The organism is Nocardioides kongjuensis (assembly GCF_013409625.1).
Lineage (GTDB): Bacteria > Actinomycetota > Actinomycetes > Propionibacteriales > Nocardioidaceae > Nocardioides > Nocardioides kongjuensis.
The window spans coordinates 5,569,603-5,673,606 of the sequence record NZ_JACCBF010000001.1; the positions used below are offsets into that span (position 1 = coordinate 5,569,603).

A 104,004-nucleotide genomic window follows, 5' to 3' on the forward strand; every position below is an offset into this window, starting at 1 on the left:
GCCGTACGAGCTGACGAGGACGTTCGCGGGTTTGATGTCGCGGTGGATGATGCCGTTGCGGTGCGCCGTCTCCACGGCGCTGGCGAGCTGGATCCCGGTCTTCAAGGCCTCGGGGACCGACATCTGCTCCTTCGCGACCCGGGCACCGAGGTCGGGCGGCGGGAAGTAGCGCATCACCAGGTAGGGACGGCCGTCGTCGGAGGTGCCCGCGCCGAGGACCGGGACGATGTACGGGTGCTCGGCGAGGTCGGCCATGACGTCGGCCTCGGCGGCGAACTGCCGGCGCTGCCGCTCGTCGAGCAGGTCGGACTTGAGCAGCTTGACGGCGACCTTGATCCGTGGCTGGTCGCGCTCGTAGAGGTAGACGTCCGAGAAGCCGCCCGAGCCGAGCTTCTCGATGCACCGCATGCCCGGCAGGTCGGGACCGGGCCGGACGGCGCTCACGCCGACACCTCGAAGACCAGTCGTACGTCGCCGGCGAGGGTGATCACCGTGCCGGGCACGATCACGTAGTCCTCCTGCGCGCGCAGCTTCTCGGGCTCGCGCCCGGGGAGCTCGATGTCGGTTCCGTTGGACGAGCCGAGGTCGCGCACCAGCACCTGCCAGCCGTCGAGACTGACGTGGACGTGGTTGCGGCTGATCCCCGGGTCGGCGATCTTGACCAGGTTGGGCTGGTTGGCGGCACGGCTCGCGGTCGCCTGCGGCGCCCGTCCGATCACGACGTCGCGGTCGAGGGTGATCGGAGCTCCGTGCTCGCGCCGCAACGCACCCAGCGGGGGTCGGGCCACCTCCTGGGGCTCTCCGCCGTCGACCGGGGCCTGGCAGGTCCGGCACCTGTCGTCGTAGGGCGGCGTGAGGTGCCCCTGCGGGCAGCGCACGGCCGTGACGGTGGGTCCCACGATCTCCGGCGTGCGCATCGCGGCGAGCAGGTCGGCCCGGCTCATCGTCAGCTGGGTGCTCTCGTCCTCGGGGTCGGCGTCCACGAGCTGTGCGAGCGCCGGTGCTGGCGGGGGGACCGCCGGCGGCGGGTCGGCCGGCGTCGGGTCGCCCGGCGTCGGGTCGGCCGGCGTCGGCGTCGCGGGTGTGCCGGTGAGCCAGGGCAGGCCGTCGATGAGGCCGTCGGCCATCGGGGGAGGTCCTGGCGCGGGCAGCGGGTCGGGATGGTCGTCGTCCCAGACCACGGTCACCTCCCGGACCGCTGGTACCAGCTCCTCCGGCTCCGGGGCATCGCCACCCGGCTGCCCGTCGTCCGTGCTGGTCTCGACGTCTTCCTGGGGCGCGGCCTCCTCGGCCTCGAGGCGGGCGAGGAAGGCGTCGCGGTCCTGGGTGCCCGCGAACAGGTCGCTGTAGTCGTGGGCCGGCTCCTCGGCCGGTTCCTCCGGTTCGGTCTCGGGTTCCGGCTCCGCCTCGGGTTCCGGCTCCGCCTCGGGTTCCGGCTCCGCCTCGGGTTCCGGCTCCGCCTCGGGTTCCGGTGTCGGCTCCGTCTCCGGCTCGGGCCGGGGCGCACGGGCGTCGTCCTCGGATGCGGCGGACAGCAGGATCCGGTCGGCCTGGGTGATGCCCAACCCCACGGGCAGCGAGGGCCCGTCGTCATGCGCGCCGTCGTTGCGCAGCTCGATGCGGTCCCAGGCGCCGACGAGCACCCGGTCCAGCCAGGTGCCGGGCAGCTCGCCGACGTGCTCGGCGCCGTGGGGACCGTCGAGCGCCAGGCTCGCCGGTCGGCGCACGATCGCCCGGTGCCCCTCGCTCACCGGTACGACGAGCGCGAAGCCCGGTAGCGCCTCAAAGCCCTGGTGCAGGAGCACGTCGAGGACCTCGTCGACGGAGCCGGCGCGGCGCAGCACCTGCCAGGCGTCGGCGACCCGGGCGTCGGTGACGCGCAGGTCGATGAGGAGCCAGCCGGACGGGGTGGTCACGGCGGTCCAGGTGCCGGGGGAGTAGCTGCCCTCGAGCGTCATCGGACGTGCTCCTTCGGTGTGGTGGCCACCTCGAGGTCGTCGTCGGTGGTCGGTGGTGCGCTCACGACCACGGCCGTGACGTTGTCGTGCCCGCCGGCCTCGACTGCGGCCTCGACCAGCATTGCGGCCGCGTCACGGGGCCCGCGGGCGGCCTCGACGATGGCGGCGATGCGCGTGTCGTCGAGCTCGTTGGTCAGCCCGTCGGAGCAGGCGACGAACAGGTCGCCTGCAGGTGCGAGCGGGAAGATCCACACGTCTGCCACCGGGGCGGGGTCGCTGCCGAGCGCGCGGGTGATGACGTGTCGCAGCGGGTGATGGTGTGCGTCCTCCTCGCTGATCTTCCCGAGGGCCACGAGCTCGGCGACCTCCGAGTGGTCGACGGTGAGCCGGGAGGCGGTGCCCCCGGCGATCCGGTACACCCGAGAGTCGCCGATGTTGAAGACCAGCCAGTGCGGGCTGCCGCCGAAGTCGACGAGGGCGACACCCGACAGGGTCGTGCCCATGCCGCTGCGGCCGGGCTCCCGCGAGGCGTCGAGGATCGTGGCGTTGGCGCGCTCGATCGCCTCCTGGACGTCCTCCGGACGCAGCTGCTCGCGGTCGGCGATCAGAGCGAGCGCCTCGACGGCGAAGGCGCTGGCGACGTCGCCGCAGGCGTGGCCACCCATGCCGTCGGCCACCAGGGCGAGGTGGCGCCGGGCGAGGTACGCGTCTTCGTTGAGCCGGCGTACGCGACCGGTGTGGCTGGCGGCACCCAGCTCGATGGTGACGTCCAGCGCGACCTACCCCCACGTCCCGGTCGGCGGTGCCGACGTTTCCAGCAGCGGCTCATCGTGGCACCGCCAAGGGCCGATCTGCAGGCGATGTCCCGAATCCGTGCGGGTTACGGCCTCCGGTGTCCTCTGATCTGAGGACGTCCGAAGTTGGCCGTTCCTCGCCGGGTGACTCGTCGCCGTCGCTAACGTGCGGCTCGCTATCCGGGCCGCCCGTTCTCGGCCCGGCCGTCGACGGTTTCCAGGGGGATCTGGCGTGGCCATCGTGTCGCTCCGACGACCGCGTGCCTACGTGCGCCGGCACCGCACCTCGCTGGCGTCCTGGACTGCCCTGGCCGCCGTCGGAGGCGGTCTGCTCGTCTACGCCATCGGCTCGGAGGGGCAGACGGTGCACCGTGCCGAGCTCAACGACGGTGGCGTGTGGGTGACCAACCAGGAAGAGCACGCGATCGGCCGCCAGAACATGCCTGTCGAGCAGCTCGACGCGTACGTCGACGCCGGTGCCAACGCGCTGCCCGACGTCCTGCAGGACGGCTCGGCCGTGGTCAGCGTCGACGGCTCCGTGCTGACCCCCGTGAACGTCGCGACCGGCCGGGCGGTTCCGGACTCGGCGGTCAACGCCGCCGGGCCCGCGTCGCTGGCGGGTGGCTCGCTCGCCGCGGTGGACCCGGACAAGGGCAAGGTCTGGGCGACCCGGGTCGATGCGGACGGCGGGGTGCCGTCGTTGTCCGAGCTCAACGCCGAGTCCGACCCGCGGGCCGCGGTCGGCGCCGACGCGAAGGTGCTCGCCTCGACGACGGGCACGGTCTACGCCGCCTCGGGAGCGACGGGCAAGGTGGTCGAGATGGTGCCCAAGGGCACCGGCTTCGCGAAGGCCGCCGCGGTCGCCGTGGAGAAGCCGAAGGGCGGCGTCGCCGGCATCACGGCTGTCGGTGGGACGCCGGTCGTGCTCGACGGCACCGGCCGCCTGCTGATCCCCGGGACGGGGGCGGTGGAGCTCGCCGACGCGACCGCAGTCAAGGAGGGGCAGGTCCTGCTCCAGCAGCCGGGCAGCGCGTCCGACGAGGTCATGGTCGCCACGGACTCCGGCCTGGTCGCGGTGGGACTCGGCGACGGCAAGGTCCGGCGGATCGACATCGGCTCCGGTCAGCCGGTGGCGCCCGTGCGGATGGGGCCGTGCGTGTTCGGCGTGTGGGCGCAGGATGCCGCCGGCCAGGCGGGCATGGCCTGTGACGGCGCCGATCCCGAGGGCCCGAACAGCTTCGAGCTCACCCCGGCGGCGGAGCTGGTCTTCCGGACCAACCGCAACCAGCTCGTCCTGAACGACGTCCGCACGGGGGCGGTGTGGAGCATGAACGCGGCCCAGCCGGTGCAGATCGCGGACTGGCAGGCGATCAAGCCCCAGCAGCCGAAGGACTCGCAGGACGACGAGAAGAAGACCGACTCCGAGCAGGTGCGTCAGGCGCCGCAGGCGAAGACGGACAACCTCGGCGCCCGCGCGGGCGGGACCACGGTTCTGCACGTGCTCGACAACGACCTCGTGTCGGGAGGCGGCGTCCTCACCGTCACGAAGGTGACCCCCCCGGCGGACAAGACCGTGCAGGTCCAGGTCTCCCCGGACCGGCAGTCGGTGCTGCTCACCCTGCCCCCGTCGGGACCTGGCAACCTCACGTTCGGCTACTCCATCAGCGACGGCAGCGGCGGCAAGGACTCCACTGCCGACGGCACGGTCAACATCGACGTCAAGGCGACCTCGGACCCGGGTTCGGCCGCACCCACCCTCCGCAAGGACGCGGTGCCCACGACGTACCCGATGTCCGCGCGCGGACATGTCGAGTTCTCGGTGCTGGCGGACTGGCGCGACGAGCAGTACGGCGACCCGGTGTCGCTCGACGGCATTCGCAACGCCCCCAAGGACATCCAGACGTCGGTCACCGCTGACGGCCTGATCCGGGTCCAGGGGGCAGGAGCCGCTGGTCAGGTACGGCTGCCCTACGAGGTCTCGACCGGGGGCCAGGCAAAGGCGTCCGGCTACGTCGTGCTGGACATCCTGCCCAAGGACAGCCTCAAGGCCGTGTCGCCCCAGGCGCTGCCCGACGTCGTGTCGGGCGAGGCCGGGGGACCGATCTCGGTGCTCCCGCTCGACAACGACATCCCGGGCGCTGACCCGGGCGACGCCCAGGCCCGGCTCACGCTGGCCGGCCGGGTGGCGCCGACCCGGGGACTGGACGTCGCCACGGACCTCGAGTCGGGCCGGGTGACGGTGCGGGCCCAGCGCCCCGGCACCTACCAGCTCACCTACGCCGCCGGTTTCGGCGCGGCGGCGCGGAGCAACGGCAAGATCACCGTCGTCGTCGACCCGGCCAGCGACAAGGGCGACCTCCCCATCGCCGCGCCCGACAGCACCACGGTGCACGGCGCGGCGCCCATCGTCGTCGACGTCCTGGCCAACGACTACGACCCCAAGGGCCGGATGCTTGCCGTGCAGCAGGCCAGTGCGGTCGATCCCGACAGCGGTCTCGAGGTCGCCGTGGTCGACGGTCGCTGGCTGCGGATCAGCGGACCGGTCGGCATGCCGCCCGGCCAGCGGGTCGAGTACACGGTCAGCAACGGCAGCGGCGCGGCCAAGTCGACCGTCGCGGTCACGCAGAAGGATCCGATCCCGCCCGAGCAGAACATCCCGATCCCGACCGACGACGAGGTCGTGGTCCGCGTCGGTGACAGCGCCGTCGTACCGGTGCTCGACAACGACTCCACGCCGGGCGGTGACCCGGTCGGGCTGCGGATCCTCCCGTCGGAGGGACTGCCCCTCGGCGAGCTGCCTGTCGACCGGCCGATCGGCAGGGCCTTCGTGAGCGGCCGCAACGTGCGGTACGTCGCTCCGGCTGCCGGGAAGGTCGACGGACCGACGGACGTCGTCGTGCAGTACGTCGTCCAGAACGAGGCCGATCCCAGCATCCCGTCCGCCACCGGGACGCTCCGGGTCACGGTCAATCCCGAGCCGACCGACGAGAGCCCGAACCAGCCGCCGACACCGCGGTCGATCGAGGGGCGCGTGGTCCAGGGTGACCAGGTCACCCTGCGCCCGCCGCTCACGGGCAACGACCCGGACGGCGACTCGATCACGATCGTGGGGATCGACAAGGCACCCACACTCGGCCGACTGCTCAGCTTCGGTGCCGACTCGATGGTCTACCAGGCGTTCCCCGGCTCCCAGGGCACCGACGAGTTCACCTTCCGGGTGCAGGATCGGTACGGCGCGGTCGCGGTCGGCTCTGCGCGCGTCGCCGTGACGCCGGCCGGAGCGCCCCAGGCGCCGGTCGCCGTCAACGACGTGGTGGTCGCGGCGCCTGGCCGCAAGGTCGAGGTCGACGTCCTCGCCAACGACCTGCGCACCCCCGGGACCGGCCTGGAGCTGCTGCCGCTCGAGGCTGCGCCCGACGGCGTGTCGATCGACGAGAAGACGGCCCTGGTGCGGGCGACGGCTTCGGACAACACGCGCAAGGCGCTCGTCGTCCCCTACCGGGTGACCACGGGCTTCGAGGAGTCCAGCGCCGAGCTGTCGATCCGGTCCGTGGAGGGCTACAACAACCCGCCGGTCGTCGAGGACGCCTACGCGCGGCCGGAGGGGAACTCCGCCGAGGTCGTCGTCGACGTCCTCGCCTCGGCGTACGACATCGACGGCGAGGGCAGGCCGGTCCAGGTGGAGTCCGCCTCGGACATGACCTTCTCCAAGTCCGGCAAGGTCACCATCCCGGTGGGAGAGGCCCCACAGGTGGTCCCGTTCACCGTCGTCGACGGTGAGGGGGCGACCGCCACGGCATCGATCTACGTGCCGGCGCTGCCGAAGGACACGCCGTACCTCAAGCCGGGTGCGGAGATCCGCTTGGACCCCGGGGAGACGAAGGAGGTCCCGATCTCGGACCTGGTGGTCGACCCCGAGGGCCAGGAGGTCCACCTCACCCTCGCCGACAAGATCGTCGGAGCTCCTGCAGGAAAGCTGCAGGCGACCGCTCCCGACAGCGACCAGACGCTCGTCGTCTCCGCCACGAAGGACGCCTACGGCCCCGGCGCCGTCACCTTCGAGGTCGCCGATGGCAAGGACCTCGCCACCGCCCACCTCGCCACGTTGGCCGTGCCGGTCACCATCGGATCGGGCGATCCGGTCCTGAACTGCCCGCAGGAGCCGATCGTCGTCGTCCAGGGCGGCGTCAGCCGGTCGGTCGACATCGGGAGCGTGTGCCACGTCTGGGCGGCCGACCCGACGGACGCGGAGGACGTCGACTACACGGCCGACTGGGCCGACGGCCAGAAGCCGGCCGATGTCACCGTCATCGCCGACGGCGGCCGCGTGAAGCTGACCGCCGGCGTGAAGGCAGCCCAGGACGCCACCGGGGTCCTCGAGATCGGTGCCCGTGGTGTGGAGATCCGCGACAACGCGGGCCGCAAGCCCACGCTGCCCGTCCGGGTGGTGCTGGCCGGGCCGCCGAGCCTTCGGCCGATGACCGCGGAGGGCGAGGCCGGCAAGGCGGTCAGCGTCGACGTGGCGTCGTACGCCCGATCGCCGTTCGGCAGCAACGCCAAGTGGGCCCTGGTGGGCGGGGTCGAGAAGGTCGGTACGCCGGCCGGCGGGTCCGCCACCACCTCGATCAGCGGGACCACGGTCTCGATGACGCCGTCGGCGTTCGGCGTCTACACCTTCCGGGTCACTCTCGCCGACGACGGCGCCGTGAAGGGCAGCACCCGGCCGCGGGCCACCGCGCTCATCACGCTGTCGGTGGTGTCCGAACCGGGTGACATCACCGACCTGCACACCGACGGGACCACGTACAGCGAGCAGGTCAAGCTGCTGTGGAGCCCGCCCTCGGCCAACGGCGGCACCATCAACGGCTACACCGTGTCGTACGGCGGCGGAACGACCTCGTGCCCCAGCAACGCCTGCACGATCTCCGGCCTGAAGAACGGCAAGGACTACACATTCACCGTCGTCGCCCACAACCAGTACGGAGACAGCAAGCCGAGCAACGCGGTGACGGCGAAGCCCGACCGCGTCCCGGACGCGGTGACCGGACTGACCGTGACCAAGCAGCACGACCGCGAGGTCGAGCTGTCCTGGTCGCCGCCTGCCGACCAGAGCTACTCGGCGATCAAGGAGTACCGGATCAGCTGGCCCGGTGCAGGCGCGATCCAGGCCGTCCCCTCGGGCGCGCGGAGCTACACCGCGAAGATCCCGGACAACGGCCAGAACGTGACGTTCGAGGTCTGGGCCTACAACGAGCAGGGTGACGGCCCCAAGTCCTCGGTGACCGGCATGGGCGCCGGCAAGCCGGAGGTTCCCGCGCTGAACCCGCCGCAGACCTCCGACACGGCCGGTCGCGCCAACAAGGCGGTGACCATCTCGTGGGGTGCTGTCGGCGCGAACGGTCCGGACCCGGTGCAGTACGAGGTGACCCGCACCGCGGGCGGCTCGTCGAAGGTGGTCTGCTCGTGGATCACCGCGACCAGCTGCGCGGACACCCTCGGCAACGACGGCACGGTCTACTCCTACGTCGTCCGAGCCCGCAACGCCGAGGCGACCTCGGGTCGCGGTGACGCACCCGACCTCCACACCTCGGCGACCTCGGCGCCCAAGACGGTCGAGGCGGCCGCGGTTCCCGAGACGGTGACGGGGATGAACGTCGTCGCGACCGGCACCAACCAGCAGGTGAGGGCGACCTTCAACGTGGGGGCCTCGCACGGCAAGACCAACAAGATCGAGTGCCAACCGGGTTGCGGCAGCCTTTCGCCGACAACGGTCGGTACCGGTGGGCAGTCCGGAGTGACCTTCACCGTCAATGCAGGTGCCAACGGGTCGACTGCCGTCGTGCGGGTGCGGACCTGCAACGGCGCAGCGGATTCGGCGCTGGCCTGCAGCCCGTGGGTGCAGGACTCGACCACTCCCTTCGGGCCACTGGGCAATCCGTCGATCTCCGTCTCCACGAGTGATCAGTGCTTCAACTTCACCGGGAGCGCCGACGCGAATGGCAAGCAGGCCACCGTGACGGTCTCGACCAGCGGGTACTCGAGATCATGGAGCGGGAACGGGACGATCGGCTACAGCGGGCAGTACTGCCCGGGGTATGACCAGACACGCAACTTCACTGTGAAGTTCGACGACTCGCCCGCGACCACCGAGCAGAACCAGGATCGCGGCTCCCAGCAGACGTCCTCCGGCAACAAGACCACACCGTCTCCGCCGGCAAGGGTGACTGTCTCGAAGGGCGCGAACAGGGTTGTCGCGGTCGGTTCTCCGGTCTGCAAGGTGTCGCCCGGCTGTCCGTCGATCATCGTCACCACGGCCGATTTCACGAGCACGGCTCACTGCGCCGTCACAGCGGGGACCTATGGCACCGACTTCGCTGGCTACGAGCGGTGGGATCAAGGCGCGAACGAGACCAGGAACACCGGTCTGGTCCAGCAGAACGGTTGGGTCACGGTGACCTGCACCGACAACCAAGGGCACCAAGCCTCCGGCACCGGATCACTCAACTAGCTGACATGAAGTCATGAGGAGCGCAGCGATGAGCATCACCCACGAGCAGGCGACCTGGTTCTCGCAGACCTTCGAGAAGCTCGCCGACAACATCGAGAAGGCCGTGCTCGGCAAGCGCCATGTCGTCCGTCTGGCGCTGACCTGCCTGCTGACCGAGGGGCACCTGCTGCTCGAGGACTATCCGGGCACGGGCAAGACCCAGCTCGCCCGTGCGCTGGCCAACACGGTGCAGGGCTCGAACGCCCGGATCCAGTTCACGCCGGACCTGCTGCCGTCCGACGTCACCGGTGTGACGGTCTACGACCAGCACAAGGGCGCCTTCGAGTTCCACCCGGGCCCGATCTTCCACACCATCGTGCTCGCCGACGAGATCAACCGGGCCTCGCCCAAGACGCAGTCGGCCCTGCTCGAGGTCATGGAGGAGGGCCGGGTCACCGTCGACGGCACGACCCACTCGGTGGGCCGGCCGTTCATGGTGATCGCGACCCAGAACCCGATCGAGCAGGCCGGTACCTACCGCCTGCCCGAGGCCCAGCTCGACCGCTTCTTGATGAAGACGTCGGTCGGCTACCCGGACCACGACTCGACCGTGCGCCTGCTGCTCGACTCGCAGGTCCGCGACCGCGCGGCGACGGTGGAGCCGATCATCACGGCGTCGACGGTGGCGCAGATGAGCCAGCTCGCGGACGGTGTCCACGTCGACGCCGCCATCGTCGGCTACATCTCGCGCCTTGCCGAGGAGTCGCGCCGCCACCCGCAGGTCAAGCTCGGCCTGTCAGCCCGTGGCTGCCTGGCCTATGTCCGCGTCGCGAAGACCTGGGCCCTCGCCGACGGCCGTGACCACCTGGTGCCCGACGACGTGAAGGACCTCGCCGTCCCGGTCCTGGGGCACCGCTTGCTCCTCGACGCCGAGGCCCAGTTCAACGGCGTCACCGTCGAGCAGGTCATCTCGCAGCTCCTCGAGGACGTCGCCCCGCCGACCGAGCGCGTCGCCTGACGTGGTGGGCCGACTTCGGGGCGTCGCGGGTCGCCTCCGCGCGTTGCTCGGGACGGCGCGGCGCCGCGTCGACCCCGCACTGCGGACGCTGACCCCGGCGGGTCGGGGAGTGCTCGCCCTGACCGTGGTGGCCTGGATCCTGGGCTGGCGGCTGGGCTGGGACGAGATGACCCTGCTCGCCGCGACCGGGCTCGTCCTGCTGGCGATCTGCGCCCTGTTCATGATCGGCCGCACCAACCTCGAGGTGCGGGTCGCGGTGGAGCCGCCGCGGGTCAGCGTCGGCGAGTCCGTCGCCGGGTCGCTGAGCGTCGTCAACAAGGCCCGGACGCCGGCTCTGCCCTTCGTCCTGGAGCTGCCGGTGGGGGAGGGCGGCGTCGCGTTCTCCTACCCGCTGATGCGACCGGGCGGGACCCAGGAGGAGATCTTCGTCGTCCCGACCGAGAAGCGTGGCGTCATCGACGTCGGCCCGGCGACCAGCGTGCGCGGCGACCCGGTGGGTCTGTTCCGCCGTGACCTCGGCTGGTCCGACGTCTCCGAGATCTTCGTGCACCCGCGGATCGTGCCTCTCGAGCCGCTCGGCACCGGCCTGATGCGTGACCTCGAGGGCGTCACGTCCAACAACGTGTCGATGAGCGACCTCGCCTTCCACGCGCTGCGCGAGTACACACCCGGCGACGACCTTCGCCACGTCCACTGGCGATCGTCGGCGCGTCACGGGAAGCTCCTCGTCCGCCAGTTCCTCGACACCCGGCGCAGCCACCTCACGATCGTCGTCGACAGCCGACCCGGTTCGTACCGCTCCGACGACGACTACGAGACTGCCGTCTCGGTGGCGGGATCCCTGCTGGTACGGGCCCTGCTCGACGAGTACGACGCCTCGTTCGCCTCGGGGCGCCACGCGGCCTCGAAGGTCGTCGGAAAGGCCGTCCTGGACGCCTGCGCCCGTGCGGAGCCGTCCCCCGAGACCCTGGTCTCGGTCGCTCGGGAGGCCAACCGGCTCGCACCGGACACGAGCTTCGCCGTCCTCGTCTCCGGCCCCTTCACCGACTTCGTCGAGCTGCAACGGGCCGCGGGCCAGTTCGGCATCGACGTCGCCAAGGCGGCCGTCCGGGTCGACCACGAGCTGACCCCCGCCGTACGCACCGCCGGCGACCTGCCCCTGCTCACCCTGGGCAGGCTCGAGGAGCTGGCCCCGCTCCTGCACTGGGGAATCGGATGAACCGGCTGCTGCCCCGCGAGGCCCTCGTCGACGGTGGACTCCTGCTGGTCCTCGGCTTCGTGGCGTCCTTCGGGTTCCGCGACACGTTCAACGGATGGAGCTATCTCGTCGCCGCGGGCGCCGGACTGGTGCTCGGCATCCTGCTCGCCCACCTCGCCAAGGCCCTGGACAAGCCGGCGGTGCTGGTCGCCGTGTTCGCGGTGGTCGCGTTCTTCCTGTTCGGCGGCGCGATCGCGCTGCACAGCGACGGCCCGCTCGCGGCCCTGCCGCTGCCGGGCACGCTGACCGAGCTCGCGGACCAGAGCGTGCACGGCTGGAAGGACCTGCTGACCACGCTCGCCCCGGTGGACGGCGGGCCCCTCCTCACCCTGCCGTACCTGATGGGCCTGGTGGCGGGCGCGCTCGGCATGGCGCTGGCCGGACGGGTCCGCTCGCCGTGGGTGCCCGCGCTGGCTCCCGTGGCGTACCTCGCCGCGGTCATCCTGCTCGGCATCCAGACCCCCACCCGGCTGCGCACGATCGGGATCGCGTTCGCCGCGCTGGTCGTCGTGTGGATCGCGGTCCGCGCCCGCCGTACTCAGCGCCGTGCCGTGCAGGGCAGCGCATCCTGGCGCAGCCGTGGCCTTGCCGCACTGCTGGTCGCCGGTGCTGCGGTGGCAGCGGTCAGCGTCGCCCCCGTGCTGCCCGGCGCGGACGCACACCAGCGGGTCGTGCTGCGCTCGGTCGTCGTGCCGCCGTTCGACGTCGGCCAGTACCCCTCGCCGTTGGCGAGCTTCCGCCGCTTCACCAAGGAGTATCGCGCGCCGCAGGGCAAGGAGGACGAGAAGCTCTACGACCGCGAGCTGTTGCGCGTCGAGGGCGATCACCTCGAGGGCGCGCTGCTGCGCTTCGCGGCCCTCGACCAGTACGACGGCACGGTGTGGGGAGCCGCGAACCAGGCGCCCGGAACCTCGGGTGCCGCCGGCAGCTTCCAGCGCGTGGGGGAGGTCATCCGGGACGGGGGTCCGGGCCGCGAGGTCACGGCGAAGGTGACCCTCGCCGACGCCTTCAGCGAGCTGAGGGACGTGTGGCTCCCCACGACCGGCTCGGTCACGGACCTCGAGTTCGGCGGCAGCCGCGCGGAGGACCTCGCCGAGACCTTCCGCTACAACCTCGCCACCGACACGGGCGTCGTCCCGCAGGGCCTGGTGGCCGGCGACAGCTACACCTTCACCGCTCACGTTCCCGGCGAGGAGGAACGGGTCACCGCCGGTCTCTCCGTGGCCTCGGGCAACCTGTCCGAGGACCGGGCAGGCGTGCAGTTCCAGCCGGTCGCCCAGCGATGGGGAGGCGACGCCGGGTCGGGTCTCGAGCAGGTGCTCAAGATCGCCCAGCACATGCAGTCCGTCGGCCGCTACACGGACGGCGGCGCCGAGAACAGCGCGCAGTACCCCGCCGGGCACTCGGTCAACAGGCTGTCGAAGTTCTCGGCCGAGGGCGAGCAGATCGCAGGGGACGACGAGCAGTACGCCGCGATGCTCAACCTGCTCGCCACGCAGGCGGGTGTTCCCGCACGGGTCGTCGTCGGTGCCAAGGTGCCGGCGGACGGCATCGTGAAGGGCAAGGACATGCGGGCCTGGCTCGAGATCCGCGACACCGGCGGCGTCTGGCACGAGCTCCCCACCGAGGCGTTCATGAGCCGCGAGCGTCCGCCCGAGGACCAGCCACCGACACAGCAGGAGCTCACGTCCGGCGAGATCATCCCGCCTCCGGTCCCCGTCCGCCCGCCGGCGGGCGGCGGTGACCCGCTCGCCACCGACGACAACCGGCACGGCAACCAGGAGCACGAGGGCGGGTTCACCCTCCCCGGCTGGCTGGTCGCGGTCCTGGTGTACGGCGGCATCCCGGTCCTGCTCGCCGGTGCGGTCGTCGGCGGGATCGTCGGAGCCAAGGCCTGGCGGCGAAACCGGCGCCGTACGCGGGGGGCTCCGGCAGTCCGGCTCACTGCGGCCTGGCGTGAGGTCCTCGATGCGGCGCGCGACCTGGGCCACGGGGTCTCTGCACGCCGTACCCGTCGTGAGCAGGCCGTCCAGATCGGGCTGCCCGCCGTCGCCGACCTGGCGCGCTCCGCGGACCGCCACGTGTTCGGCAGGACCGACCCGACCGACGAGGCCGCGGCGTCGTACTGGAACCAGGTCGACCAGCTGCGTAGCGAGCTGCTGTCCGGCCTCGGCAGGTGGCAGCGGGTCAGGGCCCGCGTGAGCCTGGCGTCCTTCCGCCGGCTGCCCCGTCCCGACGCGCAGGAGGCGACCGCGTGAAGCTGAAGTTCACCTACCACCGGCCGCAGGGAACGCCGGTCGACCTGGTGGCGACGATCGACTCGGCGACGACCGTGGGCGACCTCGCCGACCACCTGCGCTCCTCGGATCCCCACGGTCCGGGCTGGTCGAGCGAGCACCGGTCGACGCTGACACTCACCAGCCAGAACAACCTGTCGCTGAACCCCGACGTGCTCGTCGCGGACAGTCCGCTCACGTCGGGGGCGCACGTGTCCCTCGGTACGGCGGGAACCCGCTTCGGCGAGGTCGCAGCCGCCACGGCCGCGGCCGTCATCCGCATCCTCAACGGGCCCGACGTCGGCAAGGAGATCCCGCTCGCCCAGGGGTCGGTGATCGTCGGACGCGACCCGCAGTGCGAGGTGGTGCTGAACGACACGCTCGTCTCGCGCCGTCACGCACGCATCAACATCACCGACGTCGCCGAGGTGATCGACCTCGGCTCGGCCAACGGCGTCGACGTCGGAACGGCCAGCGTCCCGCGCGCGACGCTGCGCCCCAGCGACATCGTCACCATCGGTGAGACGGAGCTGTCCGTGCGTGTCGTCAACCGACCGGTCGGCGACGGCACGCCCGCCTCGGGTGGCTTCAACCGCGCTCCCCGGCTCGCGCCGGTGTACGTCGGGCTGGAGCACGAGGCGCCCGAGGCCCCGGAGCGTCCGAAGCCGCAGCGCTTCCCGATGATCGCCCTCCTGGCGCCGTTGCTGATGGGCGGTGTCCTCTACTGGGTCACCCGTGACGCGCGGTCGCTGATCTTCCTCGCGCTCAGCCCCCTCATGCTCATCGGCACGGCGTTGGAGAGCAGGCTCGCGAACCGGAGCGACTTCAAGAAGGCGGTGGCCGCCTTCGAGGCAGACCTCGAGGGCCTGCGCGGCGACATGGAGGCCGAGCTGGTCCGTGAGGGAGAGGTACGGCGCCGCGAGCTGCCCCGCGGGGCGGAGTGCCTCGACGTCGTGCGCAACCTGACCCCGGCGCTGTGGAGCTGGCGGCCCGATGCGCCGGACTTCCTGCAGCTCAGCCTCGGCCTGGGCGCGCTGTCGAGCCGGTCCGTCGTCGACTACCCGAAGGTGTCGCGTGCGCCGCACCACCTCCGCAACCGGGCGCGCGAGGTCCTCGAGCCCCTGACCCGGGTCCCGGACGTTCCGGTGAGCGTCGACCTCGCAGCGGGCCCCGTGGGAGTCGCCGGCCCGCGCAGCCTGACCGTCGGTGTGGCGCGCAGCCTCTGCCTGCAGCTCGTGGCGCTCCGCTCACCGTCGGAGTTCGTGCTCTGCGCCTTCCTGTCGGGGGAGTCGGCGGCGCTGTGGGACTGGCTGAAGTGGCTCCCGCACGCCTCGTCCGCGCACAGCCCGATCAGCGGCAACCACCTCACCGCGACCAACGGCGACGCGTTGGCCCTGCTCGCACAGCTCGAGAACCTGATCGAGGCTCGCGGCTCGGACCGCGACGGCGCGGGCAGCCTCCCACGCGTCGTGGTGCTCGCGGAGGCAGACGCGACCAGTCCCGAGTTCGCGCGTCTGGTCGCCGTCTCCGAGGCGGGTACGCCGGTCGGCGTGCACGTCGTGTGGCTGGCGGCGGAGGCCGCGCTGCTGCCCTCGGGCTGCAAGACCTTCGCCACGGTGGACCCGGCCGGCGGGCCGGGCGCCGTGGGCTTCGTGACGAGCGGCAGCGCCGTCGTACCCGTTGCCCTCGACGAGGTGAGCGCTGACGACGCTGCCGCCGCAGCCCGGCGGCTGGCCCCGTTGCACGACGTCGGGGCCCTGGTCGCGGACGACAGCGACCTGCCCCGGTCGGTGTCGCAGCTGGGCCTGCTCGGCCACGAGCTGGCCGACGACCTGCTCGCCGTCATCGAACGGTGGAACGAGAACCACTCCATCCTCACCGGGCCCTACGCGCCCGAGACGCCCGCCCGCAAGCCCGGGAACCTGCGGGCACTGGTCGGTCAGTCGACGCTGGGCCACCACGTCCTCGACCTGCGGCGCGACGGTCCGCACGCTCTCGTCGGGGGGACCACCGGTTCCGGCAAGTCCGAGCTGCTGCAGGCCTGGATCCTGGCGCTCGCAGCCGCCCACAGTCCGCAACGGGTGAACTTCCTGCTGGTCGACTACAAGGGCGGAGCGGCCTTCGCGGACTGCGACCCGCTCCCGCACAGCATCGGGATGGTCACCGACCTGAGCCCGCACATGGTCCGGCGGGCGCTGACGTCGCTGGGCGCCGAGCTGAAGTACCGCGAGGAGCTGCTCCGCGAGCACGATGCCAAGGACCTGCAGGCGCTGGAGGCCCAGGGCTTCGTCGGAGCACCGCCGAGCCTGGTCGTCGTGGTCGACGAGTTCGCGGCACTGCGCGAGGAGGTGCCGGAGTTCGTGGACGGCATGGTCGACATCGCGCAGCGGGGCCGCTCGCTCGGCATCCACCTGATCATGGCGACCCAACGACCGGCGGGCGTGATCACCGGCAGCCTGCGGGCGAACACGAACCTGAGGCTCGCGCTGCGGCTGGCCGACGAGGCGGACTCGACGGACATCCTCGGCACCGCCGACGCAGCGGCGTTCGACCCCGACACCCCGGGGCGCGCCGTGTCGAAGTCGGGGCCCGGGCGGCTGGTCCCGTTCCAGTCCTGCTACGTCGGCGGCTGGACCACGCCGGAGGGCGACGCCCCCGAGATCCTCGTCCAGGAGCTCACCCTGCTCACCGCGGCCGTCTGGCAGCAGCCGGTCGGTGAGCCGGTGACACGTGACAAGGACGCCACCGACATCAAGCGGGTGGTCCGCCAGATCCGGGACGCGAACCGCGCGGCCGGCCTGCCGGAGCCCCGCAAGGTCTGGCAGCCGGCGCTGCCGGCCACCCAGTCGCTGGCGCGCGTCCACCGCAGCGCGACCGACACCGAGCTCGCGTTCGCGGTCGCGGACGACCCGCAACGCCAGGCGCAGCCGACGATCGCCTTTCACCCCGACCGCGACGGCAACATGGTGGCGTACGGGACAGGGGGCGCGGGCAAGAGCACCTTCCTGCGCAGCATGGCCGTGGCAGCCGGTCTCACGATGAAGAGCGGACCGTGTCACGTCTACGGTCTCGACTTCGGATCGCGAGGGCTCGCGATGCTGGAGCAGCTGCCTCACGTGGGATCGATCATCCCGGGAGGCGACCACGAGCGGGTGACCCGGTTGCTCGCCTGGGTCCGTGCCGAGATCGACGAGCGCGCGGCCCGCTACTCCGCGGTGAACGCGGGCACGCTCACCCAGTACCGCAAGGAGAGCGGGAACGCCGACGAGCCCCGTCTGGTGCTGCTCGTGGACGGGATGGCTGCCTTCCAGGCCGCCTACGACGCCAGCGACCGGTCCCGATGGATCGACGTGCTCACGAGCATCGCCTCGGAGGGGCGGCCGGTCGGCGTCCACCTGATCCTCACCTCCGAGACCCGCTTCGGTCTGCCGCCGAGCATGGCCGCCGCGGTGCAGCGCAGGCTCGTCCTGCGGCAGGCGACGGAGGACGAGTACGGCATGCTCTCCGTCCCCGCCGACGTGCTGACGCCGACGTCCCCGCCGGGGCGGGGCATCGTCGACGACCTGGAGGTCCAGGTCGCCGTCTTCGGGGGGTCCGCCGACCCCGTGCTCCAGGCTGCCGAGCTGGCGTCGCTGGCGAAGGCCATGCGCGAGGCGGGAACCAGTGTCGCGCCGCCGGTGCAGAGCCTCCCCGATCGGATCCACCTCGGCTCCCTGCCCACGACGCCGGGTCTGGTCACCTTCGGCGTCGCCGGCGACACGCTCACGCCGCTCGGGGTGCCGGCCAAGGGCTCCTTCCTGCTCTCGGGTGCGGTCCAGAGCGGTCGGTCCACGGCGCTGCGCACGCTCGTCGAGGCCTTCGACCGGGCCCACCCGGACGGCGAGCGGCACTACCTCGGCCTGCGTCACAGCGTCGTGTCGGCTCTCCCCGGCTGGGCATCGACGACCTCCGGGACGATGGAGATCGAGCGGCGCGCCCAGGAGCTGGCCGACCGGATCGGTGCAGGCGGTGCGCGGAGGATCGCGGTCTTCCTGGAGTCCGCGGGCGACCACGTCAACAGCCCGGCCGAGCTGGCTCTCCAACAGCTCGTCAAGGCCTGCAACGCGGAGGAGCAGTGGTTCGTCGTCGAGGGCGAGCTCAGCACTCTCGCGGGGCCGGCGGGCTTCCTCGGTGCGGTCAAGGCCTCTCGGCACGGTCTGGCGCTGCAGCCCGACCCGGACAGCGGCCACGCGCTGTTCAAGGTCCCGTTCGGCCGGATCCATCGTCACGAGTTCCCGCCGGGCCGTGGCCTGTACGTCGTGGGCGGCAGGGCACGTGTCGTGCAGGTGGCTCAGCCCGGCTGACGCCGTCGCGCGGGGAGTTCTCCCCATCGACGCCGCGCCCGACCTCCGACAGCATTCACACCAGGCCGACACCGGCCGACCCGAACCTCAGAGCAGACACGAGAAACCCCTAGAAACAAGGAGAAACATCATGACCCGCATGGGAATGGACCCCGACCTCGTCGAGAACATCGGCAACCGCCTCAAGACCCAGGCCGGCCAGATCCAGCAGGCGATCCACGACATCGACGGCCTCGTCAACGAGGCGATGGCCGCGTGGGAGGGCAAGGACGCCCAGGACTTCCACGGCTGGTGGACCCAGCAGCACCGGGGCGCCCTGACCAGCGCCCAGCACGCCATCGACGGTCTCGGCACGTCGGCAATCAACAACGCCCACGAGCAGCGCCAGGTCTCCGGTCACTGATCACGGCTCGACGGTGGGAGGCGGACGTCGTGCCGCCTCCACGCCGCCGGGACGTGCCCACAGCTCGAAGGAGAGAGACACGATGAACCAGTTCGTCGGGATGGATCCCGCCATCGTCCAGCAGATCGGCACCCGCCTGAAGCAGCGCGCCGCCCACCTGCGGGAGATCACCGCGGCGGTCGAGTCGGCCGTCCACTCGTTGCAGGGCAACTGGGACGGTCAGGACGCGACCGACTTCCAGGCCTGGTGGACCCACCAGCACCGACCGGCGCTGACCGCCGTGACCGAGCAGATCGAGGGGCTGGGACAGTCCGCGCTCAACAACGCGCAGGAGCAGCTCGCTGTCAGCGGCGGAGCTGGGGCCGGCCCGGGTGCAGGGGCGGCACCGGGCCACGGCGGCGTGACTCCCGTCGCCACGGGTGGGCCCGGCGCCGCACCCCAGGGCCCCGGGGGCGGCGGCGCGCCGTCCGGCGCCCCGCAGACCGACCTCGACCGCAAGACGGCTGCCTTCGCCGCGACGTGGAACGGCAAGTACCTCGACTACGACAAGGCCTACGGCAACCAGTGCTACGACGTCTTCTCGCAGTACAACCACGACGTCGTGGGCGGGCCGGGCATCCATGCCGCCACCACCGGCGGTGCCAAGGACATCTACAACGACTACGGAACCAACGGCGCGGCGGCCCACTACCAGCGGATCGCCGCTGGGGACGGTCCTCCGCGGGTCGGTGACGTGGTGGTGTGGGGCAACGGCACGTACGGGCACGTCGGGGTGGTCACCGCGGTCACCGACGGAGGGTTCACCGCCCTCGAGCAGAACACCGATGGCCGCGCGTCGTCGACCTCGACGGGTGCCGTGACCCATCAGGTGACCCACACCTACGGCGAGCAGCGGGGGATCCTCGGCTACCTGAGGCCGAAGTCGACGGTGTGAGGCCATGACGGGATTCATGGGGATGGACCCCGCCGCCGTGCGCGGCGTGGCCCATCGGCTCCAGGCTCAGGCGACGACGCTCGCCGGCGTCATCGCGTCCGTCCAGGCGGCCGTCGACCAGGCGCTGGCGCTGTGGGACGGCGACGATGCGCACGGCTTCCACGGCTGGTGGAACACCCAGCACCGGCCGGGCCTGCAGGCGGCCCAGGAGATGGTGAGTCAGGTGGCGACCCGGCTGGAGCAGCAGGTCCAGGAGCAGGAGCGGGCCAGTGGCCTCGCGGGCTCGGGTGGGGGAGCCGACCCGCTCGGGACGCTGCGCACGAGCACGAGGTCCCTGTTCGACGCCGCCGGCAGTGTCCTCGGACCCGCGGGGCTCGTCACCACGGGCATGACCGCCTTCGCCGCGGTCGCGAAGGCCGGCGTGAGCGGTCGGTACACGGACGGCTGGCGAGCCATCATCCGGGGCGCGGACAACCTCCACGTACCCGCGGCGTTCACCCGCTTCAAGCAGAGTCCGGTGCTGCAGGCGATCCACCCGGCGCTGCGGGCCCACGGAGGACTGATCGCCAGCGGCGGCCGGATCGCGGGCGGCGTCGGGAAGGTCGGCGGCGTCGTGAGCGGTGCGGGGAGCCTGTTCGGCATGGCCGACGGCGCCGCGCGAGGCAACGGGGGAGACGTCGCCTACAACGGACTCTCGCTCACGGCGACGGGGTTGAAGACCGCGGGAAAGACCCCGATCACCTACATCGCCGGTGCCGGGCTGCAGGCATGGACCGAGACCGGGCGGATCGCCACGACTCAGGTCGACTGGAGCGCCGACGGGATCAAGGCGATCGTCACCGCCTCCCCGGCCGACTGGGGCAGGGCGATCTGGGACTCCCGCAACGACTACGCCGATGCCTTCACCAAGGTCTTCGGATGAGGAGGACGACGTGGACCTTCTGCTGACGGACGACGAGGTGGTGGCCCTGGCCGCCGACCGGGAGTCGTTCTGGCCCGGTGCCCTGCCCACGGTGCCGATGGTCCGGCCCGACGACGCGATCCGCGCGGTCCTGCGTGGGCAGCGGTCCCTGCGGGTCCGTGATCTGCTCTCGGAGGCGGGCGAGTCGACACCGCAGCTGGTCGAGCTCCGCGACTCGGTGCTCGACGCCGAGGGGCGGATCGCGGTGTACCTGTGCGACGAGGCCTTCGACCGCGTGTCGTGGGACATCTCCGCAGACCTGTACTGGTACGCGCCGGGCTGGCTCGTCGAGACGACCACGGCGGCGGGGATCCACGCGTTCCGGCAGTCGTCGCGCGCCGAGGCCACCGAGCTCCTGGTCGGCCTGACGTCCGCCGCCCTGTCGGGTGGTGGCGGCGAGCGCCTCTGCGTCGCGCTGGTGACCGAGAGGGAGAGCAAGGCCGTCGTGGTCAGTGCCGGCACGATCACCGGCTACGTGCTCGACCCCGCGGGAACGGTGACGGCCGAGAAGGCCGTGCCGCCGAGCGCGTTGCCCCAGCTCCTCGGCATGCTGACCGACCACGCCGCCTCGATCGCGACCTCGTCATGACCGAACAGCGCCGGATGCGCACCGTCCTGGCGACCGTCCTGGTCGCCGTCGTCACGTTGACGGGCACGGCGACGACCGTCCTGCTCCCGGGCGCACCCGCGCACGCCGCCGCTGGCGGGTACGCGATGCGTCTGGGTCCTGGCGCCTGCGTGTATGACAAGGGTGCACTGAGCCTGATGGGGGTGGCGGAGGTCCGGGTGAAGATGGCCCGCAGGTGGGCGCGCACCTACACCGCCCAGTGGGTGCGGGTCACCACCACCCTCGAGGGACGAGCCGCCGGCGGTGCGTGGACGCACGTCGACAGTCCGCTCCGCCAGAACCGGGCGAAGGTCAAGCGGAAGTTCGTCACGAGGTTCAAGACCATCGGCCAGACCTTCGCGAACGTGCCGGCGGGTACGGCGTACGGCGAGTTCCGGGCCAGGGTGCTGGTCGAGTGGATCTCGCCGCGGACGGGCAGGCGGGAGAAGGCGCGGGTCGGCTACGCCGGCAGCGGAGCCGCGGGGTCGTGCTCGGCCTGGCAGGCGCCGTCGGGGGTGACCGGTCTCGGCATCGCTGCCACCGGGGCCGACAGGCAGGTCCGGGCCGACTTCGCGGTCTCGCCCGCCGTCGGGGACCAGGTCGTCGAGTGCCGACCGTCCTGCGGCAGCTTCGAGCCCGCTGCCGTGCCCGCGTCCGGGCAGACGGGGCTCTCATTCCTGGTCGCACCTGCCACCTTCACGAACGGCTCGGTCGCGAGCGTGGACGTGCGGACCTGCCTGGTGCAGGCCCGCAGCGTGTGCAGTCCGTGGGCCAGCGACACCACCACGCCCTACGGCCCGCTCGCGAAGCCGTCGATCTCGGCCAGCGCGAACGGCGAGGACGTCGAGTGGTCGATCAGCGGCTCCGGCAACGGCAAGCCGGTGACTGTCTCCGTGACCGCCAACGGCACGCAGATCTGGAGCGGATCCTTCTCCGGCGTGTTCAGCCGCACCGGCACCCTGAGCGTGGGCTACAGCCAGACCCGGAACCTGCAGGTCACGCTCACCGACTCGGGCGCCACGGCGGAGCAGCCCTCCAACCGGGGTACGCAGGCTGCCGCGGCGAGTGCGACGACACCCGCTGCTGCGCCGACGGTGACCGTCACCCGGGGTGGCTCGTGCCAGACGTCAGCCTGCACGGGAGCACAGGTCGCCTGCAGCGCCACGTGCTACTACATCCTCACGACCGGACACGACTTCCCGGCCACCACGACGTGTCGCGTGTTCTACCAGGCCGGCGGGTCCTCCCCGTTCACCTGGTCACAGGGCAACGCCCAGACCAACTCCGCCGGCAACTGGGTCGGCTCGAACGTCGTCTTCGACGTCCGCTGCGACAACGGCGCCAGCACCGGCTGGCGCACCATCTGACGTCGAGGTCGCGTCAGTTCTCGGGCAGCACCCGCCGCAGGAACTCCCGGGTCCGCGTCTGCTCGGGCGCACCCAGCACCTGTGCGGGCGGACCCTCCTCGACGATCCGGCCGCCGTCGAGGAAGCAGACGTGCGAGGCGACCTCGCGGGCGAAACTCATCTCGTGAGTGGCCAGCACCATCGTCGTGCCGGCCTCGGCGAGGCTGCGGACGATGTCGAGGACCTCGCCGACCAGCTCGGGGTCGAGCGCGGCGGTGATCTCGTCGAGCAGCAGCAGGGCGGGGTCGGTGCACAGGGCGCGGACCAGGGCGACGCGCTGCTGCTGGCCGCCGGAGAGGCGGTCGGGGTGCTTGTCGACGTGCTCGCTGAGCCCGAACCGGTGCAGCAGCTCGCGCGCCTTGTCGCGAGCAGCGGACGCGGGGACGCCGTGCACGCGGCGCGGCGCCAGCGTGCAGTTGTCGAGGACGCTCAGGTGCGGGAACAGGTTGTAGGCCTGGAACACCATGCCGACGTCGCGGCGTACGTCGCGCGGGTCGACCAGCGGGTCGGAGATCTCGCGGCCCTGGAACTCGATGACGCCGTCGTCGATCGGCTCGAGCAGGTCGAGGCAGCGCAGCAGGGTGGACTTGCCGGAGCCCGAGGAGCCGATCAGGCAGACCACGTCGCCGGGGGAGACGGTCAGCGAGAGGTCGTCGAGGACCACCCGTCGGCCCGGTTCGTCGTGGCGCGGGTAGGTCTTGCGGACGTTGCGGACGTCCAGCAGCGCGGTCATCAGAGTGCTCCTGCCCGCTCGCGCCGGGCCAGGCGTCGCGCGAGCACGTCGCACAGCCGGGCCAGGGGGACGGTCATCGCGATGAAGAAGACCGCGGCGACGAGGTAGGGCGTGTAGTTGAAGTTGTAGTTCGCGTAGTCGGCGGCCGCGTACAGCGCGTCGAACAGCCCGACCGACGCGACCAGCGCGGTGTCCTTCTGCAGCGAGACGAAGTCGTTGAGCAGCGGGGGTACGACGCGGCGTACCGCCTGGGGCACGACCACGTGCCGCATCGTCTGGGCCCGGGACAGGGCCAGTGCCTCGGCACTCGCGAGCTGCGAGGGGTGGACCGACTCGATGCCGGAGCGGAACACCTCGGCGACGTAGGCCGAGTACGACACGACGAGAGCCGTGGTCGCCCAGAAGAACAGGCTCGTCGGCAGGCCGGTCAGCCCCAGCGCCGGCATGCCGAACGCGAACAGGAACACCAGCAGCAGCGTGGGGATGCCGCGCACGACGTCGGTGTAGACCACGGCCAGACCGCGAAGCGGCACCAGCCACGCCGAGTGCGCCTGCCGGATGAGCGCCAGCGCCAGGCCGGAGACCAGGATGAGCGGCTCCGCGACCAGGAACATCTTGACGTTGATCCAGAAGCCCTCGGTGATGCTGGGCAGCGACTCCTTCGCGTGGTCCCAGTCGAGGAAGGTCGCGCGCACCCGCGGCCAGCCCGGCGACAGCACCAGCGCCGCACCGAGCACGCCGAGCACCACGACGGTCGCGGTGCTGGCGACCACGACGCGGTGCCGCCGCTGACGGGAACGGGTACGACGTCGGGCGAGCTCCCGCTCGCTGGGCTGCCAGTCCGTGGTCGGTCCGCTCACTGGAGCTCGGGCACGCTGACCACGTCGGACAGCCACTTCTGCTGGATGTCGGCCAGGGTGCCGTCCTGCTTCAGGGAGGCGAGGGCGCCGTTGACGCAGGGGAGCAGCTCGTTGCCCTGCTCGAAGAGCAGGCCGAACTCCTCGGGCGTGCCGCCCTCGTACTGGAACTGGCCGAGCAGCGTGCTGTTCTCGATCTCGACGGCGCTGATGTAGAACGCGGTCGGGAGGTCGGCGATGATCGCGTCGACCTGGCCGTTGAGCATCGCCTGCTTGGCGTTGTTGGTGTTCTGGAAGACCAGCGGCTCCTGCTCGGGCTTGATCACCTCGCGCACGGCGGTCAGCGAGGTGGTGCCGGTCTGGGCGCCGATCTTGAACTTCGCGAGGTCGGCCAGCGAGGTCGCCTTCGCGGCGGGGCTGTCCTTGAGCACGATCACGGCCTGGGCGGCGGAGTAGTAGCCGTCGGAGAAGTCGACCGCCTTCTCGCGCTCGGGGTTGACCGAGATCTGGTTGATGTCGAAGTCGAAGTCCTTCGTGCCGGGCTTGTAGGAGTTGTTGAACGGCACGGTCACCCAGCTGACCTGGTCCTTGGAGAAGCCGAGCTCCTCGGCGACGGCGTACGCCACCGCGGACTCGAAGCCCTTGCCGTTGGTCGGGTCGTCGTCGACGAACCAGGGCTCGTACGCCGGAGAGTCGGTGCCGATGGTCAGCACGCCCTTCTTCACCAGCGGCAGGTCGGCGACGGCACACTCGTCGGCCGAGGCGCTCTTGCCGCTCTGCTCCTCGGGCTCGTCCTCCGCCGGGGCGCAGGCGGCGACCGCCGTGGCGAGCAGGACGGCGGCGACAGGGGTGGCGGCGCGGGACAGGCGCAGGGCAGGACGCATGGCAGGAATCGTAGGGCCGGGCCCGCGCTGCAAGAATGGCGGCCATGACGCGCGTCGTGATCGTCGGTGGGGGACCCGGTGGCTACGAGTCGGCCCTGGTGGCCGCCCAGCTCGGGGCGGAGGTCGTCGTCGTCGACTCCGACGGGGTCGGCGGGTCGGCGGTGCTGACCGACTGCGTGCCCAGCAAGACGCTGATCGCGACCGCCGAGGTGATGACCGACTTCCTCGAGGCCGGCGAGCTCGGCATCGACGTCGCGGCGCCCCGCGTGGACCTCGCGCGGGTCAACGAGCGCGTCAAGGCGCTCGCGCTCGCCCAGTCCGCCGACATCGGGAGCCGCCTGGCCCGCGAGGGCGTCACGGTCGTCCACGGCCGGGGCCGCCTCGACGGTCCGTCGCAGGTGGTCGCGACGCTGGCCGACGGCACCGAGACGACGTACGACGCCGACGCGGTGCTCGTCGCGACCGGAGCCACGCCGCGCGTGCTCGACACCGCTCAGCCCGACGGTGAGCGGATCCTGACCTGGGAGCAGGTCTACGACCTCGCCGAGATGCCCGAGCACGTCATCGTGGTCGGCTCCGGTGTGACCGGTGCGGAGTTCGCCAGCGCCTACCAGTCGCTCGGCATCCCGGTGACCCTCGTGTCGTCGCGCGACCGGGTGCTGCCCGGCGAGGACCAGGACGCCGCGCAGGTGCTCGAGGACGTGCTCACCCGCCGCGGCATGACCGTCCTCGGGCGCTCCCGGATGCAGTCGGTCACCCGGTCCGGCGACACGGTGACGGTCACCCTCCAGGACGGTCGCGAGGTGACCGGCTCCCACTGCATCCTCGCCCTGGGCTCGGTGCCCAACACCGCCGGCCTGGGCCTCGAGGCCGCGGGCGTCGACCTCGACGACGGCGGCTTCGTCAAGGTCGACCGGGTCTCGCGGACCTCCGCACCCGGCGTGTACGCCGCCGGTGACTGCACCGGCGTGTTCATGCTCGCCTCGGTCGCTGCCATGCAGGGCCGGATCGCGATGGCCCACGTCCTCGGCGACGCGGTGCAGCCGCTCGACCTCGGCGTGGTCGCGTCCAACGTCTTCACCTCACCGGAGATCGCCACCGTCGGCGTCACCCAGAAGCAGGTCGACGCCGGGGAGGTGCTCGCCGAGGTGGTGATGCAGCCGCTCGCCACGAACCCGCGCGCCAAGATGCAGGGCATCGTCGACGGCTTCGTGAAGCTCTTCGTCGCCCCCGGCTCGCGCAGCCTGCTCGGCGGTGTCGTCGTCGGTCCCCGCGCCTCCGAGCTGATCCACCCGGTCGCGCTCGCCGTGACCGAGCGGCTCACCGCCGACCAGCTCGCGCAGACCTTCACCGTCTACCCGTCGATCAGCGGCTCCATCGCCGAGGCCGCCCGCCGCCTGCACCGTGCCTGACGCCTGAGACAATGGCCCCATGCGCGTTCACCTCGGCTGCGACCACGCCGGCCTCGAGCTCAAGTCCCACCTCATCGGCTGGCTGACCGAGCACGGCTACGAGCCGGTCGACCACGGACCGTTCGTCTACGACGCGCTCGACGACTACCCGGTCTTCTGCCTGCGCGCGGCCGAGGGCGTGCGGGCCGACCGCGAGCAGGGCCTCGACAGCCTCGGCGTCGTCATCGGCGGCTCCGGCAACGGCGAGCAGATCGCCGCCAACAAGGTCAAGGGCATCCGCGCCGCCCTCGCCTGGTCGGAGGAGACCGCCACCCTCGCGCGTGAGCACAACGACGCCTGGGTCGTGGCCGTCGGCGGCCGGATGCACACCCTCGACGAGATGACCCGTCTCGTCGAGGTCTTCCTGGCCACCCCGTTCCCCGGCGACGAGCGTCACGTACGCCGCATCGGCCAGCTGGCGTCGTACGAGACCACGGGCGAGCTCCCGCCGCTGCCCGAGTCGGCTCTCGGGCACCAGGACTGATGCCCGAGGGTCATACCCTCCATCGCCTCGCCGGCGAGCTGACCGCGGTCCTCGGGGGGAGCCGCGTCCGGGTCGGGAGCCCCCAGGGCCGCTTCGCCGACTCCGCCGCGCAGCTCGACGGCGCCCTCCTCGTCGACGCCGACGCCTGGGGCAAGCAGCTGTTCATCCGGTTCGAGGGCGAGCGCTTCGTGCACGTTCACCTCGGCCTCTACGGCACCTTCGACGTCCGTGACGGCGTCGACGAGATCCCGCCGCCGGTCGGCCAGGTCCGGCTGCGCCTGGCCCGCCCCGGTGCGTACGCCGACCTGCGGGGCGCGACCACCTGCGCGCTCGTCACGGCGGCCGAGCGCGCGGCCGTGGTCGCGAAGGCCGGCCCGGACCCGTTGCGCGACGACGCGGACCCGGAGCGGGCGTGGGCGCGGATCTCGCGCAGCACCGCACCCATCGGCACCCTGCTGATGGACCAGACCGTCCTCGCCGGCGTCGGCAACGTCTACCGCGCCGAAGTGCTGTTCCGGCACCGCATCCACCCGCTGCGGCCCGGTCGCACGCTTCGCCGTACGCAATGGGGTGCGATCTGGGACGATCTGGTGGTGCTGATGGGGGAGGGCGTGCTGACCGGGCGGATCGACACCGTCCGGCCCGAGCACACCCCGGAGGCGATGGGACGCCCGCCCCGGGTCGACGACCACGGCGGCGAGGTCTACGTCTACCGGCGCGCCGCTCAGCCCTGCCACGTCTGCGGGGGCACGGTGCGCACCGAGGTGCTCGGCGGCCGCAACCTGTTCTGGTGCCCGCGCTGCCAGCCGGTCTTCCGCTCCCGGGCGGCGGCTCGATGAACCGCGGACGGCGCTGGGTGCGCTCCGACGTCGGGCTGGCGGTCGTGCTCGGGTGCTTCGCCTCTGCGGTGGTGGTCGGCATCGCCGCGATGCCGGCCGACGTACCGGTCAACCTGGTCTTCCTGCCGCTCGTGCTCGGCATCCTGTTCCTCAGCAACCGGGTGCTGCGCTGGTTCGCGGCGTTCATCATGGTCGCGCTCACCGCGGCCGCGATCCTCCAGGACACCTACCAGGTCCGCGTCGTCGTCGCGCTGTGCGTGATGTATGGCCTGTCCGCCCTCGTGATCGCGCTGTCCCTGCGCCGCGACCACGTCGGCGTCGGCCCGATCCGCGGGCAGTCGATGCTCGTCGACCTGCGCGACCGGATCCTGGCCCAGGGCGAGATCCCCGAGCTGCCGGAGGGGTGGCTGGTCCAGTCGGCCCTGTCCTCGGCCGGGGGCTCGCCGTTCGCGGGCGACTTCGTGGTCGCCACCGCCAGCGACCGCGGCCGGAGGATGGAGCTGGTCGTCGTCGACGTGTCCGGCAAGGGCGAGGCAGCCGGCACCCGCGCGCTCCAGCTGTCCGGTGCGATGGGCGGGCTGGTCGCCGCGCTGCCGCCGGACCGCTTCTTCCCGGCCGCCAACGACTACCTCCTCCAGCGGGCCTGGGAAGAGGGCTTCGCGACCGCCGTCCACGTGTCGGTCGACCTGCGGACCGGCGACTTCGAGCTCCGGTCCGCGGGCCACCCGCCGGCCGTCCAGCGCGAGGCCGGCTCCGGCCGCTGGAAGCCGCTGCGCCCCGACGGCCCGGTCCTCGGCATCGTCGACGACGCCGAGTTCAGCTGTCACCGCGGCCGGCTCGCCCCCGGCGACAGCCTGCTGCTCTACACCGACGGCATGGTCGAGCTGCCGCGTCGCGACATCGACCTCGGCATCGACCACATGATGGGGGAGGCCGAGTCGCTGCTGCGCGGCTCGTGGGACGGGCTGGCCCGTCGCCTGGTCGCCGCCGTCGGCTCGCGCGACGACGACCGGGCGCTGCTGGTGGTCCACCGGCGTCCCTGAGCGTGGCCCGAGTTGGGGTCGGCGCGTGTGCGTGTGGCACGATTGCGCGTGGTCTCCAGCCGTGCGCGAGCGCGGCTCGGACCTCCGGGGATGTAGCTCAATGGTAGAGCCTCAGTCTTCCAAACTGATTACGCGGGTTCGATTCCCGTCATCCCCTCGAAGTGCGGTCCAGCCACCCGAGCGCCGGGCCGTTCCGCGGGGCGTAGCGTAGTGGCTAGCGCGCCTGCTTTGGGAGCAGGAGACCGCAGGTTCGAGTCCTGTCGCCCCGACAGATCGCCCCGATCGGCGGGCCCTCGTGGCCCGTGCACCATCCCCAGACCAGTAGGAGAACACCTGTGAAGAGCGCCGTCGAGACCTTGAGCCCGACCCGGGCCAAGCTGACCGTCGAGGTGCCCTTCGAGGAGCTCAAGCCGAGCCTCGACGCGGCGTACCAGAAGATCGCGAAGCAGATCAACGTCCCCGGCTTCCGCCGTGGCAAGGTCCCGCCGCAGGTCATCGACCGCCAGGTCGGCCGCGGCGTCGTCCTCGACGAGGCCGTCAACGACGTGCTGCCGAAGGCGTACGTCGAGGCGCTCCAGGAGAACAACCTCACCCCGCTCGCGCAGCCCGAGATCGAGGTGACCAAGTTCGAGGACAACGACGGCCTCGAGTTCACCGCCGAGGTCGACGTGAAGCCCGAGTTCGAGCTTCCGGCCTACGACGGCATCGAGGCCTCGGTCGAGGACCTCGCGGTCACCGACGAGGACGTCGCCGAGCAGGTCGACGCGCTGCGTGAGCGCTTCGGCACCCTGATCGACGTCGAGCGCCCGGCGCAGGACGGCGACTTCGTCGTCATCGACCTGGTCGCCACCAACGACGGCGAGGTCGTCGACGGCGCCGAGATCTCCGGCTTCTCCTACAAGGTCGGCAACGGCGGCATGATCGACGGCCTCGACGAGGCGCTGGTCGGCATGGGCGTCGACGAGGAGAAGACCTTCACCACCCAGCTCGTCTCCGGCGACCTGGTGGGCCAGGACGTCGAGGTGGCCGTCAAGGTCACCCAGGTCCAGGAGCAGGAGCTCCCGGAGCTCGACGACGAGTTCGCCCAGGAGGCCTCGGAGTTCGACACCCTCGACGAGCTGCGCGAGGACGTCCGCGAGCGCCTCACCCGCGGCAAGCGCCTCGAGCAGGCCGCTGCCGCCCGCGACGCCGTCCTCGAGGCGCTGCTGGAGAAGGTCGAGATCCCGCTGCCCGACAGCATGGTCACCGAGGAGCTCAACGCTCGTCGCGCCAACCTGGAGCAGCAGCTGCAGTTCGCCGGCATGACCCTCGAGAAGTACCTCGAGGACGAGAAGCAGACCCAGGAGGAGTTCGAGGCCGACCTCGAGCGCCGGGTCCGTGACGCCGTCGCCGCGCAGTTCCTCCTCGACGACATCGCCGACAAGGAGGAGATGGGCGTCGACCAGGGCGAGCTGACCCAGCACATGATCCGCCGCGCCCAGCAGTCCGGTCAGGACCCGCAGGAGTTCGTGAACCACATGTTCGAGCACAACCACGTGCCCGAGCTGGTCCAGGAGATCCGTCGCGGCAAGGCGCTGCAGCTCCTCGTCGAGGGCGCGACCGTCAAGGACGCCGCGGGCAACGTCGTCGAGCTGAAGAACCTGCAGGCCGACGGCACCATCGGCGAGCCCGCCGACGAGGCGGCCGAGCCTGCCGAGGCCGTCGAGGAGACCGAGGCCCCGGCCGAGGCCTGATCCTCTCGCTCCGCCGCACTACCCGTTGAGTGTACGACCGTGCACTCAACGGGTAGTCTGCATTTCGTGACCACTGCTCCGACCGTCGTCGACGCCCTGGCCCTGGCCACCGCCGTCGTCGACGACCTCGTCGTCGCGACGGCCCGCGACACCCACCAGGCCATCGCCCGCCGCACGCACGGCCTGGTCCGGCGCGGGGTCGGTCCCGCCGCCCGGCCCGCCGAGGTGCTGCACCGCGGCATCGCCGCGACGGCGTACGGCGCCGTGGGCCTCTCGTTCCGCGGCGCCAGCCTCGGGCTGGCGCGGCTGGGCGAGGCCGGCGTCGGCCCGGCGCTGGAGGACGGGCCGCGCGGCCGGTTCGTCAACGCCGCGGTCAACGGCCTGATCGGCGAGGAGATCCGCCGCGAGCGTCCGCGGCTGGCCATCGAGATGGGTGTGCGGCACGACGGCCGCGACGTGCCGCTCACGCCGGCCGGGATCGCGCGCGCGTTCCCGGAGGCCACCGGCCGGATCGTGGTCTTCCTGCACGGGCTGTGCGAGAACGAGGCGTACTGGAACCGGCACCGCGACCGGCTCGGCTCGACGTACGGCGAGACGCTGGCCGCGCGCGGCTGGACCCCCGTCTACCTGCGGGCCAACACCGGCCTGCCGCTGCGCGAGAACGGCGTCGTGCTCGCCTCCCTGATGCAGCAGCTGGTCGACGCGTGGCCGGGCGAGGTCACCCGGATCGCGCTGGTCGGGCACTCGCTCGGCGGTCTCGTGGTGCGCGCCTCCTCGGCCGTGGTCGCCGAGGGGGACGGCCCCGCGCCGTGGACCCGGCTGGTGAGCGACGTCGTCACCCTCGGCACGCCGCACCTCGGCTCGTGGTTCGCGGTCGGCGCCGACCACGCCAGCCGCACCCTCGCCCGCGCGCCCGAGGTCGCGGCGTTCGGCCGGATCATCGACCGCCAGGCGCCGGGCATCCACGACCTGATCGAGGGCCTCGCCCACGACGTGCCGCCCCTGCCGCACGCGCGCTACCGCCTGGTGTCGGCCACGCTCACCCGCTCCGCTCGCCACCCGCTCGCGCAGGCGATCGGCGACCTCCTCGTCACCCCGCGCTCCGCCGTCGGCCGCGACCGGCACGGCACCGACCTGTTCCCCGGCGCCGAGGTGCTCCACCTCGCCCGCACCGACCACTTCGGGCTGCTCAACCACCCCGACGTGCACACCGCGCTGGCCCGTTGGCTCGCGTGACATCTCCTCCCGTGGGAGGTGGTGACACGTCGTCCGGCGCCGCCATGATGAGCGTCATGACGACGAACGCCGCGCGCGAGCTGCGCGCCGAGGCCGTGATCGAGGCGCCGGCGGCGCACGTGTGGGCGCTGCTGACCGACTTCGGCCAGCTCGCCGAGTGGAGCCCCGAGACGGTCCGCATGGTGCCGCTCAAGCGCGGGGGCCTGCGCGTGGGCCAGTGGTACCTCGGCATCAACCGCCGCAAGGCCGTCGTGTGGCCGACCCGGTCGGTCGTGGCCGACGTGGCGCCCGGGAGCCGACTGGTCTGGGACACGCCCTCGAGCGGTGCCCAGTGGATCTGGGAGCTCGAGCCGGACCCGGCCGACGCCGGCCGGACGAGGGTCGTGCACCGGCGCCCCGTGCCGCGCTCGCTGAGCGTCGGCAGCCGGATCGTGGCGCCGCTGCTGCTCGGCGGCAACGACTCCCACGCCGACGAGCTCGAGGCCGGCATGGCCACGACGCTGGCCGGGCTCAAGGCCGCGGCGGAGAGGTAGCGACCCGGGAGCCCCGGTCTCGGACCAGCAGGGCGTAGGTGGCGGTGACGGCGAGGCTGCAGGCGAGGCCGCTCGCCGTACCGTCCGTCGCGTCCAGGTCGACCAGGCCGAACGCACCGAAGGCCACCAGCGCGCAGTTGTTGGCCACGTGCAGCCCGATCGCCGCCTCCAGGCCACCGGTACGCCAGGTCAGCCAGCCGGCGGCCAGGGCGAAGGCGGTCACGTCGACCAGCCCGAGCAGGTCGTACTCGTGGCCCAGCGTGAACAACGGCACGGGCAGCGCGATCGCGAACGCAGGGTGGCGCAGCCACGCCCCCACGGTCTGCATCAGCAGGCCGCGGAAGGCGTACTCCTCGGCCGCGGCCTGCAGGGGTACGGCGAGGACCGCGACCCCGAGCAGCGGGAGCGTGCGCTCGTCGAACGCCAGGTCCTGCCAGGCGCCCTCGATCGTGACGGACAGCAGCAGCATCGCCACGACGAGCAGCGCGGCGAGCCCGAGGCAGCGGAGCAGCAGCGGGCGACGCAGCCGGCCCGTCACGGAGGAGAGCGTGCCCGCCGGGCGTCCACCGGCAAGCCGGACCGCCAGCAGCGCCGCGGGAAGCATCATCGCGATCGACAACAACATCACGATCGCCGCCAGCGGGTCCGACATCTCCGCGGCGTCGAAGACCCGCTCGATGACGGCCTCCTGACCCGGCACCACGACCGCGACGATCGCCAACGGCACCACTGCCAGCAGCGTGCCGGCGAGGAAGAGGAGCACCGCGAGGGCCAGGACGACGAGCGGCCGCCACCACCGGTACCCGGGCGCGCCCAGGGCCAGCCGGTGGAAGGCGAGGTCGGAGGTGGGGACGCCGGTGGGCGTCGGAGCGGTGAGGGTCATGGCTCCACCGTGGCAACGGCGACGGGGCCGCTGCATCGGGCGGAGGACCGGAGCACCTCCACCGAAGAGCGGGTGCCGCTCATCCCTTCGGTTGATCCCGTCGCGACGTGGCCCCCCTAGGCTCACCACATGATCGGGCAGGCTCGGGCCGGGAACGAGGCACCTTTCGTCGCGAGGCGGCGCTCCCGTGCGCTGTTGGTCGGGACGTGCGGCGTGCTCGGCCTGCTCGACGTCGCGATCACCATCGGCGGCGTCCTCGAGCGGCCGGACCCGCCGCCGGACGACCTGATCGCGCTGTGGCTGCTCGCCGAGCTCGGGGCGGCGTGCGTCGCCGCCTGCCTGCTCGCGCACTTCCTCGTCGAGCGCTCCCGCACCGCCGGCATGGTGCTGGCCCTGCTGGCCCCGCTCGGCGCGGCGACACCGGCCGCGGTGGTGGCCGTGGTCCTCCTCGTGTCGCTCCGCTCGTGGCGGGTCGGTGCGGAGGCGGTCGCCGTGCTCTTCGTCTCGTGCTCGGCGACCATCCTCGTCGTCGGCCGGGAGCGGGCCGAGCTGCTCGCCGTGCTGGCCGGGGCGGTGGTGGTCATGGTCCTCGTCGGCCTGGTGGTGGGAGCGCGGCGTGCGCTCGCCGAGCAGACCCATCGCGAGCGCGAGCTGGTCGTCGAGCAGGCCCGGAGCCAGGAGCGGGCCCGGATCGCCGGCGAGATGCACGACACCCTCAGCCACCACCTCAGCCTGATCGCACTGCATGCGGGGGCCCTCGGGCGTCGCGACGACCTTCCGGCGGACACCGTGCGCTCCAGCAGTCGGCTGGTCGCAGATCTCTCGCGCACCGCCCACGCGGAGCTGCGCGAGGTGCTCGGGGTGCTGCACCGGGACGAGGTGCCGGCCGCACCGCCCGCCGGCGCCGGGCTCCTCCCGGAGCTGGTCGAGCAGCACCGGGCGGCCGGGACACGGGTGCGAGCCGTGCTGGACCCGGCGGTGGTGGCCGACGTGGACGGACGGCTCTCCGAGGCGACGTCGCGGCTGCTCCACCGGGTCGTCCGCGAGCTGCTCGCCAACGCGGCGCGGCACGCCCCCGGCGCCCCGGTGGAGCTCGTCGTCGAGGGAGGAGACCGGGTGCGGGTCGAGTGCCGCAACCCGATGCCGGGCCGGGTCGAGCGCTCCGGCGACGGGCTCGGCCTGGAGGGCATCGCCGAACGGGTCAGGCTGGCGGGCGGCCGGCACCGGGCCGCGCCCGTCGACGGCGCGTTCGTGGTGGAGGTGTCCGTCCCGTGGTGAGGGTGGTGGTCGTCGACGACGAGCCGCTCGTGCGCGCGGGCCTGCGGCTGGTCCTCGACCCCGCGCGCGGGATCGAGGTCGTCGGCGAGGCGGGTGACGGCGTCACCGCCCTCCGCGTCGTGCGCGAGGTCGATCCGGACGTCGTCCTCATGGACGTCCGGATGCCCGGCGGCGACGGGATCGAGGCGGTCGCCCGGATCCGCGCCGCAGGCCTGCGCTGCCGGGTCATCATGCTGACCGCATTCGACACCGACGGGTTCGTGCTGGGTGCCCTGCGTGCGGGCGCCGACGGCTTCCTGCTGAAGACCGAGGAGCCCGGCCTCATCGAGCAGGCCGTGCTCGGCGGCGACGACGGGGCCGCCGTGATGTCGGCGCCCGTCCTGCGACGGCTCGTGGCGCTGGCGGCCGAGCCGGTCGCGCCGGCGGGGGCGCCGCCCCAGGTCAGCGGGCGCGAGTGGGAGGTCGCCCGGCTCGTGGCACAGGGCCTCTCGAACGCGGAGATCTCGGCGACCCTCCACCTCAGCCTGGCCACCGTCAAGACGCACGTCGGCAGCCTGTTCGCCAAGCTCGGCCTCGACAACAGGGTCCAGCTCGCGATCCTGGTGCTCGAGCTGGAGTCGGGGACGGGCCGGGTCAGTCGGCGAAGCCGGTGAAGCCGACGAGCGTGCTCGTCCCCAGCACCCACACGGCGCTCGGGGAGACGTACGGGCCGCCGGGCGAGATGCCGTCGTCGTACCCCTCCTTGCCGAGCGCGCTGACGTCCTTCTCCCACGCCACCTCCCCGGAGGTGCGGTCGAGCGCCTGGACGACCCACGAGGTCGCGTAGTCGCTCGCGACCTGGACGAAGGCGTCGGGGGTCTCGGTCGGCGCGACGTCGGTCCCGGGGCCGGACCAGAGGGTCTTCCCGGTGTCGGCGTCGAGGTACGTCGTGAGCATCTTCTGGGCCTTCGCGTCGTAGGCGGTCACCGCGACCTGGGCGCGGTCGGCCGTCCAGCGCCACCCGGCCAGGTCGTCGCCGAGGTCGGGGCGCTCCCACACCGGCCGGCCGGTCGTGACGTCGTAGAGCGTCGCGCCGACGCCGACCCGGCCCTCGGTGGTGGTCAGCCGCTGGTCCTGGGTGTCCCACGGCTGCCCCTCGAGCTGCAGCAGCACCTCGTCGCCGAGGAGCACCTCGAGCTTGTCGTTGCCGAAGCCGCGGTGCACGGTCCACGGCCGCTCGAGGAAGGAGCTCTTGCCGAGCGGTGTGCTGCCGAGCACCTTGCCGGTCGCGCGATCGAGGTCGAACTCGGTCGCGTCGGGCTGACCCGACGGAGTCTCCTTCCAGGCCGCGACCGACACGTCGTCGCCACTGAGGTCGAGCGCGGGGGAGCCGGCCCCGAACCCGGCGAGCTCGCTGGTGCCGGCCGGGCCGCCCGGCCACACGCTCTTCAGCGTGGTCGCGTCGAGCGCGGCCACCGCGAACGGGGGCGGGTAGGCGTTCTCGTCGGCGCCCGGCGGCGTCACGACGACGTAGAGGACGCCGTCGTCGAGGACGGGTGCGGTGCCGGGGGCGACGCGCACCTCGGCGCCGGCCCCGCTGCCACCGGTCTCGGCGTCCACCCGCACCAGGGCGTTGCCGCGTGAGCAGTAGAGCGCGGTGTGGTCCGGCGTCCAGCAGCCGGCGTAGTCGGCGCCCTTCCACAGCACCTTCCCGGCGCCCGACACGCCGACCAGGAGCGCGGGAGCGGCTCCCGCGGCGTCGTCCTTGCCCTGGTCGGTGATGGCCGCGACGAGCACGTCGCCGACCACCACGCCGCCCGGCTGCGGGACCTCGTCGTCGCCGACCGGCGCCAGCGGCGCGAACCTGCCGCCGGGCAGCACCGTGTCGGCGCGCAGCTCCCAGGTCGCGGCCGGCGCGTTGAGCACGGCGGCAGCGGGCGTCGTACGGGCGCCGTCGCCGGGCTTCGCCGGGGTGTCCTCGCCCGCGTCGCAGGCGGCCAGGCCCAGGCCCGCCACGAGCGTGACGGCGGCGACGAACCGGCCGGTGGATGGGGCCGCGGGCATGGGACCTCCTGGAGCGCGTCGGGCAGTCGGGTTCCCGGCAGGCTACCCGTGGGGCACGGCGACCGGTCGGCCCCGCGCACCGCGAATCTGCTGTCGGCGAACAGCGGGGCCGAACGCGTGGATCTGCCTCCCGCTCCGGCTAGGGTCACTCGCGTGACTCAGAATCTTCCCGGTGGCGCTCACGACTCAGCGCGCGGTCATGAGATGAACCCGCAGATGAACGGGGGAGCGGGGATCAGCTTCCTCGACGACAACATCTACAGCCGGTTGCTGCGCGAGCGGATCGTGTTCCTCGGCTCCGAGGTCCGCGACCAGAACGCCAACGCGATCTGCGCCCAGCTGCTGCTGCTGTCGGCCGAGGACCCCGAGGCGGACATCTTCTTGCACATCAACAGCCCCGGTGGCTCCGTGGACGCCGGCATGGCGATCTACGACACCATGAACTACATCCCCAACGACGTCGCGACCGTCGGCATGGGCCTGGCCGCCTCGATGGGCCAGTTCCTGCTGTGCGCCGGCGCCAAGGGCAAGCGCTACGCGCTGCCGCACGCCCGGATCATGATGCACCAGCCCTCCTCGGGCATGGGTGGCTCCGCCTCCGACATCAAGATCCAGGCGCAGCAGTCGCTGCACATCAAGAAGGTGCTCCTCGACCTCATCGCCGACCACACCGGCCAGAGCGTCGAGCAGGTCACCGAGGACGCCGACCGCGACCGCTGGTTCACCGCGCAGGAGGCCCTCGAGTACGGCCTCGTCGACAAGGTCGTCAAGAGCGCCAAGGAAGCCGTCGACGAGGGCCGCCCGGCCCACAAGAAGGACTGAGGCAGATGAACTACTACATCCCGCAGTGGGAAGAGCGGACGTCCTACGGATTCCGCCGGATCGACCCCTACGCCAAGCTGTTCGAGGACCGCATCATCTACCTCGGCACCCCGATCTCCGACGACGTCGCCAACGCCGTCATCGCCCAGCTGCTGTGCCTGCAGTCGATGAACCCCGACCAGGACATCAGCATCTACATCAACAGCCCCGGTGGCTCCTTCACCGCGCTGACCGCGATCTACGACACGATCCAGTTCATCAAGCCGGACGTGCAGACCGTGTGCATCGGCCAGGCGGCCTCGGCCGCGGCGATCCTCCTCGCCGCAGGGGCCAAGGGCAAGCGGCTCGCGCTGCCCAACAGCCGGATCCTGATCCACCAGCCCTACACCGAGGGCACCTTCGGCCAGACCTCGGACATCGAGATCCAGGCCAACGAGATCCTGCGGATGCGCGAGCTGCTCGAGAAGATGATCAGCGACCACTCCGGCAAGTCTGTCGAGGAGGTCAGCCGCGACATCGAGCGCGACAAGATCCTCACTGCCCAGGGTGCGATCGAGTACGGCCTGATCGACTCGGTCCTCGAGTCCCTGAAGACCCCGGCCCTCGTCTGAGCCGCGGCTCAGACGACGACGAACAAGACCGATGAGCATCCCGACGTACCCCTCGTGTCACGCTCCCGCTGGAGCGTGGCAGGGGGTACCGTCGGGTAGTTCGATTGTGAGGAGGACCCGTGGCACGCATCGGTGACGGTGGCGACCTGTTGAAGTGCTCGTTCTGCGGCAAGAGCCAGAAGCAGGTCAAGAAGCTCATCGCTGGTCCGGGTGTCTACATCTGTGACGAGTGCATCGACCTGTGCAACGAGATCATCGAGGAGGAGCTCGCCGAGGGCTCCGAGGTCGAGCTCGCTGACCTGCCGAAGCCCAAGGAGATCTTCGAGTTCCTGAACTCCTACGTCATCGGCCAGGAGCAGGCCAAGAAGTCACTCGCGGTCGCGGTCTACAACCACTACAAGCGCGTCCAGGCAGGTGTGCAGCCCATCTCGGGCAAGCACAGCAAGGACGAGGTCGTCGAGGTGGCGAAGTCCAACATCCTCGTCATCGGCCCGACCGGCTGCGGCAAGACCTACCTCGCCCAGACGCTGGCGCGGATGCTCAACGTCCCCTTCGCGATCGCCGACGCCACGGCGCTGACCGAGGCCGGCTACGTCGGCGAGGACGTCGAGAACATCCTCCTCAAGCTGATCCAGGCCGCCGACTACGACGTCAAGAAGGCCGAGACCGGCATCATCTACATCGACGAGATCGACAAGGTGGCCCGCAAGGCCGAGAACCCCTCGATCACCCGCGACGTCTCCGGTGAGGGCGTCCAGCAGGCGCTGCTGAAGATCATCGAGGGCACCACCGCCTCGGTGCCGCCCCAGGGCGGGCGCAAGCACCCGCACCAGGAGTTCATCCAGATCGACACCACCAACATCCTGTTCGTGGTGGGCGGCGCCTTCGCCGGCCTGGAGCACATCATCGAGCAGCGCGTCGGCAAGAAGTCCCTGGGCTTCACCGCCGAGCCGCGCGGCGAGGCCGAGCGCGCCGCCGAGGACCTGCTCGCCCAGGTCCGTCCCGAGGACCTCACCAAGTTCGGCCTGATCCCCGAGTTCATCGGCCGCCTGCCGCTGATCGCGAGCGTCAGCCCGCTCGACCAGGACGCCCTGGTCCAGATCCTCACCGAGCCGCGCAACGCCCTGGTGAAGCAGTACAAGAAGCTCTTCGAGCTCGACGGCGTCGAGCTGGAGTTCACCGACGACGCCATCGGCGCGATCGCCGACAAGGCGCTCGAGCGCGGCACCGGCGCGCGCGGCCTGCGTGCGATCATCGAGGAGGTCCTGCTCCACGTCATGTACGACGTCCCGAGCCGTGGCGACGTCGAGAAGGTCGTGGTGACCAAGGACGTCGTCGAGGACGACGTCGCGCCGACCCTGGTGCTGCGCGAGTCGAAGAAGAAGAAGTCGGCCTGACCGGCTCCGCCTGACACGGAAGGCCCTCGGGGAGCTCCCCGGGGGCCTTCGTCGTACCCGCCGGTATCGGTTCGCCGACTTCGGGAACTGCCCAGGGATCTGCACGGACGATCCCTGGGAGACCGCAATGTCAGCTCAGCCAGCCACGCACCGTCCCACGCACGTCGCACCGCCACCGTCCTGCGACGAGGCGGCGTCGCTCTCGACCGGCCAGCTCGTGGCCCGTGTCTCGGAGGACCTGCGCGAGCTCGTCCGCGACGAGGTCCGCCTGGCGCGCGCGGAGATGGCCGGGAAGGCGAAGCGGGCGGGCGTCGGTGCGGGCATGCTCGGCGGGGCCGGCCTGCTGGCGCTGTACGGAGTCGGTGTGCTGCTCGCCGCCGCGGTGCTCGGGCTCGCCGTCGCGCTGCCGGCCTGGTTGGCCGGCCTCGTCGTCGGCGTCGTCGTGCTCGCGGTCGCCGGGGTCCTGGCCATCGTCGGCAGGAACCGGATCACCGAGGCCACGCCGCCGGTGCCCGAGCGGACGCTGACCAGCGTCCGCAAGGACGTCGCGGCCGTGCGGCACACCCGATGAGCGCCCGGGAGCTCGACGCGCAGCCCGACGTCGAGACGCTCGAGCGCACCGTCGACGAGGACCGGGAGGTGCTGGCCCGCGACGTCGACCTGCTGGTGCACCGGGTCGGCGACCGCGCCCGGCGCCTCGCGGCCATCGCGGGCGCGGCCGGAGTGGTCGCGGCCGGCCTGATGACGGTGCTGCTGGTGCGGCGCCGGGGTGGAGGTGCCCGATGACGCACGAGAAGCGGACCAGCCGCTCGGCGAAGCTGCTCTACCGCCCGTGGGGCCTGGTCGGCAGTCTCCTCGGCGGGCTGATCGCCGGCCAGGTCTTCCAGCAGGTGTGGAAACGGGTCGACCCGCAGGCGACCGACGACCCGCCCAAGCCGCTGCAGTCGGAGTACCGGCTGCGCAAGATCCTGGTCGCGGCGATGGTGCAGGGAGCGATCTTCTCCGTCGTCCGGGCGCTCATCGACCGCGGCGGAGCGCTAGCCTTCGAGCGGTGGACAGGGGAGTGGCCGGGCGACTGAGCCCGGACCGCAGCCCTACTCCTGCGGAGCCTCGGGCTCCTCGGCGATCTCGGCGGTGACCGTCAGCTCGGTGGCGTCCTCGGCGACCGTGAAGACCAGGTCGCCGACCACGTTGCCGCTGCGGCGCAGGTCGTCGGCAGCCTTCTCGGCGGCCTCGACCAGGCGGGCCGGGCCGGTGACCTCGACCCGGGCGAGCGGGGCGCGCATCTTGACCTTGGCGGCCGACTTGGCGCCGCGGATGCCGGACAGCGCCGAGGCGACGGCGTCGATCAGCGAGCCGTCGGAGGCGGCGGGGGAGCCGAGCTCGGTCACGCTCGGCCAGGAGGCGCGGTGGACCGAGCCCTCCTGCCACCACGACCAGACCTCCTCGGTGACGTAGGGGAGGAAGGGCGCGAGCAGCCGGAGCTGGACCTGCAGGGCCAGGGCGAGCGTGGCCCGGGCCGAGGACGAGGCGTCGCCGTCGCCGGCGTACGCGCGCTCCTTGACCAGCTCGAGGTAGTCGTCGCAGAACTCCCAGAAGAACTTCTCGCTGACCTCGAGCGCGGTCGTGTAGTCGTAGGCCTCGAACGCCTCGGTCGCACGGCGCACCACACCGCCGAGGCGGCCGAGCAGCGCCGTGTCGACCGGCTGGCTGACGGCGGCGGCGCTGAACGTGGTCGCGCCGACGCTGCCGAGGACGAACTTCGACGCGTTGAGGACCTTCATCGCCAGGCGGCGGCCGACCTTCATCTGGGTCTCGTCGAACGGCGAGTCCAGGCCGGGTCGGGCGATGGCCGCGCGCCAGCGGACCGCGTCGGCACCGTACTTGTCGAGGATCTCGTTGGGCACGACGACGTTGCCCTTGGACTTCGACATCTTCTTGCGGTCGGGGTCGACGATGAAGCCGGAGATCATCGCGTGCGACCACGGCGCGACGTGGTTCTCGAAGTGGGCGCGCACCACGCGGGAGAACAGCCAGGTGCGGATGATGTCGTGGGCCTGCGTGGCCAGGTCCATCGGGAACACCCGCGACCACAGGTCGGGGTCGGACTCCCAGCCGCCCGCGATGTGCGGGGTCAGCGAGGACGTGGCCCAGGTGTCCATCACGTCGGGGTCGCCGATGAAGCCGCCGGGCTTGCCGCGCTGCTCCTCGCTGTATCCCGTGGGCGCCTGGGTCGACGGGTCGATCGGCAGCTCGGCCTCGGTGGGCAGCAGCAGCCGGGTGTAGTCGGGCTCGCCCTCGGCGTCGAGCGGGTACCAGACCGGGAACGGGATGCCGAAGAAGCGCTGGCGCGAGATCAGCCAGTCGCCGTTGAGGCCGCCGACCCAGTTGTCGAAGCGGTGCTTCATGTGCGGCGGCAGCCAGTCGATCTCGGAGCCGCGCTCGAGCATCTGCTTGCGGATCGCGGTGTCACGGCCGCCGTTGCGGACGTACCACTGGCGGGTGGAGACGATCTCGAGCGGCTTGTCGCCCTTCTCGTAGAAGTTCGCCATCCGCTGGGTCGGCTTCGGGTCGCCGTCGAGGTCGCCGGTCTCCTTGAGCTTGGCGACCATCGCCTCGCGGGCGGAGTGGACGGTCTTGCCCTGGAGGTCCTCGTACGCCGCCGAGGCCTGCTCCGAGGACAGCCACTCGGGCGTCTCGCGGGTCAGCCGGCCGTCGCGGCCGATGACGGTGCGCACCGGCAGCTGCAGCTCGCGCCACCACTGGACGTCGGTGAGGTCACCGAAGGTGCAGCACATCGCGATGCCGGCGCCCTTGTCCTTCTCGGCGGCGGGGTGGGCGAGCACCGGGATCTCCACGCCGAAGACCGGCGAGGTGACCGTCGTGCCGAACAGGTCGGCGTACCGCTCGTCGTCGGGGTGCGCGATCAGCGCGACGACCGACGGGATCAGCTCGGGACGGGTGGTCTCGATGAACACGGCGGAGCCGTCGTGCTTGTGGAAGGCGACGCGGTGGTAGGCGCCGGCGTAGTCACGCGCCTCGAGCTCGGCCTGCGCGACCGCGGTCTGGAAGGTGACGTCCCACAGGGTCGGCGCCTCCTGGAGGTAGGCCTCGCCGCGGGCCAGGTTGCGCAGGAACGCGCGCTGGCTGACGGTCTGTGCCTTGGTGCCGATGGTGGTGTAGGTCGTGTTCCAGTCGACGCTGAGGCCGAGGGTGCGCCAGAGGTCCTCGAAGACCTTCTCGTCCTGCTCGACCAGCTGCTCGCACAGCGCGATGAAGTTGGGCCGGCTGATCGGGACCTGCCGCTTCGGGTCCGGCTTCTCGGGCGGGGTGAAGTCGGCGTCGTACGGCAGCGACGGGTCGCAGCGCACGCCGAAGTAGTTCTGCACCCTGCGCTCGGTCGGCAGGCCGTTGTCGTCCCAGCCCATGGGGTAGAAGACGGACTTGCCCTGCATCCGCTGGAAGCGCGCGATCAGGTCGGTGTGGGTGTAGGAGAAGACGTGCCCGACGTGCAGGCTGCCGCTGACGGTCGGCGGCGGGGTGTCGATCGCGTAGACGTTCTCGCGGGGCTGCGTGCGGTCGAAGCCGTAGGTGTCGGCGTCCTTCCAACGCTGCGCCCACTTCTCCTCGAGCCCCTCCAGCGCGGGCTTGTCCGGTACCGAGATGTCAACACCGTCGGCGCCGGCTCCGGAGGTCACCGCCGCGTCGGTCGGGTCCGGGGTCTGCGTGCTGTCGAGCTCGGTCATGCCCAAAGCCTATTGCGAGCGGCGCTCAGGCTTTCAACCGGCAGTTACTCTCGGACGATGCGCCTGTTCCCGGGAACCATCACCACTCTTGCCGCTGGTCTCGCCGCTGGTCTCGCCGCTGGTCTCGCCCTCGGTCCCATCGGCCCTGCCTCGGCTGCGCCGGCCGTCCCCATCGAGAGCGTCACGCTGACCGGAAGCGGCTGGGGTCACGGCAAGGGCCTGTCGCAGTGGGGAGCCAAGGGCGCCGCGGACCAGGGCCTCAGCGCCGCCCAGATCCTCGACTTCTACTACCCGGGCACCGCGCCGGGTCTCGGCGGCGGATCGGTGAAGGTGCTGATCACCGCCGACACCTCGAGCAACGTGGTCGTCCAGCACCGGTCGAGGCTCAAGGTCCGCAGCCTCGCGACGGGCAAGGCCTGGAAGCTCGGCAAGCGCGGGGCGAAGCGCTGGAAGCTCACCGCCCACGGCACCGACACGAAGCTGTCGGTGAAGACGAAGCGCTGGCACAAGGTGCGGATCATCCCGGGCCAGGCCGAGTTCCAGGGCAAGGGCGGCACGATCCGGCTCTACGTGCCCGGCGGTGCGGTCGACTACCGCGGCCGGATCCGCTCCGTCGTACCCGCTGACGGTCAGGGGCGCGACACGGTCAACGTGCTCAGCGTGGAGAAGTACCTGCGCGGCGTCGTCCCCTCGGAGATGCCCGCCAAGTGGAACCCGCAGGCGGTCCAGGCGCAGGCCGTGGCCGCGCGGACCTACGCGATCTTCGAGCGGGACACCTATCACCGCGGTGCCTTCGACGTGTGGGACACCACGCAGTCGCAGGTCTACCGCGGCGTCGTGGCGGAGCAGCCGGAGTCGAACGCCGCCATCGCCGCCACGGCCGGGCAGATCCGGACGTACGGCGGCGCGCCCGCGTTCACCCAGTTCTCCTCGAGCAACGGCGGTTTCACCGCGCCGGGCAGCCTGCCCTACCAGGTCGCGAAGCCGGACCCGTACGAGGCGACCTCCGGCAACCCGAACAACTCGTGGCAGGTGGTGCTGACCGACGAGGCGATCGAGGCGCAGTTCCCCGGACTCGGGGACTTCGAGGGTCTCGATGTCGTCAAGGACCCCGCGCAGGGCGGTCGGGTGACCAAGGTGACGATCCTCGGCACCGGCGTCGACCCGGAGCTGACCGGCGACCAGTTCCGGGTCAGGTTCGGGCTGAAGTCGACGATGTTCGCTCGGACGGCCTGACGGTCGGGGTCCGCCCCGCCCGCAGGAACCCGCGCAGCAGCAGCCCCGCCACCAGCGCCCAGAAAGCCGCGCCGATGCCAAGCACGGTGACGCCCGAGGCCGCCACGACCAGCGTCGCGGCCGCCGGCTCGCGCTCGGCGGGGTCGGCGAGCCCCTCGGCGAGCGCCGCGCCGAGCGTGCCGAGCAGGGCCAGGCCGGCCGCCGCCTGCATCACGCCGTCGGCGGCGGCCGCGACCAGCGTGGCCAGCGCGGTGCTGGCGACCGCCAGCACGAGGTAGGCGACCGACGCGGTCACGGCGGCGATCCAGCGCCGCCGCGGGTCCGGGCCGGCGGTCGGGCCGGCCGAGAGCGCCGCGCTGATGGCGGCCAGGTTGATCGCGTGCCCGCCGGTGGGGGCGCCGACGACGGTGCCGATCCCGGTGACGGCGAGCGACTCGCGCCACGGGACGCGGTACCCGAAGCCGCTCATCACCGCGACGCCCGGGACGTTCTGCGAGGCCATCGTGACGACGTACAGCGGCAGCGCGATGCCGACGAGGGCCGACAGCGACCAGGTCGGCGTGGTCCAGGCCAGGTGCGGGGCGAGGTCGGCAGCGTCGATCCGCGCGGTGGCGAGCACCGTGCCGAGGGCGACGAGCAGGGCACCTGGGACCGCCCAGCGCGGCGCGAGGCGGAGCAGGACCAGCCAGGTGACGACGAGCGGGGCGACGGCGGCGGGGGAGTCGACCAGGGCGGTGACCGGCGCCAGGCACAGCGGCAGCAGGACGCCCGCGAGCATGGCGCGGGCCAGGCTGTGCGGGATCGCCGCGACCAGGTCCCCGAGCTTGGGCACCAGTGCGGTCAGCAGGATCAGCACGCCGGTGGCGACGAAGGCCCCGACGGCCGCCGACCAGCCGCCGGTCACCCCGGTGGAGGTCGCGAGCAGGGCGGCGCCGGGGGTGGACCAGGCGAGGGTGACCGGGATCCGGTGGCGCAGGGAGAGCCAGAGCATGCCGAGCGACTGGGTCACCAGCAGCGTCGCGAGGCCCGACGCGGCCTGGTCGGGAGTGGCGCCGACGGCGACCAGGCCGGCGAGCACCACGACGAACGAGCTGCTGAACCCGACCAGGGCCGTGACGACACCGGCCATCACGGGACCATGGGTACTGTCCTGGGACACGCCGCCTCCTCCGGGAACACCGCGCGGCGTTCCGTATACAGAACACTCTAGGTGGCGAGGGTCCGATGACGCGAACGGGTTCTGCCGGCGTCGGTGCCCGGATCCGGGTGCTGCGTGAGGCGCGCGGCCTGTCCCTGTCGGCGCTGGCTGCCCAGGCGGGCATCGGGAAGGGCTCGCTCTCCGAGCTCGAGACGGGACGACGCAACCCCACGCTCGACACCCTGTACGCGGTCGCGACCCCGCTCGGCGTACCACTGGCCGCGCTGCTCGACGACCACGACGGCGCCGCCGTCGCCGACGAGGGCGTGGTGGCGACCCGGGTGCGGGTGCTGCGCGAGCCGGGCCGCACCACCGAGGTCTACCTGCTGCGGCTGGCGGCCGGCGTCGAGCGCGCCTCGCCCGCGCACCCCGCCGGCGTCGAGGAGCAGCTCGTCGTCCTCGCCGGCTCCGGCGAGGTCGAGCACGGCGCCGACGTGGTCGCCATCGGTCCCGGCGACCACGTGCGCTTCGCCGCCGACGTACCGCACGCCTACCGGGCCGGGCCGGACGAGGCGCTCGAGGCGGTCAACGTGATCGTCACACCAGTCCCACCGGTGTAGGCCTGGACGACGAAACTAGCGCTGGGACGACGATGCTTCCTCGTCCCAGCGCCAGTTTCACCGGCCGGCCGGTGAAACCAACGCGGCGCTCAGAACGGCGGCCGCCCCGTGCCGCTGACCCGGAACCGACCCCACGGGTCGACGTCGGCGACCTTGCCGTCCGCCTCGCCGTGGGCGGTCCGCAGGGTCACCGCGGAGCCGCTGCGCACGGTGTCGAGCGCGGCGTCGACGGCGATGCGGCCGTACCAGTGGAAGTGTCCGTCGAGGGGCTGGAAGGCGCCGCGCAGGGTCACGCTGACGGGGTGCTCGACCGGCCGGCCGGCGGTGCCGGCGGTGCCGGCGACGACGAGGACCGCCGGGCCGTCGTAGGCCTCCTGCGGCTCGTGCAGCTCCGGCCGGGCGGCGCTCACCGGCGCTTCTCCGACCGGAGGGGGGTGACCTCGCCGGTGCCGGCGTCGAGGCGGGTCAGGTCGACGCCGCTCTCGGCCGCGGCGCCGGACAGCGCGTGCCAGATGAAGTCGCTGAGGTAGCCCGCCGCCGCGCTGCGCGAGACCGTGTGCCGTTCCAGCCACCACTGGCCCACGGACGTGCCGAGACCGACGACGGCGTGCGCCCACGGCTCGGCCGCGCCGGTGTCGCCGCCCAGGTGGCGCAGGGCGTCGCCGAGCAGGCGGGTCAGCTTCGCGGCGATCTGGTCCTTGCCCGCGGCCAGCGGGTCGGTGCCGCCGGCGGGCCGGCTGAGCAGGAGGAAGGCCTGGGGGTGCTCGCCGAGGGTGTCGAGGTACGCCGTCACGCCGGCGGTCACCCGGTCGCGCGCCGACGCCGGTGCGAGCACCGCGGTGAGGACCCGCGCCAGGACCAGGTCGGCCGCCCAGGCGCCGACCGCCGCGTGCAGCTCGCCCTTGTCGGCGAAGTAGCGGTAGAGCACCGGCTTGCTGACGCCGGCCTCGGCCGCGATGTCGGCCACCGAGGCGTCCGGTCCGAGGTTGTCGATGGCGCGGACGGCGGCGAGGACGAACTCCTCGCGGCGCTCGGCGCGGTGTCGATCCCAGCGGGTGGTGCGTCCGTCGCTCTTGACGTGGGGGGCCATGGGGACAAGAGTACCTTTATCCGTTACCGACGGTAATACCTATGTCTCAGGAGGACCCGTGACCATCGTCGACGACGCCCTGTCCGAGCGGTTGCTGCGGTCGACGGCGCGCCAGTCGTACGACCCGGAGGTCGACCTCGACTGGAGCGCGCCACCCGTCCCCGGGCTGTGGTGGATGCAGCCGGAGCGGATGTCCCTCTACGGCACCCCGATGTGGCGCTCGCTGAGCGAGGAGCAGCGGATCACGCTGTCGATGCACGAGGTCGCCAGCATCGCCAGCGTGGGGATCTGGTTCGAGATCGTGCTGATGCAGATCCTGCTGCGCGACGCCTACCGGGAGGACCCGACGTCGGCGCGCACCCAGTTCGCGCTGACCGAGGTCGGCGACGAGACCCGGCACACCGTGATGTTCGGCCGGGCGATCGGCTCGATGGGAGTGCCGGCGTACGGCCCGCGTCCCACGCCGCACCGGCTCGCCCGGCTCGGCCCCCTCGCGCTCCGCGGCGCCAGCGCGTACGCCGGCATCCTGATCGGCGAGGAGCCGGTCGACCGCTGGCAGCGGGAGATGATGCGCGACGAGCGGATCCAGCCGCTCACCCGGATGGTCGCCCGGATCCACGTCACCGAGGAGGCCCGCCACGTCACCTTCGCCCGCGACGAGCTCGCGAAGTCGGTGCGCGGCCTGGGTCGCACGAAGCTGCGGTGGCACCAGGCGATGACCGCCCAGGTCGCGTACGTGACCATGCGCTCGCTGGTCCACCCGGACGTTTACGAGGTCGTCGGGCTCGACCCGCGGGAGGCGCGACGCCAGGCGCTGGGCAACGAGAGCTACCGCGAGACGATCGCCTGGATGGGTGAGAAGGTGATGCCGGTGCTGCAGGAGAACGGCATGGTCTCCGAGCGCGACCGCAAGGTCTGGCGGGCGTCCTTCCTCATGCGCTGACCGCGGCGTCCTCCCGGGCGCGCCACCACGCGACGGTCTCGCGGATCGCGGTGTCGAACGGCGTCGGCTCGAGCCCGAGGCGCTGCTCGCTGTGCCGCGAGTCGAGCACGAACGGCGCGGTGAACTGGAAGCTCATCTCGGCCAGCTCCCGGGTGTCGCGGTGCACGAGGCCCACGGCGCGCAGCGCACCGGCAGGGATCGAGCCGAGCCGGGGGAGGGGTACGCCGGCCGCCTCGGCGAACGCGGTCGCCATCTCCCGCTGCGTGAGGGCCGGCCCGGTCGGCGCGTGCAGGAACGAGCCGTGCAGCGCGGGATCGCTCGCCGCCCGGATCATCGCTGCTGCCAGGTCGGGCACGTAGGTGAACGAGTGCGGCTGGTCCAGGCTGCCGACCACGCGCAGGGTGCGTCCGGACAGGATCGCCGACGCCAGTCGCTCGCCGGCGTGGGACGTGAGCACCCGCGGTCCGAAGAAGTCGGAGGCCGCCACGCTCACGGTCGGCGTCGCCGACGCGGCCCGGGCCCGGAGCAGCTCGGTACGGATCCCCGGCTTGCCGCTGGACGCGGAGCGCGGCAGGTCCTCGGTCATCGGCCCGGCCACCCTGCCATAGGCGTAGAGGCTCTCGGGGAACACGACGACGGCTCCCGCGCGGCCGGCCGCCGCGAGCAGGGCCTGCTCGGTCGGGATCAGCTCCGCGCGCCACGTCGCGGCGTCGTAGCGCGACGCGTGGACGCAGTGGTGCACGGCGACCGCGCCCTCGAGGACGGCGTCGAGCGCGCCCGGCGTGCCGACGTCGGCGCGGCGCCGCTCGACGAGGGGGTGCTCCGGGCCGCTGCCCGATCGGGTCACGAGGGCGACGTGCTCGCCCTGCTCGGCGAGCTGAAGGGCGACGGTGCTGCCGACGGGTCCGGCTCCGGTGACGACGTGGTGGTTCATGAGGGTTCCTCTCCAGGGACGAAACGAGAGCGGTGCTCTCTGATCTCGAGCATGCATGCCCTGGAGACGAAAAGCAAGAGCACTGCTCACTTTTGAGTCTGGTGTTCACGAATGTGGCATGATGCCGTCATGGCCACCACCCCGCGGGCGCGCGCCCGGGCGCAGACGATGGAGGACATCACCCGGATCGGGCGCCAGCACCTGGCGGAGTACGGCGCCGCAGCGCTCTCGCTGCGTGCCGTGGCCCGCGACCTCGGCGTGGTCTCGTCGGCGGTCTACCGGTACGTGAAGAGCCGCGACGACCTGCTGACCCTGCTCGTCGTCGACGGCTACGACGAGATGGCCGACGCGGTCGAGACGGCACTGCGCCGGCCCGCCGTGGCGCGGGCCGGTCATCGCGACCGGTTCCTGGCCTTCGGGAGGGCGGTGCGGGCCTGGGCGCTGGTCGAGCCCGCCACCTACGCCCTGCTGTACGGCGCCCCCGTGCCGGGCTACGAGGCGCCGGCCGAGCAGACCACCGGGCCCGGCACCCGCGTGGTGCGGGTGCTGCTCGAGCTGGCCGCCGCCGCGCTGGCCGACGGCGCCCTGACCGTGCGGGAGCCGGTCGCCCCGGTGCCGCCGGCGCTCGTCGCGGGCTTCGACGAGGTGCGCGAGCAGTTCGGGATCGACCTGCCGGACGAGGTGCTCGTCGTCGGCGTGCTGGCCTGGGCCGGGATGTTCGGCTGCATCAGCTTCGAGGTGTTCGGTCAGTACGGCCCGGGCGGGTTCGGCGACCCGGAGGCACTCTTCGAGCACCACCTGGCCACGCTCGCCGAGGACCTCGGGCTCAGCGCATGAACCGCTGCCGTGCCGCGATCACCTGGGCGTAGAGAGCCGGGGCCAGCGCGGCCCCCTCGCGACGTACGCCCGTGACGGCCAGGACCAGCAGCCGGTTGAGCCGCACCTCGCTCGGTCGCCCGCGCGGGTCCCAGGCGCCGGTGCCGATGTCCATCCAGTACCTGCCGGCGGCGGCCTCCTGGGCCTCGTCGCGGTCGTGGTCCTTGCTCGTCATCGCGAGGGCGTGCACGACCTCGCGGCCGTCGTTGCCGGTCGCGGTACCGATCACCAGCACGGGCCGGTCCTTGCCCTGACTCGGGTCGTCCTCGTAGGGCACCCACGCCCAGACGACCTCGCCCGGGTCGGGTCGGTCGTCGTCGACGGGAGCGTAGGTGCCGTCGGGCTGTCCGCTCACCGCGACTCCAGGAACTGCCCGACCAGGCCGGGGGTCGCGGCCTCCGCGAGGGCGATCGCCGCGTCCACGGGTACGTCGGGCACGTGCACCTGTCCCTTTCCGCCGGCCGTCGTGGCGGCCAGCGCCACCAGCCCGGCCCGGCGCTGGAACCAGGTCGCTCGCTGGTTCCAGCCGATCACGTGCCCGGCTGCGACGGCGTCGCGGCTGCGCAGCACCGAGCCGGATCGCATCACCACGTGGCCGTCGACGAACGCGTGACCGAGGGCCCGGGCGCGGTCGGTCGCGAGGGCGAGCGCGACGGCGAGCGGGAGCAGGGCGACGACCAGCAGCCAGGCCGGGCCGCCGGCCAGGACGGCGAGCGCCGCGGCTGCCACGAAGGGCAGCGAGCCGAGCAGGGCCCGGGTGTAGCGCCGGGTCGTCGCCGTCCGGCCGTGGGGGAGCAGGGCGGTGCTCACCGGGGCCGGGGTGCCGAGCACGGCCGACGCGACGTCGTAGCCGGTCGCTCGTGGGGCGGGCGGCAACAGCATCGCCGAGCTGGCCTGGTCGCCGCTCAGGCCGGTGACGATCGCGCCGACCCGGCGGCCGCGTGCGACGCGCAGGGCCGCCGGCTCGCCGATGCTGACGCCAGCGAGTCGCGCGACGTCGATGCTGGTCTCGCGGCGGGTGAGCAGGCCACGGCGGACGTGCCAGGCGGCGCCGTACCGGCTCAGGACGAACCCGCCGTTGGTCACGAGGTAGCCACCGACGGCGAGGAGGACGACGAGCACGATCGCGGCGAGGACGACACCGACGACGAGGGTCAGGTCGACGGCGGCGAGGTCCTCCTCGCTCACCCGGATCTGGATCGACTCGTTGAGCTGGGCGCCGGTCGCGAGGATCGCGCCGAGCCCGACGAGGGCGGTGCCGCTGAACGGCGCGTACCACAGCCAGCGCGGCACGAACCGCGCCACGACCTGCTCCTGCTCGACGGCCTCGTCGGCCGGCGCGTCCCCGGCCGCGGCAGGGCTCGCGGTGTGCAGCAGCTCGGCCCGCAGCCGGGCCGCCTCCTCCTGCGGCAGCGCGTCGAGCGCCAGCCGCTCGTCGCTGTCGCTGGTGACGCTGCCGGTGCCGATCACGACCGTCGTCAGCCCGAGCAGCCGGTGGACCGGCGAGGCGGTCAGGTCGACGGTGCGCACCCGGTCGACCGGCGTCGACAGGGTGTGTCGCTGGAGCAGGCCGCGCTGCAGCTCGACCCGGCCGTCGGCGATCCGGTAGGTCGTGGTCAGGTACCGCACCACGCCGAGTCCCACCGGGATGCCGACGCCGAGCAGCGCCCACGGCCCGGTGCCGGACGCGCCGCCGGCGACCAGCAGGCCGACGAGGACCGGCAGGAACCTGCCGACCTCCTTGATCGGGTGCACGAGCAGCATGCGGGGATCCAGGCGTTGCCACACCACGGACGGGGGCGGCGGCGGGGGAGGCGGCGGGGGAGGCAGGCTCACGTCGCGTCGCCCTCGACCAGGTCGGCCTTGCGGGTCAGCTCGTCGACGAGCGCGAGCGCGACCGGGCGGTCCAGACCCTCGATCTGCAAGGGCCCCGCCGCCGAGGCGGTCGTCACCGTGACGGTCGCGAGCCCGAACAGCCGCGCCAGCGGGCCCTGCGCGAGGTCGACCGTCTGCACCCGCGACATCGGCGCGATCCGCCGCTCCTGCGCCCACCAGCCGCGCTGCGTGTACACCGCGTCGGCCGACACCTCCCAGCGGTGCACGGCATAGCGCCACTGCGGTACGACGACCGCCACCGTCGCGCACACCACGACCGCCAGGGCGAGCAGCCACCAGCGCAGGCCGTCGGGTCCGAGCAGCACCGCCGCGACCCCGAGCCCGATCGCCACCACGAGCGCGGTGATCCCGGTCTCGACGTGCCACATCAGGCGGGCGCGGGGACTGACCCGGTGGGCGGGATCGCGCAGCTGGTTCACGCTGGCGAGCCTAGATCAGCCCCAGTCGGGTCTCTGGTCCGCACGTCGGCGGGACGATCGTCCCGGCGGTCGTGCCGCCGATTCGCTCCAATTGACCATGGCCAGAAGGCCTTCGGTCATGATCGGCGCACTCGTTCCCGCGACGCGACGGGGCCGACCTAGCCTTGACAGCATGCTGGACACCCTGACCCTGCGCGTGGCCTTCGGCCTCGTGGCGGCATGTGTCCTCGCCCTCTTCTACGGCGTCACCTACCGCTCGACCCGGTCGTCGTACAGCGGATGGTGGTGCGTCTCCCTGGCCTGCTTCATCGTCAGTGCGTCGCTCTTCCTCGGCAACGGGACGCCCGTCCAGGTGATCGCCAACCCGTTGGGCAACACGACCGGCGTCCTCGGCGCAGCCTGCGTCTGGGCGGGCGGTCGCACGCTCCGCGAGCACCGGGTCCGGGCCTGGCAGCTGCTCCTCGTGCCGGCCGTGGTCCTCGTCGTCTCGCTCGCCGACGACCCGCGCACCGACATCTGGTCGGGCGGCGCGGTCTACCTGGCCGGCATGGCGCTGCTGATCGGAGCCTCGGCGCGCGAGCTGACCCTGCTCCTGCGCGCCCTCGCGCCGGGCGGGGCGACCCGGGCGCAGTACCGCTTCGTGCTCACCGCGATGGCGCTGGCATCGGCGGTCATCTCGGTGTTCTACCTGGCGCGCACCATCGCGTTCGTGGCCGTGGGTCCAGCGCATCCCTTCTTCCAGGCCGTGTTCGGCGGCCAGGTCACCACGCTGCTGATGATGGTCCTGCTCGTCGTGGTCACCTTCAGCATGTCGGCCCTGAGCCACGAGCAGCAGACCTCGGAGCTGCGCCTGCAGGCGACCCGCGACGGTCTGACCGGGCTGCTCAACCGGGCCGAGTTCCTCCGGGCGGCCCAGCGCGAGATCGACCGGGGCCCGGTGCGGGCCGATGCGGCGGTGGTCGTCGCCGACCTCGACCGCTTCAAGAGCATCAACGACGGCCTCGGTCACGCCGCCGGCGACCGGGCGCTGACAGCGTTCGCCGACGCCTGCCAGGCCGTCGTGGGGCTGCGGGGCGTGATCGGGCGCCTCGGCGGTGACGAGTTCGTGCTGCTGGTCCGTGGGGCCCCGGCCGAGGCGGTGGTCGACGCCATCGCCCGGCACTACCGGGGCGACGGCGAGGTCAGTGCGATGCCGACGGTCAGCTTCGGCATCGCCTCGGTCAGGGCCGGCGACGACATCGCCCTGGCCCTGGCGTACGCCGACGAGGCGCTGTACGAAGCGAAGGCCGCCGGCCGGGCCAGGGCCGTGCGGGCCGCGCGACACGACGACCGCCCACCGTCGCTGGTGGACGGTCGTCGTTCCGCGTGAGGGGGGCGCGATCCCCGGGTCAGCCCCGTGCGATCCGCTTGGACAGGTGCAGGTCGTTGTCGATCGCGCCACGGCTGAACCCGTCGTCCATGACGATCTTCTGCTTGCGCATCTGGGCGGCGCCGGCGCCGACACGCACCCACGCGGGCGTGCCGAAGCAGGCAGTCGGGACGACGAAGGTGACGGCCTTGCGCTCCAGGGTCGCGGTGAGTCCCTCGCACGGAACCTCGTCGAACTTGCGCGTCAGGGACACCCCGGACTCGCCGAGGAACTTCATGTAGGTCACCTCGAACCTGCCGGACGGGGCCTTGAGCTGTGCCGCCAGGAAGAGCCGCTTCGTCGGCAGCGGACCGCGGGTCCGCAACCGGATGGTCAGGGCGTCGAGACCGTGGCTGACCTCCACCCGTCGGACGTCGACGCGGCGCTCGTCGGCCGCGGGGTGCGTCCGCTCGCTGTCGATGTCGCCGACCCGGACGTCGTGCGCCGGGTCGGTGTGGACCAGGTCGGCGGCGGAGGCCAGGGCGGGGGTGGTGAGGAGGAGGCCGGCCGCGCAGGCGAGCGCGGCAACGGCACGAGGCACGGGGTTCATGCGGGCCATCCTCCGATGGATTGGTCGCCGGCGCCGGCAAAAACGGCGAGCTCGCCGGTTAACAAACGCTATGCGCGACACCAGGACGAACGTCCCGAATTGGTCGTCGCGGTGGCGGCGTGAGCGCGCTGGTGCTACTCCAACAACCCCATGCCAACAAGCACGAAGGGGTGTTGACCATGACCACCGACCGCAGGATCTCGCTCGACGAGTACGCCGACTGGATGCGCGCCCACGACGCGTCCAGCTCGACCATCGCTCAGCGCGTGAAGTTCGCTCGAGGTCGGTGCACGGCATGGGGATCCCTCGGCCAGCCGGCCCACGTCGTCGCGGAGTGGCTGGACCAGTTCGACGGCCGGACCCGCAACACCTACCGGGCTCACCTGATCAACCTGTACGCCTGGCTGGTCGAGGCCGGACACGTCGACGACGACCCAACGAAGCTGCTGCAGCGGGTGCCGAACCCACGGCCACGGCCACGACCGCTGACGTCGGAGGAGATCGACACCGTCCTCGATCGCGCCACCGGGCACCTGCGGGCCTGGATCCTGCTCGCCTACCTTGCCGGCCTGCGGGCCCACGAGATCGCCAAGTTCCGGGGCGAGGACATCGACCGCGACCGGGTCACGGTGCTGGGGAAGGGCCGGCAGCTCGCGGTGCTGCCGACTCACGATGACCTGTGGGAGCTGGCGGGCGACTTCCCGCGTCGTGGGTTCTGGTTCCCGAGCGAGCGGCGGTCGTCCGGGCACATCGCCGCGGCGACGGTGTCTGGCGGCACGAAGCGGCTGTTTCAGGACCTGGGGATGCCGGGGGCGATCCACCGGGTGCGGGCAACGTACGGCACGTCGCTGCTGCGTAGCGGCGCGAACGTGAGGGTGGTGCAGGACTTGATGCGGCATCGGTCGCTGGCGTCGACGGAGCACTACCTGTTGGCGACGGAGGATGAGCTGTCGGCGGCGATCAAGACGTTGGGAAGGAGGGCGGCATGATGGAGGACCGGGAGCGGTTCCCTGAGGCGGCTCGGAAGGATCTGCGGGCGGCGTACGACGGCTTGCCGCTGACAGCGGACCAGCGCCGCTACCTCGCCTGGGTCGAGACGTGGGATCAGCCGACGCTGAATGCGCTCGCCGATGTGATCAGGACAGCGCGTGCGGAGGTCCTCACCGCCTGACGCCGTAGCCTGCAGTGATGACTGCCCCGGCCGCGCACGTGTGGGTGCGGAAGCCTCACGTCCCGATGTCGTGGCCGGGGCTGGTCGTCGACCGGCGGCGCGCCGCTGACGGCTCCTGGGAGGCGCTGGTCATCTACATCGACCGGATGACGGTGCGGGACAAGGTCATCCAGGAGTGGGTGCCGTACTCGTGGCTGACCCCGGCCACCGAGGGGCGGCCGGGGATCGGTTCGGCGTACGGGTGACGTAGGCACGTCGTACCCTCCCGGCATGAAGAACCTCGTTCTCGGAGCCGGTGCCGTCATCCTCGCGTCCAGCCTCACGGCCTGCGGGTCGGGGGCCGGCGCTGACGCGTGCGAGACCTACAAGGACGCGGTCGCCGAGGACCCGGCCGCGGTCGCCGACCTGGTCGCGCTCGCCGACATCAAGGACATGCTGTCCGACCTGGACAAGCCGACCCGCCGCGCGTTCGCGTCGCTGATCACCGCTGCTGACGCCAACCCGTTCTCCGCCGGCGGTAGCGCCGGTGCCGTCCAGGAGGCTGCTGCCGAGGTCCGGTCAGTCTGCCTGGCCGAGCACGACGTCGAGATCCCGAACTGACCTACTCGAGCGCGAGCGGCTCGTCGACCGTGGGGGTCGACACGATCGCGTAGTGGACGGTGCACCGGTCGCACACGACCTCGATCGGAAGGCCGGCGGGCTGGTCGACGGTCCGGGCGTCGACGACCCGCCAGGTGTGGCCGTAGGCGGCGCAGTCCTGGCGGGCGAGCTCGAGCTTGGCGTCGGCGAGGGTGAACAGCTGCTCGCTCACAGGACACCGCCCTCCCCGCCGTTGCGGCGGTACGCGTCGAGGTCGCGCTGGATCTGCTGGCCGCGCTCGAGCGCAGTCAGCTGGTCGGCGTCGACGCGGATGCTCACGCCCTGGGGGCCGGCGCCGACGTTGAGCCCGGCGAGCGCCATGGCCGCCGTGACCTCGGCGCCCCACAGGGCCAGCTCGAGGTCGCCGATCCAGCCCTTGGCACGGGCGTAGACCACGACGGGCGTGCCGAGCACGTTGAGCAGGTAGAGCGCGATGCGGACGCGCCGGGGGACGTTGACCTTCATCGGGGTGCCTTCCGGTTGAAGCGGATCCGCGCGGACAGCGCGATGTGGAAGTCGACGCCGAGCGGGGTCCGGTGGACCTTGTCGACGACGACGTGGTGGCCGGACGCCGGGACGGCGATCAGGTGGTCGGTGTGCGACCGGGCGGCCAGCACCGCGCGGGGGTGGAGCTCCTTGATCGGGAGGGCCGGCCGCTGGCGGTTGAAGTCGCCGGACACGACGACGTCGGCGCCGGTCGCGGCCTCCTCCTGGACGATCTCGCAGAGCCGGGTCCAGTGCTGCTGCCAGCCCTGCCGGCGGCTGGACTCGAGTCGGTCCGTGGAGCCGTTGAACGCGCCGGCGACAGTGTGGGTGTTGATCCGGGTCAGGAGCTGGCCGGTGACGCGGTGGCGGAGCCGGACGATGACGACGTACCGCGCGGGTGACACGTGGTCGATGCCGCGCATGACCTTCTCGCGCTCGACGCTGAGGCACTCCCACGCGAGCTGGTTCCACGTGACGGGGGTCCGGATGGCCATGGCGGCGGTGCGCCAGGTCGGGCGGGGGAACGCGGCGCGGAGCGCGGCGGCCTCGTCGACGGGGCCGTCGCTCTCGCCGATCTCCTGCCAGCCGACGATGCCGCGGCGGCCGTTGGTTGCGCGGACCTTGCCGAACGCGTGGCGCTGGGCGGCGGGGCGGCCGCGGCCGACGTTGACGGTGGTGTGCCGGGTCACGACTCGATGACCTTCCGTGCGCCGGGGTTGGCCGCGAGGATCTTCCGCCCGCGCGGGCTGTCGAGCAGCGCACGCGCCTTGCGCTCGCACGCGCCGATCCCGCGGTCGATCTCGAAGTGCATCTCGTCCGGCCGGCCGCGGTACTCGCCGCCCCAGCGGATGCACCCGGCGTAGAACCCGTTGACCCGCGAGAGGATCAGCTTCTCCTCGGCGGGCGAGAACGTGTCGGCGCGGCCGAGCGGGTGCTGTGTGGCGTTGAGGTCCATCGCGGTCCCGCTGGCGTGGTTGGACAGCGCCACGTAGCCGCGGACCGGGCGGAAGGCGTACCCCCACTCGTCCCAGACCCCGGCGTCGATGTCCTCGACCTTGCGGTCGAACCACATCGCCAGGTGCACGAGGAGGAATCCGGTCGACCCGTCGCGCAGGGCGAGGTGTCGGCCGGTGCCGGGGATCCGCCAGACGCGGAGTCGGGGAAGGGGGCCGGTGACGCGGCCGTCGAGGGCCGGGTAGCCGTTCTGGGACGTGCTCACTGCTTGCCTCCTTGGGCGGCGGGGATCGTGGGTTGGCAGGCGAGGGACACGGACCCGTCGCCGGCGACGGTGAACCCGGTCATGACCTCGCCAGCTGGGCAGGAGTAGGTGCCGGGGACCGCGGTGCCGGCGGGTCCCTGCGGGCCGGCGGGACCGGGGTCGCCCTGCGGGCCCTGGGCGCCGTCCTTGCCGTCCTTGCCCGCCGGGCCGGCCGCGCCGTCGACGCCGGCCTGCCCTGTCGCTCCGGTCGCCCCGGCCGAGCCCGCGGCGCCACGGCAGCGCGGGTAGCCGAGCTCCTCGACGCACGACGCACCGCGCGGGCCGGGCGGGCCCATCGGACCGCGCAGCCCGGGCGCACCAGGTGCACCGGCGGGCGGGTCGTCGGGCTCGACGACGGGCTGCTGGCCGAGGAGCCGCACCTGCTCGGCGAGCGCCTGCGCCGTGGCGAGCGCGTCGTCGGCCCGCTTCCCGTTGGCCTGCGCCTTCTCCTCGGCGGCCGCGAGCCGATCCGTGACGCGGTCGAGGACGAGGTACACCGACAGCACCGACATGGCCACGATCAGCGTGACGAGGACGGCGGCCAGAATCCGGAGTCGCTTCATCGCGACCCTCCCTGCTGGATGACGTAGATCACGAGCGCCGACGTCAGGACCGGGAGCAGGAGCGACGCCACGAGAGTCCGGGACAGCCAGGTGAGGGTGCCCTTGATCTCCTTGACCGACTCGCGCAGGCTCGCGACCTCGGCGCGGTCGGTCTCGCGCTCGGCCTCGTAGACGTCCTTGCGGACGAGCTCGGTTCGGAGTTGATCGACCGAGAGCTGCAGGCCTCGGACGGCGGTGACGAGCGGGTCGTTGGAGTCGGTCACGGTCACACCGCCCTGATCACGGGAGTCAGCGCCAGCCACGGGTTCATCACGTCGAACGGGGTGCTGGTGCCACCGGTCGCCGTGACACCGAACGCAGGCGTAGGGCCGGAACCCATCAGGGACGACCCGGTGTACCCGGTCGGGTGGCCACCGGGCAGGTTCGCCACGGCGAGTGTCTTCGTCGGGCCGCCGCCCGTGGTGCCGAGCGCCTTCGTCCCGGCGCCGATCGGGAACCGGTCGACGAGGTTCGGCACGTTGAAGTTCGCCCCGGACCCGCCGTACGTGTAGCCGATCACGGCGAAGAGGTACGGGTACGACGCGACCGCCTTCGACGACCCGTCGCACACGAGCTTGGTCGAGGGGACCTTGCTGGTCGGGCCGGCGAACCACTCGATGACCCCGACGTCCGGGGACGCGTCGGACTGCACCGGCGGCTGGAAGATCGGCGACGCCACCCCGCCGTTGGCCGCGAACGTCAGCGTGAGCAGCCAGCTTCTCGTCGTGACCACGTGCTCGATCCCGGTCACCCGCAGGTTGGCCGAGAGCGCCACCTCGGTGTTGTTGACCTTGACCAGGTCGTAGAGGTCGCGCAGCGCGTGTGCGTCGACCCGTGCGAGCTTGGTCAGCGGCAGCGTCACCGACTGCACGCGCCGGGACGGGGTCTTGTTCGCGGCGATGATCGCGGCCGCGAGCGTGTCGACCTGCGCCTTCGACAAGCCGGTGACGGTGAACTCCTTCAGGAACCGGCCGTAGGTCTCGATCGACGTCGCGTCCTCGTACGGCCCGTACGTCGTCTCCGTGGTGGTGCCGTCGACGCCCAGGGACTGCACGGTGAACGCCACGGCGTTGATGCAGTCGTCGGTCGCGAACGTGACCTTCAGGTCGCTGTACGTCGTCTCGTCGAGCACGACCGGTGCCGGCGCGGGCAGCGAGCCGGGGTCCCACGCGTTCACCACGCCGCGGCGCGATACCCACGCGTACCCGGCCCGGGTGTCGCGGGTCAGCGCTACCTGGGTCAGCGCCGAGGCGTTGTCGTTGAAGGTGGTCGGGGTCGCGGTCGCGACCTGGTTCCCGGACCCGTTGACGTTCCACGGAACGCCGGCGCCCTCGAGCACGAACGGCAGCTCGGCGATCGTGGCGACACCCTGCGGTCGCTTCGCCTGGGACAGCGGCTGGCCGGCGTCGACGAGGTTGACCGTGATGGTGGCCCGCTTCTCGTCGGGGAGCTTGGGGTCCTTGAGCTCGTACTCGACGCTCGCGGTCAGGAGCTTGCCGGTGATGAGCTCTTCCCAGACGCCGGCGACGAGGGCGCGGAGCCGGGCGCGGCGGCCGGGCCGGATCAGGGCGGAGTCTGCGGGGTCGAGGGTGCGGCTGATGATGGTCGCGTCGAGGGTGCCGACCTGCAGCTCCTGCCGTACGACGCGGAGCTCGTGGGACTCGCCGATGACGTTGAGGTACTGGACGGGGTCGAGGTAGCCGAGGTTGCTGTTGACGGCGGTCGCGTACGGCAGGGTGACGGTGGCGGCCTCGGTGCTGGTCGAGTTGTTGGCCGTGCCGGTCCACGCACGGTCGTAGAGCGTGAAGTCGCTGGTGCTGTCCGGGGTCGAGCCGTCGAAGTAGGGCCCGGTCTCGGAGGTGGCCTCCTCGAGGATGACCTGCTGCCAGTCGGTGTAGGACAGCGCGCTGCCGCCGCCGTGGTAGAGCCGGATGAAGGCCTCCGTCGCACCGGACGGCAGCGTGAACGTGAGGGAGCCGCGGCCGCCAGTCACCGGGCCGGTGCTCAACTCGGTGTAGGCGCCTGCCCCGACGCGGTGGAAGACCACGATCGCGTCGGTGCGGTCGCCGAAGTCACCGCCGGGGTGGTTGGTGCCGACCATCCCGGCCGACACGGTGTAGGTCTTCCCGGCCTGCATCCCTAGCCGCATGGCGCCGGTGTCGCCGCCGACCGAGACGAAGGTGTCGGGGTTGGCCGAGGTCGGGCGGACCCGCACCACGGGCCCGATGCCGCCGAGGTTCAGGTACTGGATGCTCGCGTTGGGCCCCGCCGCGTAGCCGTTCAGCGCTGCAGAGGGCAGCGGGTCGAGGACCAGGTTGGTTCGGGTCGGCAGCGCCAGGGGGGAGCGTGTCGTGCCGCCGTAGTCCCATCCGCCGGCGTCCGGGGTCGCGGCGTCGAAGTAGGTCCCGACGCTGTTGGCCTGCTCGACCATGAACGCGTCGAAGTAGTGCTGCTCGCCGGCGGCGGCGGTCACGTTGACCTCCAGCGCGAGGGTGGCCGCGGACGCGGGCGCCGTGACCGTCCCGGAACCGAGCGTCCATCCGCCTGTGGTGTTCGTGAGCGAGACCGGGCTGCCGCTGCCGAGGTAGGTGCCTGTGGCGTCGTACCACTGCGGGTAGACCTTCCATGTCCGCGCCGTCGTGGCGGCCTTGCTCTGCGTGGAGATCGCGTAGATGGCGCCTCCCGTCACGGGGATGCCGCGGCGCCCGTCGAGCGTCCAGAACGAGCCACCAGCAGTCGACCCGTGGGTGTACCGCAGCGACGCCGCGCCGACGTAGGCCTGGGCGGTGGACCGTGCGATCGCGGCGTCCCCGGCGGCGACCCAGCCGGCCGTGTCGGTCTCGAACGACGGGTTCGGGACCAGGTTCGCCCGGGACTGCCCCAGCACGCCCGACGTCGCGGCCTTCGCGACCGTGACCTCCTTGAACGTGAAGGTGTGCGCCCCGCCCGGGTTGGTGCCTGTGTTCGTCGCGTAGACGTCGAACCGCAGCCGCGCCCACACCGTGCCCGCCGGCGCGAGCTGGGCGCCGAGGTTCCCCACGCCGCTGTTCCGCGCCAGGTACCCGGTCTGCGTGCTCGATGAGATCACCGCGCCCGCGGAGTTGATCCACTCGAACCGCGCCCGGAAGTAGTACCCCGCCGTACCGCCGGTCGCGTTCCACCGCGCCGCGGCGTACTGCCCCGCAGCGACCGGCATCTCCTCCGTGGTGAACCACGACGCACCCGCGACACCGGTGTACGTCAGCGCCGCGCCGCCGTCGATCTTCGACCCGACGATCGTGGTGATCCAACCCCACCCACCGAGCTCACCGGACGGGTTCTGCACGAGGTTGACCAGCCCGGTCGCGTCGGTCTCCACCTCGAGCCGCAGCACGTCGACCGTGTCGAACTCCTGCACCGCCACCGACGACACCATCAGAACGTCGTCCCCAGCACGCCGTTCGACCGGGCGTAGTCCAGGTCCATCTGGATCTCACGGCCACGCTGCAGCTGCGACACCTGCGCAGCCGTCAGCCGGACCGCGATCGTCGTGCTCGACAAGCTGCTGGTCAGCACGTCGGCCGAGAGCTGCGGGTTATCGAACCCCTTGACCAGCGAAGCCGCCAGCGACGCACCGGACCGGGACGCCACGGTGTCGTCGATCCCGATCGAGAGACCCGCGACGACGTCCTGCCCGATGCCCTCGAACACCTTGCTGGGCGACTTGCTCTTGAGCTTCTTCTTCGTCGCCTTGATCAGCGCGTCACCGAGCTGCTCGGCGATCGCCTGCAGCGCCGCCAGCTGGGAGTTCAGCCCGTTGATCAGCCCCTGGGCCGCATCGACGCCGGCCTGGTAGTAGCGGCCGGCCATGTCCTGCCCGAGCCGCGTCCCCGCGGCCGCGAGCCGGCCCTGCAGCTCGTTGATCCGGGTCACGGCCTCCTGGCCGCCGGTCTCGATCGCCTCGACCGTCGCGAGCGCGGCGGACGGGCCGGCGGCGAGGATCTGGTCGATCGACTCCTTCGACAGCCCCATCCCGGCGAGTTTCTCGGACAGGTCGACGAAGCGGTCCGCGTCGTTGGCGGCGTTCTCCAGTTCGTTCAGCAGCGACGTCAGCGACACCGTGCCGTCGTCCTGCCGGCCCAGCTGCGTGATGTTCCCGGTCGCGGTGACGGCGTCGCGGGCGGCGTTCGCGTAGTCGTTGTACGCGCTCGTCGCCTGCTCGAGCAGCCCGCGCGCGTCCTCCAGCTTGGCGTTGATCGCGTCCTGGGCCGCGCCGTTCGCTCGCAGCGCGGCGTACTGGTCCTTCAGGGACTTCAGTACCGCCTTCTCGCGCTTCTCGTCGTTCTTGCCCTTGATCGACTTCTGGATCAGCTTGGTGATCCGGTCCAGGGTGGCCTCGACGCCGTCGAGCCCGCCGGTGACGCCGGCGAGGATCTCGGCGACGGCCTTCTTCCCGAGGTTGACGGCGGCGCGGCCGACGACAGGCGTGGTGGCGTCCATCCCGACCGCCATGCCCTCACCGAGCATCCGGCCGACCCAGATCGTCTCCCGCGACGGAGACCGAGTCGCGGCGCCCGCCTTCGCGCCGTCGACGCCGGCCTTGCCCATCTGGTAGCCCTTGCCGAAGATCGGCACGATCCACCGGTCCATGCCGTGGTACTGACCGGCGCCAATGTTGGTGCCGACCTCAGTGCCGCCGACGAGCGCCGGGCCCTTCGCGTTGTCAGTGGCGCCCTGGACTCCGCCCTTCAGCTGCTGCTTCAGGGCCTTCAGGCCGGGGACGAGCCCCTCGGTGGCGCCCTCCGGGATCGCCCTACCGGCCTTCTTCCCGCCCTCCTTGGCCTTCTTCGGCGCCTCGACCCCGACCGCCGCCGAGAACCGGTCGACGTCCTTCACCGCCGACGCGACCCCGGTCACCTCGAGCACGGTCTTGACCTGCGCCGGCGTCAGCGCGTACGACCGCGCCAGCGCTCGGACCTCCCGCTTCGAATCGACCAGCCCCGGCGTCTCGATCTTCGTGATCACCGCGTCCGGGATCTGGGCCATGACGAGGATGTCCTCGCGCTTCGCCGCCGTCGCGTTGTTGATCTCGCCGACCTCGGCCTTCAGCAGGTCCAGCCGCTCCCGACGGCTCGTGAACTCCTCGGCCATGGCCTTCGCCTCGTCGCTTCGCCGCGACGTCGACGTCTTGAACTGCTCCTCGTACGACGCGACGAGGCCACGGATCGCCTGGTCCTCAACTTCGATCGCAGACAGCAGCGTCTTACGCGCGTTCGTCTCGCCGAGGATGCCCTGCACGAGCGTCGCCTTGTCGATGCCGAGCTGCCCGGCCGTCGACAGCAGCTTGCCGGCGCGGAGCTCCTCCAACACCATCGCCTCGGTGGCCCGGGTCGTCGCACCGGTGACGTTGTCCAGCGTGGAGGCGTACGTCGCCCACGTGGTCGCCGACTCGCGTGCGGCCCTGTCGGCCTCGCCCGTCGCCTGGGCCAGCCCCAGCAGTCCACCGGCACCAGCACCGATCGCAGCACCCCACGGGCCGCCGACCGAGAACCCGAGCAGCGCGCCGCCGGCCGTCGACGACAGCAGGCTGATCGCCTCGTTCGACGACGTCGCGCCCTGCGTGAGCGCGACCATCCCGCCGACACCCGCAGCGGTCCGCATCGCCGACCCCATTGCCGCCGACCGAGCCGCCGCCGCGTCCGCCGCCGTGGTGTACTTCCCCACCGCGTTCGTCACCACCGTGGTGGCCGCCGCCACCTTCGGCAGCACCAGCGCCGCCACACCGGCCTGAGCCGCGAACTCCTTCACCGGAGCGGGCAGGTCCGAGAACAGCTCGACCGCCTCCCCGACGACGTCGACCGCGCCCTGCAGCGCGGGCACGACGGTGTCGCCCACCGTCGACGCCAGGGACGCGAACTCGTCGCTGTTGTCCGACAGCCACCCGTGGAGGTCGTCGAGCGCCGGGACGACGTCCTCCGACGCCCAATCGGCGGCCGCCGACAGCGCCGGGATCAGCAGGTCGGAGAACTTCGCCTCCAGATCCTCGACCTTCGCGCCGAGCCGCTGCCCCTTCCCAGCGATCGTGTCCGACTCCCGACCGAACTGGCCGGCCGTCTTCGACGTCTGCTGCATCAGCAGGTCGAGCCGCGCCTGCTGCTCGGCCTGCTTCCGGGCCGACCCGGTCAGCTTGTCCAGACCCTGCGCCGCGAGCCGCGCGTTCACGTCGGACTGCTTGATCGAGACGCCGTACCGCTCGATCGGGTCGGCCTCGCCGCGCAGCAGCGACGACACGGACTCGATCGCTTCCTTGGTCGTGCCGCCGTACGTCGCGGCCATGTCGGCCGCCCGCCGGGTCAGCTCGGCCGTCAGCTTCGTGACCTGCTTCAGCGGAGCGCCGGAGTTCGCCAGGGTCGCACCGGTGACGTTCGCCAGCTCGCGGTACTCGTTGGCCGACAGGCCGACCGCCTCGGCGGCCTTCTTCGATCGGGCGATGACGGTGTCGGCGTACTTCCCGAACACGGTCTCCGTCGCGCCGAGCGACTGCTGCGCCGCCGACCCCGCGCGCACGGAGTCGACGCCGAGCTTGACCAGCGCCGCGGTGCCGGCCAGCGCCGATGTCGCGAGCCCCCGCTTGATGGTGGACCCCATCTTGGAGAACCGGGCCTCGGCCGCCGCCACGTCCCGGTTCAGGGCACGGAAGTCACCCCGTCCCCGTACGACGACCTCAGGATCCGCCACGGTCCCCGCTCCTTCTCGTCAGCGCCTACGCCGGTTGACCTCGTGGATGAATGCCGCGCGCTCCTCGAGCGGCATCAGGTCGTACTCAGACGGCGGGATCCCCGTCGCCAGACAGAACCGGGCCTTCTGCGTCAGCCGGTGCGCCCTCATCCGCTGCAGCTGCGCCAGCCGGAAACGGGTCGTCGGCGGCCGCCTCCTCGGCGGCGTTGTCGGTGCCGAGCACGAACGTGAGGATCTCCGAGTACGTGGCCCGCTTCATGTAGTCGAGGTACGACAGCGTCGGCTCGTCCCGCTTCGTGATGACCCATGCGATCGCGCCCCAGAGACGGACCTTCAGGGAGCCCTCTTCCTCGATCTTGTGCAGCGGGACACCGGCGGCCTCCTCGGCCTCGGCCTGCTCCAGCGCGTTTAGGGTGTTGATCCGTGCGGTCATGGTGGTTCGTCTCCTGGTGTGGGTGGTGGTCAGCCGAGACCGACCGCGTCGATCTGTCGCTGGATCTCCGGCGCCAGTAGGTCCACTGCGTCGCCGCGCAGCGCCTCCTCGGCCCGGCTCATGAAGTGGTGGCCCTCGATGCCGTGCGCCGGCCAGCCCCGGTCCTGCACGCCCGCGTAGACCAGGTCCGACGCGAACTCGACGCCCATCGGGCCCGCCGTGGCCTTCAGCGAGTCGACGAGCCGGCCGGACTCGACCGGCACGACCGGCTGCGCCGCCGACTCCATCCGGGCCCCGATGAGCGCCCACGCCCGCGACAGGTTCCGCAGACGCAGACGCAGAGACGCGAACGCCGCCCGCACCGGGGCGGCGTCCACGTCCACGTCGAGGATCTGCGTCACGCGGTGACCTTGGTCGGCTCGCCGACGATGTCGATCCGGAAGTCGTAGGTCCAGGTCTCGCCGGCCTGGCCACCGACCGGAGGCTTCCGCGGGATCTTGCAGTTGCCCGTGTACTTGGGCTTGTTCACGGTCGGGGTGACGCCTGCGCCCATCGGGTCGAAGACGAACGCGACCTCGGTGCCAGCGTTGTCCCACAGCATCGTGTGGAACGACGTGCCGGCCAGGTCGAGCAGCGCGGTGATCTGGAAGAACCAGTTCACCGGGGTGCCGTTGGCGAGCTCGGCGAACGTCTGCGTGCCCGCGTCGCCGTCCTCGTTGTCCATCACCACGGAGGTGCCGTCCGCGTTGAACTGGACGCCGTCGACCGTGAAGGTCAGGTCCTTGCCGTCGTACTTGGTTGCCATCAGGGTTCCTCCGCTAGTGCCTCGATGGAGAGGACCGACCCGACGTACTTCGAGCCGGAGACTGTGACCACGCCCGGCCGCGACGCGGCCTTGATGTCGTGGTTCTGGTTGAGGGCGCGGTACGCGTCCTCGATGAGGTCATCGATCAGCGCGGCCGCCGCCTTCTCCCCGCCCTCACGGGGGACCAGCAGCAGCACGTCGACGTTCGCCTTGACCTTCCGGAACGGGATCCGCTCCGTCGCGTCGGGCCGCTTCAGGTACGGCTCCGAGGGGACGACCAGAGCGCACGGCGGGGTGATGACCTCGCCGATGTAGCCGAGCGCCTTGATCCCGGCCGTGGTCAGGTCGCTGGTGATGCTGTCCCGCAGCTCGTTCAGCACCTCAGACCACCGCCTCGGTGGTCGGGTTGTGGCCGCCGAACACGAACCGGCCCGCGGCACCGATGCCGAGGAACCGCGCGATGTCCGGGTCGTCGCGGACGATGCCGGCGTACCCGTCCTCGGACGCACCGACGATCCCGACCGGGGACCGGCGCCGGTCGTAGGTCCGCCACACCAGGAACGCCGCGCCGAGGACGACCTGCGGGGTCGGGGTGAAGGTGAAGACCTCGGGGTCTCCGCCGTCGCCGACGAGCAGGTCCTTCCGCTTGTCCTCGACCCATCCCCGGACGCCCGGGACGATGCCGTCCAGGTCGCCGGCGGGGAGATCGGACGCGACCGAGCCGAGCACCGCGGTGACGGTGCTCGGCTCCAGCCAGGTGTCGGCCACGGCTACTCCGCGTCGTCGGCCTCGAGCGCGGCGAGGAGGTCCGGCTTGTTCTTCCCCGTGGGGACGATCAGGTCGGCCTCGTCGCGGCCCTCGTTGCGGCGCTCGAGCTCGTCCTTCAGCTCGGCCGCGGTCATGTCGCCCAGCGCCTTCACGCCCGGCTCGTAGCCGGCCGCCCGGGCCCGGCGCACGATCGCCCGCGCGAACGCCACCTGACCGCGGACGTCCTCCTCGGCCTTGCGGGCCTCGTAGGTCGCGGCCAGGGACTGCACGTCGACGTGCAGCTCGTCGACGTTCACCGACGCGATGTACGCGTCGGCCTGCTCGATCAGCTTCTCCGCGCTCATCGAGATCACGCCTCGTTGACGATCTTGGTGAACGCCGAGGGCTTCACCGTGCCGGAGGCCATGTAGCCGCCGTACGCGAGCTCGACACCGAAGACCTTCGGCTCGACGACCGAGAGGAAGCCGAACCGGTCCTCGTACACCTCGGTGCGGGACTTCACGCCGACGATCAGGGTCCCGGCCGGGAAGCTCGGCACGATGATCCGCGGGGTGCGGAGCAGGTTGCCGGCGAACGACTGGACGTCGGAGTCGCCGCCGCCGTTGCCCGCCGTGCTCGCCTTCAGGGCGTCGATGATGACGCCGAGGGTCTCCCACCAGTCGAGGGACGCCCAGATCATGTTGGGCATCCGGCCCGAGCCCTGGTAGGACTTCCGCGCGGCGCCGTACAGCGCCTTCAGGATCTCCTGCAGGGTCGGCTCGCCGGCGAGCGCCGTGGTGAGCTCCTGCTTCTGGGTGACCGCGGTCGCGAACGCGTCGGCCGCGGCGTTCTCGGTCTCGAGGCCGTACTGCTCGATGAAGTCGGTCATCAGCGCGTCCCAGACGCCCGGCGACGTCCAGTCGATGGACTGGCGGGAGACGTTCGCCCAGCCGCCGTAGGTGTCCTTCGTGAAGGGCACGCCGTCGACCTTGAACTGCCGGTTGGCGACCTCGGTCTTCTCCGCGGCCTGCTTGCCGACCTGCACGTGCTGCGTGATGGTCGGGCGCTCGAACGACAGGCCGGGGATGCCGCCGAGGTCGCGGGCGCCGATGGAGCTGATGAACGGCCGAGCGGCGTCGACGTCGCTCATGATCTCGCCGACGATCGTGACCGGCAGCAGGCCGGGGACCTCGGTGGTCGTGTTGTGCGGGGCTGCCGCGCGGACCAGGGCGCCACCCTCGACGGTCAGGCCGTGGGAGCGGAGGCGAGCGGCCGCGGCATCGATCGACCCGCGGTCGAGCTGCTGGCCGGCGCGCTGCGCCTTCGGGCTGGCCTTGTACGCGTCGGCCAGGAACTCGCCCGCGCTGCGGTACTTGTACTCGCGGTCGGTGGCCCGCGCGCCGCCGCCGAGGTTGCCCGCGCCGCCGCGCTCCTCGCCCGGTGCCGGGGGAGCGGTCGGGGTGTACCGGGACGCGGTCTCCTGGTGAGCGCCGCGGAGCTGCTCAAACTCCTCGAGCGGCGCGATCTGCTCGTCGAGCTGCGCGATCCGCTCACGCTGCGCGGTCAGGTTCGACTGCTCGGCGTCGACCAGGTCGCGGCTCTCGGACTCGACCTGCGCCAGCAGGTTGTCGATGAACTCGATGCAGCGGGTGCGCTCCGCGTGGAGCCGAGTGAGGACTGCGTTGGACATCGGGACCCTCCGGGGTACTCGAACGAACGGATGAGGTTCGGTCGGGTGCCTCACGGGTGGTCCCGGGTGGTGCCTCCCACGAGGTGGGGGTCCGGCGCGGGTCCGGCGCGATCAGCGGCGCGGCCTGTTCATGACGAGTCTCCGCAGCGGACGAGAATCGTCAAACCGCCCCACCGTTTCCGCAGGTCAGCGGCGTGTCGGGGTTGACCGCTCAGAAATCGCGAGGACCCCGCCACGCGTCGTGACGGGGTCCTCCCCGGAGCCGATCCCGGGTTCCTGGCGGGGTAGATCAGGTGCCGGAGCGCAGCTGCTCCAGCGTGCGGCGCCACTCCTCGGCGCGGGGGCGCGCGACCGGCCGCTGCTCGCCTCCGCCAGCCCCGTCCGCAGAGCGCACGAGCTTCACCGTGGCGTCCTTGTAGGCCGGCGTCGACACGAGCGAGACCTCGAGCAGGCGCGCCTCGATGCGCCTCATCAGGAACGGCTGGTCAGAGCGGTCGATCCGCTCAGTGCGGATCGGCTGGAAGCCGACCGACAGCCCGGGCAGGAAGCCGTCGCGGGCCTTGCGCGCGGCCTGCTGCGCAAGCTCGTCCTTCGTGTCGACCCGCCACCGGCCGAGCAGCCCGTTGCTGCGCTCGGTCCAGGACTCCGCCGCGCCGATCGGGAACGTGCGGCCGTCGTGGAACAGCAGCAGCGGTAGGGACGACGCGGCCTCGCGGATGCTCTTGGCGAACACCCCGGCGACCATCTCCTCCTCGTACCAACCGACGTTGGTCGCGATGCCGTACGGCACGGCGAGCCCCTCGATCCACGACAGATCCTCGGTGGTGTCGGTCTCGCGGAACTCCAGCTGCGTGAACAGGCGCGACTCCGGCGCCACCAGCTCGGTCATCAGTGCGGACATCAGTCGTTCTCCTCCGGGTCAGTCTGGTCCTGGGCGTCGTCGTTGGGGTCCTTCGCTGGCGGCGGGGGAGCGGCGGGAGCCGGCGCCGTGAGCTCAGCCGCCGCGCCGCCTACCGGCGCGAGCCGCAGCCGGGTGCGGGCCTCGTCCTGCGTCATCAGCGGCTTGTTCCCGGTCGCGGTCGTCAGCGTGTTCACCAGCGACCCGAGGTCGTCGGCCTGTATCGCCTCACGGTCGAACCGCACCACCGACCCACGCGGCAGCCAGTGCTCCGACCAGCGCTGCTCGAACGGCGTGATGATCCGCCCCAGCGTCGTACGCACCAGCGTCAGGAACAGCGGCCCCGGGCTCTTGTACGTGTGCGAGCTCGACGGCGCGCCGAGCCAGTAGCCGTCCAGGTTGAACATGTTCGCGGTGTCCTGCAGGCCGAGCTTCCGTGCCTCGGTGGCCTGCGCGTCGTTTGGCGACCAGCCGAGCGGGATCACCTGCGTGCCGTTGGGGAGGATCGCCGGGCGCCGGCCCGGGCCGCGGAACTTCTTCTCCCACTTGTCGGCGGCCTCGTCGAGGTCGTCCTCGTCGGGGTCCTTCTGCGGGGTGATGACCGCGACCGAGGGGACCTGCCCGCCGGCGGTGTCCTGCCGTTCCCGCTCCTCCTGCAGCGCGATCCGGTCCAAGGTGCCGAGGTAGCGCTCGACGATGCCCATCCCGATCCACGGGGTCATCGGGTTGGCGCCGTTCTGGACGTGCACGACGTCGTCGGGGTTGACCTTGGTCCCGTTCAGCCACCACTGCTGGCGGCCGCGCTCGACGGTGGTGTGCCACTGCTGCGCGGGGAACCACTTCGCGGCGGCCGGCCAGCCGGCGAACGGGCCACCGGAGTACCGGGCGGTCACCAGGTGCGCGGCGTTGCCGTGGAGGAGCCAGTCCTCCCACTGCACGGCGGTGAAGGTCGCGAGGTCGAGGTCCGGGTCGGGCTGCTCGAGGAACCGGGGCCGGGACAGCGGCATGATCCCGGCGTACCGGTCGAGCTGCATCTGCGACCCGAGCCCGCAGATCAGGTCGAGTGCCCGGCCGACGCCGGGGATCCGGCGGGCGGTGGACGCGTCCCAGACCTGCCGGGTCAGGGTCTTCGGGTCCATGAGCGCCGGGTACAGCGCGGTCCCGCCCACGGCGCGCTGCTCGGCGCGGGCCTCGGCGTACGACGCCAGCGCCCGCTGGATCTGGTCGTCTCGGCGGCGGCTCCATCGGCTCATCGGGCCCACTCCTCGCGGTAGTCCTGGTGGTCGGCGTACACCGCGGCGAGCGAGGCCAGGACCGTCGACTCTGCCCACTCGACGATGACCTCGTCGTGCTCGTCGCCGTCGCCGACGACGTGCTTGGGGATCATCGAGCGGCGGGCCTCGATCTCCTCGAGGATCGACCGCTTGGCCTCGCACTCGGCACGGGCACGGCGGCTCCAGTGAGTGCCGATGCTGCCTGCTTCGTCCTCGGCGATCCGCGCCAGCAGGAACTCGGTGATGGTCATCCGATCACGAACCTTCCGTAGGTCTCCTCCGGCTCCGGGGCATGGTCGAAGCCCCAGCCGGCCAACGTCTGCGCACCCAGCGCGCTGATCGACTCACCCGGCCGCGCCCACTGGTGCCGCTGCCAGTCCGCGGCCTTCGCCGCCTCCGTCGCCTCCACCGACACCCGGTGGAACCACGACCCGTCCTCGAGCGCCGTACGGTGCCGCGAGCACGCCGCCGGCAGATCCGCCTGAGACACCCGCGTCACGTGCAGCCCGTCGACGGCGTCCAGCTCGTCCGCGACGTCGCGGGCGGCCTTCGTGTTCGCGACCGCGACCGTCCGGACCGTGCTGGTCGCCGCGATGTGCCGTACCACGCCCGCGATCCACCGCAGCCCCTCACGGACGGTCGGCTCCAGCCTCGACGCCCCATCGCCCTGCGTCACGGGCGTCTGCGGGATCTCCACGCGCATCGGCCCGTCCGGGCCCCGGAACGCCGCCGACAACGCAGCATCCTGGCCGTCCTCGTCGACCCACACCCCGAGCGCGACCGGCGCACCCTCCGGGATCCCCACGGTGTCGTGCTGCCGCGTCCACACCGCTTCGTCGATCGCCAGCCACGCCCCGGACAGGTCCGCCGCCGACCGGTTCCCGTACGCCCGCAGGAACTCCAGCCGGCCGAGCGCCGGGTCGCCCTGCGTCATGGTCGACCACGCCGACCGGATCGCCGCCGGCCGCACCGTGAACCCGTGCGCGCACGGCCGACCCTGCCGCGGCCCCGGGCAGCCCGGCCGGTGGCACACCGCCGGGTGGTTCTCGATGCACGCCTGGACCAGCGCGTCGTCGTCCAGGTCCTTCAGCAGGACCCCGCCGACCCGGTCCGGCAGCGAGTGCTCGTAGTAGAACTTCCCGAGCCGCACACCCCGCTCGACCGCGCGGCGGCCGGCCTTCGTCTCCGCGTTCAGCCAGTACGACCGCTCGGTGCCCTGCGTGGACATCTTCAGCGCCTGCCCCGACGACGTCGCGAACGCCGGCACGTACCCGGCCTCAACGACCCGCTTCTGCTCCTCGCTGAACGCCCACAGCTCGTCGATCAGCACCAGGTGCGGCGTCTCCGAGTGCATCGCGTCCTCGTTGGCCGCGAACGGGATCAGCGTGGAGTTGTTCCGCTTCCAACGGAGCTCCTCGTGCGAGATCGACACCTTCCGCGTCACCTGATCCCGCAGCGGGGACGACAGGATGTCCTCGGTGATGTCCAGCCACCGCCGGCGCGTGATGTCGCCCTTGTGCGCGGCCATGAACATCCGAGCCCGGTCGATCAGCTCGGCGCGGTGCGTGACCAGCGGCGACTGGATCGCGGTCTTCCCCGCGCGCCGCTCCAGCGTCCCCGTGCCGTCGTCGTACGCCCACTCGCCCGGCTCCGGATCCCCAGCCTCCTCCGACTGGACCTCGAGGAACACGTCCACGATCTCCCGCTGATGCGGCATGAACGGCCGACCCACCAGCGCCGACGCCTTCGCCACGATGGGCCCGTACGACGGCCGCTCAGGCGTCCGCGGTGTCGCCCAACGTGGGGGAACCACGAAGGACGAGGAGCGCTGCTCCAGCAGCTCCGCCGTCATCGGCGCCACCTCCCCCCGGCGCGTCCGTCGTCCGCACCGGCAGCGTGTCCAGCAGCTCGAGCAGCTTGTCCGACGCCGTCAGCAGCACCCGCTCGTCGCCACGCCGCGCCGCCTCGTCCACGATCGCCGCCTGCCGATCGGCCACCAGCGCCCGCACCTCGTGCTCCGTCGTCATCCGCTGCGCGTCCCGCGCCTCCTGCAGCGCCTTCCGCAACGCCGACCGGACCGGCCCCGGCCGCCCCGCGCCGATCGCACGAGGAGCCGAGCCCGGCCCGGTCGACGACTCCGCGGCTCCACCCACACCCACCACGGTAGGGACCGAAAAAGTGGAGCGCACGCCAGCGGCGCGTCGCCAGCCGCCGAGGAGAGAGAGATCGGGCGCGAGTGCCGCCGCGTCGTCGCTGGCGCGTGAGCCAAAACGGCCCTCGGGTGAGTGTGCTCGGGGCGCTGGTGTCAAGCGCTGCGGGGTTCGAGCTTGACGTGGTCGCTGTAGATGGTGGCTGCGACGGGGTGGCCGCAGGGCTGGGCGTAGGCGCGGCCTTGGCTGTCGATGGTGATGCCGAGGTCTGTGGGTTGGTGGCACACGGGGCAGGGGTCGATGGTCCGGCCGGGGGTGTCCATGGTCGTGATCCTCTCATCGGTTACCAGCTCCTGCTGGGTGGTGCGGTCCAGGGCTGGGCCTTGCGGCCTTTGTTGCCGGGGCAGGTGCAGCCGGGGTGGTCGCAGCCCTGTTCGGTGCCGGCTCGGGTGAGGTGCGCCAGCTTCCAGTTGGTGGGGGTGTGTTCGAGGTCGGGGTGTGTGCTGACGGGGTGGATGTGGTCGATGGAGCCTGAGTCTTGGGCGACGGGGTGGTGGCAGAGCCAGCAGGTGTTGCCGTCTCGGCGTCGGAGGTAGGCGGTGATGCGGGTGATGGTGCGGCCGGACCAGGAGCGGCGGGTCATCAGGCGCGGTGCTCGCCCTCGTGTCCGGCGGGCAGTCGGCAGGGTTCGAGCGGCGGATAGCCGAAGTCGCTTCCGGGGCCGGTGTCGCCGCAGGGCGTGGTGCTGGCGATGGTGACGTGGAGCTGGCGGCCGCAGGTGGTGCAGGTGGCGGCGGGCATGGTGGGTTCGGTGTCGGGGTGGTCGGGGCAGGCCTGCACTTGGATGGTGCCGGTGATGCTGGTCGGGGTGAGGTCGGGGATGGGCGGCTGGTGGTGGGTCATCGGTGCTCCTGGTCGGTGTGCTCGTGCGCGGTCTGTACTTGGTGCTCTCAACCCGGGGTTGGTCACGGGTCTGTTAGGGGTCTGTCTCTAGTTCCTGTCCGATTCCCGGACGTCTGGATGCCTAGGAATCGGACATCTGGATCCGAAGAATCGGACATCTGGGGCTCTATCCACAGGGGCCAGTGGTCCGAATTTCGGACATCTGGGAGGGCCGTCAGGTGTCCGGTTCTCGCACGTCTGGGTTACCCGGTATCGGCGTCGCAGGTGTACGTGAATCGGACGTCTGGACGGTCCGGGATGGTGAGCCGGTAGCGGGGCGAGCGGTACTGGCGGGCGGCCTCGATCTGGACCATCCATCCGGCCTCGACGAGGGCCTTCAGGGCGCGGTGGAGGGTGTCGCGGGATCGGATGCCGGTGTGCTCGGCGAGGGTGACGGAGTCAACCCACGACACGTCGTCGTCGGCGATCTCGCCGGTTCTGGGGTCTTTGGCGCCGGCGTAGCGGATGTAGGTGAGGGCGACGAGTTTCTCGTTGGGGCGGAGGGCGTTGGGGGCCCAGATCGCGTCGCTGTAGCGGCTGCGGAAGGTCTTCGGTGCGCGGCTCACCGGATCTCCTCCCACTGGGTGCGGATGACGGTGCGGCGGGCGATGCCGACCGGGCCGTGGGTGCCGTGGCCGTGGGTGAGGGCCATGACGTCGGCGGGGCAGGTGGCGCCTTCGAGGTGGATGGTCTGGCCGCGGTCGACGACAGCCCACTCGATGTCGACGAGCCCGGCGTCGCGCAGGAGCTGGATCGCCCATCGGACGGCGCAGACGCACCACTCGCCGCCGTCGCAGGGGGCGTCGGAGAGTGCAGCGGCGATGGGGTCGTCATGCATCGGCGTGCTCCAGTTGGTCGTCGAACAAGCCACCGGCGACGTACCCCGGCGTCCACTGGAGCGGCGGTGTCCAGGTCAGCAGCACCACGCCGAACGGTGGCCGGCTGTTCGGCTCGATCGCCGTGTCCCCGGGCTTCAGGAACCGCCACCGGCCTCGTTGGAACTCGGTGCGGAGCGGGGATCCGGGGCGGTCGCGGAACGGCTCGACCATCTGCTGCCACCAGGACTGCTCGGTGCGGTTGGCCGGTAGGAGCATCGTGATGCCGGACGTCGACGCCCAGCATTCCCACGCCTTCCGGACCCACGGGCCGATGTCGGAGTACGGGGGGTTGCACCAGACGCGTTCGCCGGTCCAGAACCGCCCGCACTTCGTGTTGTGCGCGGCGGCAGCGACGTCGACCGTGAACGGGCCGTGTGTCTCGTCGATGCGGGCGAAGTCGATCGGGTGGGTGGCTCGGTCGTCCACGTCGGCGTCGACGCCGCGGCGGGTGGTCTGCTGGGGGTGGTTCTGGGCCTTGAACCCGCTGAGCGTCACGGTTCAGGCCTCCTCGCGGAGCTGGTCGAGGACGTCCTGGTCGGGGGTCCAGAGGCCTAGCCGCCCCTTGCAGGGGATCGGGTCGATAGGTCGGGGGTCCTCGAGCACGAGGTGGACGACGTCGCGTCGACCGCGGCCGCCGTGCTCGATGTACGACTGCTCGGCCCACGGGGAGTCGCAGCACACCACGGACCGGATGACGGAGCTGCCCCATTCGGCGTCGATCGCGGACTCTGCAAGGTGGACGTCGACGAGCCGGGCAACGCCGATGATCGCGCCGTACGTCAGCTCCTCGCCGAGGTAGTCGCCGACCTGACACCCTCGGGTCTCGGCCAGGATCTCGGGCACGACGTCGCAGCCACGCTGACTGAGCCGGGCGCCGGCGTGGATTGCGAGAGGGCCGCGGTACTTCCACGCCTGGGTGCGGTTCTCGATGGTCTTGCCGCCGTGGACGATCGCCCACGCCCACGGCTGCTGCACGGTGAGGGCCTTCATGGTGTTCCTGCCTTCTGGTTGTAGTGCGCGAGGGTGCGCTGGTGGGCGGCGTACGCGTCGACGACAGCGAGGGGGACACGGCCACGGCGCCCGGGTTCGACCAGCCCCTGCTCGACGGCCCACGCCCGCACGGTGGCGGTGGTGACGCCTAGCTGGGCGAGCCGGAGGTCGACGGGCAGCGGGGGTCGGCGCCGCGGGTCCTGCTCGGTCGCCGTGCGCGTCGCGACGGGTGGGGGAGTCTCGGCCTGGATCTCGGCTTCGGTGGCGGCGAGCAGCGCGCGGAGCCGGGCGGTGGGGGTGCCTTGGCGTGCGGCGTACTCGAGCTCGACGGTGACGCGGTGGCGGAGCGCGTGGAGCTGCTGGAGCCGCGTCCCGGTCCGGACCCCGCTCACGCTGCAACCGCCAGCGTGCGGCCGGTGAGCGCGGCGAGGATGTGCGCGGCGAGGAGCGGGGGGACTGCGTTCCCGACCTGCTCGAACTGCTTGGTGCGCGGGCCCTGCCAGGGGTAGTCCCACGGGAAGGACTGCAAGACGCCGCCTTCGGCGACGGTGATCTTGACGCCGCCTTCGGCGTTCTGGCGGGACACGTCGAGCCGGTAGCCGGGCGGGCTGACGGTGTCTGCGCCGAACGATCCGACGATCGTGGTGGCCGGCCGGGTGCGGATCCACTCCATGGACGAGGAGTTGTTCCCGAACGCCATGGTGGGCGCTGGCTCCGCCAGCGCCCGGACGGCGGCGTTCTGCTGGTTCCCCATCCGCAGCACCCACTGCTCGCCGGCCTTGGAGGTCAGCGTCGGCGCCGGGCGCTCGATCGAGCCCAGCGCGGTGGGGACCACCGTGCCTCCCGGGCCCTTGCTGTTGGTGCGCCGGTCGATCGCCGCCGCCAGCCGCTTCCGGTAGCCCGCGTTGGCGAAGGGCTCAGCGCCTCCGGTCTTCCCGCCGCCGCTGCTGATGGTCGCGGCGGGCTCGTCCTCGAATCCGATCCCGAGCGCGGCGGCCATGCTGACCCACTTCGCGCGGCCGCCGCCGAACAGGTCCCCGTCCTCGGGGTGCTCGGCGTGCGTCGGTGTCGGCGGCGCGACGATCGAGACGCGGGACGCCATGTAGATGGCGCGCTTCCGGGTCTGGGGCACGCCGTAGTCGGCCGCGTTCACCACGCCGGTCCACACCGACCAGCCGCGCTGACGCATCTCGTAGCCGTAGACCTCCCACAGCGGCAGCACGGCGGGGACCTGCTCCATCGCGACCCGCTCGGGGTCGAGGTCGAGGATCCGGCGGGCGGGCTCCAACACCAGCGCAGCGATGAACGCGTCGTCCCGGGCGGCCTTCTCGACCTTCTCCGGGCTCCACCGCTTCTCGGGCTTCCGGGCTTCGTTCTCCTCCGTCCGGGCGGGCAGCGTGTGCTCGCGGTAGATCTCCTCGCGGACCTCGGCGCGGCAGTCGTCGCCCGCGAACATGCGGCGGATGCCGTCCGCGAGGACGCCGAGCGCGGCGCGGCCGGTTCCCTTGCCGGCGGTGGAGAACAGCGTGCAGGGCGGCGAGCTGATGTAGAGCGGGATCTTGCCGCGCCAGGGGCGGGCGTCGTGGGTGGAGACGTCGGCGCGTTCGCGGGCGAATCCGGCGGCGGTGGCGGTGTCGCAGGCGGCCTGGTCCCATTCGATGCCGAGGGTGTCGAGGCCGAGTAGGGCGGCGCCGAGGTCCCAGCCGCCGGGGCCTGCGAAGTCGTCGAGGGCGTCGTACGACGTGGTCATGGTGTGTCCTTCGGGGGTGTGCGGCGGCGGGTCAGGTGCCAGCCAGCGCAGTCGGGGCAGGGGTACGCGCGGATCGGGCGGCCGAGCGTGTGTGAGAGCCGGAGCGCGGCGGAGAACGCGGCGCCGACGTCGGGGAACCGGGTCTTCCCGGTCGGCCCGCAGGTGGCCTTGCCGCGGCGGGACTCTCGGCGACGTCGGGCCGCTGCGGCCTTCTCGTGGCGGCGGGTCGCGCGCCTCGGCTCGGGGTTCACGGCGCCGGGACCTCGATCGGGTAGAGGCGGATCACCACACCCGGATGGCCGAGGACATCCGGCTCCGCCGACGTCGCGTCGACGTACCGCTTCCGCGCGAGCGTGTCCACGACCGCGCAGTCGTCCGGAATCACGTCGCCGTCCTGCAGCGCGTCCAGCACCAACCGGAGCAGCTTGTCGACGTCGCCGGTGTCGTGCCCGACTGGAAAGGCGGCGGTGTACGCCGCCTTGACCTTTCCAGCGTTCCGGCCGGTGCCGTAGTGCGACTTCGGCCGGTCGAGCGTGAAGGTGATGTCTGCGCCGAGGGGCTGGCCCTTCACGGCCTGCTGCCCGGCGGGCCAGCCGCGGCGGGTGCTGTCGGCGATGAACGCGCGCCACCGGGCCTTGGCGCCGGAGTCGTCGGATTCGAGGAGGACGTGGGCCACCCGCCCACGACGGCCGACGCACTTCATCGACCCTTTCGTGAGCGGGTGGCCGGGGATGACGGCTCGGATCTCGTGGGTCAGCACGGCGGCGTGTCCCACGGGCCCGGGGGTGTGCCCCACGGGTCCTTGCCCGGGATCCAGTCCGGGGTGTCACCGGGGGTGTGGTCGTCGAGCGCGTCGGTGAGGGCATCGACCAGACGACCCATGGGGACGTGGCGTCGTCCGACCCATTCCAGGACAGCCCCGGTACCGGCCTCCAGCGTGATGCGGATGCTGGCGGTCTCGTTGGGGTTGATGCCGAGGACTTCGCAGAGTCGGATGCCTTCGTCGGTGTCGGGGCCGATGCCCTCGCCGAGCGCCCCCATCAGACGGTCTCGATCCCGAGTGCCGACCGGGCGTCGTTCGTCAGCCCGTTCGTGACGACGTCCTCCCGGGTCGGCCCGACGTACGCGTCCACGCCGTCCTGGCAACCCCAGCCGGTGTAGTCGTTCCACGCCTCCATCGCGAGCCACCGGCCGTCCGTGAGCCGGGCGAGCACGATCAGCGTCAGCTCGGTCCCGCCGTCCTCACCCGGCGTCCACGGGGCGCCGTGGTAGCTGATCGAGTAGTCGGTGACCTCGGCGATGTCGGCCAGGGTGTGGCCGTCCTCGCCTGCGGACTCCAACGCGTACGCGAGGTCGTCCAGCGGGGCGGGGTAGTCCCAGGTGTGCGCGGGCTGGTCGTCGGGGACCTCGGGCAGGTCCGGGTGGATCTGGCGGCCCATCAGTTCTCGTCCTCCGGGTCGTCGATCGCCCGCTGATCCGGGTCACCGAACGCACCGTCCGACGACACCTCGACGATCCCGAACGGGATCGCCTTCCGGCCCGTACGCCGCTCGACGGCAGCCTCGACCGCCGCGACGATGGACGGGTCCACGTCACCGACGACGCCCACGGGCTCGATCCGGCGGACACGGATGGTGGGGACGTGGTCACCGGTGTCGGAGTTCGTGGTCACCTTCGAGGTGTCGAACCAGATGATCCCGACGCGGAGCTGCTCGTCGATCTCGCCGAGCCCTTCGCGGACGAGGATCGGGGCGAGGGCGTCGACGCCGTTGGTCTGGGGGTCTCCTGGCATGGAGGTGGCGAGCTTCACGGATGCGCTCATGTGGGTGGTGCTCCTTCTAGAACAGCGGCTCGTCGGCCGCGGCGGGTGGGGTGGTGCTCGAGCTGGTGCTGCGTGCCTTCGCCTCGCACGTGGCGTGGTGGGGCATGAACCGGAGGGAGTCGAGCGGTCCCGGCCGGTGGTCTCGGGAGATCACGAACCCGACGAGCCGGCCGCCGCTGATGCGGGCGGCGACGTTGCCCTTGGGGTTGGTGAGGGGGTTGACGGGGAGGGCGCTGCCGGTGTCGAGCCGTACGAAGCGGATGGGGAGGTGGCAGTCGCGGCATTCGTGGAGGGGTGCGGCGTCGCGGAGGACGTCGCGCTGTCGGCGGTTCACCAGGGCTTCCGGTCGAGCCAGAGGACGAGGGCGAGGAGGCCGACGAGCGCGAACGCCGCGCCGATGACGATCACCGCGCCAGCCCCAGCGCTTGCGCGGCCCGCTCGACCTGATCCCACGCCGTGCGGTCCCCGCCATGGCGGTCCGGGTGGGCCGCGCCCCGCGCCCTGCGGTAGGCGCGCTCGTCGATGGGGCCCGGCCCGCCGGACCAGTGGATGAGCACGTTCTCCGCTTCGTGCCGGGGCATCGCCGGCGGTGCGGCGGGCATCGGGGTGCCGCCGCCGATCGCCCTGAAGCCCTGGTACTGCTGGCCGGTCTCCGTCGCGCCGTACCGGTCAACCGCGCGCAGCGCCTCCAGCGTCTTCGCGATCGCCCGGACGTTGTGCTGCCACGCCGGCCCCTGGTCGTAGTACGACGTCGTGAAGGTGTCGCAGCGGTACAGCATCGGGCCGTGCGCGACGGTCTCGAACGCGACGACGACGGCGGGGGTGGCGGCCTGCGCCTTCGCCTTCGGCCGCCCGTCGACCCTCAGGTCACCTTCGCGGAGGTCGACCTCGACGACGATGTCCCGGCCACGGAGGCGACCGACCTCGGCGAGCAGCAACTCCTCGGTCTCAGGCCAGGAGGACGAGAACCGGGTCGGCGTGCGGCGTCCCTCGGGGCGGAGCCAGGTCCGGTCAGACAGCGGGCGGACGGTGTACGTCATCGGTTGGCCGCCTCGGCATACCAACGCTCGATCTCCCCATGCGTCGCGACCGTCCGACCAGCAGCCTTCGCCCGCTCATGACAGGTCTCGCGGCCCGGGTCGAGATCCACGATCGTCGCCTGGGCCCGCCGGTACTCCTGCCGCTGCCACTGCTTCGGCGCCGTGTCGACCAGCCACACCGTGTACGCCGGCGCACCGTCCCGCTTGATCTCCGCGACCAGCGTCCGGACGAGGTAGGCGCGGAGTTCGCGGGCGAGGATCCGGTGCGGGGTGCTGGTCGACCAGTCGACGTGGTCTGTCTCCGCGCCGAGCGCGACGGCGATCGCGTCGACGTCGATGACGACGTCCCCGGTCTCGCGGTGGTCGTTGACGTACGTGCTCTTGCCGGCGCAGGGCGGGCCGGTGACGACGGTCAGCCCCATCACGCACCGCCCTCGTGGTCCTCGATCGCGCACGGGCAGGCAGCGGGCTCGTCAGCGACGTAGTCCCACGACCCGCCGTCGCAGTTGCCGTGCTTCCCGGCCCGGCACTCCGGACACGGCTGCACGACGACCGGGACCTCGGGCACGAGCAGGTCAGCGGGGTCGACGCCCTGCGCGATGAGGTCCTCACGCTCCGAGGCAAACCGGCGGCCCTCCTCGACGAGGTCGGCCTGCTCGGCCCGGTCGGCGCACTCGATGAGCGCGGCCGCGATCCGGCGGGCGTCCTCAGACTTCGTGACGACGTACCCGTCAGGGAGCTGGAGGAGCACGACCTTCCCCATGCGCGGGTCGTCGACGACGTCAACCGTCACGGTCAGGGCGCCGGGCTGGTGCGCGCGCTTCCGCGCCTCGCTGTTCACGCCTCCGCCTCAGCGAGCAGCGCGAGCAGCTTCGCCCGGTCCCCGTTGAACATCCCCAACGTCTCGACCAACGTCGACGCCTCCGCCTTCGTCAGCCCGTTGAACGAGCCGATCTCCCGACCGACCAGCACCGACGTCGTCAGCAGCCGCTCCTCGTCCGACGAAACGCCGAGACCACCGAGGAGGCTGAACAGCATCCGGTGCTGGGCGCGGGTCGACGGCCCGGGCTCCGGGTGCTCGTCGACCACTGGCTCCTCGGCCGGCGGCTCGTCGTACGGCGGGTCCTCGACCAGCACCGCGTCGTGCACGTCCTGGTCGTCGTCGACGGGGGACGCGACGTCTTCCCCGGACACGCCCCCAGCCGCGCCGCCGTCGTCACCCCCCGCCGACGACTCGGCCACCGGAGCCGGTGCGTGGTCATCAGCACCCGGCAACGGCGGACCGTCCTCCACCGACGACGCAGCAGGCGCCGCCGGAGCCTCCACAGCAGCCGGGGGAGCGGCCGCCGTCTTCCGCGCCGCGCGCTTCCGGGTCACCTTCGTGCCCGACGTCGGCGCCGTGTTCCCGTCCTCGTCCTCGACGACCGCACCCTCGAGCTCGTTGAACTCCTCGAGCGACCGGAACCCGTGGATCACGTCCGGGAACACCAGCCGGCACAGCTCGGTCGTCGTACGCGCCTGCAGCATCTGCCGCGGGTAGTTCTTCCACACGCCCTTGCCCGCGACCCCGGCCTGCCGGGCGAGGTCGATGGTCCACTCCAGCGTCGTCCAGTTGTCGGAGTTCGCGCGCCGGGCACGCATCACGCAGCGCGTGCCGGTGGTCTCGACGATCTCCAGCGCGTGGCCCTGCGACAGCACCATGGCGCGCATCGCCTCGGCCGACATGGCCGGCTTCCCCTCGATCACGTGGGTCTGGGTCAGCGCGGTCATCGGCGGCAGGCCGACCTCGCGGCCGTAGAGGATCGCGGCGGCGGTCGCGGTGGCCGAGCCGCGGAGACCGCGCGGGACGAAGTCGGTCGTCGACAGCGCCTTGGCCAGCTCGATGACCGGGGCCAGGACGGGGATCCAGGAGTCGGTGTCCTGGTTGGCGACCTCGCGGGTCGCGGCGGCCGCGGGGACGGCGGGCAGGTTCTCGGTCATCGGGTGGTCCTTCGAGCGGGGTGGATGAGGGTCAGGTGGTCGCCACGCAGGCGACGGTTCTCGGCGGCGAGGTCGGCGTTGCCGGCCACGGCGATCGCGAGGAGGACGGTCAGCACGAGCACGCAGAGCGCGAGGGCGAGGACGATCACGGCTGCTCCGCCTCACCGATTAGCGGCTCCGGACCGCGCTTCCGGTACCACCAGTCGTGGTCCTGCTGCCACCGCATCGACATCCGCAGGTACGCGAGGTACTTCAGCTCCCGCAGCCCGCCGAGCGTGACCGGCAGCATCCGCGCCGAGTCCGGCCCGATGTGCGCGACGTACATCAGCTCGGCGCGCGGCTTGTCGGTGGTCTCCGACTCCGGCCCGTCCGGCTGCCACAGGTCGGCGAAGTCGTACCCGGTCAGCTGGAGACCGGTCTTGTTCTGCACGCTGTTCCCGGTCTTCACGTCGATGTACGCGAACGCGTTGTCCCGCACACCGATCCGTGCCGCGAGGTCAGCGGTACCGGCCCACGCCGCCGACCCGATCCCGAGCGCGGCCGCGCGCTCCGGGGTCATCGCGACCGGGAACTCCGTCGCCACCGGCTCGACCTGCCAGTCGTCGAGCAGCCGGGCGTAGGCCTCGACAGGGCCGCGGATCTCGTCCGGCACGTCGGGCGCCTCGCCCCACGCGAGGGCCTCGCCCATCTTGTGGATCTTCGTGCCGCGCTCGGCGGCCTCGTTCATGTACCGGTCGGGCGCACCCTTCAGGTACTCGTACCGGTCGAGCGCCGGCATCTCGGCGACCTGGTCCCACTCGTTGAGGACGATCTTCGCTGCGACGTCGGCACCCCACGACGGCGGCGGGCCGGGCAGGGCGGACAGGATGGTGGTGACGCCGGGGACCTTGTGGGGGTCGGTGCTGGTGTAGCGGCGGCAGTCGCAGTCCAGCAGGTACGAGTGACTGGTCTTCCCGTTGATGAGCCAGTCCTTGCGGGTGAGCCGCGGCCTGGTCTTCGTCGCGGTCACCGGGTCACCCCGCGGGCCACCGTCGTCGAGTACCGGAACGACGGCGCCGCATCCGGATCGATGAACAGCCGACGCTTCGGCCGATACGTCGCCGACCGCGCCGTGTGCTTGGTCTGGGCGGCGATCGGCGCCGCGTGCTTCGGCCGGTGATGCACCGCCAGCACGCCACACGCGGCAGCCGGCGCGACCGGGCAGACGGTGCCGTCCTCGAGGTGACGGAACGGCGGAGGGGTGGAGCCCTTGCTCATGCCGTCGCCCCCTCGGTGGTGGCGATGCCGGCGGTCAGCTGGTCGATCGAGACGTGCAGCTCGGCGGCGACGGCGGCCAGCTCGTTGACGTCGAACGGGATCGCACCCCGCAGTCGCTTCGAGAGGCCGGTCTGGCTGAGGCCGACCTTGGCGGCCAGCTCTGTCTGGGAGACGTCCTGGCGGGCCATCTCGGCCCGGACGTTCGCCCCCGTGAGGGCGGTGGGTGTCTTGGTCATGGGGCCATGTTTTAGTGCGCTACGCACTAGTGCGTCAAGCACTACAACGGTGTGATTCGAGAAAGTTTTGCCCAGATCTGCTGGCGTCGTATGCGCTCAGTGACTACATTGCAGGTCATGAGCACTGCACCCTTCCCCGCTCCAGGGTCCGAGCGGATCCGCTTCGCGGACGAGATCCGCGTGCTGATGACGCGCCGGCGCCTCACCCAGGGGGACCTCGCGACGGTCCTCGGCGTCGGTCAGAGCGAGATCAGCAAGCGCCTGCGCGGCACGGTCCCGTTCCGCTTCGACGAGATCGTCGAGCTCGCGCGCTACTTCGACGTGTCGATCGGCTCGCTGTTCGGCGAGGACTCGACCCGCCGTCCGGATGGTCCTGACGGCGGCGGGCAGGCGGCCTCTCGCGGGGTTAACAAACGTTAACCTCGTGGCCTACGATGGGGGCATGACCCAGTTCGAGCTGTCGCGTGAGCACGAGGAGTTCCGTCGTACCGTCCGGGACTTCGCCGAGGCCACCATCCGCCCCCATGTGGCGGAGTGGGACAAGGCGCACCACTTCCCGACCGACGTCGTCCAGAAGATGGGTGAGCTGGGGCTGTTCGGCCTCACCGCGCCCGAGGAGTACGGCGGCGCCGGCCTCGACGCGTCCGACGGCCCGTTCACCTCGCTGTGCCTGGCGATCGAGGAGCTCGGCCGGATCGACCAGTCCCTGGGCGTGACCCTGGAGGCGGGCGTCGGCCTCGGCATCAACCCGATCCTGACCTACGGCACCGACGAGCAGAAGAAGACCTGGCTGCCCGACCTGGTCGCCGGCCGGCGGCTCGCCGGCTTCGGGCTCACCGAGCCCGGCGCGGGCTCCGACGCAGGCGCCACCAAGACCCGGGCCGAGCTCGACAACGGCGAGTGGGTGATCAACGGCGGCAAGCAGTTCATCACCAACTCCGGCTCCGACATCACCAGCCTGGTCACCGTCACCGCCCGCACCGGCGTCTCCGAGTCCGGCAAGCCCGAGATCTCCGCGATCATCGTGCCGTCCGGTACGCCGGGCTTCGTCGCCGAGCCGCCGTACGACAAGCTCGGCTGGCACATCTCCGACACCCACCCGCTCTCGTTCACCGACTGCCGGGTGCCCGAGCAGAACCTGGTCGGCGAGCGGGGCCGCGGCTACGCGCAGTTCCTCGCCATCCTCGACGACGGCCGCGTCGCCATCGCTGCGCTCGCCGTCGGCCTGATCCAGGCCTGCGTCGACCTGTGCGTCGAGTACTCCCTCGACCGCCACACCATGGGCGGCCCGATCGGGCGCAAGCAGGGGGTCGCCTTCCAGATCGCCGACCTCGAGGTCATGCTGCACGCCTCGCGGATGCTGACCTACCGCGCGGCCGCGATGAAGGACGCGATGGAGGGCGGCCGGGGCCCGTCGATGAAGGAGTTCAAGCAGGCCGCGTCGGTCGCGAAGCTCTACGCGAGCGAGTCCGCCGTCACCGCGACCCGGATCGCCACCCAGGTCTTCGGCGGCTACGGCTTCATGGAGGAGTACCCGGTCGCGCGGTTCTACCGCGACGCCAAGATCCTCGAGATCGGCGAGGGCACGTCCGAGGTGCAGCGGATGCTCATCGCCCGCGGTCTCGGCCTGCCCGTCGAGTGAGCAGCACCGCGACGAGCACCACCAGCGCGCCGGCTCCGATCCAGATCGGGGCCGGCGCGCTGTCGTCGTCGGGGGCGTCGGCAGGCTCGGCGGATGGCTCGGGGGCGGCGTCCGCGCGGCCGGTGTAGTCGGGTACGCCGTCGGCGGGGACGCCGTCGACCGCGAGGGTCACGCTGACCGTCGCCGGCGCGGCCTCGGGCGGCAGCCCGACGAGCACGTAGTGCTCGCCGGCGAGCGAGGCCCCCGCCCGGGTCGGGTCGAACGAGTTGCGGTGGAGGTAGGACGTCACGTGGCTCTGCGCCCAGCCCGGGCCGCTCGCCGCGACGTCCTCGCCGAGCAGCGGACCGAGGACGGTCACGCTGGCCGCGGCACTGCCGTCCACCTGGGCGCGCAGGTCCTGGTCCCAGTCGACCGGGACGGCCAGCACCGCCTGACGACCGGGCCGGAGCGCGACCTCGTGGCTGCCCGGCCCGACGACGGGGGCGTCGTCGGGCGTCGTACCGGCGAGGACCGGCTGCGGTGACGGAGCCGGCTCCACCGGCTGCCAGGTCGGCTCCGCGGGCTCGGGCAGCAGGTCGTACGCGTACGTCGACAGCGGCGGCTCCTCCTCGACCACCAGCGTCGCGGCGCGTCCCCGGTCGACCGGGTCGCTCGGCAGGCCGACGGTCACGTACAGCTCCGCGGCGGTGCCGCACGGGTGGTCCGGCTGGTCGGTCCAGGTCGACGCGGTCGTGGTGAGCAGGGGAGCCGGTTCGCCGCGGGTGGGACGGAACACGGCGCCGCTGCCGCAGCCGGTGTCCGCCGGCGTCGTGCCGATGGTGAGGCGGACACCCTCGCCGACCGAGTCGCCGGCACCGACGTACCAGAGCCCCACGTGGAAGGTGCTGCCGGTCGCTGTGCGGTGCAGCCGGAACGTGGTCGGAGCGTCGGTCGGCAGGGTGATCGGCTGGCTGCCCGACGCCAGGGTCGGGACGTCGGCGTGCGCGTCCGGCGGGAGGAGGACCGGCAGCGCCAGCAGGACGGCGAGCAGGCCGCTCAGCGCGCCCAGAGGTCGGTCCACGAGTGCCCGAGCTCCCGGACCAGCCCGCGCAGCAGCGGCAGGCTGACCCCGACGACGTTGTGGTGGTCGCCCTCGATGCTGGTGACGAATCCGCCGCCGAGGCCGTCGACGGTGAACGCGCCGGCGACGTGCAACGGCTCGCCGGTCGCGACGTACGCCGCGATCTCGTCGTCGGTCAGGTCGGCGAAGTGGACCTTCGTCGAGGCGGTCGCGGCGACCTGGTGGCCGGTCGCGCGGTCGTGGAGGCAGTGGCCGGTGTGCAGCACCCCGGACCGACCGCGCATCGACTGCCAGCGCCGCGTGGCGTCGGCGGCGTCGTCGGGCTTGCCGAGGGCGAGCCCGTCGAGCTCGAGCACGGAGTCGCAGCCGAGGACCAGCCCGTCGGCGGGCACGTCGTCACGCCCGGCCACCGCAGCGCACTTGAGCTCGGCCAGGCGCAGCGCCAGCTCCGCGGGCGGAACGTCGGTGACCTGCGACTCGTCGACGCCGGAGACGATCACCTGCGGGTCGAGACCGGCGCTGCGCAGGGTCGCCAGGCGTGCGGGGGAGGCAGAGGCGAGCACGAAGGTCGGCACGTCGTCACCCTAACGAGGTCCGGTGACGCAACCTTTTCGGGACGTCGTGAGTCGTGATCGGTGACAGGCTGACGACGTGGACTCGGGAGGTGCCGTGGACGGTGGGGCCGACGACCCGGTCCGGCGGTGCTTCGACGCGTCGTACCGGCGGCTGGTGGGGCAGATGTACGGCGTGTGCGGGAGCCTCGCCGAGGCCGAGGAGGTCGTGGCCGAGGCGTTCGCTCGGGCGGTGGCGTCCAGGCGCACCTTCGAACGGGTCGAGCAACCGGAGGCCTGGCTGCGCACGGTGGCCGTCAACGTCGCCCGCACGCGCCGCCGTCGCAGCGTCCTCGGCCAGCGCCTGACCCATGGCCGTGCCGAGCAGCCGGTCGCCCGTGACGCCGAGCTGTCCGAGGAGCGGCTGGTGCTGGTGGCCGCGCTCCGGACGCTGCCGGCGTCGCAGCGCGAGGCGCTCGCTCTGCACTACCTGGCCGACCTCCCCGTCGCGGAGGTCGCGGCCACCCTCGGTGTCGCCGTCGGCACGGTCAAGGCGCGGCTCAGCCGTGGCCGGACCGCACTCGCAGCAGCACTCGACGACGCCGCCCTCGTGAACGGAGGACCCCGTGGCTGACCCCGACCGGTTCCTGGCCGATGACCCGGGGGTCGTCGCCCGCAGTGCGCAGGAGGCCGCCGTGGTGCCCGACTTCGCTGACGTCGTACGACGGGGGCGGGCGCGCCGCGCCCGCCGACAGGCCGGTGCACTCGGCGCCGCGGTCCTCGCCGTCGTCGGCATCGTCGCGTCCGTGCAGCTGCTCGGGCCGGGCGGCGAGGCGCCGTCCCCGGCGCCGCCCGTCGTCTCCCCGAGCGTGCCCGATGACATCCCGACCAGTGCCCCGAGCGACGTGGCGGTCGACCTGGCCGGGACGGTGGACGCCGCGGACGCGGTGCTCATCGACATCGCCACCACGCCCGGGACGCCGGACCAGCGGATCACGTTGTGGAACGGCGGCGACGAGCAGCACTGGGTGCTCGCGACCACGGCCGACGGCTTCGCGCACCGCCGGCTGAGCGAGGTGTCGGCCGGCACGACCGCCACACCGATCGGCGGCGGTCGATTCGTGTTGCGCGACGGGTGGGAGGGGCGCGATCTCTCGATCATCGACGTCGCCGGCGGCAGGCCCACGCCGGTCACGATCGCCCGGACGAAAGCGCCGGTCGCCGACGACGAGGTCCCGGTCGTTCTCCTCGACGGCGTATCGACGACGCTCGCGGCCGTGGCTCCCGACGGGAGTGGCCACGAGGTCGCGACGCCGGCGGGGGCGGAGGCACTGGCGGCCCACGCCGGCCGGCTGACCGCGGTCACCAGCCACGACGGGGCGGTCACCTACCACTGGTCCGACGACGGCGGGGCGAGCTGGCAGCAGACCGAGCTGACCGGCAGCTTCCTGGCCTGGATCGCGACGGCCGGGGCGGGTTCTCCCCACGCCGTCCTCGAGGGCGGTGACGGTGCGACCCTCTTCCCGCTCCTCGCCGTCGACGCCGCGCCCGCAGCCGATCCGACCGCCTGGACCCGCGACGAGGTCGAGCGCGGCGTCGAGTGGCCGACCATCTCCGGAGCCTGGATCGACAGGGACGGAAACCTCCGGGTGCTCGCGTCGATCAACAGGCAGGGCGTCCGCATGCCCGTCGACGGGGGCGTGTGGCGGGTGACCGACGGCCGGCTCACGAAGGTCGCGAGCGGCGACACCGGGATCGCCGAAAAGGCCGAAGACGGCCTCCTCGCGATCGAGGACGACGGTGGCCCGGTGCTGTGGATCGCCTCACGCGACAGATCGGTCTCGCGCTCGACCGACGACGGCGTCACCTGGGAGCGCTTCGCGGCGCGCTGAGCATGGCAGGGTGCAGCCATGTCGAGGACGAAGGTGGCGGTCGTGTCGTCGGCGGTGACGACCATGGTCGTGCTCGTGGTGGTGACCTTGGCCTGGGGCGGGCTCAAGCTGCTCGACGGCATCGGCCGGCAGGACCTGTGGAAGGGCTGCCGGACCGACCCGACGCTCTCGGGCCTGCAGGGGTACTGCGTCGTCGTCAGCCGCTACCCGGCCACGCCCGTCCAGTCCGAGCGGACGTACCTCGAGATCACGGCCGTCCACGACGGCGCCGTGAACGACTACCGATTCGTCGCCGGCTACCCGTTCCTCGCCGCCAATGCCGGGACCGCGCTCGTCGTCGACTGGGCGGCTGTCGACAAGCGGATCGTGGTCACAGATCCGCGGACCGGGAGCACCGTCACCTACACCGCGGAGCAGTACGCCGGCGGACGCTGATCTGGCATGCCACCGGCCCCGCGGACGTGGAGTCCTGCGGGGTGTGGGGCGGGGTCGCTACTCGTCGGGCGGGTGCACCGGGTGGGTGCCGCGGTGGTCGACCCGGAATCGGAACCCGCTCGGACTGGTCCACACGTAGGTCGCCGGCATCGGGGTCTCGTAGCGCCAGGCTGAGTGTGTCTTGGCGCGGTGGTGCCGTCGACACAGGGGGACGAGGTTGCAGGGGCAGGTCGGCCCGCCCCGGTCGTGGGGCTGGTGGTGGTCGATGTCGCACCGGGTCGCGGGGCGGGTGCAGTGGGGGAAGCGGCAGGTGTGGTCCCGCAGCGCTACGCGGGTCTTGTGTCGGTCGGGGATCTCGTAGGCGGTGACGGGGAGGTGGTCGGCGAGGTCGATGACCGGGCGCACGATGATCGTGGTGTTCTTCGAACGCAGCCACTCGCGGATCTGGGCGGTGGTGATGGGGCAGCGGCCTTCGTCCCACCGCCCGACCGGGTTCACGAACGGGTGGTCACCGGTGAGGCTGGTGTCGGTGACGTGCACGTTGAGGACCACCTTGCGGCCGGGGACGGTCGCCACGACCTCCCCGGTGTCGGGGTCCGGGACCAGCAGGTCCAGGGCCAGGTCCTGGCGGGCGAGCTCGGCAGCGGCCTTGGACCGCCGCACGTCCAACGAGCTCTCGTCACCCAACCGACCGAGCACCTCGGCCCGACGGGCGACGGCTTGGTCGAGGTCGTGGCCGTCGGCGGCATCCAGGAGTCCGTCGAGGTGCACGAGTCCGTGCTCGTCGACGTCACTGATGTCGAAGTGCCGGTGGTCGGCAGCCTTCTGGCGGTCGGCTTCCGCCTTGTCGGGGTCGAACCGCAGCACGGCTTCCGCAACGAGGCGTTCGAGCTGGGCCCACCCGATGCCGGAGGCGTTCCACAGCTGCCGGTCCACGAACCCCGCCGCCTCACCCGACAGGCCACGGGTGAGGTCCGCGATCCGTTCGGCCCGCCACGGCGCCAACCGCCCCGCCACCACCGCCTCGTAGACGTTGGGCAGCCGCCACGCGCACTCGATCACCCGTCCGACGTAGGCCTTGCCACCGTCGGGGGTGCGGCCGAGGACCGCGACGAGCTCCATCAACGCGAACTCGCTGACCAGCGGGGCGCCGTCACCGGCGATGGGGACGCCGGTGTCGAGGTAGCCCTCGGTGATCGTCGCGGCACCTTCGGGCCCGGTCACGATGTGGTCGCCGGCCCACTCGACGATCGCTTGCCATTCCTCGACGAGGAGCTGGTTGCGGGCCTGGATCCCGGCGCTCAACCGTGACAGCACGGGGGCTGTCGAACGGGGGCGGGTTCCGAGATCCATGACAGGATTCTCCCATCCACGTCCGACACAACCCAGCGCCGGAAACCCGCCTGTGGACAGGGGAAACTCCATTCGGAGGGTGTGCAGAACAGACGTCACCAGGCATCACGAAAGTGACCTCGGGACCGCAGCGCGACCGCGGAACCCGACCACCTCCCACTGTCCTCGTCACTGCCCTTTCGGAACCCGACCGGCCACCCAACCGAAGGCCCGAGCACAGTTCCGGGAGCACGGACCTCACCCTCTGACGAGCCCCATCCCCAGCCAGTCGGCAAGCGTGACCAGCTCGGCCTCGACCGCGTCGCCGACCTCCGGCTCCCACGGGACGTCCTCGTGCAGGGCGTGCACGCGCAGCACCCCCGCCTTGCGGTCGGCCTTGGCGTCCAGTTTGCCGATCAGCCGGTCGCCGTGGAGGACGGGGAGGGCGAAGTAGCCCCACCGGCGCGACGCGGCGGGCTTGTACATCTCGAGCACGTACTCGAAGTCGAACAGGTCCAGTGCCCGCTCCCGGTCGTGGACCAGCCGGTCGAACGGGGAGAGGAAGGCGCAGCGTCCGGCAAAGGCCGCGTCGGCCGCGGCCAGGGCGTCGGGATCGACGTGCCACGCGCCGTCGCAGCCCTCGACGCTCGCCTCCTCGCCCGGCCCGGACCGGGCGATCCCCAGGGCGGCGAGCTCGCGGCGGTCGAGCGCGGCCCGCGCGTCGTCGTACGACGGGACGTCGAGGTCGCCCGGGTAGACCCGCTCGGGGAGGTCGTAGACCCGCAGCTTGCCGCGGCGCCCGGTGATCGCGACGTCGCCCATCAGGGTCAGCACCTCGAGCAGGCGGTTGACGTTCTTGTCGTTGTTCCAGCCGCTCGACGCCCACGGCACCTCGCAGGTGTCGGGGATCTCGGCGGCGGTGCGCGGTCCCTCGGCGTCGAGCAGGCCGAGCACGTCGGAGCGGAACAGCTGGTTGGCCGCCAGCCACTCGTGGATCGTCGGGTGCAGGTCGTGGGGCGCGACGGCGAGCAGGAGCCCGATGTCGTCCATCGCGCGGACGTACGACGACAGCTCGACGAGCGAGCGCTCGCTCTCCAGCGCGAAGGTCAGGTCCGAGTGCTCGTAGCCGTCGCCGAGCCGCGACCACAGCACCAGGTCGACGCTCGGCGCCACCGCCGCGGTCGGGTCGACCTGGAGGAGGGTCAGCTCGTCGACCACCTCGGCCACCGAGCCGCTGCGGCGCGCGTCGAGGAGCTGGGCCCGGACCGCGATCCGGCGGGCCTGCTCCCGGTCGAGCCGGATCACGGCGCGTCCCTCAGAGCCGGCCCAGCGCGGTTCGCAGCGGGTCGAGGCCGAGGCTGCCGAGGTCGAGCGCCGCGGTGTGGAAGGCCTTGAGGTCGAACGCGGACCCGTGCCGTGCCTGCGCCGCGGCGCGGGACTCGAGCCAGATCCGCTCACCGACCTTGTACGACGGCGCCTGCCCCGGCCAGCCGAGGTAGCGGTTGACCTCGAAGCGCAGCGAGCCGTCGTCCATCCGCGAGTGCGCACGCATGAACTCGTAGGCCAGGTCGGCATCCCAGGTCTCGCCCGGCCGCCAGCCGAACGGGTTGTCGGCGGGCACGCTCAGCCCGAGGTGGACGCCGATGTCGACGACGACCCGCGCGGCACGGAAGCCCTGCATGTCGAGGAAGCCGAGCCGGTCGCCCGGGTCGGCGAAGTAGCCGAGCTCGTCCATCAGCCGCTCGGCGTACAGCGCCCAGCCCTCGCCGTGCCCGCTGACCCAGCACAGCAGCCGCTGCCAGCGGTTGAGCAGGTCGGCGCGGTGCACGGCCTGCGCCACCTGGAGGTGGTGGCCGGGCACCCCCTCGTGGAAGACGGTCGTGGTCTCCCGCCAGGTCGAGTAGCGCTCGTGGTCGTCGGTGAACGAGAACCACATGGTGCCGGGACGCGAGAAGTCCTCGGTGGGCGGCGTGTACCAGGCGCCGCCGTCGTTGATCGGCGCGACCTTGCACTGCAGGGTGCGGATCGGCTCGGCGATGTCGAAGTGCACGCCGTCGAAGTCGGCGAGGATCGTGTCGGACTTCTCCTGCATCCACGCCTGGAACGCCTCGCGGCTCCCGCAGTCGCGTGCCGGGTCGGCGTCGAGGGCCGCGACGGCGTCGGCGACCGAGCCGCCCGGGACGATCCGCCCGGCCGTGGCGGCCATGTCGTCCTCGATCCGCTTGAGCTCCTCCCAGCCCCAGCGGTAGGTCTCCTCGAGGTCGACCGAGGCGCCGAGGAAGTAGCGCGACGCCAGCGTGTAGTGGTCACGGCCCACCCCGTCGACGTCGCGGCCGCGGGGGAGCAGGTCGGTCGTGACGAAGCGCCCGAACTCCGCGTACGCCGCCGACGCACTCGCCGCGGCCGCCGCGAGCGCGTCGCGCCGATCGTCCGGCGCCGCTGCCACCACGTTGGCGAAGTAGTCGCCCGCGGCGCCGGTCTGCCCGGTCCAGCCGCGCACCTGGTCGGCCACCTCGGCGTACTGGCGCTTCGCGGAGACACGCCCGGCGGCTGCCTCCTCGAGCAGCGTGGTGCGGTAGCCGGCCAGCGCAGCAGGGACGGCGGCCAGTCGCGAGCCGATCGCGTCCCACTGCTCCGCGGTGTCGGTCGGCATCAGGTCGAACACCTCGCGCACGGCGTGGATCGCGCTCGAGATCACCGAGAACTCGCTGCGCTCGACGCCGGCGTCGGCCCGCTCGACGGTGAGGCCCACCCGCTCGAGGAAGGCCGCCCGGGCGACCTCCTCGCGCTCGTCGGCCGCGTCGAGCGCGGCCACGTCGGCCAGGGCTCGCCGGTGCAGCTCCTCGCTCGCCGCGAAGCCGTCGGGGGACAGGTCGGGCAGCTCCCCGTCGTGGCCGGGGATGCCGGCGTACGTCGCCGTCAACGGGTCGAGGGCGGCGAGGTCCTCGACGAACCGGTCGGTGCGGGCGTCCACGAGTCGCGTCATGACCGGAACCCTAGATACCCCGTCCGACAGCCGGCACCCGGATGTCGGGGAACCCCTCACCGCAGCAGCAGGACGACGGCGGCGAGCACCGCTCCCATCAGGCAGCTCGTCAGCAGGACGGCGAGCAGCCGCACGCCGCGGCGCCGGCCGAGGGCGACCGGGGGCGGGTGGTAGACCGGCATCGTGAGGAACGGGCCCTCGTCACGGAGGGGCGGCGCCTGCGGACTGTCCGTCGGGACCGCGACGCGGACCGTCACGGGCGAGGGACGAGGCCCGCCACCGGTGGGGTCGGCCTCCGCCGGCGGCGCGTCGCCGAACCCTCGGCCCACGACCGGGGTCCACCCGCCGACGGGCAGCTCGCGCAGCTGAGCGACCAGCAGGTCCGGACGGATGCGCTCGGCCGGGTCGAGCGCCAGCGCCCGGTCGAACAGGTCCTCGCCCGCTCCTGCGCGGGTCCCGGGGAGCGGCAGGGTGCCTCGCAACAGGCGGAAGGCGACGACCGCGAAGGAGTACCAGTCGATCTGCGCCGACTCGTGGTCCGGGTCGACCATCTGCTCCGGGGCGCCGTAGCCGGGCGTGAACGCCGCGACACCGGACTCGGTGCGGAAGGCCGCGGCCTCGCGGCTGAGCCGGGCCAGCCCGAAGTCCGCGATCTTCGCGAGCGGGCCGCGCGGGGTGTCGGCGACGAGGATGTTCGCGGGCTTCAGGTCGCGGTGCACGATGCCCGCCGCGTGCGCCTCGGCGAGCCCCGAGGCCACCTGGTCGAGCACGGCGAGGCGGTCTGCCACGGCGAAGCCGGGCTGGTTCAGCCGACGGGTGAGGTCGCCCCCGTCGACGTACTCCATGAGGAGCGCGACGTCGGCGCCGAGCCGCACCGCCTCGTAGACGTGGATCACCGACGGGTGGCGCAGCCGGGCCAGGGCCTGGCCCTCCCGCAGCATCCGTGCCACCGAGTCGGTCACGTGGCCACCGCCGTAGACCAGCTTCACGGCGACGTCTCGTCCCAGGTTGGGGTCACGGGCATGCACGACGACGCCGAAGCCACCGACCCCGAGGGTGCGGATCGGCTCGAGCCCCCGCGGGAGCTGCACCGCGCCCGGCCCGGTGCTCGCTCGGTCGTCACCCGTTCCCGGCCCCACCTCGCCATTGAACCGCTGACGGCGCCCGGCGGCGGGACAAGGGACGTCCGGTCCCTTGAACGGGGTATAGATCGACACCGGATCTTCCCTGCTCCCGACCGGCGGCGGATGCTCGAGACCTGGGGCCGTGGGGGTGGCGGAGATGGACGAGACGACGGGCGGACCGACCTGGGTCGGCGGCTACGAGGTCATCGGCCGGGTGGGCGCGGGCGCCACCGGCACCGTGTTCAAGGCCCGTGACCCGGGGCTCGGGCGCTTCGTCGCCCTCAAGCGGGTCCCTCCCGGCTCGGTCGGTGCGCTCCGGGCGGAGGCGAGCCGGCTGGCGCTGCTCGACGACCCGCACGTGGTGTCGGTCTACGGCTTCGTCGAGGAGCCCGACGCGGCGTACCTGGTCCTGGAGTGGGTCGAGGGTGCCACGCTGGCCGAGGTGCTGGCCACCGGTGGCCGGCTGCTGGTGCCGCAGGCGCTCGGAGTGTGCCGCGGGGCGCTCCTCGGGTTGTCCCACACCCATGCCCGCGGAGTCGTGCACGGTGACGTCTCGACCTCGAACGTGCTGGTCGACACCGAGGGCACCTCGCGACTGATCGACTTCGGTGTCGGCGGCTCGACGCCGGCGTACCGACCACCGGAGGCACGGATCGGCGGGCCGATGTCCCCGGCCAGCGACGTCTACGCGGCCGCGGCGGTCCTGGTGCACCTGCTCACCGGGCACGCAACGCCGGACACGGTGCCGGACCTGGGGCACGTCGACCACGGGATCCGGCCGGTCCTGGCGACGGCCCTGGCTCCCGAGCCGGCGCAGCGCTACCCGGACGCCGCAGCCTTCCTCGCGGCGCTCGAGGACGCCGCCGGGCGGACCTACGGTGCCGCCTGGTGGACGACGGCGGGCATCCCTGCCCTGGTGGCGCCGGCGATCGCCACGCTGGTGCCGATCGGCGGTGGCGCGGCGGCCCTCGGCGGTGCCGTCGTGGGCGCCACGATCACCAGCGCTGTCCGGCGGGCCGTGCCGTGGCAGGTCGTGGTGGGTGCCGGCGTCGCCGCTGTGGCAGTCGTCGCCGGCGCCATCACGGCAGTGGCCGTGACGCGGGGCGACGGCGATGCCACGGGGCGAGGCGCGCGTGGCGCGGACGCCTCGACCGGGGGGCCGGGCTCCGGGAAGGAGGTCGACCCCGTGGTCGACACCGTGCCCAACGGGGAGTTCACCTACCGGGAGGTGGTCACGGCCTCCGACGACCCCGCCTGGGCAGCGGTCGGCCAGACCGCCGAGCGGATCTGGACGTTCACGGCCGACTGCGATGCCGCTCAGGACTGCGGCGGGAGCATCGTGAGCACCTCGGGCGCGACGTTCGCGTTCACGTGGGACGGCAGCACCCTCAGCCAGACGCTCGAGTCGGCGACCAGCACCACGCCGGGCGACTGCGTCGACCAGGACGGCAAGAAGGTGGGGGTCGTCACGATCCGCTCCCGGCACCGCCCGCACCCCACGGTGTACGTCCCGTCCGGTCCGGTCGCTGCGGACACCGGCCTGGCGCAGACCTACACCGGCACGTACCGCGTCTCCGAGCGGATCATCAGGTACGACGCCTTCAGCGGGCCGAGCCAGCCCCGGGACTGTCCGTTCTCGGGCATCCGCAAGGTCACCCACACCGCGCACTACGAGGTGACCCTGACCCGCGGCGCCGACCCGGCCGTCGTGGCCGCCGAGAAGGAGCGGCTCGCGACGCCCTCACCGACCCCGTGACCGCCGGCCGGCGACCGCGTCGGCGTACCGCTCCGCCAGCACCCGCAGGTGCTCGACCAGCGCGTCCGGCGTCTCGACGGTGAAGTCCAGCCCGAGCATGCCGATCCACACCGCGACGACCTCCAGGCTGTCGCCACCCGTGACCAGCACCGAGCGGCCGTCCGGCAGTGGCTCGACGACGCCGACCGCGGGGTTGATCCGGGCGAGCACCTCCTCGGCGGGTGCGTCGATGACCAGCCTGGCGTGCACGGACCAGCCGGTGCGGGCGACCTCGCGCACGACCAGCTCGGTGAGGTCGCCGGGCAGGGGAGCCGGCCGGAACCCGCGGCCGCCGGGGATGCGCAGGGTCAGCCAGTCGACGCGGTACGGCGCCCACTGCTCGCCCGACGCGTCGACGGAGCGGCCGACCACGAACCAGCGCCGCTGCCAGGCCACCAGCCGGTACGGCTCGAACTCGACCCGCTCCTGCTCCTCGCCGTAGAACGCGCGCAGCCCGCGGTGGTCGCGGATCGCGTCGGCGATCTCGGCCAGCACGCCGGCGTCGACCTCGGGGTCCTCGACGTTGGAGTCGGTGTTGACGGGGCCGGCCTCGGTGGCGTCGCGCAGCGAGGTCACCCGGCGCCGCAGCCGGTCGGGGAGGACGTGCTCGAGCTTGGTGAGCGCGCGGCCGCCGCTCTCCTCGAAGCCGGCCACCCCGGTCAGCGTGCGCAGGCCGACGGCCACCGCGACGGCCTCCTCGTCGTCGAGCAGCAGGGGAGGGAGCTTCGCGCCGACACCGAGCCGGTAGTGCCCCGTGCGCCCGCGCACGCCGTCGACGGGATAGCCGAGCTCGCGCAGCCGGGTGACGTCGTTGCGCACGGTCCGCTCGGTCACGCCGAGTCGTGCGGCCAGCTCGGGAGCGGTCCACTCGACCCGCGCCTGCAGCAGTCCGAGCAGCTCGAGAACCCGTGCCGAGGTACTTCTCACCGACCTGATTAAACAGGAAAGAACTGTTCCGCAATGGCTCCTAACGTCCGTGTCATGAACCAGATCACACCCTTCGTCATCGACATCGCGCAGACCGACCTCGACGACCTCCGCGGCCGTCTCGACCGCACCCGCTTCGCCCCCGCCGTGCCCGGCGACTCGTGGGACTACGGCACCCCGGAGTCCTACCTGCGCTCGATGGTCGAGCAGTGGAAGGCCTTCGACTGGCGCGCGGTCGAGGCCCGCCTCAACGCGAACGACGGCTTCGTCACCGAGGTCGACGGCCAGCGCATCCACTTCCTCCACGTCCGCTCGAAGCACGCCGACGCGACGCCGCTGCTGCTCGCGCACACCTACCCCGGCTCGCAGCTCGACTTCCTCGACATGATCGACCCGCTCGTCGACCCCGAGGCCCACGGTGGCTCCGCCGACCAGGCCTTCCACCTGGTGATCCCCTCGATGCCCGGCTTCGGGTTCTCGACCCCGGTGGTCGAGACGGGCTGGACGATGAAGCGGGTCGCGGCGGCCTACGACGTCCTCATGCGGCGTCTCGGCTACGACTCCTACGGCGTGCACGGCAGCGACGGCGGGGCGATGGTCGCCCGTGAGCTCGCGGTCGCGGACCCCGAGGGCTTCCTCGGTGCCCACGTGCTGCACCTGTTCTCCTTCCCGAGCGGCGACCCGGCCGAGTTCGAGGGCTTCGGGCCGAAGGAGTACGCGGCACTCGAGCACCTGCAGTGGTTCCAGTCGGTCGGCGGCTACAACCAGATGAACGCCACCCGCCCGCAGACCGTCGCCGCCGGCCTCGCCGACTCGCCGGTCGCCGTCCTCGCCTACAGCGAGCTGTTCGAGAGCTTCGGCAACGGCACCAGCCTGGTCGCGCCCGAGCAGGTGCTCGCCCAGGCGACGCTGTACTGGCTGACCAACACCTACGGCGCGGCCGCCCGCTATCACTACGAGGAGCAGCACGCCGGCGCCGAGCCGGTCGTCAGCACCGGCCGGATCGGGGTCGCGGTCTTCAAGGACGACTTCCAGACGATCCGCTCGCTCGCCGAGCGGGACAACGCGAACATCGCGCACTGGTCGGAGTTCCCGCGCGGCGGTCACTTCGCGGCCATGGAGGTGCCGCAGGACGTGGTCGGCGACCTGCGCGTCTTCTTCGCCTGACCGGCGGAGAGCTCACCCTTGCGAGCCATTACGTACAGGTCATAACGTAATGGCTCGCAAGGGTGACGTGCGTCACCTCGAGAGGATCCCGATGACCGACCTGTCCCAGGCCTTCCACGAGCTCGTCGACGAGGTGAAGGGGGTCGAGCGGCGCTTCCTCGACGCCGACCCCGCCCTGCCCGAGGCCGACGTCCTCGACGGCTACCGGTTCGCGTTCAGCCTGCTCAAGGTCGCGCTCGAGGCCTACGTCTGGGCCGACACCGACCGCCCGCGGTTCGTCGACGTGATCACCCCGTCGATGAAGTGGGGCGGCGACAACTCCGACGCGTTCTACCAGCTCACCGCGCTCGACCCCGGGCGGACCTACCGGGTCCGCGGGCACCGCGCCGACGCCGTCTACCTCTCGCTCACCGTGTACGGCGGCCCCGACGACGGCCGCTACAGCGACCGGATCATCGCCACCGTCAACGACCGCGACCTCGACATCGCCCCGGACGGCAGCTTCGAGCTGGTCCTGAGCGCCACACCGCACGAGGGCAACTGGATCGAGCTCGCGCCGGACGCGGTCTTCGCGCTGACCCGCGACTACCTCGTCGACCCGGTGCAGGGCGTCCGGTCGACCTGGGAGATCGAGGCCGACGACCCGCCGGCCCGTCGTACCGACAGCGCCGAGGACCTCGCCCGGCGGCTCCGCGCTGCCCGCACCTGGGTCGCCGAGCAGGCCGCCATGGTGCCGGTCCGGGTGGGTCCGCCCAACGAGGTGGGGGAGCCGTACCCGGTGCCGACGACCACCTTCGGCTGGGCGGCCGGCGACGCGTCGTACGCGTTCGGGGCCTACGACCTCGCCGCGGGCGAGGCGCTGGTGATCGAGGGCAGCTCGCCGGAGTGCGCCTTCTGGAACATGTGTCTGTGGACGCCCTACCTGCACACCTACGACCACCGCTACGAGCAGGTCACCATCAACGGCGGCCAGACGACCCACGAGCCGGACGGGTCCTGGCGGATCGTCGTCTCGGCCACCGACCCGGGGCACCCCAACTGGGTCTCGACGGCCGGCCGCGGCTCCGGCCTGATCTGGTTCCGCTGGTTCCTGCCCGAGCGCACGCCCGACCGCCCGGTGTGCCGCGTCGTCCCGGTCGCCGAGGTCGCCGAGGCGGTCCGGTGAGGGCGGACACCGTGCGCTTCGACGACCTCGCCGCGCCGGACTACCCCGAGGCCTGCGCCCCGATCCGCGACATGCTCGCCGAGTACGGCGCCGGGCTCGTCCTCGACCCGGCGGTGCTCCGGGCGACGGCGGTCGAGCGCACCGGCCTGTCCGCGTGGGGCGAGGAGCGCTTCGCCGAGCGGCTCGAGGTGCTCTGCCGCTCGCTGCGCGAGGAGGCCGCGCTGTCGGCGTCGGGCACCGCCATCGTGTTCGAGCAGCTCGTGCAGACACTCAGCGGCCGGCTGCTCATCGAGGACCTGGTCGCCGGTCACCCCGAGATCGAGGACGTCGCCATCGACCGCCCGATCATCATCTGCGGCCTGCCGCGCACCGGGACCACGCACCTGCACAACATGCTCGCCGCCGACCCCGCACTGCGGCACCTGCCGTACTGGGAGAGCCTCGAGCCGGTCCTCGCCGCCGCCGAGCGGGATGCCGACCCCGACCCGCGCCCGGCCCGCTGCGCCGCCGGCCTCGACCTGCTCGACGGCGTGATGCCCGAGTTCAAGCGGATGCACGAGATGACGGTCGAGCACGCGCAGGAGGAGCTCCAGCTCCTCGCCTACGACGTCAGCGGCATGCTCTTCGAGTGCAGCGCGCACCTGCCCACGTGGAGCGCCTACCAGCGCACGAGCGGCCAGGACGCGTCGTACGCCTACCTCAAGCGGGTGCTGCAGGTCCTGCAGTGGCTGCGCGGCGGCGAGCGCTGGGTGCTCAAGTCGCCGCAGCACCTCGAGCACTACGGCCCGCTGCTGCGGACCTTCCCGGACGCGACGTTCGTGCTGACCCACCGGGACCCGGTCGCGGTCACGGCGTCGGTCTGCACGATGGTCGCGTACGCCGCCCGGATGGCCAGCGAGCACCCGGACCCGGTCGCGATCGGCCGGCAGTTCGCCGGGCGCCTCGAGGACCTGCTGCACGCCTGCGTCCGCGACCGCGACCTGCTGCCCGCGGCGCAGTCGATCGACATCCGGTTCGAGGACTTCATGGCCGACGAGGAGGGCACCATCGCCGCGATCTACGCCCTCGCCGACCAGCCCCTCGACGCCCCTGCCCGCGGGGCGATGGCCGCCTTCCGCGAGGCGCACCCGCGCGGTCGGCACGGCTTCGTGGAGTACGACCTGGCCGCCCTCGGTCTCGACGCCGACGCCATCGACCGGGCTGTCGCCGACTACCGGGAACGCTTCTTGGCCTGAGCCCGGTGCGAGGACCCCCGGGGTTTCCTCGGGGCCCGGGCTGCGCCAAGGTAGAGCCCGTGACTTCCGGTTCCACCCCGCCCCCCACCCGTGGACCGCTCGACGGCGACCGTCTCGCCGGCGCGTCCGACCTGACCCCCGACCTGTCCTTCGAGCTGCTCGCGGAGGCGCCCTCCACCAACGAGGTCGCTGCCGAGCGGGCCCGTGCCGGCGCGCACGAGGGACTCGTGGTCGTCGCCGACCACCAGTCGTCGGGACGCGGCCGCCTCGACCGCACCTGGGAGACGCCGCCGGGGACCGCGGTGACCTTCTCGCTGGTGCTGCGCCCGACCGTGCCGCCCGCGTCGTGGCCGTGGCTGCCGCTGCTCGTCGGCCACAACGTCGCGAAGGCGATCACCGCGCTCGGCCACGACGCGAACGTGAAGTGGCCCAACGACGTCCTCCTCGACGGCGAGCGCAAGGTCGCGGGCATCCTCGTCGAGCGGGTCGAGACCCCGACCGGTCCCGCGGCGATCGTCGGCGTCGGCATCAACGTCGCGATGAGCGCCGACGAGCTGCCCGTGCCGACCGCGACCAGCCTCGCCGTCGCCGGTCCCGGCGCCCCCGACCGCACGTCGGTGCTGCTCGCCGTCGTCGCCGCCGTGCGTGAGGGCTACGACGTCTGGCAGGCCGGCGGCGAGCAGGGCACGGCGCGCCTGGCGGCGTCGTACCGGTCCAACTGCGCGACCCTGGGCCGCGACGTCCGTGTCGAGCTGCCCGGCGGCGGCGAGCTGCTCGGCCGCGCCACCGACATCGACGATGACGGCCGGCTCGTGGTCGCCACGGCCGACGGGACCGAGCGGGTCGGGGCCGGCGATGTCATCCACGTCCGCGCAACCTCGGCCTGAACCGCCGTCGTTGGTGGAATGATCTGACCGTGGCCATCTCGAAGAAGCTGCTCAACCCCGGTGAGCGCCTGGTGCTCAGCACCCGTCAGCACCCCAAGGCGCTGTTCGGGCCGATCCTCGCGCTCGTCGTGCTCCTCGCGGTCGGCGTCGCCGCGCAGGTCCTGCTCGACGACACCGGCTTCCAGCGGGTGCTCACGCTCATCGTGTGGGTGCTCGTCGTGATCGGGATCGCGTGGTTCTCGCTGCGTCCCTTCCTGGACTGGCTGACCACGGTGCACGCCTTCACCGACCGCCGGCTGATCACCCGCAACGGGATCATCACGCGCCGGGGCCACGACATCCCGCTGGCGCGGGTCAGTGACATCGCGATGGAGATCAACCTGCTGGACCGGCCCTTCGGCTGCGGCAGCCTGCTGATCTCCGACGCCTCGACGTTCGGCACCGTGCGGCTCAACGACATCCCCCACGTCGAGGCCACCCAGCGCCAGCTCAACGAGCTGCTCCACGAGCTGCACAGCGGGCCGGCGCCGCGCCGGGACGAAGGTGTCTGAGAGCGGCGAGCCCCGGCTCACCGCCGCCGAGGTCGCCGCACGGGCCGGGCTGCCGCTCGACCTGACCCGGCGCCTGTTCCGCACCCTCGGCTTCGCCGAGCACGGTGACGAGCGTGCCTACACGCGGGCCGACGTCGACGCGATGCGCATCCTCGCGGAGGGCCCCGACGGCGAGGTCGTCGAACCGGACGTGGCGCTCAACGTCACCCGCGGCATCGGCATCACCATGGCCCGGCTCGCCGACTGGGAGGTCGGCGAGCTCGTGCAGCACGTCGCCGACGGCGCGCCCGAGGACGTGGAGGACCCGGGCGCCTGGGTGACCGCACGGCTGGGGGAGCAGTTCGAGGACCTGCTCGTCTACGCCTGGCGCCGCCACCTCGCCGCCGCCATCGCGCGGATGGAGGCGGTCCGGGCGCTCGACGACGACCCCCACACGACCGACCTGAGCGTCGGGTTCGCCGACATCGTCGGCTTCACCGCCTTGTCCAACGAGGTGTCGCGCGAGCGGATCGGCGAGCTGGTCGAGGTCTTCGAGGCCCGCTGCGGCGACGTGATCGCCCGCGAGAACGGCCGGCTGATCAAGAGCATGGGCGACGCGGTGCTCTACGTGAACGACGACCCGATGGCTGCCTTCACCACCGCCGAGGGGATCATCAACGTGATCGGTCGCGACCCGCGGATGCCCGACGTCCGGGTCGGCCTGGCCACCGGCGGTGTCGTCCTGCGGATGGGCGACGTGTTCGGGCCGCCGGTCAACCTCGCCGCCCGGCTGACCCAGGTGGCGCGCCGCAACCGGATCATCGTCGACCACGCCACGGCCGACCTGCTGCCCGCCGACCAGGTCGACTCGCGCCCGCTGCCGGCTCGTCCGGTGCGCGGCTTCGGCGTGGTGGAGCCCGTGGCGGTCAGGCGGGCCTGAGCTCCGTCAACCCACGTATCCGCTGGTCAGCGGCCCTTTTGGCGCGCCCTCTCAATGCAAAATTCTTTGCATTCCACGTCGCGGGAGGTCCCTGCGTCCTTACCTTGGCCCATGTGATCGAGGTGCAGGACGTCCGGGTCGACCCGTCGACCCGGCAGACGTGGCGTGGGGACCGCGAGATCCTGCTGTCGCGCAAGGAGTTCGACCTGGTGCACGCGCTCATCGCGCGCGCCGGGTCGGTGGTCAGCCGCGAGGAGCTGATGCGTGACGTGTGGGGAGTTACCTTCTGGACGTCGTCGAAGACGATCGACGTCCACCTGGGCTGGGTACGCCGCAAGCTGGGCGACGACACCCGCCAGCCCCGACTGATCACCACCATCCGCGGCCAGGGGCTGCGCTTCGAGCTCGGCATGGCCGCCGACGCCACCAGTTCGGCGTAGCCC

Annotated in this window: 114 protein-coding genes and 2 tRNA genes (1 of these 116 only partly in view); 49 read left to right on the forward strand and 67 right to left on the reverse strand. The window is 72.1% G+C overall.

Annotated elements, in window-relative coordinates:
• The 3 genes in view from BJ958_RS26705 to BJ958_RS26715 are tightly spaced (each overlapping or abutting the next) and all read right to left on the reverse strand, a layout consistent with a single transcriptional unit that may run on beyond the window.
• A protein-coding gene (locus tag BJ958_RS26705; RefSeq protein WP_179729781.1) for a protein kinase domain-containing protein crosses the window boundary here: on the reverse strand, positions 1-444 show its start. 1,146 nt of this gene lie to the left of the window's left edge; the window shows 444 of its 1,590 coding nt (coding positions 1-444); its start codon is at positions 442-444; its stop codon lies off the left edge, out of view.
• Positions 441-1,958 (reverse strand): FHA domain-containing protein, encoded by a 1,518-nt coding sequence (locus BJ958_RS26710; RefSeq protein ID WP_179729782.1) that lies wholly within the window; start codon positions 1,956-1,958, stop codon positions 441-443. The genes BJ958_RS26705 and BJ958_RS26710 overlap by 4 nt, the downstream gene beginning before the upstream one ends.
• The gene (locus BJ958_RS26715; RefSeq protein WP_179730413.1) at positions 1,955-2,731 is read right to left on the reverse strand and encodes a protein phosphatase 2C domain-containing protein; all 777 of its coding nucleotides are present in this window, start codon (positions 2,729-2,731) and stop codon (positions 1,955-1,957) included. Before BJ958_RS26715 ends, BJ958_RS26710 begins: the two co-directional genes overlap by 4 nt.
• A gap of 253 nt (positions 2,732-2,984) precedes the next feature.
• On the opposite strand from BJ958_RS26715, the gene BJ958_RS26720 reads away from it, so the two are divergent.
• From BJ958_RS26720 to BJ958_RS26765, 10 genes are all read left to right on the forward strand, one after another.
• On the forward strand, positions 2,985-9,260 hold the full coding sequence (locus BJ958_RS26720) for an Ig-like domain-containing protein (protein WP_179729783.1): 6,276 nt from the start codon (positions 2,985-2,987) through the stop codon (positions 9,258-9,260).
• Positions 9,261-9,288: 28 nt separating this feature from the next.
• Positions 9,289-10,257, forward strand: a complete 969-nt coding sequence (locus tag BJ958_RS26725) for an AAA family ATPase (RefSeq protein ID WP_179729784.1) — start codon at positions 9,289-9,291, stop codon at positions 10,255-10,257.
• Between the two features lie 4 nt (positions 10,258-10,261).
• Positions 10,262-11,476: a DUF58 domain-containing protein gene (locus BJ958_RS29280; RefSeq protein WP_179729785.1), complete on the forward strand. Its 1,215-nt coding sequence runs from the start codon at positions 10,262-10,264 to the stop codon at positions 11,474-11,476.
• Positions 11,473-13,773, forward strand: a complete 2,301-nt coding sequence (locus BJ958_RS26735) for a transglutaminase TgpA family protein (protein ID WP_179729786.1) — start codon at positions 11,473-11,475, stop codon at positions 13,771-13,773. Before BJ958_RS29280 ends, BJ958_RS26735 begins: the two co-directional genes overlap by 4 nt.
• Positions 13,770-18,134, forward strand: a complete 4,365-nt coding sequence (locus tag BJ958_RS26740; protein WP_179729787.1) for an FtsK/SpoIIIE domain-containing protein — start codon at positions 13,770-13,772, stop codon at positions 18,132-18,134. Before BJ958_RS26735 ends, BJ958_RS26740 begins: the two co-directional genes overlap by 4 nt.
• Before the next feature lie 130 nt (positions 18,135-18,264).
• Complete coding sequence (locus BJ958_RS26745; RefSeq protein WP_218865986.1) at positions 18,265-18,537, forward strand: WXG100 family type VII secretion target; 273 nt, start codon at positions 18,265-18,267, stop codon at positions 18,535-18,537.
• A gap of 82 nt (positions 18,538-18,619) precedes the next feature.
• Positions 18,620-19,471: a CHAP domain-containing protein gene (locus BJ958_RS26750; protein ID WP_179729788.1), complete on the forward strand. Its 852-nt coding sequence runs from the start codon at positions 18,620-18,622 to the stop codon at positions 19,469-19,471.
• A 4-nt stretch (positions 19,472-19,475) separates the two neighbouring features.
• Complete coding sequence (locus tag BJ958_RS26755; RefSeq protein ID WP_179729789.1) at positions 19,476-20,393, forward strand: WXG100 family type VII secretion target; 918 nt, start codon at positions 19,476-19,478, stop codon at positions 20,391-20,393.
• Positions 20,394-20,403: 10 nt separating this feature from the next.
• On the forward strand, positions 20,404-21,021 hold the full coding sequence (locus BJ958_RS26760) for a hypothetical protein (protein ID WP_179729790.1): 618 nt from the start codon (positions 20,404-20,406) through the stop codon (positions 21,019-21,021).
• A complete protein-coding gene (locus BJ958_RS26765; RefSeq protein WP_179729791.1) occupies positions 21,018-22,406 on the forward strand; it encodes a hypothetical protein in 1,389 nt (462 codons plus the stop codon). The genes BJ958_RS26760 and BJ958_RS26765 overlap by 4 nt, the downstream gene beginning before the upstream one ends.
• A gap of 13 nt (positions 22,407-22,419) precedes the next feature.
• Here the strand turns inward: BJ958_RS26765 and BJ958_RS26770 are convergent, their stop codons facing one another.
• The 3 genes from BJ958_RS26770 to BJ958_RS26780 are packed head-to-tail and all read right to left on the reverse strand — an operon-like array spanning position 22,420 to position 24,919.
• Entirely contained in the window at positions 22,420-23,178 is a 759-nt protein-coding gene (locus tag BJ958_RS26770; protein WP_179729792.1) for an amino acid ABC transporter ATP-binding protein, read from the reverse strand.
• Positions 23,178-24,038 carry an ABC transporter permease subunit gene (locus BJ958_RS26775; protein ID WP_179729793.1) on the reverse strand — a complete coding sequence of 287 codons (861 nt, stop codon included), beginning with the start codon at positions 24,036-24,038 and terminating at the stop codon, positions 23,178-23,180. Before BJ958_RS26775 ends, BJ958_RS26770 begins: the two co-directional genes overlap by 1 nt.
• Entirely contained in the window at positions 24,035-24,919 is an 885-nt protein-coding gene (locus tag BJ958_RS26780) for an ABC transporter substrate-binding protein (RefSeq protein WP_179729794.1), read from the reverse strand. Before BJ958_RS26780 ends, BJ958_RS26775 begins: the two co-directional genes overlap by 4 nt.
• Before the next feature lie 44 nt (positions 24,920-24,963).
• On the opposite strand from BJ958_RS26780, the gene BJ958_RS26785 reads away from it, so the two are divergent.
• The 9 genes from BJ958_RS26785 to BJ958_RS26825 all read left to right on the forward strand — a co-directional run bounded on the left by BJ958_RS26785 (position 24,964) and on the right by BJ958_RS26825 (position 32,238).
• On the forward strand, positions 24,964-26,331 hold the full coding sequence (locus BJ958_RS26785) for an NAD(P)H-quinone dehydrogenase (protein WP_179729795.1): 1,368 nt from the start codon (positions 24,964-24,966) through the stop codon (positions 26,329-26,331).
• Between the two features lie 19 nt (positions 26,332-26,350).
• A complete protein-coding gene (locus BJ958_RS26790; protein WP_179729796.1) occupies positions 26,351-26,854 on the forward strand; it encodes a ribose-5-phosphate isomerase in 504 nt (167 codons plus the stop codon).
• Entirely contained in the window at positions 26,854-27,693 is an 840-nt protein-coding gene (locus tag BJ958_RS26795) for an Fpg/Nei family DNA glycosylase (protein ID WP_179729797.1), read from the forward strand. The genes BJ958_RS26790 and BJ958_RS26795 overlap by 1 nt, the downstream gene beginning before the upstream one ends.
• Entirely contained in the window at positions 27,645-28,736 is a 1,092-nt protein-coding gene (locus tag BJ958_RS26800; protein ID WP_179729798.1) for a SpoIIE family protein phosphatase, read from the forward strand. The genes BJ958_RS26795 and BJ958_RS26800 overlap by 49 nt, the downstream gene beginning before the upstream one ends.
• Positions 28,737-28,822: 86 nt before the next feature.
• Positions 28,823-28,893: transfer RNA gene (locus BJ958_RS26805), tRNA-Gly, on the forward strand.
• 39 nt (positions 28,894-28,932) lie between these two features.
• Positions 28,933-29,005: transfer RNA gene (locus BJ958_RS26810), tRNA-Pro, on the forward strand.
• Between the two features lie 66 nt (positions 29,006-29,071).
• A complete protein-coding gene (tig, locus tag BJ958_RS26815) occupies positions 29,072-30,469 on the forward strand; it encodes a trigger factor (RefSeq protein WP_179729799.1) in 1,398 nt (465 codons plus the stop codon).
• Between the two features lie 66 nt (positions 30,470-30,535).
• On the forward strand, positions 30,536-31,705 hold the full coding sequence (locus tag BJ958_RS26820; RefSeq protein WP_179729800.1) for an alpha/beta hydrolase: 1,170 nt from the start codon (positions 30,536-30,538) through the stop codon (positions 31,703-31,705).
• A gap of 56 nt (positions 31,706-31,761) precedes the next feature.
• Positions 31,762-32,238, forward strand: coding sequence for an SRPBCC family protein (locus tag BJ958_RS26825; protein WP_179729801.1), 477 nt, complete (start codon positions 31,762-31,764; stop codon positions 32,236-32,238).
• Here BJ958_RS26825 and BJ958_RS26830 read toward each other — a convergent pair.
• Entirely contained in the window at positions 32,216-33,121 is a 906-nt protein-coding gene (locus BJ958_RS26830; protein ID WP_179729802.1) for a CPBP family intramembrane glutamic endopeptidase, read from the reverse strand. The two genes, BJ958_RS26825 and BJ958_RS26830, sit on opposite strands and share 23 nt — an antisense overlap.
• A 129-nt stretch (positions 33,122-33,250) precedes the next feature.
• Between BJ958_RS26830 and BJ958_RS26835 the strand changes: the two genes are divergently transcribed.
• A complete protein-coding gene (locus BJ958_RS26835) occupies positions 33,251-34,399 on the forward strand; it encodes a sensor histidine kinase (RefSeq protein ID WP_179729803.1) in 1,149 nt (382 codons plus the stop codon).
• Complete coding sequence (locus BJ958_RS29285) at positions 34,393-35,052, forward strand: response regulator (protein ID WP_179729804.1); 660 nt, start codon at positions 34,393-34,395, stop codon at positions 35,050-35,052. The genes BJ958_RS26835 and BJ958_RS29285 overlap by 7 nt, the downstream gene beginning before the upstream one ends.
• Here BJ958_RS29285 and BJ958_RS26845 read toward each other — a convergent pair.
• The gene (locus BJ958_RS26845) at positions 35,033-36,442 is read right to left on the reverse strand and encodes a PQQ-binding-like beta-propeller repeat protein (protein ID WP_179729805.1); all 1,410 of its coding nucleotides are present in this window, start codon (positions 36,440-36,442) and stop codon (positions 35,033-35,035) included. The two genes, BJ958_RS29285 and BJ958_RS26845, sit on opposite strands and share 20 nt — an antisense overlap.
• Before the next feature lie 216 nt (positions 36,443-36,658).
• Between BJ958_RS26845 and BJ958_RS26850 the strand changes: the two genes are divergently transcribed.
• The 6 genes from BJ958_RS26850 to BJ958_RS26875 all read left to right on the forward strand — a co-directional run bounded on the left by BJ958_RS26850 (position 36,659) and on the right by BJ958_RS26875 (position 40,351).
• On the forward strand, positions 36,659-37,264 hold the full coding sequence (locus BJ958_RS26850) for an ATP-dependent Clp protease proteolytic subunit (protein WP_246319106.1): 606 nt from the start codon (positions 36,659-36,661) through the stop codon (positions 37,262-37,264).
• A 5-nt stretch (positions 37,265-37,269) separates the two neighbouring features.
• Complete coding sequence (locus BJ958_RS26855; protein ID WP_179729806.1) at positions 37,270-37,875, forward strand: ATP-dependent Clp protease proteolytic subunit; 606 nt, start codon at positions 37,270-37,272, stop codon at positions 37,873-37,875.
• 119 nt (positions 37,876-37,994) lie between these two features.
• Positions 37,995-39,272 carry an ATP-dependent Clp protease ATP-binding subunit ClpX gene (gene clpX / locus BJ958_RS26860; RefSeq protein ID WP_179729807.1) on the forward strand — a complete coding sequence of 426 codons (1,278 nt, stop codon included), beginning with the start codon at positions 37,995-37,997 and terminating at the stop codon, positions 39,270-39,272.
• Positions 39,273-39,399: 127 nt separating this feature from the next.
• On the forward strand, positions 39,400-39,843 hold the full coding sequence (locus BJ958_RS26865) for a phage holin family protein (protein ID WP_179729808.1): 444 nt from the start codon (positions 39,400-39,402) through the stop codon (positions 39,841-39,843).
• Positions 39,840-40,058, forward strand: a complete 219-nt coding sequence (locus BJ958_RS26870; protein ID WP_179729809.1) for a hypothetical protein — start codon at positions 39,840-39,842, stop codon at positions 40,056-40,058. Before BJ958_RS26865 ends, BJ958_RS26870 begins: the two co-directional genes overlap by 4 nt.
• On the forward strand, positions 40,055-40,351 hold the full coding sequence (locus BJ958_RS26875; RefSeq protein ID WP_179729810.1) for a DUF4235 domain-containing protein: 297 nt from the start codon (positions 40,055-40,057) through the stop codon (positions 40,349-40,351). The genes BJ958_RS26870 and BJ958_RS26875 overlap by 4 nt, the downstream gene beginning before the upstream one ends.
• 15 nt (positions 40,352-40,366) lie before the next feature.
• Here the strand turns inward: BJ958_RS26875 and valS are convergent, their stop codons facing one another.
• Positions 40,367-43,018, reverse strand: a complete 2,652-nt coding sequence (valS, locus tag BJ958_RS26880; protein ID WP_179729811.1) for a valine--tRNA ligase — start codon at positions 43,016-43,018, stop codon at positions 40,367-40,369.
• Positions 43,019-43,075: 57 nt separating this feature from the next.
• On the opposite strand from valS, the gene BJ958_RS26885 reads away from it, so the two are divergent.
• The gene (locus BJ958_RS26885) at positions 43,076-44,254 is read left to right on the forward strand and encodes a SpoIID/LytB domain-containing protein (RefSeq protein ID WP_179729812.1); all 1,179 of its coding nucleotides are present in this window, start codon (positions 43,076-43,078) and stop codon (positions 44,252-44,254) included.
• On the opposite strand, the gene BJ958_RS26890 is transcribed toward BJ958_RS26885, so the two are convergent.
• Positions 44,211-45,413: a benzoate/H(+) symporter BenE family transporter gene (locus BJ958_RS26890; RefSeq protein WP_343052816.1), complete on the reverse strand. Its 1,203-nt coding sequence runs from the start codon at positions 45,411-45,413 to the stop codon at positions 44,211-44,213. The two genes, BJ958_RS26885 and BJ958_RS26890, sit on opposite strands and share 44 nt — an antisense overlap.
• Before the next feature lie 65 nt (positions 45,414-45,478).
• On the opposite strand from BJ958_RS26890, the gene BJ958_RS26895 reads away from it, so the two are divergent.
• On the forward strand, positions 45,479-46,012 hold the full coding sequence (locus BJ958_RS26895; RefSeq protein ID WP_179729813.1) for a helix-turn-helix domain-containing protein: 534 nt from the start codon (positions 45,479-45,481) through the stop codon (positions 46,010-46,012).
• 89 nt (positions 46,013-46,101) lie between these two features.
• Here the strand turns inward: BJ958_RS26895 and BJ958_RS26900 are convergent, their stop codons facing one another.
• Positions 46,102-46,422, reverse strand: a complete 321-nt coding sequence (locus BJ958_RS26900) for a DUF4873 domain-containing protein (RefSeq protein ID WP_179729814.1) — start codon at positions 46,420-46,422, stop codon at positions 46,102-46,104.
• On the reverse strand, positions 46,419-47,102 hold the full coding sequence (locus tag BJ958_RS26905) for a TetR/AcrR family transcriptional regulator (protein WP_179729815.1): 684 nt from the start codon (positions 47,100-47,102) through the stop codon (positions 46,419-46,421). Before BJ958_RS26905 ends, BJ958_RS26900 begins: the two co-directional genes overlap by 4 nt.
• A gap of 58 nt (positions 47,103-47,160) precedes the next feature.
• Between BJ958_RS26905 and BJ958_RS26910 the strand changes: the two genes are divergently transcribed.
• Positions 47,161-48,045: a diiron oxygenase gene (locus BJ958_RS26910; RefSeq protein ID WP_273520148.1), complete on the forward strand. Its 885-nt coding sequence runs from the start codon at positions 47,161-47,163 to the stop codon at positions 48,043-48,045.
• Here BJ958_RS26910 and BJ958_RS26915 read toward each other — a convergent pair.
• Positions 48,035-48,979: an NAD-dependent epimerase/dehydratase family protein gene (locus BJ958_RS26915; protein WP_218865987.1), complete on the reverse strand. Its 945-nt coding sequence runs from the start codon at positions 48,977-48,979 to the stop codon at positions 48,035-48,037. The two genes, BJ958_RS26910 and BJ958_RS26915, sit on opposite strands and share 11 nt — an antisense overlap.
• A gap of 129 nt (positions 48,980-49,108) precedes the next feature.
• Here BJ958_RS26915 and BJ958_RS26920 point away from each other — a divergent pair, with 129 nt between their 5' ends.
• Positions 49,109-49,816, forward strand: a complete 708-nt coding sequence (locus BJ958_RS26920; RefSeq protein WP_179729818.1) for a TetR/AcrR family transcriptional regulator — start codon at positions 49,109-49,111, stop codon at positions 49,814-49,816.
• On the opposite strand, the gene BJ958_RS26925 is transcribed toward BJ958_RS26920, so the two are convergent.
• The 3 genes from BJ958_RS26925 to BJ958_RS26930 all read right to left on the reverse strand — a co-directional run bounded on the left by BJ958_RS26925 (position 49,806) and on the right by BJ958_RS26930 (position 52,170).
• Positions 49,806-50,210 carry a type II toxin-antitoxin system PemK/MazF family toxin gene (locus tag BJ958_RS26925; protein WP_218866764.1) on the reverse strand — a complete coding sequence of 135 codons (405 nt, stop codon included), beginning with the start codon at positions 50,208-50,210 and terminating at the stop codon, positions 49,806-49,808. The two genes, BJ958_RS26920 and BJ958_RS26925, sit on opposite strands and share 11 nt — an antisense overlap.
• Positions 50,207-51,619, reverse strand: a complete 1,413-nt coding sequence (locus BJ958_RS27435) for a PH domain-containing protein (protein WP_218865988.1) — start codon at positions 51,617-51,619, stop codon at positions 50,207-50,209. Before BJ958_RS27435 ends, BJ958_RS26925 begins: the two co-directional genes overlap by 4 nt.
• 68 nt (positions 51,620-51,687) lie before the next feature.
• Positions 51,688-52,170, reverse strand: a complete 483-nt coding sequence (locus BJ958_RS26930; RefSeq protein ID WP_273520146.1) for a PH domain-containing protein — start codon at positions 52,168-52,170, stop codon at positions 51,688-51,690.
• A 172-nt stretch (positions 52,171-52,342) separates the two neighbouring features.
• Between BJ958_RS26930 and BJ958_RS26935 the strand changes: the two genes are divergently transcribed.
• Positions 52,343-53,539: a GGDEF domain-containing protein gene (locus BJ958_RS26935; protein WP_179729819.1), complete on the forward strand. Its 1,197-nt coding sequence runs from the start codon at positions 52,343-52,345 to the stop codon at positions 53,537-53,539.
• Positions 53,540-53,558: 19 nt separating this feature from the next.
• Here BJ958_RS26935 and BJ958_RS26940 read toward each other — a convergent pair whose 3' ends face one another.
• Positions 53,559-54,128 (reverse strand): hypothetical protein, encoded by a 570-nt coding sequence (locus BJ958_RS26940; protein WP_179729820.1) that lies wholly within the window; start codon positions 54,126-54,128, stop codon positions 53,559-53,561.
• Positions 54,129-54,247: 119 nt separating this feature from the next.
• Between BJ958_RS26940 and BJ958_RS26945 the strand changes: the two genes are divergently transcribed.
• From BJ958_RS26945 to BJ958_RS26960, 4 genes are read left to right on the forward strand one after another with little or no spacing between them, the layout of a single operon-like run.
• Positions 54,248-55,117, forward strand: coding sequence for a tyrosine-type recombinase/integrase (locus BJ958_RS26945; protein WP_179729821.1), 870 nt, complete (start codon positions 54,248-54,250; stop codon positions 55,115-55,117).
• On the forward strand, positions 55,114-55,299 hold the full coding sequence (locus BJ958_RS26950) for a hypothetical protein (protein WP_179729822.1): 186 nt from the start codon (positions 55,114-55,116) through the stop codon (positions 55,297-55,299). The genes BJ958_RS26945 and BJ958_RS26950 overlap by 4 nt, the downstream gene beginning before the upstream one ends.
• A 17-nt stretch (positions 55,300-55,316) precedes the next feature.
• Positions 55,317-55,544 (forward strand): hypothetical protein, encoded by a 228-nt coding sequence (locus BJ958_RS26955; RefSeq protein ID WP_179729823.1) that lies wholly within the window; start codon positions 55,317-55,319, stop codon positions 55,542-55,544.
• A 25-nt stretch (positions 55,545-55,569) separates the two neighbouring features.
• A complete protein-coding gene (locus BJ958_RS26960; protein WP_179729824.1) occupies positions 55,570-55,899 on the forward strand; it encodes a hypothetical protein in 330 nt (109 codons plus the stop codon).
• A 1-nt stretch (position 55,900) separates the two neighbouring features.
• Here the strand turns inward: BJ958_RS26960 and BJ958_RS26965 are convergent, their stop codons facing one another.
• The 43 genes from BJ958_RS26965 to BJ958_RS27175 all read right to left on the reverse strand — a co-directional run bounded on the left by BJ958_RS26965 (position 55,901) and on the right by BJ958_RS27175 (position 83,893).
• The gene (locus BJ958_RS26965; protein WP_179729825.1) at positions 55,901-56,110 is read right to left on the reverse strand and encodes a hypothetical protein; all 210 of its coding nucleotides are present in this window, start codon (positions 56,108-56,110) and stop codon (positions 55,901-55,903) included.
• Positions 56,107-56,403: a hypothetical protein gene (locus tag BJ958_RS26970; RefSeq protein WP_179729826.1), complete on the reverse strand. Its 297-nt coding sequence runs from the start codon at positions 56,401-56,403 to the stop codon at positions 56,107-56,109. Before BJ958_RS26970 ends, BJ958_RS26965 begins: the two co-directional genes overlap by 4 nt.
• Positions 56,400-57,113 carry an exonuclease/endonuclease/phosphatase family protein gene (locus tag BJ958_RS26975; protein ID WP_179729827.1) on the reverse strand — a complete coding sequence of 238 codons (714 nt, stop codon included), beginning with the start codon at positions 57,111-57,113 and terminating at the stop codon, positions 56,400-56,402. Before BJ958_RS26975 ends, BJ958_RS26970 begins: the two co-directional genes overlap by 4 nt.
• Positions 57,110-57,643 carry a M15 family metallopeptidase gene (locus tag BJ958_RS28320; protein WP_179729828.1) on the reverse strand — a complete coding sequence of 178 codons (534 nt, stop codon included), beginning with the start codon at positions 57,641-57,643 and terminating at the stop codon, positions 57,110-57,112. The genes BJ958_RS26975 and BJ958_RS28320 overlap by 4 nt, the downstream gene beginning before the upstream one ends.
• The gene (locus tag BJ958_RS26985; RefSeq protein WP_179729829.1) at positions 57,640-58,245 is read right to left on the reverse strand and encodes a collagen-like protein; all 606 of its coding nucleotides are present in this window, start codon (positions 58,243-58,245) and stop codon (positions 57,640-57,642) included. Before BJ958_RS26985 ends, BJ958_RS28320 begins: the two co-directional genes overlap by 4 nt.
• Positions 58,242-58,514: a hypothetical protein gene (locus BJ958_RS26990; protein ID WP_179729830.1), complete on the reverse strand. Its 273-nt coding sequence runs from the start codon at positions 58,512-58,514 to the stop codon at positions 58,242-58,244. Before BJ958_RS26990 ends, BJ958_RS26985 begins: the two co-directional genes overlap by 4 nt.
• Positions 58,511-61,699, reverse strand: a complete 3,189-nt coding sequence (locus tag BJ958_RS26995; RefSeq protein ID WP_179729831.1) for a tail fiber protein — start codon at positions 61,697-61,699, stop codon at positions 58,511-58,513. Before BJ958_RS26995 ends, BJ958_RS26990 begins: the two co-directional genes overlap by 4 nt.
• Positions 61,699-65,001 carry a phage tail tape measure protein gene (locus BJ958_RS27000; RefSeq protein WP_179729832.1) on the reverse strand — a complete coding sequence of 1,101 codons (3,303 nt, stop codon included), beginning with the start codon at positions 64,999-65,001 and terminating at the stop codon, positions 61,699-61,701. Before BJ958_RS27000 ends, BJ958_RS26995 begins: the two co-directional genes overlap by 1 nt.
• Positions 65,002-65,086: 85 nt before the next feature.
• Positions 65,087-65,434, reverse strand: a complete 348-nt coding sequence (locus BJ958_RS27005) for a hypothetical protein (protein WP_179729833.1) — start codon at positions 65,432-65,434, stop codon at positions 65,087-65,089.
• Between the two features lie 29 nt (positions 65,435-65,463).
• The gene (locus BJ958_RS27010; protein ID WP_179729834.1) at positions 65,464-65,835 is read right to left on the reverse strand and encodes a phage virion morphogenesis protein; all 372 of its coding nucleotides are present in this window, start codon (positions 65,833-65,835) and stop codon (positions 65,464-65,466) included.
• Positions 65,832-66,239: a hypothetical protein gene (locus tag BJ958_RS27015; protein ID WP_179729835.1), complete on the reverse strand. Its 408-nt coding sequence runs from the start codon at positions 66,237-66,239 to the stop codon at positions 65,832-65,834. The genes BJ958_RS27010 and BJ958_RS27015 overlap by 4 nt, the downstream gene beginning before the upstream one ends.
• A complete protein-coding gene (locus tag BJ958_RS27020) occupies positions 66,239-66,619 on the reverse strand; it encodes a hypothetical protein (RefSeq protein WP_179729836.1) in 381 nt (126 codons plus the stop codon). The genes BJ958_RS27015 and BJ958_RS27020 overlap by 1 nt, the downstream gene beginning before the upstream one ends.
• Position 66,620: 1 nt before the next feature.
• On the reverse strand, positions 66,621-67,007 hold the full coding sequence (locus tag BJ958_RS27025; RefSeq protein ID WP_179729837.1) for a hypothetical protein: 387 nt from the start codon (positions 67,005-67,007) through the stop codon (positions 66,621-66,623).
• A gap of 2 nt (positions 67,008-67,009) precedes the next feature.
• Positions 67,010-67,351, reverse strand: a complete 342-nt coding sequence (locus BJ958_RS27030) for a hypothetical protein (protein ID WP_179729838.1) — start codon at positions 67,349-67,351, stop codon at positions 67,010-67,012.
• Positions 67,352-67,356: 5 nt separating this feature from the next.
• Positions 67,357-68,676 (reverse strand): phage major capsid protein, encoded by a 1,320-nt coding sequence (locus tag BJ958_RS27035; protein WP_179729839.1) that lies wholly within the window; start codon positions 68,674-68,676, stop codon positions 67,357-67,359.
• Positions 68,677-68,965: 289 nt separating this feature from the next.
• Complete coding sequence (locus BJ958_RS27040) at positions 68,966-69,577, reverse strand: HK97 family phage prohead protease (RefSeq protein ID WP_179729840.1); 612 nt, start codon at positions 69,575-69,577, stop codon at positions 68,966-68,968.
• Entirely contained in the window at positions 69,577-70,827 is a 1,251-nt protein-coding gene (locus BJ958_RS27045; RefSeq protein ID WP_179729841.1) for a phage portal protein, read from the reverse strand. Before BJ958_RS27045 ends, BJ958_RS27040 begins: the two co-directional genes overlap by 1 nt.
• On the reverse strand, positions 70,824-71,099 hold the full coding sequence (locus BJ958_RS27050) for a DUF6221 family protein (RefSeq protein ID WP_179729842.1): 276 nt from the start codon (positions 71,097-71,099) through the stop codon (positions 70,824-70,826). The genes BJ958_RS27045 and BJ958_RS27050 overlap by 4 nt, the downstream gene beginning before the upstream one ends.
• A complete protein-coding gene (locus BJ958_RS27055) occupies positions 71,096-72,700 on the reverse strand; it encodes a hypothetical protein (protein WP_179729843.1) in 1,605 nt (534 codons plus the stop codon). Before BJ958_RS27055 ends, BJ958_RS27050 begins: the two co-directional genes overlap by 4 nt.
• Positions 72,624-73,001 carry a hypothetical protein gene (locus tag BJ958_RS27060; RefSeq protein ID WP_179729844.1) on the reverse strand — a complete coding sequence of 126 codons (378 nt, stop codon included), beginning with the start codon at positions 72,999-73,001 and terminating at the stop codon, positions 72,624-72,626. Before BJ958_RS27060 ends, BJ958_RS27055 begins: the two co-directional genes overlap by 77 nt.
• 152 nt (positions 73,002-73,153) lie before the next feature.
• Positions 73,154-73,321 (reverse strand): hypothetical protein, encoded by a 168-nt coding sequence (locus BJ958_RS27065; protein WP_179729845.1) that lies wholly within the window; start codon positions 73,319-73,321, stop codon positions 73,154-73,156.
• Between the two features lie 20 nt (positions 73,322-73,341).
• Entirely contained in the window at positions 73,342-73,641 is a 300-nt protein-coding gene (locus BJ958_RS27070) for an HNH endonuclease (RefSeq protein WP_179729846.1), read from the reverse strand.
• Positions 73,641-73,901 carry a hypothetical protein gene (locus tag BJ958_RS27075; protein WP_179729847.1) on the reverse strand — a complete coding sequence of 87 codons (261 nt, stop codon included), beginning with the start codon at positions 73,899-73,901 and terminating at the stop codon, positions 73,641-73,643. The genes BJ958_RS27070 and BJ958_RS27075 overlap by 1 nt, the downstream gene beginning before the upstream one ends.
• 242 nt (positions 73,902-74,143) lie before the next feature.
• The gene (locus BJ958_RS27080) at positions 74,144-74,506 is read right to left on the reverse strand and encodes a helix-turn-helix domain-containing protein (protein WP_179729848.1); all 363 of its coding nucleotides are present in this window, start codon (positions 74,504-74,506) and stop codon (positions 74,144-74,146) included.
• Positions 74,503-74,778 (reverse strand): hypothetical protein, encoded by a 276-nt coding sequence (locus tag BJ958_RS27085; protein ID WP_179729849.1) that lies wholly within the window; start codon positions 74,776-74,778, stop codon positions 74,503-74,505. The genes BJ958_RS27080 and BJ958_RS27085 overlap by 4 nt, the downstream gene beginning before the upstream one ends.
• Complete coding sequence (locus tag BJ958_RS27090; RefSeq protein ID WP_179729850.1) at positions 74,771-75,313, reverse strand: DNA N-6-adenine-methyltransferase; 543 nt, start codon at positions 75,311-75,313, stop codon at positions 74,771-74,773. The genes BJ958_RS27085 and BJ958_RS27090 overlap by 8 nt, the downstream gene beginning before the upstream one ends.
• A gap of 3 nt (positions 75,314-75,316) precedes the next feature.
• Positions 75,317-75,808, reverse strand: coding sequence for an ASCH domain-containing protein (locus tag BJ958_RS27095; RefSeq protein ID WP_179729851.1), 492 nt, complete (start codon positions 75,806-75,808; stop codon positions 75,317-75,319).
• Positions 75,805-76,200 (reverse strand): Lsr2 family DNA-binding protein, encoded by a 396-nt coding sequence (locus BJ958_RS27100; protein ID WP_179729852.1) that lies wholly within the window; start codon positions 76,198-76,200, stop codon positions 75,805-75,807. Before BJ958_RS27100 ends, BJ958_RS27095 begins: the two co-directional genes overlap by 4 nt.
• The gene (locus BJ958_RS27105) at positions 76,197-77,558 is read right to left on the reverse strand and encodes a DNA cytosine methyltransferase (RefSeq protein ID WP_179729853.1); all 1,362 of its coding nucleotides are present in this window, start codon (positions 77,556-77,558) and stop codon (positions 76,197-76,199) included. The genes BJ958_RS27100 and BJ958_RS27105 overlap by 4 nt, the downstream gene beginning before the upstream one ends.
• Complete coding sequence (locus tag BJ958_RS27110) at positions 77,555-77,809, reverse strand: hypothetical protein (protein WP_179729854.1); 255 nt, start codon at positions 77,807-77,809, stop codon at positions 77,555-77,557. The genes BJ958_RS27105 and BJ958_RS27110 overlap by 4 nt, the downstream gene beginning before the upstream one ends.
• On the reverse strand, positions 77,806-78,333 hold the full coding sequence (locus tag BJ958_RS27115) for a RusA family crossover junction endodeoxyribonuclease (RefSeq protein ID WP_179729855.1): 528 nt from the start codon (positions 78,331-78,333) through the stop codon (positions 77,806-77,808). The genes BJ958_RS27110 and BJ958_RS27115 overlap by 4 nt, the downstream gene beginning before the upstream one ends.
• On the reverse strand, positions 78,312-78,599 hold the full coding sequence (locus BJ958_RS27120) for a hypothetical protein (protein WP_179729856.1): 288 nt from the start codon (positions 78,597-78,599) through the stop codon (positions 78,312-78,314). Before BJ958_RS27120 ends, BJ958_RS27115 begins: the two co-directional genes overlap by 22 nt.
• Entirely contained in the window at positions 78,599-78,997 is a 399-nt protein-coding gene (locus BJ958_RS27125; RefSeq protein WP_179729857.1) for a hypothetical protein, read from the reverse strand. The genes BJ958_RS27120 and BJ958_RS27125 overlap by 1 nt, the downstream gene beginning before the upstream one ends.
• Positions 78,997-79,380, reverse strand: a complete 384-nt coding sequence (locus tag BJ958_RS27130) for a hypothetical protein (RefSeq protein ID WP_179729858.1) — start codon at positions 79,378-79,380, stop codon at positions 78,997-78,999. The genes BJ958_RS27125 and BJ958_RS27130 overlap by 1 nt, the downstream gene beginning before the upstream one ends.
• Before the next feature lie 16 nt (positions 79,381-79,396).
• On the reverse strand, positions 79,397-79,714 hold the full coding sequence (locus BJ958_RS27135; protein ID WP_179729859.1) for a hypothetical protein: 318 nt from the start codon (positions 79,712-79,714) through the stop codon (positions 79,397-79,399).
• A 70-nt stretch (positions 79,715-79,784) separates the two neighbouring features.
• Positions 79,785-80,420 carry a molecular chaperone DnaJ gene (locus BJ958_RS27140; protein ID WP_179729860.1) on the reverse strand — a complete coding sequence of 212 codons (636 nt, stop codon included), beginning with the start codon at positions 80,418-80,420 and terminating at the stop codon, positions 79,785-79,787.
• Positions 80,417-80,842, reverse strand: a complete 426-nt coding sequence (locus tag BJ958_RS27145) for an AAA family ATPase (RefSeq protein ID WP_179729861.1) — start codon at positions 80,840-80,842, stop codon at positions 80,417-80,419. The genes BJ958_RS27140 and BJ958_RS27145 overlap by 4 nt, the downstream gene beginning before the upstream one ends.
• On the reverse strand, positions 80,842-81,261 hold the full coding sequence (locus BJ958_RS27150; RefSeq protein ID WP_179729862.1) for a hypothetical protein: 420 nt from the start codon (positions 81,259-81,261) through the stop codon (positions 80,842-80,844). Before BJ958_RS27150 ends, BJ958_RS27145 begins: the two co-directional genes overlap by 1 nt.
• Positions 81,258-82,400 (reverse strand): hypothetical protein, encoded by a 1,143-nt coding sequence (locus BJ958_RS27155; RefSeq protein ID WP_179729863.1) that lies wholly within the window; start codon positions 82,398-82,400, stop codon positions 81,258-81,260. Before BJ958_RS27155 ends, BJ958_RS27150 begins: the two co-directional genes overlap by 4 nt.
• Complete coding sequence (locus BJ958_RS27160; protein ID WP_179729864.1) at positions 82,397-82,549, reverse strand: hypothetical protein; 153 nt, start codon at positions 82,547-82,549, stop codon at positions 82,397-82,399. The genes BJ958_RS27155 and BJ958_RS27160 overlap by 4 nt, the downstream gene beginning before the upstream one ends.
• Complete coding sequence (locus BJ958_RS27165; RefSeq protein ID WP_179729865.1) at positions 82,546-83,409, reverse strand: hypothetical protein; 864 nt, start codon at positions 83,407-83,409, stop codon at positions 82,546-82,548. Before BJ958_RS27165 ends, BJ958_RS27160 begins: the two co-directional genes overlap by 4 nt.
• Positions 83,406-83,657 carry a hypothetical protein gene (locus BJ958_RS27170; RefSeq protein ID WP_179729866.1) on the reverse strand — a complete coding sequence of 84 codons (252 nt, stop codon included), beginning with the start codon at positions 83,655-83,657 and terminating at the stop codon, positions 83,406-83,408. The genes BJ958_RS27165 and BJ958_RS27170 overlap by 4 nt, the downstream gene beginning before the upstream one ends.
• Complete coding sequence (locus tag BJ958_RS27175) at positions 83,654-83,893, reverse strand: helix-turn-helix domain-containing protein (protein ID WP_179729867.1); 240 nt, start codon at positions 83,891-83,893, stop codon at positions 83,654-83,656. The genes BJ958_RS27170 and BJ958_RS27175 overlap by 4 nt, the downstream gene beginning before the upstream one ends.
• A 117-nt stretch (positions 83,894-84,010) precedes the next feature.
• Between BJ958_RS27175 and BJ958_RS27180 the strand changes: the two genes are divergently transcribed.
• Together BJ958_RS27180 and BJ958_RS27185 are read left to right on the forward strand one after the other, a co-directional pair.
• Positions 84,011-84,313 (forward strand): helix-turn-helix domain-containing protein, encoded by a 303-nt coding sequence (locus tag BJ958_RS27180; protein WP_179729868.1) that lies wholly within the window; start codon positions 84,011-84,013, stop codon positions 84,311-84,313.
• A 22-nt stretch (positions 84,314-84,335) separates the two neighbouring features.
• Entirely contained in the window at positions 84,336-85,535 is a 1,200-nt protein-coding gene (locus BJ958_RS27185) for an acyl-CoA dehydrogenase family protein (protein ID WP_179729869.1), read from the forward strand.
• On the opposite strand, the gene BJ958_RS27190 is transcribed toward BJ958_RS27185, so the two are convergent.
• Positions 85,501-86,595, reverse strand: a complete 1,095-nt coding sequence (locus tag BJ958_RS27190; protein WP_179729870.1) for a hypothetical protein — start codon at positions 86,593-86,595, stop codon at positions 85,501-85,503. The genes BJ958_RS27185 and BJ958_RS27190 overlap by 35 nt on opposite strands.
• Positions 86,571-87,170, reverse strand: a complete 600-nt coding sequence (locus tag BJ958_RS27195; protein ID WP_179729871.1) for a Maf family nucleotide pyrophosphatase — start codon at positions 87,168-87,170, stop codon at positions 86,571-86,573. Before BJ958_RS27195 ends, BJ958_RS27190 begins: the two co-directional genes overlap by 25 nt.
• 76 nt (positions 87,171-87,246) lie before the next feature.
• On the opposite strand from BJ958_RS27195, the gene BJ958_RS27200 reads away from it, so the two are divergent.
• Genes BJ958_RS27200 through BJ958_RS27210 form a run of 3 tightly spaced genes read left to right on the forward strand, consistent with a single transcriptional unit; the run spans position 87,247 to position 89,473 of the window.
• Entirely contained in the window at positions 87,247-87,780 is a 534-nt protein-coding gene (locus tag BJ958_RS27200; protein ID WP_343052817.1) for a sigma-70 family RNA polymerase sigma factor, read from the forward strand.
• Positions 87,773-89,038 (forward strand): hypothetical protein, encoded by a 1,266-nt coding sequence (locus tag BJ958_RS27205; protein WP_179729872.1) that lies wholly within the window; start codon positions 87,773-87,775, stop codon positions 89,036-89,038. The genes BJ958_RS27200 and BJ958_RS27205 overlap by 8 nt, the downstream gene beginning before the upstream one ends.
• Before the next feature lie 18 nt (positions 89,039-89,056).
• Positions 89,057-89,473, forward strand: a complete 417-nt coding sequence (locus BJ958_RS27210; protein WP_179729873.1) for a hypothetical protein — start codon at positions 89,057-89,059, stop codon at positions 89,471-89,473.
• 57 nt (positions 89,474-89,530) lie between these two features.
• Here BJ958_RS27210 and BJ958_RS27215 read toward each other — a convergent pair whose 3' ends face one another.
• From BJ958_RS27215 to BJ958_RS27230, 4 genes are all read right to left on the reverse strand, one after another.
• Positions 89,531-90,826 carry an HNH endonuclease signature motif containing protein gene (locus BJ958_RS27215; protein WP_179729874.1) on the reverse strand — a complete coding sequence of 432 codons (1,296 nt, stop codon included), beginning with the start codon at positions 90,824-90,826 and terminating at the stop codon, positions 89,531-89,533.
• Positions 90,827-91,063: 237 nt separating this feature from the next.
• The gene (locus BJ958_RS27220; protein ID WP_179729875.1) at positions 91,064-92,110 is read right to left on the reverse strand and encodes a DNA glycosylase AlkZ-like family protein; all 1,047 of its coding nucleotides are present in this window, start codon (positions 92,108-92,110) and stop codon (positions 91,064-91,066) included.
• A gap of 10 nt (positions 92,111-92,120) precedes the next feature.
• Positions 92,121-93,791 (reverse strand): DUF885 domain-containing protein, encoded by a 1,671-nt coding sequence (locus tag BJ958_RS27225; RefSeq protein ID WP_179729876.1) that lies wholly within the window; start codon positions 93,789-93,791, stop codon positions 92,121-92,123.
• A 56-nt stretch (positions 93,792-93,847) separates the two neighbouring features.
• Positions 93,848-94,930 (reverse strand): protein kinase domain-containing protein, encoded by a 1,083-nt coding sequence (locus BJ958_RS27230; protein WP_179729877.1) that lies wholly within the window; start codon positions 94,928-94,930, stop codon positions 93,848-93,850.
• 142 nt (positions 94,931-95,072) lie between these two features.
• On the opposite strand from BJ958_RS27230, the gene BJ958_RS27235 reads away from it, so the two are divergent.
• Positions 95,073-96,671 carry a serine/threonine-protein kinase gene (locus BJ958_RS27235; protein WP_179729878.1) on the forward strand — a complete coding sequence of 533 codons (1,599 nt, stop codon included), beginning with the start codon at positions 95,073-95,075 and terminating at the stop codon, positions 96,669-96,671.
• Here BJ958_RS27235 and BJ958_RS27240 read toward each other — a convergent pair.
• The gene (locus tag BJ958_RS27240; RefSeq protein WP_179729879.1) at positions 96,657-97,637 is read right to left on the reverse strand and encodes an HTH domain-containing protein; all 981 of its coding nucleotides are present in this window, start codon (positions 97,635-97,637) and stop codon (positions 96,657-96,659) included. The genes BJ958_RS27235 and BJ958_RS27240 overlap by 15 nt on opposite strands.
• A gap of 54 nt (positions 97,638-97,691) precedes the next feature.
• On the opposite strand from BJ958_RS27240, the gene BJ958_RS27245 reads away from it, so the two are divergent.
• The 7 genes from BJ958_RS27245 to BJ958_RS27275 all read left to right on the forward strand — a co-directional run bounded on the left by BJ958_RS27245 (position 97,692) and on the right by BJ958_RS27275 (position 104,001).
• A complete protein-coding gene (locus BJ958_RS27245; RefSeq protein WP_179729880.1) occupies positions 97,692-98,804 on the forward strand; it encodes an epoxide hydrolase family protein in 1,113 nt (370 codons plus the stop codon).
• A 91-nt stretch (positions 98,805-98,895) separates the two neighbouring features.
• A complete protein-coding gene (locus BJ958_RS27250) occupies positions 98,896-99,969 on the forward strand; it encodes a DUF1214 domain-containing protein (protein ID WP_179729881.1) in 1,074 nt (357 codons plus the stop codon).
• Positions 99,966-101,204, forward strand: coding sequence for a sulfotransferase (locus BJ958_RS27255; RefSeq protein WP_218865990.1), 1,239 nt, complete (start codon positions 99,966-99,968; stop codon positions 101,202-101,204). Before BJ958_RS27250 ends, BJ958_RS27255 begins: the two co-directional genes overlap by 4 nt.
• A 59-nt stretch (positions 101,205-101,263) precedes the next feature.
• A complete protein-coding gene (locus tag BJ958_RS27260; protein ID WP_273520133.1) occupies positions 101,264-102,091 on the forward strand; it encodes a biotin--[acetyl-CoA-carboxylase] ligase in 828 nt (275 codons plus the stop codon).
• Between the two features lie 29 nt (positions 102,092-102,120).
• Positions 102,121-102,642 carry a PH domain-containing protein gene (locus tag BJ958_RS27265; protein ID WP_179729882.1) on the forward strand — a complete coding sequence of 174 codons (522 nt, stop codon included), beginning with the start codon at positions 102,121-102,123 and terminating at the stop codon, positions 102,640-102,642.
• A complete protein-coding gene (locus BJ958_RS27270) occupies positions 102,635-103,561 on the forward strand; it encodes an adenylate/guanylate cyclase domain-containing protein (RefSeq protein ID WP_179729883.1) in 927 nt (308 codons plus the stop codon). The genes BJ958_RS27265 and BJ958_RS27270 overlap by 8 nt, the downstream gene beginning before the upstream one ends.
• 113 nt (positions 103,562-103,674) lie before the next feature.
• Positions 103,675-104,001 (forward strand): winged helix-turn-helix domain-containing protein, encoded by a 327-nt coding sequence (locus BJ958_RS27275; RefSeq protein ID WP_179729884.1) that lies wholly within the window; start codon positions 103,675-103,677, stop codon positions 103,999-104,001.
• Positions 104,002-104,004 lie beyond the last annotated feature (3 nt).

Coding starts and splice junctions, on each gene's coding strand:
- BJ958_RS26745 (WP_218865986.1), top strand. CDS start 18,265: ATGACCCGCATGGGAATGGACCCCGACCTCGTCGAGAACATCGGCAAC.
- BJ958_RS27140 (WP_179729860.1), bottom strand. CDS start 80,420: ATGACGTACACCGTCCGCCCGCTGTCTGACCGGACCTGGCTCCGCCCC.
- BJ958_RS26795 (WP_179729797.1), top strand. CDS start 26,854: ATGCCCGAGGGTCATACCCTCCATCGCCTCGCCGGCGAGCTGACCGCG.
- BJ958_RS27095 (WP_179729851.1), bottom strand. CDS start 75,808: ATGAAGGCCCTCACCGTGCAGCAGCCGTGGGCGTGGGCGATCGTCCAC.
- BJ958_RS26895 (WP_179729813.1), top strand. CDS start 45,479: ATGACGCGAACGGGTTCTGCCGGCGTCGGTGCCCGGATCCGGGTGCTG.
- BJ958_RS27015 (WP_179729835.1), bottom strand. CDS start 66,239: ATGGCAACCAAGTACGACGGCAAGGACCTGACCTTCACGGTCGACGGC.
- BJ958_RS26970 (WP_179729826.1), bottom strand. CDS start 56,403: ATGAAGGTCAACGTCCCCCGGCGCGTCCGCATCGCGCTCTACCTGCTC.
- BJ958_RS26785 (WP_179729795.1), top strand. CDS start 24,964: ATGACGCGCGTCGTGATCGTCGGTGGGGGACCCGGTGGCTACGAGTCG.
- BJ958_RS27180 (WP_179729868.1), top strand. CDS start 84,011: ATGAGCACTGCACCCTTCCCCGCTCCAGGGTCCGAGCGGATCCGCTTC.
- BJ958_RS27170 (WP_179729866.1), bottom strand. CDS start 83,657: ATGAGCAAGGGCTCCACCCCTCCGCCGTTCCGTCACCTCGAGGACGGC.
- BJ958_RS26885 (WP_179729812.1), top strand. CDS start 43,076: ATGCGCCTGTTCCCGGGAACCATCACCACTCTTGCCGCTGGTCTCGCC.
- BJ958_RS27105 (WP_179729853.1), bottom strand. CDS start 77,558: ATGACCACGTCGTACGACGCCCTCGACGACTTCGCAGGCCCCGGCGGC.
- BJ958_RS26935 (WP_179729819.1), top strand. CDS start 52,343: ATGCTGGACACCCTGACCCTGCGCGTGGCCTTCGGCCTCGTGGCGGCA.
- BJ958_RS26905 (WP_179729815.1), bottom strand. CDS start 47,102: ATGGCCCCCCACGTCAAGAGCGACGGACGCACCACCCGCTGGGATCGA.
- BJ958_RS26780 (WP_179729794.1), bottom strand. CDS start 24,919: ATGCGTCCTGCCCTGCGCCTGTCCCGCGCCGCCACCCCTGTCGCCGCC.
- BJ958_RS26765 (WP_179729791.1), top strand. CDS start 21,018: ATGACCGAACAGCGCCGGATGCGCACCGTCCTGGCGACCGTCCTGGTC.
- BJ958_RS27070 (WP_179729846.1), bottom strand. CDS start 73,641: ATGACCCGCCGCTCCTGGTCCGGCCGCACCATCACCCGCATCACCGCC.
- BJ958_RS26985 (WP_179729829.1), bottom strand. CDS start 58,245: ATGAAGCGACTCCGGATTCTGGCCGCCGTCCTCGTCACGCTGATCGTG.
- BJ958_RS26845 (WP_179729805.1), bottom strand. CDS start 36,442: ATGCCCGCGGCCCCATCCACCGGCCGGTTCGTCGCCGCCGTCACGCTC.
- BJ958_RS27250 (WP_179729881.1), top strand. CDS start 98,896: ATGACCGACCTGTCCCAGGCCTTCCACGAGCTCGTCGACGAGGTGAAG.
- BJ958_RS27130 (WP_179729858.1), bottom strand. CDS start 79,380: ATGAGCGCATCCGTGAAGCTCGCCACCTCCATGCCAGGAGACCCCCAG.
- BJ958_RS27125 (WP_179729857.1), bottom strand. CDS start 78,997: ATGGGCCGCCAGATCCACCCGGACCTGCCCGAGGTCCCCGACGACCAG.
- BJ958_RS26835 (WP_179729803.1), top strand. CDS start 33,251: ATGATCGGGCAGGCTCGGGCCGGGAACGAGGCACCTTTCGTCGCGAGG.
- BJ958_RS27235 (WP_179729878.1), top strand. CDS start 95,073: ATGGACGAGACGACGGGCGGACCGACCTGGGTCGGCGGCTACGAGGTC.
- BJ958_RS26940 (WP_179729820.1), bottom strand. CDS start 54,128: ATGAACCCCGTGCCTCGTGCCGTTGCCGCGCTCGCCTGCGCGGCCGGC.
- BJ958_RS27005 (WP_179729833.1), bottom strand. CDS start 65,434: ATGACCGCACGGATCAACACCCTAAACGCGCTGGAGCAGGCCGAGGCC.
- BJ958_RS27215 (WP_179729874.1), bottom strand. CDS start 90,826: ATGGATCTCGGAACCCGCCCCCGTTCGACAGCCCCCGTGCTGTCACGG.
- BJ958_RS27435 (WP_218865988.1), bottom strand. CDS start 51,619: ATGCTGCTCGTGCACCCGATCAAGGAGGTCGGCAGGTTCCTGCCGGTC.
- BJ958_RS26960 (WP_179729824.1), top strand. CDS start 55,570: ATGAAGAACCTCGTTCTCGGAGCCGGTGCCGTCATCCTCGCGTCCAGC.
- BJ958_RS27045 (WP_179729841.1), bottom strand. CDS start 70,827: ATGAGCCGATGGAGCCGCCGCCGAGACGACCAGATCCAGCGGGCGCTG.
- BJ958_RS26790 (WP_179729796.1), top strand. CDS start 26,351: ATGCGCGTTCACCTCGGCTGCGACCACGCCGGCCTCGAGCTCAAGTCC.
- BJ958_RS26855 (WP_179729806.1), top strand. CDS start 37,270: ATGAACTACTACATCCCGCAGTGGGAAGAGCGGACGTCCTACGGATTC.
- BJ958_RS26875 (WP_179729810.1), top strand. CDS start 40,055: ATGACGCACGAGAAGCGGACCAGCCGCTCGGCGAAGCTGCTCTACCGC.
- BJ958_RS27055 (WP_179729843.1), bottom strand. CDS start 72,700: ATGACGGCGGAGCTGCTGGAGCAGCGCTCCTCGTCCTTCGTGGTTCCC.
- BJ958_RS26950 (WP_179729822.1), top strand. CDS start 55,114: ATGATGGAGGACCGGGAGCGGTTCCCTGAGGCGGCTCGGAAGGATCTG.
- BJ958_RS26750 (WP_179729788.1), top strand. CDS start 18,620: ATGAACCAGTTCGTCGGGATGGATCCCGCCATCGTCCAGCAGATCGGC.
- BJ958_RS27035 (WP_179729839.1), bottom strand. CDS start 68,676: ATGTCCAACGCAGTCCTCACTCGGCTCCACGCGGAGCGCACCCGCTGC.
- BJ958_RS27155 (WP_179729863.1), bottom strand. CDS start 82,400: ATGACCGAGAACCTGCCCGCCGTCCCCGCGGCCGCCGCGACCCGCGAG.
- BJ958_RS26710 (WP_179729782.1), bottom strand. CDS start 1,958: ATGACGCTCGAGGGCAGCTACTCCCCCGGCACCTGGACCGCCGTGACC.
- BJ958_RS26995 (WP_179729831.1), bottom strand. CDS start 61,699: ATGGTGTCGTCGGTGGCGGTGCAGGAGTTCGACACGGTCGACGTGCTG.
- BJ958_RS26755 (WP_179729789.1), top strand. CDS start 19,476: ATGACGGGATTCATGGGGATGGACCCCGCCGCCGTGCGCGGCGTGGCC.
- BJ958_RS26870 (WP_179729809.1), top strand. CDS start 39,840: ATGAGCGCCCGGGAGCTCGACGCGCAGCCCGACGTCGAGACGCTCGAG.
- BJ958_RS27040 (WP_179729840.1), bottom strand. CDS start 69,577: ATGTCCGCACTGATGACCGAGCTGGTGGCGCCGGAGTCGCGCCTGTTC.
- BJ958_RS26830 (WP_179729802.1), bottom strand. CDS start 33,121: ATGACCCTCACCGCTCCGACGCCCACCGGCGTCCCCACCTCCGACCTC.
- BJ958_RS27185 (WP_179729869.1), top strand. CDS start 84,336: ATGACCCAGTTCGAGCTGTCGCGTGAGCACGAGGAGTTCCGTCGTACC.
- BJ958_RS26920 (WP_179729818.1), top strand. CDS start 49,109: ATGGCCACCACCCCGCGGGCGCGCGCCCGGGCGCAGACGATGGAGGAC.
- BJ958_RS26825 (WP_179729801.1), top strand. CDS start 31,762: ATGACGACGAACGCCGCGCGCGAGCTGCGCGCCGAGGCCGTGATCGAG.
- BJ958_RS27245 (WP_179729880.1), top strand. CDS start 97,692: ATGAACCAGATCACACCCTTCGTCATCGACATCGCGCAGACCGACCTC.
- BJ958_RS26915 (WP_218865987.1), bottom strand. CDS start 48,979: ATGAACCACCACGTCGTCACCGGAGCCGGACCCGTCGGCAGCACCGTC.
- BJ958_RS26770 (WP_179729792.1), bottom strand. CDS start 23,178: ATGACCGCGCTGCTGGACGTCCGCAACGTCCGCAAGACCTACCCGCGC.
- BJ958_RS27075 (WP_179729847.1), bottom strand. CDS start 73,901: ATGACCCACCACCAGCCGCCCATCCCCGACCTCACCCCGACCAGCATC.
- BJ958_RS26735 (WP_179729786.1), top strand. CDS start 11,473: ATGAACCGGCTGCTGCCCCGCGAGGCCCTCGTCGACGGTGGACTCCTG.
- BJ958_RS27225 (WP_179729876.1), bottom strand. CDS start 93,791: ATGACGCGACTCGTGGACGCCCGCACCGACCGGTTCGTCGAGGACCTC.
- BJ958_RS26725 (WP_179729784.1), top strand. CDS start 9,289: ATGAGCATCACCCACGAGCAGGCGACCTGGTTCTCGCAGACCTTCGAG.
- BJ958_RS26865 (WP_179729808.1), top strand. CDS start 39,400: ATGTCAGCTCAGCCAGCCACGCACCGTCCCACGCACGTCGCACCGCCA.
- BJ958_RS27085 (WP_179729849.1), bottom strand. CDS start 74,778: ATGCATGACGACCCCATCGCCGCTGCACTCTCCGACGCCCCCTGCGAC.
- BJ958_RS26955 (WP_179729823.1), top strand. CDS start 55,317: ATGACTGCCCCGGCCGCGCACGTGTGGGTGCGGAAGCCTCACGTCCCG.
- BJ958_RS27050 (WP_179729842.1), bottom strand. CDS start 71,099: ATGACCATCACCGAGTTCCTGCTGGCGCGGATCGCCGAGGACGAAGCA.
- BJ958_RS27120 (WP_179729856.1), bottom strand. CDS start 78,599: ATGGGGGCGCTCGGCGAGGGCATCGGCCCCGACACCGACGAAGGCATC.
- BJ958_RS27210 (WP_179729873.1), top strand. CDS start 89,057: ATGTCGAGGACGAAGGTGGCGGTCGTGTCGTCGGCGGTGACGACCATG.
- BJ958_RS27065 (WP_179729845.1), bottom strand. CDS start 73,321: ATGGACACCCCCGGCCGGACCATCGACCCCTGCCCCGTGTGCCACCAA.
- BJ958_RS27030 (WP_179729838.1), bottom strand. CDS start 67,351: ATGAGCGCGGAGAAGCTGATCGAGCAGGCCGACGCGTACATCGCGTCG.
- BJ958_RS27175 (WP_179729867.1), bottom strand. CDS start 83,893: ATGACCAAGACACCCACCGCCCTCACGGGGGCGAACGTCCGGGCCGAG.
- valS (WP_179729811.1), bottom strand. CDS start 43,018: ATGACCGAGCTCGACAGCACGCAGACCCCGGACCCGACCGACGCGGCG.
- BJ958_RS26850 (WP_246319106.1), top strand. CDS start 36,659: ATGAACGGGGGAGCGGGGATCAGCTTCCTCGACGACAACATCTACAGC.
- BJ958_RS27145 (WP_179729861.1), bottom strand. CDS start 80,842: ATGGGGCTGACCGTCGTCACCGGCCCGCCCTGCGCCGGCAAGAGCACG.